The 113,392-nt window shown below is 64.9% G+C and carries 100 protein-coding genes, 1 tRNA gene, 2 rRNA genes and 1 pseudogene (2 of these 104 running past the window's edge); 49 read left to right on the forward strand and 55 right to left on the reverse strand.

Going from position 1 to position 113,392, the window contains the following annotated elements; translation table 11 throughout:
• The 5 genes from ACV959_RS02190 to ACV959_RS02210 all read left to right on the forward strand — a co-directional run.
• Positions 1-1,290, forward strand: a 23S ribosomal RNA gene (locus ACV959_RS02190) (it extends 1,653 nt beyond the left edge of the window).
• Positions 1,291-1,362: 72 nt separating this feature from the next.
• Positions 1,363-1,478: ribosomal RNA gene (gene rrf / locus ACV959_RS02195) — 5S ribosomal RNA — on the forward strand.
• Between the two features lie 93 nt (positions 1,479-1,571).
• Positions 1,572-1,648, forward strand: a tRNA-Met gene (locus tag ACV959_RS02200).
• A gap of 194 nt (positions 1,649-1,842) precedes the next feature.
• Complete coding sequence (locus ACV959_RS02205) at positions 1,843-3,843, forward strand: glycosyltransferase family 2 protein (RefSeq protein WP_475738293.1); 2,001 nt, start codon at positions 1,843-1,845, stop codon at positions 3,841-3,843.
• 112 nt (positions 3,844-3,955) lie between these two features.
• Positions 3,956-5,260: a KpsE/RkpR family capsule polysaccharide export protein gene (locus ACV959_RS02210; protein ID WP_475738294.1), complete on the forward strand. Its 1,305-nt coding sequence runs from the start codon at positions 3,956-3,958 to the stop codon at positions 5,258-5,260.
• 37 nt (positions 5,261-5,297) lie between these two features.
• On the opposite strand, the gene ACV959_RS02215 is transcribed toward ACV959_RS02210, so the two are convergent.
• Together ACV959_RS02215 and ACV959_RS02220 are read right to left on the reverse strand one after the other, a co-directional pair.
• A complete protein-coding gene (locus ACV959_RS02215) occupies positions 5,298-6,587 on the reverse strand; it encodes a KpsE/RkpR family capsule polysaccharide export protein (protein ID WP_475738295.1) in 1,290 nt (429 codons plus the stop codon).
• Positions 6,580-7,233, reverse strand: coding sequence for an ABC transporter ATP-binding protein (locus ACV959_RS02220; RefSeq protein ID WP_475738296.1), 654 nt, complete (start codon positions 7,231-7,233; stop codon positions 6,580-6,582). Before ACV959_RS02220 ends, ACV959_RS02215 begins: the two co-directional genes overlap by 8 nt.
• A 114-nt stretch (positions 7,234-7,347) precedes the next feature.
• Here ACV959_RS02220 and ACV959_RS02225 point away from each other — a divergent pair, with 114 nt between their 5' ends.
• On the forward strand, positions 7,348-9,795 hold the full coding sequence (locus ACV959_RS02225; RefSeq protein WP_475738297.1) for a rhamnosyltransferase WsaF family glycosyltransferase: 2,448 nt from the start codon (positions 7,348-7,350) through the stop codon (positions 9,793-9,795).
• On the opposite strand, the gene rfbA is transcribed toward ACV959_RS02225, so the two are convergent.
• From rfbA to cysD, 8 genes are all read right to left on the reverse strand, one after another.
• Positions 9,790-10,659 carry a glucose-1-phosphate thymidylyltransferase RfbA gene (gene rfbA / locus ACV959_RS02230; RefSeq protein WP_475738298.1) on the reverse strand — a complete coding sequence of 290 codons (870 nt, stop codon included), beginning with the start codon at positions 10,657-10,659 and terminating at the stop codon, positions 9,790-9,792. The two genes, ACV959_RS02225 and rfbA, sit on opposite strands and share 6 nt — an antisense overlap.
• A 9-nt stretch (positions 10,660-10,668) precedes the next feature.
• Entirely contained in the window at positions 10,669-11,553 is an 885-nt protein-coding gene (rfbD, locus tag ACV959_RS02235) for a dTDP-4-dehydrorhamnose reductase (protein WP_475739570.1), read from the reverse strand.
• A 2-nt stretch (positions 11,554-11,555) separates the two neighbouring features.
• Entirely contained in the window at positions 11,556-12,107 is a 552-nt protein-coding gene (rfbC, locus tag ACV959_RS02240) for a dTDP-4-dehydrorhamnose 3,5-epimerase (RefSeq protein ID WP_475738299.1), read from the reverse strand.
• Between the two features lie 24 nt (positions 12,108-12,131).
• A complete protein-coding gene (gene rfbB, locus ACV959_RS02245; RefSeq protein WP_475738300.1) occupies positions 12,132-13,202 on the reverse strand; it encodes a dTDP-glucose 4,6-dehydratase in 1,071 nt (356 codons plus the stop codon).
• A 250-nt stretch (positions 13,203-13,452) separates the two neighbouring features.
• Complete coding sequence (locus ACV959_RS02250) at positions 13,453-14,484, reverse strand: hypothetical protein (RefSeq protein WP_475738301.1); 1,032 nt, start codon at positions 14,482-14,484, stop codon at positions 13,453-13,455.
• Positions 14,485-14,542: 58 nt separating this feature from the next.
• On the reverse strand, positions 14,543-15,478 hold the full coding sequence (locus ACV959_RS02255; protein ID WP_475738302.1) for a hypothetical protein: 936 nt from the start codon (positions 15,476-15,478) through the stop codon (positions 14,543-14,545).
• 496 nt (positions 15,479-15,974) lie between these two features.
• The gene (gene cysN / locus ACV959_RS02260; protein WP_475738303.1) at positions 15,975-17,870 is read right to left on the reverse strand and encodes a sulfate adenylyltransferase subunit CysN; all 1,896 of its coding nucleotides are present in this window, start codon (positions 17,868-17,870) and stop codon (positions 15,975-15,977) included.
• A complete protein-coding gene (gene cysD / locus ACV959_RS02265; protein WP_475738304.1) occupies positions 17,870-18,772 on the reverse strand; it encodes a sulfate adenylyltransferase subunit CysD in 903 nt (300 codons plus the stop codon). The genes cysN and cysD overlap by 1 nt, the downstream gene beginning before the upstream one ends.
• Positions 18,773-19,184: 412 nt before the next feature.
• On the opposite strand from cysD, the gene ACV959_RS02270 reads away from it, so the two are divergent.
• The 3 genes from ACV959_RS02270 (at position 19,185) to ACV959_RS02280 (ending at position 25,420) form a co-directional block, all read left to right on the forward strand.
• Complete coding sequence (locus tag ACV959_RS02270; protein ID WP_475738305.1) at positions 19,185-19,613, forward strand: hypothetical protein; 429 nt, start codon at positions 19,185-19,187, stop codon at positions 19,611-19,613.
• A gap of 68 nt (positions 19,614-19,681) precedes the next feature.
• Positions 19,682-24,682 (forward strand): glycosyltransferase, encoded by a 5,001-nt coding sequence (locus ACV959_RS02275; RefSeq protein ID WP_475738306.1) that lies wholly within the window; start codon positions 19,682-19,684, stop codon positions 24,680-24,682.
• Between the two features lie 456 nt (positions 24,683-25,138).
• Positions 25,139-25,420, forward strand: coding sequence for an efflux RND transporter permease subunit (locus ACV959_RS02280; protein WP_475738307.1), 282 nt, complete (start codon positions 25,139-25,141; stop codon positions 25,418-25,420).
• Here ACV959_RS02280 and solA read toward each other — a convergent pair.
• Positions 25,393-26,547, reverse strand: coding sequence for an N-methyl-L-tryptophan oxidase (gene solA, locus ACV959_RS02285; RefSeq protein WP_475738308.1), 1,155 nt, complete (start codon positions 26,545-26,547; stop codon positions 25,393-25,395). The genes ACV959_RS02280 and solA overlap by 28 nt on opposite strands.
• Positions 26,548-26,921: 374 nt before the next feature.
• Between solA and ACV959_RS02290 the strand changes: the two genes are divergently transcribed.
• The 3 genes from ACV959_RS02290 (at position 26,922) to ACV959_RS02300 (ending at position 30,079) form a co-directional block, all read left to right on the forward strand.
• Positions 26,922-27,176, forward strand: coding sequence for a hypothetical protein (locus tag ACV959_RS02290; protein WP_475738309.1), 255 nt, complete (start codon positions 26,922-26,924; stop codon positions 27,174-27,176).
• Between the two features lie 106 nt (positions 27,177-27,282).
• Entirely contained in the window at positions 27,283-28,458 is a 1,176-nt protein-coding gene (locus ACV959_RS02295; protein ID WP_475738311.1) for an acetate/propionate family kinase, read from the forward strand.
• Positions 28,459-28,774: 316 nt separating this feature from the next.
• A complete protein-coding gene (locus ACV959_RS02300; protein WP_475738312.1) occupies positions 28,775-30,079 on the forward strand; it encodes a UDP-glucose dehydrogenase family protein in 1,305 nt (434 codons plus the stop codon).
• A gap of 92 nt (positions 30,080-30,171) precedes the next feature.
• On the opposite strand, the gene pufC is transcribed toward ACV959_RS02300, so the two are convergent.
• The 12 genes from pufC to ACV959_RS02360 form a co-directional block, all read right to left on the reverse strand.
• On the reverse strand, positions 30,172-31,194 hold the full coding sequence (pufC, locus tag ACV959_RS02305; RefSeq protein ID WP_475738313.1) for a photosynthetic reaction center cytochrome PufC: 1,023 nt from the start codon (positions 31,192-31,194) through the stop codon (positions 30,172-30,174).
• Positions 31,191-32,168, reverse strand: coding sequence for a photosynthetic reaction center subunit M (gene pufM, locus ACV959_RS02310; RefSeq protein ID WP_475738314.1), 978 nt, complete (start codon positions 32,166-32,168; stop codon positions 31,191-31,193). Before pufM ends, pufC begins: the two co-directional genes overlap by 4 nt.
• A gap of 18 nt (positions 32,169-32,186) precedes the next feature.
• Positions 32,187-33,011: a photosynthetic reaction center subunit L gene (pufL, locus tag ACV959_RS02315; RefSeq protein WP_475738315.1), complete on the reverse strand. Its 825-nt coding sequence runs from the start codon at positions 33,009-33,011 to the stop codon at positions 32,187-32,189.
• 111 nt (positions 33,012-33,122) lie between these two features.
• Positions 33,123-33,305, reverse strand: coding sequence for a light-harvesting antenna LH1, alpha subunit (gene pufA / locus ACV959_RS02320; protein WP_475738316.1), 183 nt, complete (start codon positions 33,303-33,305; stop codon positions 33,123-33,125).
• Positions 33,306-33,315: 10 nt separating this feature from the next.
• A complete protein-coding gene (pufB, locus tag ACV959_RS02325; protein WP_475738317.1) occupies positions 33,316-33,540 on the reverse strand; it encodes a light-harvesting antenna LH1, beta subunit in 225 nt (74 codons plus the stop codon).
• A gap of 90 nt (positions 33,541-33,630) precedes the next feature.
• Positions 33,631-33,876 (reverse strand): hypothetical protein, encoded by a 246-nt coding sequence (locus tag ACV959_RS02330; RefSeq protein ID WP_475738318.1) that lies wholly within the window; start codon positions 33,874-33,876, stop codon positions 33,631-33,633.
• 59 nt (positions 33,877-33,935) lie between these two features.
• Positions 33,936-35,393, reverse strand: coding sequence for a chlorophyllide a reductase subunit Z (gene bchZ / locus ACV959_RS02335; RefSeq protein ID WP_475738319.1), 1,458 nt, complete (start codon positions 35,391-35,393; stop codon positions 33,936-33,938).
• Entirely contained in the window at positions 35,387-36,925 is a 1,539-nt protein-coding gene (gene bchY, locus ACV959_RS02340; protein WP_475738320.1) for a chlorophyllide a reductase subunit Y, read from the reverse strand. Before bchY ends, bchZ begins: the two co-directional genes overlap by 7 nt.
• 8 nt (positions 36,926-36,933) lie before the next feature.
• Positions 36,934-37,950, reverse strand: a complete 1,017-nt coding sequence (locus ACV959_RS02345) for a chlorophyllide a reductase iron protein subunit X (RefSeq protein WP_475738321.1) — start codon at positions 37,948-37,950, stop codon at positions 36,934-36,936.
• Entirely contained in the window at positions 37,947-38,891 is a 945-nt protein-coding gene (gene bchC, locus ACV959_RS02350) for a chlorophyll synthesis pathway protein BchC (RefSeq protein ID WP_475738322.1), read from the reverse strand. The genes ACV959_RS02345 and bchC overlap by 4 nt, the downstream gene beginning before the upstream one ends.
• A gap of 91 nt (positions 38,892-38,982) precedes the next feature.
• Positions 38,983-40,134 (reverse strand): methyltransferase, encoded by a 1,152-nt coding sequence (locus ACV959_RS02355; protein ID WP_475738323.1) that lies wholly within the window; start codon positions 40,132-40,134, stop codon positions 38,983-38,985.
• A 10-nt stretch (positions 40,135-40,144) separates the two neighbouring features.
• A complete protein-coding gene (locus ACV959_RS02360; RefSeq protein ID WP_475738324.1) occupies positions 40,145-41,029 on the reverse strand; it encodes a polyprenyl synthetase family protein in 885 nt (294 codons plus the stop codon).
• A 108-nt stretch (positions 41,030-41,137) separates the two neighbouring features.
• Here ACV959_RS02360 and crtD point away from each other — a divergent pair, with 108 nt between their 5' ends.
• Both crtD and ACV959_RS02370 read left to right on the forward strand, forming a co-directional pair.
• Positions 41,138-42,643: a 1-hydroxycarotenoid 3,4-desaturase CrtD gene (crtD, locus tag ACV959_RS02365; protein WP_475738325.1), complete on the forward strand. Its 1,506-nt coding sequence runs from the start codon at positions 41,138-41,140 to the stop codon at positions 42,641-42,643.
• A gap of 35 nt (positions 42,644-42,678) precedes the next feature.
• A complete protein-coding gene (locus ACV959_RS02370) occupies positions 42,679-43,533 on the forward strand; it encodes a hydratase (RefSeq protein WP_475739571.1) in 855 nt (284 codons plus the stop codon).
• On the opposite strand, the gene ACV959_RS02375 is transcribed toward ACV959_RS02370, so the two are convergent.
• From ACV959_RS02375 to bchI, 6 genes are read right to left on the reverse strand one after another with little or no spacing between them, the layout of a single operon-like run.
• Complete coding sequence (locus tag ACV959_RS02375; protein WP_475738326.1) at positions 43,534-43,674, reverse strand: hypothetical protein; 141 nt, start codon at positions 43,672-43,674, stop codon at positions 43,534-43,536.
• Positions 43,675-43,678: 4 nt separating this feature from the next.
• Positions 43,679-44,731 (reverse strand): phytoene/squalene synthase family protein, encoded by a 1,053-nt coding sequence (locus tag ACV959_RS02380; RefSeq protein ID WP_475738327.1) that lies wholly within the window; start codon positions 44,729-44,731, stop codon positions 43,679-43,681.
• The gene (locus ACV959_RS02385; protein WP_475738328.1) at positions 44,712-46,238 is read right to left on the reverse strand and encodes a phytoene desaturase; all 1,527 of its coding nucleotides are present in this window, start codon (positions 46,236-46,238) and stop codon (positions 44,712-44,714) included. The genes ACV959_RS02380 and ACV959_RS02385 overlap by 20 nt, the downstream gene beginning before the upstream one ends.
• A 32-nt stretch (positions 46,239-46,270) precedes the next feature.
• Positions 46,271-47,179: an alpha/beta fold hydrolase BchO gene (gene bchO, locus ACV959_RS02390; RefSeq protein WP_475738329.1), complete on the reverse strand. Its 909-nt coding sequence runs from the start codon at positions 47,177-47,179 to the stop codon at positions 46,271-46,273.
• Positions 47,180-47,187: 8 nt separating this feature from the next.
• A complete protein-coding gene (locus tag ACV959_RS02395) occupies positions 47,188-48,981 on the reverse strand; it encodes a magnesium chelatase subunit D (RefSeq protein ID WP_475738330.1) in 1,794 nt (597 codons plus the stop codon).
• Entirely contained in the window at positions 48,978-49,958 is a 981-nt protein-coding gene (gene bchI / locus ACV959_RS02400) for a magnesium chelatase ATPase subunit I (protein WP_475739572.1), read from the reverse strand. The genes ACV959_RS02395 and bchI overlap by 4 nt, the downstream gene beginning before the upstream one ends.
• 505 nt (positions 49,959-50,463) lie before the next feature.
• Here bchI and ppsR (ACV959_RS02405) point away from each other — a divergent pair.
• Genes ppsR (ACV959_RS02405) through ACV959_RS02415 form a run of 3 tightly spaced genes read left to right on the forward strand, consistent with a single transcriptional unit; the run spans position 50,464 to position 54,616 of the window.
• Complete coding sequence (gene ppsR / locus ACV959_RS02405) at positions 50,464-51,777, forward strand: transcriptional regulator PpsR (RefSeq protein ID WP_475738331.1); 1,314 nt, start codon at positions 50,464-50,466, stop codon at positions 51,775-51,777.
• Between the two features lie 53 nt (positions 51,778-51,830).
• Positions 51,831-53,999 carry a GAF domain-containing protein gene (locus tag ACV959_RS02410; protein WP_475738332.1) on the forward strand — a complete coding sequence of 723 codons (2,169 nt, stop codon included), beginning with the start codon at positions 51,831-51,833 and terminating at the stop codon, positions 53,997-53,999.
• Positions 53,996-54,616 carry a biliverdin-producing heme oxygenase gene (locus ACV959_RS02415; protein WP_475738333.1) on the forward strand — a complete coding sequence of 207 codons (621 nt, stop codon included), beginning with the start codon at positions 53,996-53,998 and terminating at the stop codon, positions 54,614-54,616. The genes ACV959_RS02410 and ACV959_RS02415 overlap by 4 nt, the downstream gene beginning before the upstream one ends.
• Here the strand turns inward: ACV959_RS02415 and ACV959_RS02420 are convergent.
• Positions 54,613-55,488 (reverse strand): cobalamin B12-binding domain-containing protein, encoded by an 876-nt coding sequence (locus ACV959_RS02420; RefSeq protein WP_475738334.1) that lies wholly within the window; start codon positions 55,486-55,488, stop codon positions 54,613-54,615. The genes ACV959_RS02415 and ACV959_RS02420 overlap by 4 nt on opposite strands.
• A gap of 398 nt (positions 55,489-55,886) precedes the next feature.
• Between ACV959_RS02420 and ACV959_RS02425 the strand changes: the two genes are divergently transcribed.
• Positions 55,887-57,413 (forward strand): alpha/beta hydrolase, encoded by a 1,527-nt coding sequence (locus ACV959_RS02425; RefSeq protein ID WP_475738335.1) that lies wholly within the window; start codon positions 55,887-55,889, stop codon positions 57,411-57,413.
• Here ACV959_RS02425 and ACV959_RS02430 read toward each other — a convergent pair.
• Together ACV959_RS02430 and ACV959_RS02435 are read right to left on the reverse strand one after the other, a co-directional pair.
• Complete coding sequence (locus ACV959_RS02430; protein WP_475738336.1) at positions 57,388-57,693, reverse strand: hypothetical protein; 306 nt, start codon at positions 57,691-57,693, stop codon at positions 57,388-57,390. The two genes, ACV959_RS02425 and ACV959_RS02430, sit on opposite strands and share 26 nt — an antisense overlap.
• Positions 57,693-58,067 (reverse strand): TspO/MBR family protein, encoded by a 375-nt coding sequence (locus ACV959_RS02435; protein WP_475738337.1) that lies wholly within the window; start codon positions 58,065-58,067, stop codon positions 57,693-57,695. Before ACV959_RS02435 ends, ACV959_RS02430 begins: the two co-directional genes overlap by 1 nt.
• Positions 58,068-58,214: 147 nt before the next feature.
• Here ACV959_RS02435 and ACV959_RS02440 point away from each other — a divergent pair, with 147 nt between their 5' ends.
• Positions 58,215-59,387: an IS110 family RNA-guided transposase gene (locus ACV959_RS02440; protein ID WP_475738338.1), complete on the forward strand. Its 1,173-nt coding sequence runs from the start codon at positions 58,215-58,217 to the stop codon at positions 59,385-59,387.
• Positions 59,388-59,395: 8 nt separating this feature from the next.
• Here the strand turns inward: ACV959_RS02440 and hemA are convergent, their stop codons facing one another.
• From hemA to bchF, 14 genes are all read right to left on the reverse strand, one after another.
• Positions 59,396-60,691, reverse strand: coding sequence for a 5-aminolevulinate synthase (hemA, locus tag ACV959_RS02445; protein ID WP_475739573.1), 1,296 nt, complete (start codon positions 60,689-60,691; stop codon positions 59,396-59,398).
• A gap of 94 nt (positions 60,692-60,785) precedes the next feature.
• Positions 60,786-61,640: a putative photosynthetic complex assembly protein PuhE gene (gene puhE, locus ACV959_RS02450; protein WP_475738339.1), complete on the reverse strand. Its 855-nt coding sequence runs from the start codon at positions 61,638-61,640 to the stop codon at positions 60,786-60,788.
• A 12-nt stretch (positions 61,641-61,652) separates the two neighbouring features.
• Positions 61,653-62,714, reverse strand: a complete 1,062-nt coding sequence (acsF, locus tag ACV959_RS02455) for a magnesium-protoporphyrin IX monomethyl ester (oxidative) cyclase (RefSeq protein ID WP_475738340.1) — start codon at positions 62,712-62,714, stop codon at positions 61,653-61,655.
• Positions 62,711-63,004, reverse strand: a complete 294-nt coding sequence (locus tag ACV959_RS02460; RefSeq protein WP_475738341.1) for a hypothetical protein — start codon at positions 63,002-63,004, stop codon at positions 62,711-62,713. The genes acsF and ACV959_RS02460 overlap by 4 nt, the downstream gene beginning before the upstream one ends.
• Positions 63,001-63,474: a photosynthetic complex assembly protein PuhC gene (gene puhC, locus ACV959_RS02465; RefSeq protein ID WP_475738342.1), complete on the reverse strand. Its 474-nt coding sequence runs from the start codon at positions 63,472-63,474 to the stop codon at positions 63,001-63,003. Before puhC ends, ACV959_RS02460 begins: the two co-directional genes overlap by 4 nt.
• Positions 63,475-63,492: 18 nt before the next feature.
• A complete protein-coding gene (gene puhB, locus ACV959_RS02470; RefSeq protein WP_475738343.1) occupies positions 63,493-64,134 on the reverse strand; it encodes a photosynthetic complex putative assembly protein PuhB in 642 nt (213 codons plus the stop codon).
• Entirely contained in the window at positions 64,131-64,895 is a 765-nt protein-coding gene (gene puhA / locus ACV959_RS02475) for a photosynthetic reaction center subunit H (RefSeq protein WP_475738344.1), read from the reverse strand. Before puhA ends, puhB begins: the two co-directional genes overlap by 4 nt.
• Positions 64,892-66,343, reverse strand: a complete 1,452-nt coding sequence (locus tag ACV959_RS02480) for a BCD family MFS transporter (RefSeq protein WP_475738345.1) — start codon at positions 66,341-66,343, stop codon at positions 64,892-64,894. The genes puhA and ACV959_RS02480 overlap by 4 nt, the downstream gene beginning before the upstream one ends.
• Positions 66,340-67,038, reverse strand: coding sequence for a magnesium protoporphyrin IX methyltransferase (bchM, locus tag ACV959_RS02485; RefSeq protein WP_475738346.1), 699 nt, complete (start codon positions 67,036-67,038; stop codon positions 66,340-66,342). The genes ACV959_RS02480 and bchM overlap by 4 nt, the downstream gene beginning before the upstream one ends.
• On the reverse strand, positions 67,038-67,925 hold the full coding sequence (bchL, locus tag ACV959_RS02490) for a ferredoxin:protochlorophyllide reductase (ATP-dependent) iron-sulfur ATP-binding protein (protein ID WP_475738347.1): 888 nt from the start codon (positions 67,923-67,925) through the stop codon (positions 67,038-67,040). The genes bchM and bchL overlap by 1 nt, the downstream gene beginning before the upstream one ends.
• Positions 67,922-71,629 carry a magnesium chelatase subunit H gene (locus tag ACV959_RS02495; RefSeq protein WP_475738348.1) on the reverse strand — a complete coding sequence of 1,236 codons (3,708 nt, stop codon included), beginning with the start codon at positions 71,627-71,629 and terminating at the stop codon, positions 67,922-67,924. The genes bchL and ACV959_RS02495 overlap by 4 nt, the downstream gene beginning before the upstream one ends.
• Complete coding sequence (gene bchB / locus ACV959_RS02500) at positions 71,601-73,151, reverse strand: ferredoxin:protochlorophyllide reductase (ATP-dependent) subunit B (protein ID WP_475738349.1); 1,551 nt, start codon at positions 73,149-73,151, stop codon at positions 71,601-71,603. Before bchB ends, ACV959_RS02495 begins: the two co-directional genes overlap by 29 nt.
• 3 nt (positions 73,152-73,154) lie before the next feature.
• On the reverse strand, positions 73,155-74,453 hold the full coding sequence (locus ACV959_RS02505; protein ID WP_475738350.1) for a ferredoxin:protochlorophyllide reductase (ATP-dependent) subunit N: 1,299 nt from the start codon (positions 74,451-74,453) through the stop codon (positions 73,155-73,157).
• Positions 74,450-74,932 carry a 2-vinyl bacteriochlorophyllide hydratase gene (gene bchF / locus ACV959_RS02510; protein WP_475738351.1) on the reverse strand — a complete coding sequence of 161 codons (483 nt, stop codon included), beginning with the start codon at positions 74,930-74,932 and terminating at the stop codon, positions 74,450-74,452. Before bchF ends, ACV959_RS02505 begins: the two co-directional genes overlap by 4 nt.
• Positions 74,933-75,244: 312 nt before the next feature.
• Here bchF and ppsR (ACV959_RS02515) point away from each other — a divergent pair, with 312 nt between their 5' ends.
• From ppsR (ACV959_RS02515) to ACV959_RS02535, 5 genes are all read left to right on the forward strand, one after another.
• Complete coding sequence (gene ppsR, locus ACV959_RS02515; RefSeq protein WP_475738352.1) at positions 75,245-76,708, forward strand: transcriptional regulator PpsR; 1,464 nt, start codon at positions 75,245-75,247, stop codon at positions 76,706-76,708.
• Between the two features lie 62 nt (positions 76,709-76,770).
• On the forward strand, positions 76,771-77,649 hold the full coding sequence (chlG, locus tag ACV959_RS02520) for a chlorophyll synthase ChlG (RefSeq protein WP_475738353.1): 879 nt from the start codon (positions 76,771-76,773) through the stop codon (positions 77,647-77,649).
• 4 nt (positions 77,650-77,653) lie between these two features.
• On the forward strand, positions 77,654-78,982 hold the full coding sequence (locus ACV959_RS02525) for a BCD family MFS transporter (protein ID WP_475738354.1): 1,329 nt from the start codon (positions 77,654-77,656) through the stop codon (positions 78,980-78,982).
• Positions 78,983-79,001: 19 nt separating this feature from the next.
• Positions 79,002-80,183 (forward strand): geranylgeranyl diphosphate reductase, encoded by a 1,182-nt coding sequence (locus ACV959_RS02530; RefSeq protein WP_475738355.1) that lies wholly within the window; start codon positions 79,002-79,004, stop codon positions 80,181-80,183.
• Entirely contained in the window at positions 80,180-80,377 is a 198-nt protein-coding gene (locus ACV959_RS02535) for a tryptophan-rich sensory protein (RefSeq protein ID WP_475738356.1), read from the forward strand. The genes ACV959_RS02530 and ACV959_RS02535 overlap by 4 nt, the downstream gene beginning before the upstream one ends.
• Positions 80,378-80,526: 149 nt before the next feature.
• Here the strand turns inward: ACV959_RS02535 and hemN are convergent, their stop codons facing one another.
• A complete protein-coding gene (gene hemN / locus ACV959_RS02540) occupies positions 80,527-81,771 on the reverse strand; it encodes an oxygen-independent coproporphyrinogen III oxidase (RefSeq protein ID WP_475738357.1) in 1,245 nt (414 codons plus the stop codon).
• Between the two features lie 97 nt (positions 81,772-81,868).
• Here hemN and bchE point away from each other — a divergent pair, with 97 nt between their 5' ends.
• Both bchE and bchJ read left to right on the forward strand, forming a co-directional pair.
• Positions 81,869-83,530 (forward strand): magnesium-protoporphyrin IX monomethyl ester anaerobic oxidative cyclase, encoded by a 1,662-nt coding sequence (gene bchE, locus ACV959_RS02545; protein ID WP_475738358.1) that lies wholly within the window; start codon positions 81,869-81,871, stop codon positions 83,528-83,530.
• Entirely contained in the window at positions 83,511-84,140 is a 630-nt protein-coding gene (gene bchJ / locus ACV959_RS02550) for a bacteriochlorophyll 4-vinyl reductase (RefSeq protein ID WP_475738360.1), read from the forward strand. Before bchE ends, bchJ begins: the two co-directional genes overlap by 20 nt.
• Before the next feature lie 286 nt (positions 84,141-84,426).
• On the opposite strand, the gene ACV959_RS02555 is transcribed toward bchJ, so the two are convergent.
• A complete protein-coding gene (locus ACV959_RS02555; RefSeq protein ID WP_475738361.1) occupies positions 84,427-84,621 on the reverse strand; it encodes a hypothetical protein in 195 nt (64 codons plus the stop codon).
• A 371-nt stretch (positions 84,622-84,992) separates the two neighbouring features.
• On the opposite strand from ACV959_RS02555, the pseudogene ACV959_RS02560 reads away from it, so the two are divergent.
• The 3 genes and pseudogenes from ACV959_RS02560 to ACV959_RS02570 form a co-directional block, all read left to right on the forward strand.
• A pseudogene (locus tag ACV959_RS02560) lies at positions 84,993-85,364 on the forward strand (HdeD family acid-resistance protein); the annotation flags it as partial.
• Positions 85,365-85,535: 171 nt separating this feature from the next.
• Entirely contained in the window at positions 85,536-86,252 is a 717-nt protein-coding gene (aqpZ, locus tag ACV959_RS02565; protein ID WP_475739574.1) for an aquaporin Z, read from the forward strand.
• Positions 86,253-86,323: 71 nt separating this feature from the next.
• Positions 86,324-86,725, forward strand: coding sequence for an META domain-containing protein (locus ACV959_RS02570; RefSeq protein ID WP_475738362.1), 402 nt, complete (start codon positions 86,324-86,326; stop codon positions 86,723-86,725).
• A gap of 2 nt (positions 86,726-86,727) precedes the next feature.
• Here the strand turns inward: ACV959_RS02570 and ACV959_RS02575 are convergent, their stop codons facing one another.
• Positions 86,728-88,302 (reverse strand): phytoene desaturase family protein, encoded by a 1,575-nt coding sequence (locus ACV959_RS02575; protein WP_475738363.1) that lies wholly within the window; start codon positions 88,300-88,302, stop codon positions 86,728-86,730.
• A 127-nt stretch (positions 88,303-88,429) separates the two neighbouring features.
• On the opposite strand from ACV959_RS02575, the gene msrB reads away from it, so the two are divergent.
• The 16 genes from msrB (at position 88,430) to ACV959_RS02655 (ending at position 107,240) form a co-directional block, all read left to right on the forward strand.
• Positions 88,430-88,846, forward strand: a complete 417-nt coding sequence (msrB, locus tag ACV959_RS02580) for a peptide-methionine (R)-S-oxide reductase MsrB (RefSeq protein WP_475738364.1) — start codon at positions 88,430-88,432, stop codon at positions 88,844-88,846.
• Positions 88,847-89,463: 617 nt separating this feature from the next.
• A complete protein-coding gene (locus ACV959_RS02585; RefSeq protein WP_475738365.1) occupies positions 89,464-91,200 on the forward strand; it encodes a formate--tetrahydrofolate ligase in 1,737 nt (578 codons plus the stop codon).
• 85 nt (positions 91,201-91,285) lie between these two features.
• Entirely contained in the window at positions 91,286-92,479 is a 1,194-nt protein-coding gene (locus tag ACV959_RS02590) for an aminotransferase class V-fold PLP-dependent enzyme (RefSeq protein WP_475738366.1), read from the forward strand.
• A 96-nt stretch (positions 92,480-92,575) separates the two neighbouring features.
• Positions 92,576-93,517 (forward strand): D-2-hydroxyacid dehydrogenase, encoded by a 942-nt coding sequence (locus ACV959_RS02595; protein ID WP_475738367.1) that lies wholly within the window; start codon positions 92,576-92,578, stop codon positions 93,515-93,517.
• A gap of 160 nt (positions 93,518-93,677) precedes the next feature.
• Positions 93,678-94,538, forward strand: coding sequence for an NADP-dependent methylenetetrahydromethanopterin/methylenetetrahydrofolate dehydrogenase (locus ACV959_RS02600; protein ID WP_475738368.1), 861 nt, complete (start codon positions 93,678-93,680; stop codon positions 94,536-94,538).
• A 1-nt stretch (position 94,539) separates the two neighbouring features.
• The gene (gene fchA / locus ACV959_RS02605) at positions 94,540-95,169 is read left to right on the forward strand and encodes a methenyltetrahydrofolate cyclohydrolase (protein WP_475738369.1); all 630 of its coding nucleotides are present in this window, start codon (positions 94,540-94,542) and stop codon (positions 95,167-95,169) included.
• Positions 95,170-95,242: 73 nt separating this feature from the next.
• A complete protein-coding gene (locus ACV959_RS02610; RefSeq protein WP_475738370.1) occupies positions 95,243-96,415 on the forward strand; it encodes a malate--CoA ligase subunit beta in 1,173 nt (390 codons plus the stop codon).
• 18 nt (positions 96,416-96,433) lie between these two features.
• Complete coding sequence (sucD, locus tag ACV959_RS02615; RefSeq protein ID WP_475738371.1) at positions 96,434-97,321, forward strand: succinate--CoA ligase subunit alpha; 888 nt, start codon at positions 96,434-96,436, stop codon at positions 97,319-97,321.
• A gap of 139 nt (positions 97,322-97,460) precedes the next feature.
• Complete coding sequence (locus tag ACV959_RS02620) at positions 97,461-100,205, forward strand: phosphoenolpyruvate carboxylase (RefSeq protein ID WP_475738372.1); 2,745 nt, start codon at positions 97,461-97,463, stop codon at positions 100,203-100,205.
• An 83-nt stretch (positions 100,206-100,288) separates the two neighbouring features.
• On the forward strand, positions 100,289-101,266 hold the full coding sequence (locus tag ACV959_RS02625; RefSeq protein WP_475738373.1) for an HpcH/HpaI aldolase/citrate lyase family protein: 978 nt from the start codon (positions 100,289-100,291) through the stop codon (positions 101,264-101,266).
• Positions 101,267-101,434: 168 nt separating this feature from the next.
• A complete protein-coding gene (locus ACV959_RS02630) occupies positions 101,435-102,796 on the forward strand; it encodes a glycerate kinase type-2 family protein (protein WP_475738374.1) in 1,362 nt (453 codons plus the stop codon).
• Positions 102,797-102,909: 113 nt separating this feature from the next.
• Positions 102,910-103,761 carry an NADPH-dependent oxidoreductase gene (locus tag ACV959_RS02635; RefSeq protein ID WP_475738375.1) on the forward strand — a complete coding sequence of 284 codons (852 nt, stop codon included), beginning with the start codon at positions 102,910-102,912 and terminating at the stop codon, positions 103,759-103,761.
• A 63-nt stretch (positions 103,762-103,824) separates the two neighbouring features.
• A complete protein-coding gene (locus ACV959_RS02640; RefSeq protein WP_475739575.1) occupies positions 103,825-105,108 on the forward strand; it encodes an MFS transporter in 1,284 nt (427 codons plus the stop codon).
• 43 nt (positions 105,109-105,151) lie between these two features.
• Complete coding sequence (locus ACV959_RS02645) at positions 105,152-105,592, forward strand: hypothetical protein (protein WP_475738376.1); 441 nt, start codon at positions 105,152-105,154, stop codon at positions 105,590-105,592.
• A gap of 124 nt (positions 105,593-105,716) precedes the next feature.
• Positions 105,717-106,184, forward strand: coding sequence for a DUF2852 domain-containing protein (locus tag ACV959_RS02650; protein WP_475738377.1), 468 nt, complete (start codon positions 105,717-105,719; stop codon positions 106,182-106,184).
• A 162-nt stretch (positions 106,185-106,346) separates the two neighbouring features.
• Entirely contained in the window at positions 106,347-107,240 is an 894-nt protein-coding gene (locus tag ACV959_RS02655; protein WP_475738378.1) for an extensin-like domain-containing protein, read from the forward strand.
• A 15-nt stretch (positions 107,241-107,255) separates the two neighbouring features.
• On the opposite strand, the gene ACV959_RS02660 is transcribed toward ACV959_RS02655, so the two are convergent.
• From ACV959_RS02660 to ACV959_RS02670, 3 genes are all read right to left on the reverse strand, one after another.
• The gene (locus ACV959_RS02660; protein WP_475738379.1) at positions 107,256-107,804 is read right to left on the reverse strand and encodes a hypothetical protein; all 549 of its coding nucleotides are present in this window, start codon (positions 107,802-107,804) and stop codon (positions 107,256-107,258) included.
• Positions 107,805-107,868: 64 nt separating this feature from the next.
• On the reverse strand, positions 107,869-108,258 hold the full coding sequence (locus tag ACV959_RS02665; RefSeq protein ID WP_475738380.1) for a DUF6460 domain-containing protein: 390 nt from the start codon (positions 108,256-108,258) through the stop codon (positions 107,869-107,871).
• 19 nt (positions 108,259-108,277) lie between these two features.
• A complete protein-coding gene (locus ACV959_RS02670; RefSeq protein WP_475738381.1) occupies positions 108,278-108,694 on the reverse strand; it encodes a hypothetical protein in 417 nt (138 codons plus the stop codon).
• 176 nt (positions 108,695-108,870) lie between these two features.
• On the opposite strand from ACV959_RS02670, the gene ACV959_RS02675 reads away from it, so the two are divergent.
• Together ACV959_RS02675 and ACV959_RS02680 are read left to right on the forward strand one after the other, a co-directional pair.
• Positions 108,871-109,296, forward strand: coding sequence for an Hsp20 family protein (locus ACV959_RS02675; protein ID WP_475738382.1), 426 nt, complete (start codon positions 108,871-108,873; stop codon positions 109,294-109,296).
• A gap of 175 nt (positions 109,297-109,471) precedes the next feature.
• Complete coding sequence (locus tag ACV959_RS02680) at positions 109,472-111,034, forward strand: outer membrane protein (RefSeq protein WP_475738383.1); 1,563 nt, start codon at positions 109,472-109,474, stop codon at positions 111,032-111,034.
• Positions 111,035-111,040: 6 nt separating this feature from the next.
• On the opposite strand, the gene ACV959_RS02685 is transcribed toward ACV959_RS02680, so the two are convergent.
• The 3 genes from ACV959_RS02685 to ACV959_RS02695 all read right to left on the reverse strand — a co-directional run bounded on the left by ACV959_RS02685 (position 111,041) and on the right by ACV959_RS02695 (position 112,680).
• On the reverse strand, positions 111,041-111,871 hold the full coding sequence (locus ACV959_RS02685; protein WP_475738384.1) for an FTR1 family iron permease: 831 nt from the start codon (positions 111,869-111,871) through the stop codon (positions 111,041-111,043).
• Positions 111,872-111,874: 3 nt separating this feature from the next.
• Positions 111,875-112,204, reverse strand: a complete 330-nt coding sequence (locus ACV959_RS02690) for a cupredoxin domain-containing protein (protein WP_475738385.1) — start codon at positions 112,202-112,204, stop codon at positions 111,875-111,877.
• Positions 112,205-112,338: 134 nt separating this feature from the next.
• Positions 112,339-112,680 (reverse strand): hypothetical protein, encoded by a 342-nt coding sequence (locus ACV959_RS02695; RefSeq protein WP_475738386.1) that lies wholly within the window; start codon positions 112,678-112,680, stop codon positions 112,339-112,341.
• Between the two features lie 243 nt (positions 112,681-112,923).
• Here ACV959_RS02695 and secE point away from each other — a divergent pair, with 243 nt between their 5' ends.
• Together secE and nusG are read left to right on the forward strand one after the other, a co-directional pair.
• Positions 112,924-113,115, forward strand: a complete 192-nt coding sequence (gene secE / locus ACV959_RS02700) for a preprotein translocase subunit SecE (protein ID WP_475738387.1) — start codon at positions 112,924-112,926, stop codon at positions 113,113-113,115.
• A 24-nt stretch (positions 113,116-113,139) separates the two neighbouring features.
• On the forward strand, positions 113,140-113,392 hold the beginning of the coding sequence (gene nusG / locus ACV959_RS02705) for a transcription termination/antitermination protein NusG (protein WP_475738388.1). The gene runs 278 nt beyond the window's last position; 253 of the gene's 531 nt are visible here — the first part of the coding sequence; it begins with the start codon at positions 113,140-113,142; its stop codon lies off the right edge, out of view.

Here is a 113,392-nt window from a genome sequence, read left to right on the forward strand (position 1 = left end):
GCGCCAGGAAATAGCCCCTGCATCAGACCGTACCCGAAACCGACACAGGTGGACTGGTAGAGCATACCAAGGCGCTTGAGAGAATGACGTTGAAGGAACTCGGCAATTTACCTCCGTAACTTCGGGATAAGGAGGCCTTCGGTTTGGGCAACCAGATCGGAGGGGCACAGACCAGGGGGTGGCAACTGTTTAACAAAAACACAGGGCTCTGCGAAATCGCAAGATGACGTATAGGGTCTGACGCCTGCCCGGTGCCGGAAGGTTAAGAGGAGAGGTGCAAGCCTTGAATTGAAGCCCCGGTAAACGGCGGCCGTAAATATAACGGTCCTAAGGTAGCGAAATTCCTTGTCGGGTAAGTTCCGACCTGCACGAATGGCGTAATGACTTCCCCGCTGTCTCCAACGTCAGCTCAGTGAAATTGAATTCCCCGTGAAGATGCGGGGTTCCTGCGGTCAGACGGAAAGACCCCGTGCACCTTTACTGTAACTTTGCATTGGCATTCGTGTCGGCATGTGTAGGATAGGTGGTAGGCTTTGAAGCATGGGCGCCAGCTCGTGTGGAGCCACCCTTGAAATACCACCCTTATCGTCATGGATGTCTAACCGCGCGCCGTCATCCGGCGCCGGGACAATGCATGGTAGGCAGTTTGACTGGGGCGGTCGCCTCCCAAAGAGTAACGGAGGCGCGCGATGGTGGGCTCAGAGCGGTCGGAAATCGCTCGTCGAGTGCAATGGCATAAGCCTGCCTGACTGCGAGACAGACAAGTCGAGCAGAGACGAAAGTCGGTCATAGTGATCCGGTGGTCCCTCGTGGAAGGGCCATCGCTCAACGGATAAAAGGTACGCCGGGGATAACAGGCTGATAACCCCCAAGAGTCCATATCGACGGGGTTGTTTGGCACCTCGATGTCGGCTCATCACATCCTGGGGCTGGAGAAGGTCCCAAGGGTTCGGCTGTTCGCCGATTAAAGTGGTACGTGAGCTGGGTTCAGAACGTCGTGAGACAGTTCGGTCCCTATCTGCCGTGGGTGTAGGAGAATTGAGAGGATTTGTCCCTAGTACGAGAGGACCGGGATGAACATACCTCTGGTGGACCTGTTGTGGCGCCAGCCGCAGTGCAGGGTAGCTATGTATGGACGGGATAACCGCTGAATGCATCTAAGCGGGAAACCCACCTCAAAACCAGTTCTCCCTCGAGAGCCGTGGAAGACGACCACGTTGATAGGCCGGGTGTGGAAGCAGGGCGACCTGCGTAGCTTACCGGTACTAATAGCTCGATCGGCTTGATCGCTCTCATTTATCAACGCCCATCACACTACGTGACAAAATGGAAATCCCATTTGCTTCCGATGTGTTTCGCCGGCCTGGTGGCCTTCGGCGAAGCGATCAGACCCGATCCCATCCCGAACTCGGCCGTCAAACGCTTCAGCGCCAATGGTACTATGTCTCAAGACCTGGGAGAGTAGGTCGTCGCCAGGCCTGCCAAACACATCACAAAAAATGCCTCCTCACGATCCCCTCTAAAAAGCGCCGCGACACCCCATTCCACGCCGCGCTTCCTACGAACCATGCCGCGGGGTGGAGCAGCCCGGTAGCTCGTCAGGCTCATAACCTGAAGGTCGCAGGTTCAAATCCTGCCCCCGCATCCAGATTAATGGAAATGTCGGCTGAGCCGCTGCCGGCTTGTTGACCCTGCGCCCCTGTCTGCTTAAAAGCGGTTTCTGCGGACGTTTGTCTCCGCCCCTTCCAACTGTCGGTCGCGCCGATCTTTTGGTCGGCCTGTCTCTTTCATAGCAGACAGTCTCAAGCGCCTCCCGGGGACCGCGACGAAAAAGAGGCGTTCTTGGCTGATATTTCCGTTGGACGTGCCGCCGGATTCGCGCTCGAACCCGCAAAAGACATTGTCATATCGGACGGACGATATGCGTCTCTTTCCGACAATCCCTGGTTTCGCCTCCGTCTTGACGGGACGCGCAGGGATGTCAACGGGTTTCTCTTTCTGAATTACGTCGCGGGCAGGGTCGACGATCCGATTCGACCGGTTATGCGATTCTGGACAGGCCCCGAAGCCTTTTTTGACCATATCCTGCCGGCGCCGACCGACGACGTCGGAATCGCTCTCGCACACGTTCCGAAGGGCTGCGTCGAAATCTGGATCAGTCCCACTAACCGAAAAGGATCTTTCGATTTTTCCGTCCTGTCACTCGAAAGCGCCTCCGTATTCGACGTGCTGGCGCGCGCTTTGCGTGCGCCCAAGCGTCTTTTCTTCGCCTTGTCGGCCGGTCTCGTGAGGCTGCAGGCGGAAGCCGAGCTCAATTGGCGGTGGGCCTTGGGGGCCGCGCCCCTCGAAAGCTATGAAGCATGGCGCAGGGCGCGGCGCGCTTCCCGTCCTGCGGCGCAATCGTTCGTTGACGCCGATGCAACGTTGCGTATCGAAATCCTTATCGAAATTGGCGGCGCAGAAGCGGAGGCGATCGACGCCACATGCAATTCGATTCTGGCTCAATCCTACGCAAAAGCCGGCATACGGTTTCTCGGCGCCGCCTCCTCAGCGGCCGCCGAGAGCCGTCGAGCCTTCTGGCGAGACAGGTTCCCGTCTGCCGCTGACGGCGCGCATCCGGCAACGCCCGATTTGATCGCCTGCATTCGAGCGGGAGATGTTTTCCTCGAAAACGCGATCAACGCCTTCGCCGCTTCTTTTCTCCTCCGCCCGAACCGACATCTCGCCTATTCGGACGAAATCAGGCGACGTCGCGGCGCGCCTGCGCGGCGCGTCTTCAAACCCCGCTGGAGCCCTACGCTCCACACATCCTGCCCTTACATCGGACGGGCCGCTTTTTTCCGCGCAGAGCTCCTGACCGAGGATCTGCTGTGCGACAGTCGAGCCGCCGAAGATATCGTGGAACGCATCGCAGCGACATGCGGCCCAGACGAAGTCCACGCGATCGCCCGGCCATTGCTCGAACTTCCCGAAGATTCTGCTCCCACCGTTCGCCGTCTCGACGCCCGATACAAGGGGCAGCCGCCAGCCGTCGGCATCGTCATTCCCACGCGGGACCGGGCCGACCTCCTGGAGCCTTGTCTCTCAAGCCTTTTCGAGCGCAGTTCCTACGGCAATTTCCAGGTGGTCGTCGTCGACAATGACAGCGCTGAAGCTCGAACGCATCAGTTGCTCGCGCAAATGCAGGCGCGCGACCGTCGTCTTCGCGTGCTCCCTGCGCCTGGTCCCTTCAATTTTTCCGCGCTGAGCAACGCCGGGGCCGATGTCGTCGACGCTGACTATCTTTTGTTCCTCAATAACGATACGGAGCTGCTCACGCCGGATTGGATCGAGAGGCTGCTCTTTTTCGCCAGCCGTCCAGACGTTGGCGCCGTGGGCGCCAAGCTGCTCTACCCCAATCGCCGGGTCCAGCATGTGGGCGTGCTGCTTGGGATGGGCGGCGTCGCCGGCCATTTCGGCGCGGGGGCCAGCGAACAGGAACCCGGCTGGTGGGCCCGCAACCTCGTGCCCCATGAAGTTGCTGCGGTGACCGGGGCGTGTCTGATGGTCGAGCGGCGCAAGTTCGACTCCGTCGGCCGCTTCGACGCGGAGAACCTGCCGGTGGATCTCAATGACGTCGATCTTTGCCTCCGCCTTGCCGAACGGGGCTGGCGAACGATCTGCCAGTCGGAAGTTCTGTTGATCCACCGCCAGTCCGCCAGTCGCGGCGGCGGATTGCGTCTGCAACAGGTTTATGACCGCGAGAGGAGCTATTTCACGCAACGTTGGCGGGCTGTCATCCGGGACGATCCATATTTCAACCCAGGTTTGTCGCTATACGCCTATGAGGAGAGTCTGCCATAGGGCTCTGCTTGCGCCATTCTTCTCCGCTCGATAATTTCTGCCGCGGCGAGGCGCCTGAGCGCGGGCGGGTCGAGATTCTGGAGAGCCGGCGCCAACCGCCGGATGAAGGCAGATGAACACACCCACGCCCTCCCGATTCTCCAGGCTTTCGAGTCTGGTGACTGCGGCGCGCTCGGGACTCGGCGCGCAGCTTCCGCGCGGCCGCGATCTTCAATCGGTCGCTGACGATTGGAAAAACAGGCTGCCGGCGCTGCCCTGGCGTCAGGGCGGGGACGCCGTTGCGGACGCCTTCACGGCGGCCGGTTCGGGCGGCGGGCTTCTATGGCGCAGTTTCGTCGCGGTCGTCCTGCTTCCGACCTTTCTCTACTGGCTTTACGCCGCGCTCTGGCAAAGCGAGCGCTATGTCACTGAGGCGCGGCTGACGGTGCGTGAGGCGCAAAAGAAGGAACAGAGCGGCGTCGACGCGTCCTCGATGATTTCCAAGCTCACCGGCTCCGCCGGGGGACCGAGCAAGGATACGCAAAATTCCTATATGGTCCTCAATTACATAAAGAGCCGCGCCATCCTGCTCGATCTCGGCGGGCGGCCGTATCTCGAGCGCAAGTTCTCAGCCTCCGGGGTCGACTATTTCTCGCGGCTCTCCAGAAATTCGACCCTTGAGGATTTGTGGAAATACTGGCTGAGCCACGTCTACGCCAGCGTCGACAGTCTCTCGGGCATTTTAACCGTTCGCGTCGACGCCTTCCAAGCGCAGGACGCGGTCGATATCGCGAAAGACATCGTTCGCCTGAGCGAAACGCTCGTCAACAAGATCACGGTGCGCAACCGTGCGGACGCTCTCGCGCTGTCGGAGATCGAGGTCAATCTGTCGCGCGAAAAGCTCGCGGAAGCGCGCGAGAAAGTTCTCCAGTTCCGCAATCTGAACGTGATGATCGACCCGGGCGCCCAGGCGATGAGCGTGACCGAGATGATCACCAAGCTCACGATGGAGCGGATCGAACTCGTCAATTCCCTGTCGACATTTTCCTCGTCCCTGTCGAGCGAGTCGCCCGCGACGCGCTTGCGGAGAACGCGCATCGCGGCGATCGACCAGCAACTCGCCGAACTGAAGAAAAAGCTCACCGACGGTCAGGCGTCCGACACCGTATCGGCGCAGATCGCGACCTATGAGAAGCTCAAGCTGGAAGAGCAATTCGCTGAAAAGATGTACACCGTGGCGCAGGCGGCCTATCAGACTGCGCGTCAGGATCTCGAGCGCCAGCAGCTCTATCTCGTGACCATCGTGACGCCTACTCTTCCCGAGTCGGCGACCTATCCGAGGGTCATCGCCAACACCATCCTGGTTTTCGCGTCTCTCGTCGTCGCCTGGGCGGTGGTTTCCCTCGTGGTCGCCAGCATCAACGACCAGATCGATTGAAGGCGCGCGAGACGGCGAGCCCGCCGCCCCGCTTCCTTTACTTCGCCATATGATCGCGGACGAGGAAGGCCAGCGCCACGAGAATCGCCCATCCGAGCGTCGCCGGCGCGACAATGATCGACCATTCGATCCAGCGCCTCGGATAGATCGATTTTTCAGCCAGCGTCGGACGCAAGAAAGGGGAAAGATAGGCGCGGCGACTTTCCAGATCGACGCGCGCGTTTTCATAAGCGGTCGAGGCCAGCGCATATTGTTGCTGGGCGATGGCGAGATCCACCTGCCGTTCCGACAGGACGCCCGCATGCCCCGCGAGCGATCCGCTATTGTCGGCGCTCGCGATTTGCGCGGAATAATCCGCAATCTGTTTTTTCAGGCTGCTGACGCGCGCCTGCAGGAGCCGCACCTGCGGCGAGTCCGTCGCGGCGGCGCTCGCCTGCAGCGCGAGGCTTTCCTGAGCGGCGGAGAGCTCGAATCTCAACTGCGTGATGATCTTGTTGATGGCGTCGGCCGCGGTGGGCGCGTCGAGCACGCCCTCCGCGTTCCGCGCGTCTCTCATCGTCGCCGTGGCCGACTTCAGACGCTCTTCCGCGCGCGTCAACTCCGCGCGCGCCTGCGCCAGCGCGTCGCGCCGCGAGCGCGTCGACAATTCGTTGACCAGTTGCTCCGAGAATTCGACGATGTTCTGCGTGATTGCGAGAGAATCCTGCGGCGTGAAGGCGCGGACGTGGACCGAGATGATCCCCGACAACATGTCGAAACTGGCGTCGACCCTCTTTTTCCAATATTTTTCAAGCAGCTCCATCGGATCGGTCGGGTCGAAAGCGGAAAAATAATCGACGCCCGGCCGCGAATACATCGCCCGCAGATCAAGCTTTTTGTCGAGCGCCTCGACCATCGCGCGGCTGCGTATGTAGTCCGCGACGACCTGCGCGTCCTGCATCTGCTGGTCGCCGTGTCCCCCGCCGGCGCCGAGCGCGGTGAGCGACGAGCTGTCGGCGGATTTCAGCGCGAATTTGGCTTCCGTCACATATTGCTTGCTCGCGATCAGTCCCCAATAGATCGACGCTGCGAGAACCGGGATGACGACGCAGGCCACGAAGCTGGCGACGAGGCCTGCACGGAAGGCTCGGTCGCCGCGACGGGCCTTGAACCCGCCGCCGCCTGCGATGACGCTCGTGGGCGTTCGCGACTTGTTGGCGGCGCGCCGTAGCGCGCGAGAGATCGCCTTGGCGGCCTGTTCTGCGTCCTCGGGCCGCATCGCCTCGCGCGGCGCGGCGCGGGCGAGGGGGCTCGCGCCCGGCCGGTTCGTGGCTCCCGGCTCAGGCATTGAGTTTCTTGTAGAGTTCGATCGCGTCGTCGACATTGTCGAAGAGATGCATCTGCCCTCCGGCGAGGACAATGCCGCGGTCGCAATATTGCTTGATCGTCGTCATCGAATGCGAAACCATTATAATGTCCGACTTTTGTTTCCGCTTGGCGAATTCCTCCTTGCAACGCGCCGAGAAGCGGGCGTCGCCGACGGCGGTGACTTCGTCGATCAGATAGCAGTCGAAATCGATCGCGATCGATAGGCCGAAGGCGAGGCGGGCCAGCATGCCCGACGAATAGGTGCGGATCGGCACGTCCATATAGGAGCCAATCTCCGCGAAATCCTCGACGAAACTGACGACCTTGCGCACGTCCTGCCGGTAGACGCGCGCGACGAATTTCACATTCTCGCGCCCCGTCAGCAGGGGGTGCAGACCGCCGGAAAAGCCGAGCGGCCAGGAGATGCGGGCCGAGCGGCGCACGCGGCCGCCATTGGGCAGCTCGGTGCCCGACATTAGGCGCATGAGGGTCGATTTTCCCGCGCCGTTGACGCCCAGGATTCCATAGCTTCGCCCCGGTTTGAAATCCACGCTGACGTGGTTCAGGACGATCTTCCGGTGTCCGTTCGACTTGTAATATTTGAAGACGTTTTCGAGAGCGATCATGAGCTTCCCGCGGCGGACCGACCTGACGTTGCTAGGACGGATTTCTGGCTAATCGGTGACCGTCCGCGGCTTCCGGGGGCGCCATTCCCGCGCCGGCTGGGCTAGACAGAGGACATGAGACAGGAAACCGCTTTTCAGGCCGTTCGCCGTCACCTGCGCAACGGCTACGTCATTTTCACGACCCGCGGGCCAGTCGCCCTCTATGGGGCCGCCATGCGCGAGGCGGCCAAGCTGGTCGATTCCCCGGTGGGCGTCTTTCTGGCGCCCAGGGACATTTTTCGGGACGGGCCGCATTTTCTGCGCGAGCACGGGTTTCGCGCGACGATCGGCGCAGTGCTGCGGCAGACGGCCGCAACCTACGATCCGCCGCTCGGACGCCGCCGGAACCCGATCAACGATCCGCTGCGCGAGCGCGCCATCAGCTACTACCATACATACGAACTGACCAAGCCCGACGGCGTCGTCCCCTCGCGCCGGCCGGCGAACGAACTGGACTTCGCGCTCGAGACCCCTTTCGCCTTCGACCCGCAACCGCGGGCGGAGGGGCCGATCGCGGCGATCGTTCACGCCTTCTACCCCGAGATCATGCCGCTCGTGCTGGAGAAGCTCGAAAACGTCCCGACGCCGGTCGATCTTTTCGTTTCGACGAATTCGCCGGAGAAGAAACAGGCGCTCAAGGAGGTTTGCCGAAGCTGGCGCAAGGGCCGCGTCGACATTCGGATCACGCCCAACCGCGGCCGCGACATTGCAGCGAAATTTTTCGGATTCCGGGACGTCTACGCCAATTACGATCTGTTCGTTCATCTGCACACCAAGCGTTCGCCTCATGGCGGCGAGGCGCTCGCGCGCTGGCGTGACTATCTGCTCGAGCATCTTCTCGGTTCGCCCGACATCGTGCGCTCGAACCTTCTCCTGTTCGACGATCCGAAGATCGGCGTCGTCTTTCCCCAGCATCTCTTCGAGATCCGCGGGATTTTGAACTGGGGCTACGACTATGATCTCGCGCGCGGGCTCATGAAGCGCATGGGCGTCGAGATCGACAAGAATCTCGTGCTCGAATTCCCCTCGGGCTCGATGTTCTGGGGTCGAAGCGCCGCCTTCCGGCCGCTGCTCGATCTCGACATCGGTTTCGAGGATTTTCCCGAGGAGGGCGGCCATGTCGACGGCACGCTCGCCCACGCCATTGAGCGCTGCCTGCTGATGATCGCGGAGTCGAAAGGCTACGAATGGCTCAAGATCGCCCGTCGCGACCTTTATCCCATGCCGCAGACGCTGCTGACCGTGAACGCCCGGGAGGATCTCCCGGCGCACCGGCTGAAGGTCTTCCAGCCCTGTCTCGGAAATGTCGACAACGGGCTGCGCCCGCAGGACCGGGGAATACTCGAGATCAAACAGCTTCTGTCTTATCCTTCGCGGAACGAGCGTCCGCGCCTCAACCTGCTCACACCCACCGTCAATCCACATCAGATCTTCGGCGGCATCGCGACGGCGATGAAGCTCTTCTCCGAACTCGCGGACGCGCTTGGCGAAGACTACGACCGCCGCATCATCGCGACGGACGCGGACATCGAGCCGGAGGGCTACGCCGCGCTTCCCGACTACGAGGCCGCGCCCCACGCCGCCAGTCTCGATCTGGGACGGCGCATTCTCATCGACGCCTATGAGCGCGAGGGCAGCCGGCTCGATCTGCGCGCGAACGACATTTTCATTGCGACCGCCTGGTGGACTGCGGGTTTCGCTCTCGATCTGGAGCGCGACCGCGCGCGTCTTTTCGGGAGCGAGTTGCCGTTCATTTATCTGATCCAGGACGACGAGCCCTATTTCCATGGGCGCAGCTCGCGATACGCCCTGGCGGAGGCGACCTACCGTCACGGCGACCGCACGATCGCGATCATCAACTCGGAAGAACTGTTCTCGGTGATGACCGCGAAATACCGCTTCCGGGACGCCTATTGCGTCCCCTACGTCATGAACGAACGCATTTCGGCCGCCTTGCAGGAGGCGCCGCGGGAGCGTCTGCTCCTCGTCTACGGACGTCCGAACGTGAACCGCAATTGCTTCGAAATGATCTGCGACGGGCTTTTCCGGTGGCAGCAGCGCGATCCGATCCGGGCGAGCCGCTGGCGCATCGTCTTTCTCGGCGAGGAATTCCCGGACGCTCTGCTCTATCCCGTGCAGAACGCCGCCGTCGGCGGAAAGGCCAGTCTGGAGGATTATGCGCGCTATCTGAGCCGGGCGAGCGTCGGCGTTTCGCTCATGCTCTCGCCCCATCCGAGCTATCCGCCGCTCGAGATGGCGGAAGCCGGATTGCTGACGATCACGAACGGCTTCGAAGGCAAAAATCTCGCGAATCGATTCGAGAACGTCGTTTCTCTTGACCTGCTGGAGCCCGCGGCGCTCGCGGATGCGATCGAATCGGCGGTCGCGACGATGGAGCCGCGCGTCGGCTCGATCGTCCCGCGCGCGCGTCCGAAGCCGCTCGCCTCCGACGCCGCGCCGGTTTTCGAGATTCGGTCCTTCGCGGAAAAGCTGCGCGCCCTGCGCGCGCCCCCGACCCTATAGGTCGCGTTCGCTCAGAACCTGCTCTATATATTGGCCGTATCCGCTCTTCGCGAGCTTCGAGGCGGCGTCGCGGGCTTGCGCCGCGTCGATCCATCCCGCGCGAAAGGCGATTTCCTCTAGGCAGGCGACCCGCTGTCCCTGTCGCTGCTCGATGGCGCGGACATATTCGCCCGCTTCGAGGAGGGATTCGGGGGTGCCCGTGTCCAGCCAAGCGAAGCCGCGGCCGAGCCGCACGACGTTGAGTTCGCCGAGCTCCATATAGACGCGATTGAGATCGGTGATCTCCAGTTCGCCGCGCGGCGAGGGCTTCAGGCCGGCGGCGAATTGCGCAGCGCGCGTATCGTAGAAATAGAGCCCGGTCACCGCCCAGTTCGATTTCGGCTTGGCCGGTTTCTCCTCAATGGAGATCGCCCGGCCGGTCGCATCGAAGTCGACGACGCCATAGCGTTCCGGATCGCGCACATGATAGGCGAAGACCGTCGCCGAGCTCTGATGCGACTGCGTCAGCGCGTCCGGAAGGCCGTGGCCGTAAAAGATGTTGTCGCCGAGGATGAGGACGGAGTGGCGGCCCTCGACGAATTCGGCGCCGATGATATAGGCCTGCGCCAGCCCCTCCGGCTTCGGCTGCACGGCGTAGGACAGCGAAAGGCCCCATTGGGCGCCCGACCCCAGCAGCCGCTTGAAGGACGGCAGGTCCTCCGGCGTCGAAATGATGAGAATTTCACGTACGCCCGCGAGCATCAGCGTGCTCAGCGGATAATAGATCATCGGCTTGTCATAGACCGGAAGCAGCTGTTTCGAGGTCACGAGCGTCATGGGATGGAGACGCGTGCCGCTTCCTCCGGCGAGAATGATTCCCCGCATGCGAATGTCCTATTTTGACGCCTCGAGGAGGCGGATGACGCAGCTTTCGAGAGACCGCCGCCACGGCGGCAGCGTCACCCCGTAGCGCGTCGCGAGCTTCGTGTTGTCGAGACGGGAGTTCGCCGGCCGGCGCGCGGGCGTTGGATAATCCGCCGTGGCGATTCGCCTGACGCGAACCGGCTTTCGCCCGTGTTGCGCGGCGACGGCGAACGTGGCTTCCGCCACGTCCGCCCAGGTCGCGTCCCCCTGTCCGGTGAGATGGAAGACGCCGCGCAAATCCGGCGAGGCGTCGCTGCGGAGGCGGCGCGCAATGGCGAACAGCGCGTCCGCAATGTCGAGCGCGCAGGTCGGATTGCCGGACTGGTCGGCGACGACGCCGACCTCGTCGCGCGTCTCGCCGAGCCGTAGCATCGTCTTCACGAAATTGGCGCCGAAGGGGCTGTAGACCCAGGCGGTGCGCAGGATCGCGTGATCGGGATGGATTTCCGCGATTTTTTGCTCGCCCGCGAGCTTGGAGCGCCCATAGGCGCCGGTCGGGCCGGTCGGATCGTCCTCGCGATAGGCGCGATCGAGCGTTCCGTCGAAAACATAGTCCGTCGACAGATGCAGCAACGGAACGCCGAGCTCCGCCGCCGCTTCCGCGACATGGCCGGCGCCGTCGCCATTGACGCGCATGGCGACGTCCGGCTCGCTCTCCGCCTTGTCGACCGCCGTATAGGCGGCGGCGTTGACGATCGCGTCGCATCCGGCGTGGCGCAGCCCGGCGAGCACGGCGCCGCGGACGCCGAGATCGAGCTGCGGACGGCCGAGGGCGATGATCTCGACGTCCCTGGGCGCGCGCTCGATGAGCGCGCTCACGACTTGGCCGGTCAGTCCGGTGACGGCGAGACGCAGGGTCACGGGAACAACTCGGCGATGTCGCGCAGACGCGGCAGTTTCTGATCTTTCGCCGAGAGAACCGCCTTGTCGTCGGCGACCGGCCAGTCGATCCCGAGGTCGGGGTCGTTCCAGGCGACGCCGCCATCATGCTGCGGCGAATAGAAGTTCGTGACCTTGTAGACGACCTCGGTGTCGGGCTCGAGCGTCACGAAGCCGTGGGCGAAGCCGATGGGGACGAGGAGTTGCCTCCAGTTGTCCCAGGAGAGTTCGACGGCCACGTGGCGGCCGAAAGTCGGCGACGAACGTCGAAGGTCGACGGCGACGTCGACGATGCGTCCCCGCACCACGCGCACCAGCTTGTCCTGTGCGAAGGGTGGGGTCTGGAAATGAAGGCCGCGCACCGTTCCGACGTCGCGCGAGAGGGAATGATTGTCCTGCACGAAGTTGTAGCGCAGCCCAGCCTTCTCCCAGGCGGCCGCATTGTAGGTTTCCGAGAAAAAGCCGCGGTCGTCGCCGAATTTCCTCGGCGTCACGAGCTTGAGGCCCTCGATTTCCAGATCTTCGAACACTGCCGCTATCCCCTCGTTCGAGACTCAAGCCGCGGAGGTCTTCTGGCCGTCGATGACGCCGAGCCGCTCGCCGCGATATTTGCCCGACCGAATCGCCTGCCACCAATCCGGGTTTTCCAAGTACCACTGCACCGTCTTGCGCAATCCGGTCTCGAATCGCTCCGCCGGGCGCCATCCGAGTTCGCGTTCGATCTTCGTGCTGTCGATGGCGTAGCGAAGGTCGTGCCCCGGACGATCCGTCACGAAAGCGACGAGGTCGCGGTAGCCGCCCGCCCGGGGGCGAAATTCGTTCATCAGGTCGCAGATCGCGTGAACCACGTCGATGTTGCGCCATTCATTGCGCCCGCCGACATTGTAGGATTCCCCGGGAACGCCGTCGCGCGCCACGAGCATGAGCGCCGCGGCGTGATCCTCGACATAGAGCCAGTCGCGGACGTTCTCGCCCTTGCCGTAGACGGGCAGGGGCTTGCCCTCGATGGCGTTGATGATCATCAGCGGGATGAGCTTCTCGGGGAAATGATAGGGGCCGTAATTGTTGGAGCAGTTCGTCACGACGGTCGGGAGACCGTAGGTGTGTCCCCAGGCGCGCACGAGATGGTCCGAGCCGGCCTTGGAGGCCGAGTAGGGCGAATTCGGCGCATAGGGCGTATCCTCGCGAAAGAGTCCTTCCGAGCCCAGGGAGCCGAACACCTCGTCAGTCGAAATATGTTGAAAGCGAAAGCGCTTCGCGCGGTCCGCGGGAAGCGCCCGCCAATATTCGAGCGCGGCTTCCAGCAGGACGAAGGTGCCGACGAGATTGGTCTCGATGAAGGCGGCCGGGCCGTCGATCGAGCGATCGACGTGGCTTTCCGCCGCGAGATGCATCACGACGTCGGGCTGAAATTCCGAAAGCGCGCGCGCCACGGCGGCGCGATCGCAGACGTCGCCCTGCAGGAAGGAAAAGCGGGGATCGCCGGCGATCGGTTGCAGGGACGCCAGGTTGCCTGCGTAGGTGAGCTTGTCGAAAACGAGAATATGATCTTCGCTGTCGCGAATGAAGGCGCGCGAAACGGCGGACCCGATGAAACCGGCGCCGCCGGTGATCAAGACTTTCATGCCAAACCCGCCTCTCGTGGCGCGATGCCCGCGTAAGGACGCTCCTGCGGCTGCGGTCCTGGCGTTCCGGCAAATCGAAGCAAGAGAGCCCTTTTTTAATGACGCAGAGTGTCATTCCAGCGCCGCCGCGCTTTGTCAATGTCGGGCGATGGGGGGCTGTAGAGCTTTTGGTCATAGCCGGATACATAGGGATCACGCCCGTGCTCGCCGCCTGTTCAAAAGAGGCGCTCTACACTTCCATAGCCCTCGTTTATTGCGTCAGCCTACGAAACTCACCCGGGGTGAAGGGAGGAGGAACGTCCATGTTGCAGTGGTTGCTAGGCATTCGTAATGGCCATTGAACAATTTCATTAATGCTGTTGGGATGGCGTTTCATAAATGCATCTATGGCTTCGATTTGGGGCTTGTTGTGATACAGAAGCTCTCCGATAACAATTTTCATTCCAGTTTTTTCTGCAGTATTAAAGACGCCTTCCAGAGTATTATTCAAATCTGTTTCGGATGTTTCATATAAATGAATATCTATTAAAGAAGTTTTAAAATTAACAGAATTATATATTTCAATTATACGATTGACGCGATCTGTATCACCGCTAGCACAAGAAATTCTGGCGTCGGAATGCCCAAAAAATTTTGAGTATCGGGATAAAATTAGCTTATCATATCGAACTAACTTTTCATAATATTCACTTTTAAGGTAACGACTAGGGCAGCCCTCGTTCACCAAGTCATAAGAAACTTTGATGCGTTCTCCCGCAATTTCACCTATTGATGACCTCAATTTGGAGATAAAATTCCAATTTTCGTCGATTAATGATAGATCAAAACAATCACCCCATTCGGAAGTTCTGCAGTGGGGAGAATTTCGTCCTTGGGCGCCGAACACCACAGTCCAATATTTAAAGCCTGCAGCTATGACATCTTCAGTGAATAAAACGACATTTTTCGCAACAAAATTTGCGTCACTTTCGCGTGACGAGAAAACCCCCTCGTTTGGCGAGTTGCTAAACCATATTATTGTACGTAAACTGTCGAAACCAGATTTTTTAGTTATCATCAGTTGCTTCTTTACGAGGTCGCGCACACGCGGGATAAAATAATAAGGTATCGCTGCTCCACTTTTCATCGTTACGGCATGGCCTTCGGTCGAGCATGCATTTGCCTTTTCCATGTCGAGTGCGAAGTGAGTATACGTCACGCCTAACAGCGGAGCTTCGGAAGCCCTCACTCCTATCTGAAGTATAAAGATAATAGCTACCGCGAGCGCGAGAACATTAGCCATCTTAGGTTTCATCATTTTTGCCCCACCCACAAAGCCCGAACGCGTGACACAATAAAACCTACTTGGCGAGCGAGCATACCTCATTAAAAAAAATTGGGTTCTCTGCCCAGAATATCGGATCGACGAAAGCAAGCCTGCTGGATCTCTTTAAAAAAATCGTATCTAAAGATGATCTAGTAATAATATTCTTTCGCCACTCAGACTTAATATGCTCTTCAATAAATTTAAAAATAAATGACTCATAATCCACTTCAATCTCTCTCACATGTTTAAGCATTTCACAGGAAACCTTGCCCATCAGTTCCTTAGCACATTTGCTTTTACGTAAAACGTCGATTCCTTTTATATCTCTACTATTTATTATACGGATAAACTCAATTTCTGTAGTAGTAAATGACTTATTGATTCTGATGCCCGTCTTTATATCAGATATATTGAGAACATTTTTAAAAAAATGAAATGATGTGTCGTCAATTTCTTCATATCGAAAGATTTTTATTGCATCGCGTCCAAACGGCGCTGCCCATTTCTTTAGAACGTCATTGACGTTTAAGATATGACTTTGCAATGGACGCGTCATTAATTCAGAGTAAAAAAGCAAAAATGATCTCTTGTCACCGTGCTTCACAAGCTCTTGCCACCACGCCCAAACCGAGTCTGGCAGGTTCCGCAGATAAAAAATTATACTTACGTTTTCAAATTTCAGCTTGCTAGCTAGCAAGGATATTCCTTCCGATGAGAGCCTTGAAAAGTTTTCACTAGATAGTATTATAGTACCAGAACACGCATTTAATTCATCAATCATACTATCAAGATTGTTGCCGGGTCGATTGACTGCGAGACAGTCGACAAATTTATGATGTCCATACTCTGAAAAGCCAATCTCAGGATATTGAAAGCCTGCGCGTGCGAGGCTAACGCGGTTATATACCAGCGCTTGCTGAATTGCTGTCGAACCGGTCTTATGCGGGCCAATATGTATGATCAGATTCATAGAGGTTTCTCCCTTAGCTATCGCGAGCTACTGCTCTTCAATTTACTTATCAATGTATGAAAGTAAACATCAAATACAGAATCTTTCGGAGAGTGTTTGTCAATAAACAATCCTTAAGGCAATCCTTCCCAAGCATGGGTCCGCGGGTGCTCCCAATCTAAAGCACTCTCAAGGAACCTGCCTCGTGACGAAGTTATGGGCCGGCTGCCATCCCGATTTGATGGAAACTATCTGTCACCGTCGGTCGCGAATAGGATCGAGAATTCGATGAATTTATCCGGTGCTTGGACCATTGAGGTGCCCTTGAACGTCTTGAACAAGCCTTCATGCGACTGGAGTAATCGCAATCGAGTGTAAGTGGTAGCGCTATCGAGCAACTCGCTGGAATAATATTTTTTTCTTTCATTTGGCCGATGTTTCGGTGGATTGCGCTGGTTGCTAGATCCCTAACTTCAATCACGCTCGTTCCGCGTCGCAGCCATTATCATTCTTTCCCTCACCCGTGAATGATTGCTTTAGAGATTAGATAGGAAACGATTTCGTCAGCGATTTCGTTCGCGCTCTTCCCAGTGTGATTGACATGGAGCTCCGGCTGCTCGGGGCGCTCATAGGCCTGGTCGACGCCCGTGAAGTTCTTGATTTCGCCGGCGAGAGCCCTCTTGTAGAGCCCCTTGGGATCGCGCTCGATGCAGACCTCGATCGGCGTGTCGAGGAAGATCTCGATAAACTCGCCTTCCTCGACCAACGACCGGACCATGCGGCGCTCCGCCTTGAACGGCGAAATAAAGGCGCAAAGCACGATGAGGCCGGCATCCACCATGAGCTTCGAAACTTCGCCGATGCGCCGAATATTTTCCACGCGGTCGGCGTCGGTGAAGCCGAGATCCTTGTTCAGTCCATGACGAATGTTGTCGCCATCGAGCATGATGGTGTGTGCGTGGCGCTCGACGAGTTTGGTCTCGACAAGATTCGCGACGGTCGATTTGCCGGCCCCTGACAGGCCCGTGAACCACAGCACGGCCGGCTTCTGATGCTTGACGCGCGAGCGGACGGCCTTCGAGATCGACTGCTCTTGCAGATGAACATTTGTGGCGCGTCGCAGCGGAAAGGCGACGATGCCCGCCGCCGCCGTGGCGTTGGTGAACCGGTCGATGAGAATGAAGGCGCCGGTCGTTCGATTGACTTCGTAGGGATCGATCGCGACGGAGGCCGAAGCAGCCAGGTTGCAGAAGCCGATTTCATTCAGACTCAGAGTCTTCGCAGCGACCTTGGCTCCCGTGTCGACGTCGAGCTTGTGTTTGATCTCCGTAACCGCGGCAGAAATCGTTCGTCCGTTGATTTTCATGAGATAGGAACGGCCGGGCAGCAGCTTGTCGTCGGACATCCAGATCAGGTGGCCGGCGAATTGATCGACCACATCGGGCCGGTGCTGCTTGTGGCAGAGCACGTCCCCCCGCGACGCGTCGATTTCGTCCTCGAAAACCAGCGTGACCGAATCAGGCGCTTCGGCAAACGGCAGATCGCCGTCCATTGTCACGATGCGGGCGATCCTCGTCCCGCGGCCGGAGGCCGCCACGACGATCTCGTCGCCCACGCCGATGCGCCCGGATGCAATCGTCCCGGCAAAGCCGCGGAAATCGAGATGCGGACGGTTCACCCATTGAACCGGAAAGCGCATGGGCTGACCGGCGAGCCCGCTCTCGACGTCGACTTCCTCCAGATAGGCGAGGAGGCTCGGTCCCGAATGCCAGGACATGTTGGCGGAGGGCGCGATGACATTGTCGCCGAACCGCGCCGACATCGGAATCGCCGCGATCGAGGCGAAATGCAGAGTCTGCGCCGCCTCGCGAAAATCGTCGACAATCTTGTCGAAGACGGAGCGGTCGTAGCCGACGAGATCCATCTTGTTGACCGCGAGCACGACGTGGCGAACGCCGAGCAGCGATACGATCGTCGCATGGCGCCGCGTCTGCGTCAAAAGCCCCTTGCGCGCGTCGACCAGCAAGATGGCGAGATCGGCGTTGGAGGCTCCCGTCGCCATGTTGCGGGTGTATTGCTCGTGGCCGGGCGAATCGGCGACGACGAAAGAGCGCGCCGGCGTCGCGAAATAGCGATAGGCGACGTCGATCGTGATGCCCTGTTCGCGCTCGGCCTCGAGGCCGTCGACGAGCAGGGCGAAATCGATGTCTTCGCCGACCGTTCCGTGCCGCCGGGAGTCTTTTTCAAGCGCCGCGAGCTGGTCGTCGAAGATCAGCTGACGTTCATAAAGCAGCCGGCCCACCAGCGTGGATTTGCCGTCGTCCACCGAACCGCAGGTAAGAAAGCGCAGGGTCGGTTTCGCCGGCGCCGCGGCGTGCGCGTCAGCCGCTTCCGGATTGAACGCCTTTTCCATCAGAAATAGCCCTCGCGCTTTTTCTTCTCCATGGAGGCCGCCTCGTCGAAGTCGATCAGTCTGCCCTGGCGCTCCGATGTCGTGGAGAGGCGCATCTCCGAGACGATGTCCTCGAGCGTCGCGGCGTCGGACTCGATCGCGCCAGTCAACGGATAGCAGCCGAGCGTGCGGAACCTCACGCGACGCATCGCGGGAGATTCGTTTTCCGCGAGCGGAAGGCGATCGTCGTCCACCATGATGAGCGTCCCGCCCCGTTCGACGACCGGCCGTTCCTTGGCGAAATAGAGCGGCACGACGGGAATGTTTTCGGCGACGATATAATCCCAGACGTCCAGCTCGGTCCAATTGGAGAGCGGGAACACGCGCACCGATTCTCCTTCGCCGAGACGCGTATTGAAGACGCGCCACAATTCCGGCCGCTGATTCTTCGGATCCCAGGCGTGGGCGGGCGTCCTGTGGGAGAAGACGCGCTCTTTCGCCCGGCTCTTCTCCTCGTCGCGCCGCGCGCCGCCGAAAGCGGCGTCGAACTTGTATTTGTCCAGCGCCTGGCGCAGCGCCTCGGTCTTCATGACCTGCGTGTAGGCGGAAGAGCCGAGCGTGAACGGACTGACGCCGCGCGCGACGCCATCGAGATTGGTGTGGACGATCAGATCCATGCCGACGCGCGCGGCGGTTTGGTCCCGGAAGGCGATCATTTCGCGGAACTTCCAGGTCGTGTCGACGTGAAGGAGAGGAAACGGCGGCTTCGCCGGATAGAACGCCTTGAGCGCGAGATGCAGCATCACGCTCGAGTCCTTGCCGATCGAATAGAGCATCACGGGATTGCGAAACTCTGCGACGACCTCTCTCAGAACGAAGATCGCCTCGGACTCGAGGCGCCGTAGATGTGGCGGAAGGGCCATTAGATTCCATCCGAAAGTCGACCGCCTCGACGCGCTGCGCGGCCCATGCGGACCCATCATTAGCTGCATCGGAGCGATTTACCAAGCCGGCGCTCGGCGCGTGGCGGGCGCGCCCGTAAATTGTTTCCAAGCTAACCCAAAACGTTTGCGCGCCGATTGGGCGTTTTGATGACGAAACGCGCATGAAGCGCATGATTGCGCCAAAAACTTGAGATGTTTAGCAATATACCGATTTTTTTCACTTTTTTGGGGTCAAAGCTTGTCCTGCGCCGCGGCGTGAGTTAGTGAAGGCCCGCTCTTTTTCATGCGCTGTGTCGCCAGTTTTTTTCGAGCGGTCGAAGCGGGCGCGATCGCTTCCGCCGCGCCATCTCTGGCGCGGCAGCGGGGCACGAAACACGCGAGGATGTGATCGATGGCGAAGCTCCCCCTGAAAGTGCAGTTTGGGTCGGGCGGCGATTACAAATTGTGGGCAGGCGACGGTTGGCATCACGACGCCAACGACACGCAGCACACCTGGGCCGGGCATACGGCGAAACTGCGTCTTATGGTAGATAACGCCGGCAAGGATCTGCGTCTCGACGTCGACGTCATCCCTCTGGCGGCAAAAGGGATTGAGCAGGAACTTTACGTCTTCCTCAACGGCGCCTTCGTCGCGTTCTGGCCCGTGCGGGAGGGGGGCGTGCGCAGCGGAACGATCGAATCGAGCTTCTTCAATTCGCCGGATTGCCTGTTCACATTCGTTGCCCCGAAGGCGATTTGTCCGAAGGAGGCTGGCTTCGGCAACGACGGGCGCGTTCTCGGCATGGCCTTCCGGTCGATCGCCCTGACGGCGGCGAGGTAGCAAAGCCGCCGTCGATATTTTATGAATGCAAGGCGTTTTGGCCCATACTTCGAGGGGGCGGACTGGGCATGGCCAAAGACCTTGAAGGATTCGCGCCGGATTCAGGCGGGCGCGCGTCTTACGAATACCGGCACCGTTATGGCGTTTGCGCTAGCGTCGTCGCCGGCAAGACGGTGCTGAATCTCGCCTGCGGGGAGGGGGGCGGGGCCGAAATCCTCGCCCGGAGCGCAGATCAGGTCGTCGGCGTCGACGCGGATGCGGACGCTGTGGCGCGCGCTTCCCGAAAGTTCGCGGAGAATGCGCGACTCGCCTTCAAGCCGGTCGACTTTTCGCGCCTGCCGTTCGAGGATGGCAGTTTCGACGTGGTCGTCGCCTTTGAGGCCATTGGGCGAATCGCCGAGCCGGAGGCTTTACTCAAGGAAGCCGCCAGGGTGCTTCGAAAAAGCGGCGCGCTGATCGTGTCGGCGCCGGCCCGCGCCGACGGTTCGGGGGGAGCGGACGCCGGGGCGTTCGACAGGACGGCCTTCGAGGCGCTTCTCAGATCGGCCTTCTCGCATGTTCACCTGTATGGTCAGCGTTTTTTTGTTCCCTCCTTGATTGCGCCGCTCGAACTGTCGCGGTCGCAGAAGCCGGCGATTTTCAGTCTGGTCGCGAAGGACCAGCGTCCGGAGCCGGGCGCTCCGGCGCTCGGATCGGTCGATTGTTTTGTCGCGGTCTGCGGCAATGCGCCGGTGCGCAAGAAACTGGAGGCGCCCTCTCTGTTCGTCGACGAATCCGTCGATCTATGGCGGGAAAGAGAGCGACTCTTTCTTTGGGCGTCCGATCTCCACGAGGCGGATGAAAAACTTCGCGCCCGGCTTCGGGAGATCGAAGGCGCGCTCGCCCGGGCGAGGGAGGCGCAGGCGCATGCGGCGCAGGATGTGGGCGACAGGCTGGTTCGCGAACTTCGTCAGATCACCGCCTCGACGCAGAACCTTTTCCATCGCGATCTGGCGGAGCTGCGGCAGGATGTCTCGCGGCTGAGCGAGTCCGAGCAGTTGCGGTCGGAACTGCTCGAAGCGCGGCTGGAGCGCGAGCGCGCCGACGACGAAAACGCCGCGCTTCAGGACGCATTGGCCAAGGCCAAGCGAACCGGAGACGAACTGAGCAGTCAGGCGTCGTTGCTGCGTCGCGCGCTCGAGAAAGCGGAGACCGACGCGAGAAACGCCCGCGAGGCCGAAGCGGCGCTGAGGGAGGTCTATGAAGATGCGGCGCGGCTGGTCGAGGAGCGAGGCGCGCTCCTTGCCGACGCGCAGGAAAAGATCGCCGCCAGCGGGGCCGAAACCGCCCGCCTGCGCGCCGAACTCTCCGAATCGAACGAGTTTCTCGATAATGCCCGGGAGGCTCTGGCGCGCGCGCAGGCCGACGCGGCCTCCCTTCGCCAGACGCAGGACGAACTGAATGCGGAAATTGCGGCGCTCCACGAAGCGCGGGAAGGATTAGGCCAGCAGATCGCTGCGCTCGAAAAAGATCTCGAATCTCGCGCAACGGCCATCCTCGACCTGGAAAAAGAGGTGGAGGAGTCCGCAAAGCTCCGGCGGCGGTTCGAGGAGCAGGCCGAGGTCATCGCCGGACTGACGGCCGACGTCGAGGAGGCGGAGGCCGAACTCGGCCGGCGGCAGGATCTGCTCTCCAAATACATGTCGGCGACCGCGTCCCAGCGCGCGACGCTTCAGCGTCTCGACCAGCAGGTGCGCGTCATTGGCGTGAAACGGGCGGTCGAGGCGCAATTCGCTGCGGCGGTTCGAACGGTCAGGGTTTCTCTCTGGCGATTGCCCCTCATCGTTTTTCGCGGCCGATTGCGATCAACGGTCCCAATGCCGCCCCTGCGCTCTCTCGGGCGATCCGAGAGAAAGGACATCGAAAATTCGAAGCTGTTCGATCCGCAGTGGTATCTAGCTCAGAACCCCGATGTCGCCCAGCATGGGATAGACCCGCTGGTTCATTATTTGAGAAACGGCTTCGCCGAGGATCGCGATCCGCATCCTTATTTCAACGCCGCATGGTATCGCGCCCTCTATGGGGATCGGCTGGAAGGCTTGCCGCCGCTCGTGCATTATCTGCGCAACGGCAAGAGCCGCTTCATGTCGCCGCATCCGCTGTTCGACGCGGGGTTTTACCTTCAACGCAACGACGACGTCGCCCAACGCGGCGTCGATCCGCTCGATCACTTCATCGCCTCCGGGGAAGAGGAGCGGCGGAATCCGCATCCGCTCGTTTGGCTCGATCGCCTGGCCGAGCAGTCCGGCCTCGATTCGGAAGCGAAACCTTTCGCGGCGTATCTGAGCGATCCGCGTCACGCCCTCGCGAGCCCGCATCCGCTCTTCGATCCTGAGTTCTATTTCCAGGACAATCCGGACCTGCTTCGGCAGGGCGTCTGCCCGCTCATGCATTATTGCGCCATCGGCTGGCGAGAGGGGCGTGAGCCCTTCCGCGCCTTTGCCGGCGACTGGTATCTCGCGCGCAACCCCGACGTTCTCGAAGCGCAGATCAATCCGCTCGTGCATTTCGTGCGTTTTGGCGCCTATGAGCAGCGGTCGCCGCATCCGCTCTTCGACCTTCCTTTTTATCTCGAACGCAATCGGGACGCTCTGGCGGCCGAATGCGACGCGCTTTCGCATTACGTGCTGTCGGGTGCGAGCCAGCAGCTCGAGACCAATGAAAAGATCAGCGTCGCGGACATGAAGAGCATTGTTCCGGACGCCTATTGGCGAAGGTTCGACCCCGTGTCGGCCTTCACCTATTTCGGCGAGACGCGGATTTCCGTGCCGACTCAGCCTCGCGGCTCGGAGATTGACGTCAATCAGCCCGGTCTCGGGGCATGGCCGCCGGCCCCGGATTTCACCTATTGGCTGCCGCAGCAGTTGCGCGATTACATCATCGAGCGCTTTGGCGAGAACCAGCTGCCGCTTTACATTTATTTCATGGCGATGGTGGACCGCTACGGCGACTCGCCGGAGGCTTTCGCCGAATCGGACGATTTTCGCGTCATGCGGGAACGGCTGCTCACCCATTGCCGAAAACGCCGGCCGCGGCGCCATCAGGCGATCGACGTCTCGATCATCGTCCCGGTTTACAACAATCTCATTTTCACGCTGACCTGCGTGTTGAGCGTTCTCGAAAACGGCTCACGCTTTTCTTTCGAGATCATCATCGGCGACGACAAATCCAGCGACGCGACCGAAGAAGTGTTTTCGACGGCGGGCGGCCCGATCGTTCACGTGCGCCACGCGGAGAACCGCGGCTTCCTCGGAAACTGCAACGCCGCCGCCGAGGTCGCGAAGGGACGGTTCGTCGTCTTCCTCAACAACGACACCTTGACCTTCCCAGGCTGGCTCGACGAACTCATCGGCGTCTTCGAACGCGACGAGACCGTCGGATTCTCCGGCTCGAAACTGCTCAATGGCGACGGCACGCTGCAGGAAGCCGGCGGCATTTACTGGCGCGACGGCTCTGCATGGAATTTCGGCCGCAACAGCGATCCGCGGCTGCCCGAATTCAACTACTGCAAGGACGTCGATTATATCTCGGGGGCCTCGATCGCGCTGCCAACGAATGTGTGGAAGCGGCTCGAGGGGTTCGATCCGATCTACGCCCCCGCCTATTGCGAAGACGCGGACATTGCGTTCCGCGTCCGCGACATCGGCATGCGGACCGTCTACGTCCCTCATTCCGAACTCATCCACCACGAGGGCAGGAGCCACGGCCGCGACACGGGCAGCGGCATCAAGGCGTACCAGATCGCCAATCAGGAAAAGCTTCTGGCGCGTTGGCGGAGCGTTCTCGAAAAGGATCACTTCCCCAACGCGGAGAATGTGTTCCTCGCACGCGACCGTTCGCGTCACCGGCCGCATATTCTGGTCGTCGACCACTATATCCCGCAATGGGACCGGGACGCTGGCTCCCGCAACATGTATCATTACATTCGCATGTTCCTCCAGGCCGGGTTCCGCGTCACCCTGTGGCCGGACAATCTCAACGAGGACCGCGAATATTGCGCGCCGCTGCAGCGGGCGGGCGTCGAGGTCATCTATTCGGCCGCCTATGCCGGGCGCTTCGACGACTTCATCGCGGCGAACGGCAAGTATTTCGACTACGCCCTGCTCAGCCGTCCGCATATCTCGATCAAATATTACGATTCGCTCAGAGCGCATTCGCGGTGCGGGATTCTCTATTACGGTCACGACATCCATTTCAAACGGATGGAGCGTGAATATGAGATCAGCAAGAATCCAGAACTGAGAAAAGCCATCGACGAGACGCGCGCCCAGGAGATGGAAAACTGGCGCAAGGCGGATATCGTGCTCTATCCGAGCGTGGAGGAGCGCGAAGAAGTTCGCCGTTTGATGCCGACTTGCGTCGCGGAGGCGCTGCCGCTTTTCGGCTATCTTCCGTCCGAACTGTCGACGGCTTACGCCAATCTGGCGCGCTTCGAGGCGCGCAACCCGGACGAATTGCTGTTCGTCGGCGGGCCGCATCCACCCAACGTGGACGGTTTGCGCTGGTTCGTTGCTGACGTGATGCCGTTGATTCTGGCGCAGCGGCCGAGCGTGCGGCTGATTGTCGTCGGCTCGATGACGAGCCCGGAAATCGCCCGTCTGGAATCCGAGTCGGTCGTTTTGAAGGGGCGCCTCAGCGACGAAGAACTTGCAGAGCTTTACGCCACCGCCGGCGCGGCCATCGTGCCACTCAGATTCGGCGCCGGCGTGAAGGGCAAGACACTCGAGGCCCTGATGAATTCGACGCCTCTGGTGACGACGTCCACCGGCATGCAGGGGCTGTTCCCGACGGAGCCGATCAGCTACGTGGCGGACAAATCCGAAGCGCTCGCGGAAGCGGTGCTCGCCTGCCTGAGCGACCGAGAGGAAGCGAGGGCCATTGTAACGCGCGGCGTCGCCTACATCGAGGCGAATTATTCGATTGAGGCCCTCCGTCGCGCCTTTGCGCCATTCATCATCGAATTGGCCGAAGCCGGGAAAGAAGAGCAACTGCGGCGTCCAACGGAGGCGCAGCCGTCGCTTCAAGCGTGATGGAGCGCTCGAGCTGTATATCGAACTGGTCCCGCCTTGATTTTTTCTGCGTTTCGCAGGTTGAATCAAGGCGGGACCGGTTGGGCTGAGAGGCTGCCGCTCGCCTTCCGCCTAAATGTCAACCCAGCGCAAGTAGAGACCGTGATCCGCAGGGTCGAGCGTCGCAGGGATCCTTCTCAGATAGGCGACACGCGCATCGACGTCCCCCCTCGACCTCGTCGCGAAAGGCGACTCGGCGAGCGAGCGTGGTCGCCATTGCGCGAGACGCTTTGCGTGATCGCGCGCTTGCCCTCCTCGTGTCCATCGGCGTTTGAAGCTGGACACTTCTATCAAACTCGCCAAATCGCCGTGTTTCTGATTCTTTTGCCTTGAGAGGATCGGAGGCGAGACCATGCGCGGACGAGCTGGGTTTTTTATGTCGACCCGCGGCTCAAGCGGCTGCCGCTTCAGGTCTATGTGCAGGCCGACTCGCGCTACCGCCTCCAGCCCGACGATCTTTTGAGCATGTATGTCCGCAGTCAGGACGGCAATGTGGTTCCGCTCGGCACGCTCGCGCGCCTGACAGAGCCCTATGCCCCGCCTTTGGTCACGCTCTACAATCTTTTCCCTCCCGCTACGAACGTCGGTTTGCCGATGCGCGGGTTCAGTTCCGGGCAGGCGGTGGAGTCGATCGCGAAGAAGCTCCTGCCGATGCTCACGCTCTCGGCGCGTCAGCGCGAACGAAAGCTGTTGCGCTGAAAGCGCAGGGCGGACAGAAAGTCGATCGGATGCGCGGTTTTGCCGTCGATCGCAAGGTCGGCCAGAATTTCTCCGACGACCGATGCGAATTTGAAGCCGTGGCCGGAAAAGCCGGCGGCGAACGCGAGTTTCGGCGTCTCGGGATGTCGGTCGATCACGAAATCCTCGTCGGGCGTCATGGTGTAGATACAGGTCGAGACGCGCAACGCCTCATCCGATGCGAGCGGCAGGCAGTCGCGGACGAAGCCGCGGAGCGCGGCGACTCTCTCCGGGCTCACAGGGCGCGCGTCCTTGTCTTCGGGCCTGTCGAGCGTTTCGAAGCGACGATGCCCGGCGACCTTCACGCTGTGACCGTCGATCTGGGGAAATCCGTAATAGAAGTCGTCGTCGCGATCGAAGACGAAACCGGGGACGCCCCTGTCTGCCGCGTGATCCCGCGGCGCGGGAAACCAGGAGAGAAACATTTTCCGCAGCGTGAGCGGCAGGCCCAGCTCGCCGAGCAGAAGGGAACTCCATGCGCCGCCCGCGACGATCACGCGGGCGGCGGAATATCTCCCGTGCGCGGTGCGCACCTGCGCGCGGCCATTTTCGAAGCGATAATCGACGACCGCTTCGTTTTCTCTCAGGACAGCGCCGCGTTTGCGCGCTTCGCGGGCGTGGGCGAGCAGGCATTTTTCGGCATATAAAAAACCGGCGCCGGGTTCGAAAGCCGCCGCGAAGCCCTCGGGCGCGCGGTACATGGGCCAGCGCCTCAAGGCCTCGTCGCGGCCAAGCTCCTCCATCGGGATCGCGTATAGCCGCCCGCTTTCGAGCGCGCCGTCATAGACCCTGCTCTTGCCGGGGCGACCGAAGGTGACGAGACCGTTGCGCGCGAGAAGGGTTTCTCCGCAGTCCGCTTCGAGCCGCTCCCACAGTTCGAAGGCCCGCTCGAGCAGCGGCACATAGCTCGGATTCTCGAAATAGGCTTTGCGGATGAGACGCGTTTCGCCATGCGAGCTTCCGCGGTCGTGGGCGAGATGGCGCTGCTCCAGGCCCAGAACGCTATGGCCGCGCGCGGCGACATGGCGGCAGGCGGCGGCGCCCATCGCGCCGAGGCCGATGACGATGACGTCGAAAGCAGTCGTCATGATCGATCATCCTTCGCGTCGATAGGCTCGTCAATTTTGCGGCGGTTTCCTTTCGGCGCAAAGCGGAAGAGAAAAGAGCGAAGGGAAAGGAACGAGGCGCGCGCGATTAGCCACGATGTTCTTCGTTTTGGTCGAATGGTCGAACTTGCGCCAACGGCCCCGGCGAAGCCTGCGCAGGATAATTCAACCGAATGACGCGGTCCAGACCAGGCGCGCGTCGGCTTCCGTCGGATGGCGGAACGTCCTCTTGCCTGCGAGTCGGCCGGCGGCGTTAAATATCGGCTTGGCGCCTCCGTCCCGGCGTCATAGAAGCCCGGCGCCCGGCGGCGGGCCTGCGCCGGTGAAATCCGCGCGGCTCCCTTCGGAGAGAAGAAATGAATTGCAGAGCCTTCGTTTCGACCCTGCTTGCCGGGGCGGCGATCCTCCGCCCGCTCGAAGGTCGGGCGGCCGAACCGCTCAGCGAGCCTGTCGATGACGTCAGCGGGGCGTTGATGAGCGTCAGGACGGGCGGCTTCGACGACTTCGTCTCTCGCATCAACGCGGCGCTGCGCTCCTGCGCGGCGACGGTCGAAAGCCGACAAGCGGTCGCGGTCCCATTCGATCGACCTTTTGTCGTCGCGCCCTTATAAGTCGGCGACCTGGATCAAATTGCCGACGGATCTCTCGCCGGCTTCGCGCGTCGAATAAGCCGTCCATGCCGGCGGCGTTGGCGTCATCAGGTGACGGATCGATACCATGTCGAACATTGCGGTCGTCAACGCTGGTTCCTCCAGCCTCAAATTCGCGGTTTTCGAAGCGGCTGCAAAACCCGGTCTTCGTCTCCGGGGGCTCATCGACGGCATCGGCGCGACGCCGCGCGCGCGGCTGTCGGACGCGAGCGGCGCGACAGTGTCGACGGAGGAGTTTCCGGCGCCGGGTTTCGATCACGCGGCGGCGACGCGTGCGATGATGCGCCTCGCGGGGCCATGGCTCGACGGCAAGAATATTGCCGTCGTCGGCCACCGCGTGGTGCACGGGGGCGCCGAATACGCCGCGCCCGTCCTGCTGACGGCGGAGATCGTGGAGCGGCTCGCGGCATACATTCCACTCGCGCCGCTTCACCAGCCGCACAATCTCGCGGTCATCCGCGCAATGCGCGAGATGCATCCGCAGCTGTCGCAGGTCGCCTGTTTCGATACGGCTTTTCACCGCAGTCAGCCGCCTCTGGCGCAGGCTCTCGCCATTCCGCGCAAATATGCGCAGGCCGGCGTCAAACGCTACGGCTTCCACGGCATTTCCTATGAATATGTCGTCGGCCGGCTGCGCGAGATCGCGCCGGAAGCGGCCAGCGGTCGCGTCATCGTCGCGCATCTGGGCAATGGCGCCAGTCTCTGCGCGGTGAAGGACGGGCGCAGCGTCGCGAGCACGATGGGATTCACCGCCGCCGACGGGCTGATGATGGGGACGCGTTGCGGCGCCATCGATCCGGGCGTCCTTTTGCACATGATCGACCAGTATGGCTTCGGCGCGCGTGAGCTCGAGGATTTCATATATCGCAAATCAGGCCTCCTCGGGGTCTCTGGCATATCATCCGACATGCGCGCGCTGCGCGCCTCTTCCGCGCCCGAGGCGAAGGAAGCGATTGCGCTTTTCGTCTATCGAATCCAGCGCGAAATCGGATCGCTGGCCGCGGCGCTCGGCGGTCTTGACGCCCTCGTTTTCACCGCCGGCATCGGCGAGAACGACGCCGCGACCCGCGCAGAGGTTTGCGCGGGCTGCGAATGGCTGGGCGCAGCGCTGGACGTGGCCGCGAATTTGAAGGTAGCGGCAAAAATATCGGCGCCGCAATCGCGCGTCGCCATCTTCGTCGTCCCGACGAATGAAGAGCTGGAGATCGCGAAAAGCGCTTGGAGTCTTTCCGTCGCTGGATGACGCCGCCCCCGGCCCGGTGTGAGATTCGGCCCGCCGGGTCTTCTGGCGGAGCCCTGCGCGGCGCGCCGCTCCTGTCAGACATGGAAGCACAAGCTTCAGCTTGCGCCGTCTGTCGCGAATTTGACAATTAACCAACGTATTGCGGAGTAGAAACAAATATGGGGCCTGGCGCGTTCAGCAAGAAGGCGCGCCTATAAGCCGCGCGACGTCTTATGAGCGGCGATTGACAAATGCGCCATGACCGGAATGAATGCGCGCCGAGGCCCGACCTGTCGCTCTTCAATCTTTCCGCCTCCGAAAAAGGGACCTATAGGCAATGAACATTACGATGATCGGTTCGGGTTACGTCGGGCTTGTTTCGGGGGCTTGTTTTGCTGATTTTGGTCATCGAGTTATTTGCGTCGACGCCGACGCTGGCAAGATCGAGCGCCTGAAGCGCGGAGAAATCCCGATTTACGAGCCGGGCCTCGACGAACTGGTCGCCAACAACGTCAAGCAGAACCGCTTGTCCTTCACGACCGATCTCGCGCCGGCGGTGAAGGGCGCCGACGCCGTGTTCATCGCTGTGGGCACGCCCTCGCGGCGCGGCGACGGCCATGCCGATCTCTCTTATGTGTTCGCCGCTGCGAAAACCATCGCCGAAGCGCTCGACGGATTTACGGTCATCGTCAACAAGTCGACCGTGCCGGTGGGGACCGGCGACGAGGTCGAGCGCATCATCCGGGAAGTGAATCCCAAGGCAGATTTCTCGGTGGTCTCCAATCCCGAGTTCCTCCGCGAAGGCGCGGCGATCGAGGATTTCAAGCGCCCCGACCGCGTCGTGATCGGGGTCGAGGATCCGCGCGCTCGCGACGTGATGGAGGAAATCTACCGGCCGCTCTCGCTCAACGCCCCGCCGCTTGTTTTCGTTGGACGCCGTACGTCTGAACTCACCAAATACGCGGCCAACGCCTTTCTCGCGACCAAGATCACCTTCATCAACGAGATCGCCGATCTGTGCGAGAAGGTGGGCGCCGACGTGCAGGACGTCGCCCGCGGCATCGGCCTCGATAAGCGCATCGGCTCCAAGTTTCTGCATGCCGGCCCGGGCTATGGCGGCTCCTGCTTCCCCAAGGACACGCTGGCGCTGATCAAGACCGGTCAGGACGAAGGCTCCAGTCTTCGCATCGTCGAAACGGTTGTCGCGGTTAACGACGCCCGCAAGCGCGCCATGGCGCGCAAGATCATCATGGCGCTGGGCGGCTCCGTGCGCGGTAAGAAGATCGCGCTGCTGGGCCTCGCCTTCAAACCGAATACGGACGACATGCGCGACGCGCCCTCGCTCGCCATCGTCGCCTCGCTCGCGGGCGACGGCGCGCAGGTTCACGCCTATGATCCGGAGAGCATGGAGCAGGCGCGGCCGTTGATGCCGGAAGTGACCTTCCACGACGACGCCTATTCGGCGCTGGAAGGCGCGGACGCGCTCGCGATCGTGACGGAATGGGACGCCTTCCGCGCGCTCGATCTCGATCGGGTCAAGCAGTTGTTGAAGAATCCGATCATCGTCGATCTGCGCAACATTTATCGCCCCGCCGATATTCGCAAACGCGGTTTCACCTATGTCAGCATAGGTCGGAGGTAACTTTTGTAGCCTCCCGGTCTCGGCGCCGAAAGAAAACGGGCGGATCCTCGAGGAATCCGCCCGTTCCTTTTAGTTTGCGGAGGTAAGGGTTTTTATTTCGCCTTTCCGCCGAGTTCCGGGTAGTCCTTCGCCATGCTCGCGCCGTAGAGCGGTTTGCTGACGCCCTGGTGGCAGGTGGCGCAGTTCGCCTTGGGCGCGTCGCCCAGCGGCCCAAGCCGGTTCGCCGGATAGGACGCCTTGAGCGGTTCGAGATAGGCGCCGTTGAGCTCTCGCACCATTTCGAGTCCGTGCCAGGCGGTCGCCCGCTGCGGCGTGCTTTCCGACCAGCTCCAGAAAGCGCGGGAGTTGTGGCAGAAGGTGCAGTTGACGCCAAGGCTCTGGGACATGTGGATCATCAGCGCGAAGGATTTTTCGGTCGCCTGAATGGCCGCGCCCGATTCCTTCGGCAGGGCGTCCTTCGCGCTGACGCGGATCGGCTGATTGTCGAACAGATAGAGCGTCAGCGGATCATAGGTCAGGCTGGTCGTTCCGTTCGCCGGCGAGGGATGGCCGAAACCGTCGTTCGTCGCCGCGAAACCGCCGGCGCCGGCCTTGCCGGGGTCCATGCGCCAGACATGCGTGGGAACCGGCTGTCCCCGATGGCAGGTGTAGCAGGTCACGCCCGTCTCGCCCACATGCGCGGTCCAGAGCTTGTTCACGTCGCGCGTCATCTGCAGCATCCGCCGCGCGACGATCTTCGTGTAAAGGCCGTCGTCAGCAAAATTCTCCGCATTGTGGCAATAGGCGCAGCCCTGATCGGGCGACACCCATTGCGTGATGGCGGTCATGACGCGGTTGAACTGCTCCGTGCTGAGGTCGGTTAGCACTTTCACATTCTTGTATGTCTGCGTGGCGCGCTCGCCGTCGGGCGAGGCGGGTTCGACGACGTCCGGCAGCGCATTCTCAAGCCTTTTCATGCGCTCAGCGTTCGCGCTGACGAGCTGCGCCATCGCCGTGCCGCGGAATCCGTTTTGCGTCACGTGGATGGGCGGTTTCGTCCAGCCGGAAGTAAAGAGCATCGCCGTCGTCAGCAGAACGGCGGCGACGACGCCGATGAAGGAGAGTCCGAGTTTCATTGGGCGGCTCCTGCGGCTGCCGCGGGATCGACCACGGGCGGAAAATAATGGGGATATTCCGGAACGATGCCGTGAGCGACGCCCCAGAGATACCAGTTGTCGACGACCGTGCCTGTGAGAAGGATGCCGATGCCGCCGCTCAGCGGGCACAGCACCGCGAACCACCAGGCCCAGCGATGGATCGACTCCATTGTGGCGTTGAAGCCCATCGTCCAGCGCCAGAAGAGCGCCGCGCGTTCAGACGCGGTGCCGCGGTCGAGGATCTGCTCGATCTCGCGCTCGCCGCCGAACCGGCTTACCGCCAGAATGGTCGCGCCATGCATCGCGAAGAGCAGGGTCGAGCCGTAAAGGAAAACGATCGAGAGCATATGGAAGGGGTTGTAGAAGAGATTGCCGTAACGGATCGAGAAGGCTGCGGTCCAGTCGAGATGCGGGAAAATCCCGAACGGCACCGCCTCGCTCCAGCTGCCCATTAGCAACGGACGGATGAAGCCGAGCACAAGATAGAGCCAGATCGCGGCGAGGAACGCCCACGCCGTATGCGTGCCGAGCCCCAAGGCCCGCGCGCGCTTGTAGACGCGCACCCACCAGAGCAGGATCGACGTCGTCAGGAAGAAGCCGGCGATTAGCCACCAGCCGCCTTCAGCGAGCGGCGGCAGAACTTTGAGGCCGTATTCCGGCTTCGGCGGCTCCAGCGCGAGCCAGGGCAGTTGCCGCACGAATTGCACGGGATCCCAGTTCACGGAGGCCCACATGTTGAGCCCGATGATCTCGAAGGCGATGAAACCGCAGACGAGCGACAGCGTGCCGATGTAACCGAGATAGATGGGGCCGAGCTGCGCATTGCCGATCTTGCCGAACACATGGACGAAAAATCCTTCGCCCGTTCGCTGGATCTCATCCGAAAGGACGCCTGGTTCGGGCTCCTTTCCCCTCACCTGAACTTGCGTGAAGATGTTTTGATAATATGCCACGATCCGTCTCCCCGAGCGTTAGCGCCAGACCGGAAGATTGAGCCACCAGTTCCACCACTCCGGCCATCCCCGCGTCCAGAACGGGCCGCTGATGATGATGCAGACCGCGCTCCAGAAGACGGCGGCCAGCGCGAGAAACAATCCCAGGCGATGAATGCCGAGCGTGCCGATCGAATAGCCGATGATGTCGCGGAAGAAGGTGTCTTCATGCTCGGGCGTCTTCACCGGCTCGCCTTTGGGCGGGTTCGTGGCGGACAGAACGAGCGAGCCGTGCAGCGACAGGGCGAGCGTCGTCGTGAAGAAGAACGACACGGCGATCATATGCGCTGGATTGTAATGGAAATGCAGATATTGATAGCCGGTGTTGGACACCCAGTCGAGGTGACTGAGAATGCCGTATGGAAAGCCGTGTCCCCACGCGCCGAGCAACATCGGACGGAAGACGACGAGCGTGACATAGGCGAGGATCGCGAAGCTGAACGCGAAGGGCACATGGTAGCCGATGCCGAGCTTCCGGCAGATTTCGACTTCGCGAAGCGCCCATGAAACGAAAGCGCCGATCGCGCAGATCGTGATGATCTGCCAGAGTCCGCCTTCCTTGAGCGGCGCGAGGGCCAAACCGTATTTGATGTCTGGCGGCGCAATGTTGATCTGCCAGACATTCCATGTCGGCCCGATCGCCGCGCCGTAGACGATCAGCGCCGTTCCGAGCGCCGAAAAGATGATGGTCGTTACGCCGAAAAATCCGACGTAGAAGGGGCCGACCCAAAAGTCGAAGAGGTCTCCCCCCAGGAGCGTGCCGCCCCGCACGCGATATTTTCTCTCGAAACTCAGCATCGCCATCGCGGAATCTCCTCGCTGGGTCGTCTCTTCCTGAGATGAATGGCCACGGGCAGACGCGCAGGGCGCGCGCCTGTCCGCAACGGTTGTCTGATAGGTTCGTGTCGGGACAGATCAGCCGAAAGAGTTCGGCTGTGTCAGCTCGATCTGGCCGGTCCTGGTGCGCGGACCTTCCAGCCAGTTGAACCGGTCGGTGCTGAGCAGGATGAAATGAATCAGCAGCGCCAGCGTGAACAGGAAGGTGAAAAGCGCGACCAGCGTGCGTCGCGGATCGAACAGCAACCAAATCTTGTGCATGTCGTCCTCCTTAGCCGATGAAGGGCAGCGCGCTGTGAACGGCGTTGGTCACGCCGTCGAGCATGGCGTAGCCCTTCGGGCCCGGCAGCCACGGGCGCCAGTTCCACACGAGCACATGCGCGATGATCGCGATGATGGTGAAGCCCAGGAAGCTCTTGATGAAGAGGCTGTGGAACTCCAGGGCCTCCGCCTCTGTCAAACCGGACAGTGACGACCTTTCCTTGTCGTTGGCCATTGTCTTGACCTCCGTTAGCATTACCGCGCACGCCTTACGCGGCGACAATAATCGTGACGCTTTGCGTCACGACAGGCGTTCCGACCGGCTTTACCGGACGAAGGCTTGCAAGGTCTTTCGCGCCCAGACCGCGTAGGAAATCGCAATCGACGCATTGTCCCGCGCGTCGAGGAGCATCGAGCGCGAGGGTTTGGACTGGATTTCACCGCGCGTCACGACGCGCGAAGCGAGCCGCTTGGCGCCGTCGGCGGTCAGCAACAATGGATAAAGGGCCGCAAAGAGGACGAAGAACTGGATCCGGTCGAGATTCGTCGTCGTATGGACAGCCGTCTGCATGTCGCGCCCCTTTCCTGAGAGAGCCTCAATCGAATGTGATGCGAAGCGAAGCTGCGTCGTCATGCGCTGCGGCCCTCCATCGCCAATGCGCGCGCCCGATCGACGCGCTCGATGCTGACATGATCTTCGCCCGCACGGCGCGCTTCGCGTTCGGCGGCGTCGCGCAGCCTCTTCGCGGCGGAAATGCGCACAAGCACCGGCATCGCCTCGACGATCTCGTCGAGTAGCGCCTTGGCGGCTTCGTCCCATGCGAGTTCGCGGTGCGGACGCGCCGGCGTCGAGTCGACCTTGTCGAGCTCCGTTCCGAGCGGCAGGACGTTGAAGAGCGCGTCGAAGAGCGCGTTGCAGACTTCCTGCACGAGATAGGTTGCGCCCGAATATCCTATGAAGGGCGTGCCCGTGTGGCGTCGAATGATTGCGCCGGGGAAGGATGCCGGAATATAAATTGCGCGTGCGCCGCATTCGGCGGCGTACATGCGTTCGTTGTAGCTGCCAAAGAGAACGAGCGGCGTTTTCTCGGCGACGGCCCTCCGCACGCTGGCGTTGTCCGTCTTCTCGCCGGGCTTGCGCGCGATCGCGAATTTGCAGGGAAGCCCCATCTCGTCTTCGAGGAAGTGACGTATGCCGCGCGCATAGGTTTCGTTGGCGACGACGCCGAAGGACGCTGTGCCGAAGAAATCCTGCGTCACCGAGCGCCACAAATCCCACAGCGGCTTGATGGTCGTGTGTTTCTCGCGCGCGATGAAGGGGGCGGGATCAAGATCCAGCAGCTCTCCGAGCGCATGCAGGAATTTCGTCGTGCTGTGCAGTCCGATCGGGGCCTGCAAATAGGGCCGATCGAGCTCCTCGCACAGGCTGCGCCCAAATTCACGATACATGCAGATGTTGGCGTCGGCGTCGGCGAGCCGCGCGACGTCCGCGACATGGCTGCCGAGGGGGAAAACCATGTTGATCTCGGCGCCGATCCCTTCGACGAGCCGCGTGATTTCCGCCAGGTCGGAGGGCATGTTGAACATGCCGTAGCTCGGGCCGATGATGTTGACGCGCGGCTTCGCGTCCGGCGCGCGCGGCTTCTGCTTTGGAGTCTTGCCTTTTTTCGCGCCATATTCGCGCCAGAGCCATGTCAGTGCGCGGTCGGCGCACTGCCATTGATCCTCGTCGATCGTGCGCGGGAGAAAGCGCTGGAGGCCGGTTCCTTCCGGCGTCACGCCGCCGCCGATCATTTCGGCGATCGAGCCCGTGACGACGACCGCCGGAAGATTGGAATCCAGCGTCGCATGGGCGCGCTTCATCGCGCCTTCGGTGCCGTGGCGGCCGAGTTCTTCCTCCGAAAGACCTGTGACGACGATCGGAAGTTCGTGCGGCGGAAGCGCGTCGGTGTAATGCAGCACCGAGGTCACGGGCAGATTTTCGCAACCCACGGGCCCGTCGATGACGACCTGCAATCCCTTGATCGCAGTGAAGACATAGACGGCGCCCCAATAGCCGCCCGCGCGGTCGTGATCGAGGACTAGCATGCGCCCATCTCCTCGGCCGGCTTTCGCGCGCGCCGTGCGCGCTGCTTCGCTCTGAACTCCGGACGGTCGCGCGGGACATCCCGCCACACGCCCGCAGCGTCGCCTTCGCCCACGCCTTCAAAGAAGGCGTTCATGTCGTCGAAGCGCGCCTTTCCTGCGATTGCGGCGTTGATCACCTGCGCGAGCGAGCCTGCGCCGGCGACGCCCATCAAGGGGCGCGCGGAGATGAGGTTCGTGAAGTAAAGCGCAGGGGTCGCGTTCTGCTTGGCCTTCTGCACGACAGGCGTCGTGCCGATCGCGAGATCGGGCCGAAATTCTTCGAAGGCCGCGAAATCCTGTTCCAGCGAGGCGCGATATTGGACATGTACGCCCTTGGCTTCGAGCCATTCGCGGTCGGCGTCCGAAAACGCCGTGCGCGGGCAGGCGGTGCCGACGTAGCGCAGATCGGCGCCGCTTTCGACGAGAAGGCGTCCGACGAGAAGCTCCGAGCCTTCGTAACCCGAAAGCGTGATGCGGCCCCTGATGGGCGTCGCCGCCAGCGCGCCCCTGATCGCCGGGAGCAGGCGATTCTTTGCTGCGTCGATGCGGTCGCGTGGAAGATTGCAAGCGTTTCCGATTGCCTCGAACCAGGCCGCCGTTCCGTCGTGGCCCACGGGCGCGGAGCCGACGACCTTGCGGCCCGCCGCCTCGAATTCGCGCACGCAGGCGGCATAAAACGGATGGATCGCCGCGACGGCCGCGCAATCGAGCGCGCCATACAATTCGCGCCATTCGCGGGTCGGAACGACCGGGCCGGCCGAAAGCCCGAGAAGATCCAGCATGGCGGCGATCTGCATGGGATCGGCGGGGAACATTTCGCCGAGCAGCGTCACGGCAGGCTTGTCGCTTTTCGGCGCGCGCGGCGCCTGGACGGGACCGCGTTCGGCTTCCTGCCGCGCGACGCGCAGCATCGCGCCGGCGAGCACGTCCTTCGCTTCGGCATGGGTGGGCACGCCGAAGCCCGGAACGTCGACGCCGATGACGCGCACGCCGTCGATCTCCTTCGGCAGCAATTTCAGCGGCACGCCGGAGGCGGTCGGCACGCAAAGATTGATGACGACGACGGCGTCGTATTTCTCGGGATCGGCGAGATTGAAAACGGCGTCGCGAATATCCTCGAACAGCTTGCCGGTGACGAGCGTTTCGGAATTGAACGGCACATAGCCGACCGTGCGCCGCGCGCCATAGAAATGCGAGGTGAAAGTCAGGCCGTAGACGCAACAGGCCGAGCCGGAAAGGACCGTCGCCGTGCGGCGCATGCGCAAGCCCACGCGCAGCGAGCCGAAGGCCGGGCACATGCTTTGCGGCTGATCGTGAGGCCCGACGGGATAATCCCTGGCGTATCGCCCGAGCGTTTCGCTCATGCCGGCGGCCATGGCCGCCTCGCGCAGCTTGTCCTTGCCGGCGTGGCAACCGAGTCCGTCGGTTTCAGTCGCCGCGAAATCGACCTGGGGCGCGTCGGCGTTGCTGAGTTGGGGCGCGTGATCGGTCATGGCGCGGCTCACGCGTTGTCGTAGACGACTTCGAGCGACGGTTTCCCGACGGCCGCCGTTCCGCACATGTCTTCAATGGTCGCGGGCGTCAGCGTCACGTCGCGGCCGACAGCCTCGCTCTTGAATAGGCCGAGCAGCTGGTCCTGCGTCAGCGGGCGGGGCTGATTTGGCCTGGCTTCGGCGACATTGACGGCGAGCTCGGAAAAGAGCGCCCCCCAGCGTCCATCCGGTTTGCCGATGATTTCGTAATTCGCGCTCTTGCGGCGAATGTCCTCGTCGGCGGGGATGGAGGAGAGGATCGGAATGCCGGCCTCGCGCGCGAACGCCTGCGCCTCGCCCGTGCCGTCGTCCTTGTTGATGACCATGCCGCCGACGCCGACATTGCCGCCGAGTTTGCGGAAATATTCGACAGCCGAACAGACGTTGTTGGCGACATAGAGCGACTGGAGGTCGTTCGATCCGACGACGATCACCTTCTGGCACATGTCGCGGGCGATGGGCAGGCCGAAGCCGCCGCAGACGACGTCGCCGAGAAAATCGAGCAGGACGAAGTCGAATCCCCAGTCGTGGAAGCCGAGTTTTTCCAGTAGCTCGAAGCCGTGAATGATGCCGCGTCCGCCGCAGCCGCGTCCGACCTCCGGCCCGCCGAGCTCCATGGCGAAGACGCCGTCGCGCTTGAAGCAGACGTCGCCGATCGCGACCTCGTCGCCCGCAAGCTTCTTTTTCGTCGAGGTTTCGATGATGGTCGGGCAGGCGCGGCCGCCGAAGAGAAGAGAAGTCGTATCGCTCTTGGGATCGCAGCCGATGAGCAGGACTTTCTTGCCCTGCTGCGCCATCATGTAGGAGAGGTTGGCGAGCGTGAAGCTCTTGCCGATGCCGCCCTTGCCGTAGATCGCGATGATCTGCGTCGCTTTCGTCGACTGCGTCGGAACGGGATCCGGTTCGACGGCGGCCTCCGCGCGCAAAAGATGCGCGGGCGGATTGGCCATTTCTTCGCGGGTCAAGAATCCTTGCTCGAGGTTCATGCGCATCCACTCCAGTCGAGGACCATCTTGAGGCAGGAAGGGTCGTTGAAGGCGGTTCTGTAGGCCTCCGGCGCGTCGGCGGCGGAGCGTCGGTGCGTGATGAGCCCGTCGAGAGAGAGCCGTTCCGCTTCGACGAGGCGCGCAACCTCGGCCAGATCTTTCGGCGCCCATTGCGCGGCGATGCGAATGCGCGTCTCGCGCATGAAGGCGGGGACGAAATCGAAAGACAGCGGCCTGTCGTAGAAGCCCGCGAGAACGATTTCGCCGCCCGGGGCGAGACGTGCGATCAGCGCGTCGAGAATGTCCGGATCGCCGCTGACGTCGATGATCGTCCGATAATTGCGGCGCGGATCCTCGTCTGGCGTCGTGACGCGATAGACGTCGGCGCCTTGCGCCCGTTCTGGGTTCAACTCCCAGACAGTCGGCGGCGCGCCGCCATCGGCGAGCGCGAGACGCGCAAGCAGTCGACCGAGCACGCCGTGCCCGACGATGAGTTCGCCGTCGCCGGCGTCGACGCCCGCGCGGGCGTGAAAGGCCGTGGCGGCGAGCGCGAGGAGGATTCCTTTCTCGTCAAGCGCGTCGGAAACCGGAACGGCGCGCGACGCGGCCGTGACGAGATGAGAGGCGGCGCCGCCGAAGAGGCCGCGCACGGGCCCGAAACATCTGGCGCCGGGAACGAAGACGCGCTGGCCGGGACCCAGTCTTGAATTGCGGCCCGCCTCGACTATGGCTCCGACGCTCTCGTAGCCGGGAACGAGCGGATAACCCATGCCGGGGAAGGCCGGCATGCGGCCCGTATAGAGCAGGCGCTCGGTTCCCGTGCTGATTCCGCTCCAGCGGGTCTCCACGACGATGTCGTCCGCCGTCGGCGCGTCGAGAGTCAGCCTGTTGAGAGCAATCCGCTCGGGCTGTTCGAGGACGATCGCGAGGGCGTTCGGCATGGCGCTTTGTTCCGCTGCCGGCGGCGGGAAAAACCCCGCAGCCTCGAGCAAACGTCATCTTAAACTGACAACAAAAAACGTCAACACAGATTTACACCGTATGCGCAATTATCGCGCTCACGAGCAGCGGGCGTCGCGTCGGAGGATGACGAATGTCATGAAAACCCGTCTCGCGAAGCAGCCGGGCGATCTCTGTCGCGCTCCGGGGCCGGCCGCGGCCCATGGCGAGAAGATAGAAACCGAAATAGGCGGCGCCGATCGGCTCCGCGCCGGGCGTTTCGGACATGGGCTCGGCGAGAAGCAGCGTTCCGCCGCGCGGGAGCGCGTCCCTGACGCGGCTCAGGATCGCGCGCGCCGATTCGTCGTCGTGATCGTGCAGCACGCGCACGAGAGAGACGATGTCCGCGCCTGTCGGAAGGGGGTCGGAGAGAAAGCTGCCGCCGTGCGCCGCCGCGCGATCCGACAGGCCGCGCGCCTCGAAATCCGCCTGCGCGCGCGCGGCGACGCCGGGGAGGTCGAATAGAGCGAAACGAAGATGCGGGAAGCGTTCCGCGGCCGCCGCGATAAAGGCGCCCTCGCCGCCGCCGGCGTCGAGAAGGAAGCGATGCGCCCCGAGCGGATAGGCGTCGAGAATGTCCTGCGCGAGCATCGCCTGCGAGCGCGACATGAGTTCGCTGTAGGCGCGACAGGTCTCGGCGTCTGCGCCGTTCGAGGCCATTCCCGGCCGGTCTCCCGCATAGGGCCAGAACGCGGAGAGCTTTGTCGCAACCTCGTTGCGCAGCAGCGCGACCGGATCGCGGAGGTCATCGTAGAGCAGGGCGTGATGTTCAATGAAGCCGGCGATCGACGGATTGCCGAGCATCGCCGCGCCGAGATCGTCGAGCGCGTAGCGGCCGTCTGGCAGGGCGCGCAGAAGCTTCAGGGAAACGGCGGCGCGCAGCAGTCTCTCCGCCGCCTCGGGCGGAAGCGCGAGACGCGCGGAGAGGTCGTCGAGAGCGGCGGGCCCCCGCGCGAGGATGGCGAACAGATCGAGCCGCACGCAGGCGAGCAGGATTTGCGAATAAACGAAGCCGGCGCACAGGTCGAACAAGGCGCGCGTGCGCCGGCGCGCGACAAACCGCGTGAAAAGCGATCCCGCCGCCCAGCGTTGAAATTCCGGCGTGGCGATCAGCCGGCTGCGGAAGACGAGCCAGCGCTCCCTCAGGGAAACGATCGGCGCCTGGAGAGCGGTCGGCAGCGTCACGGCGGCGCGCTCAAGCGGCGGCGCGCGCGCGCCGCCCGGGGAAGAACATCGCCGTCTGCGCGGCGATCCTCTCTCGCAACTCCGCCGCGCCGGGGCAGTCGGGGATCGACTCCATGGCCGTCGACAGGAGATCCTCGAGACGGCTTTTCGCGCCGGAGACGCCGAGCTGCGCGGCGGCGTTGGGCCGCAGGCGCGTCGCGTCCTGGCCGATCGGCTTTCCGAGCTCCTCGGCGCTGCACAGCACGTCGCGCAAATCGTCCGCGACCTGATAGGCTTCGCCGATCTTTTCGCCGAGCGTGCGCCAGGGCTCGTGAGGAACCCCGGCGGCGGCGGCGCCGGAGACGGTCGCCGCGACGAAAAGCGCGCCTGTCTTTGCGCGCTGATAATCGGCGAGCGATACGGCCGGCTCGCACTCCCACGCCTGGCCCGCGACGATTCCATTGGGCGACCCGACGGATTGCGCGACCGTCGTCAGCAGCGCCGTCATGCGCCGGCAGTCGGCGGCGGCGTATCTGACGAGATTCTCGAAGGCGAGAACGATCAGCGCGTCGCCGGTCAGAACGGCGATCGGCTCGCCATATTCGAGATGGATCGTCGGCTTGCCGCGCCGCGTGTCCGCATCGTCGAAACATGGCAGGTCGTCATGGACCAGCGAGGCGCAATGCAATAGCTCGATGGAGGCCGCCGCGGCGTCGGCGGCTGCGGGATCGGCGTCGCCGCAGGCCTGCGCCACGGCGAGACACAGCTGGGGCCGGATGCGGTGGCCGCCGGGAAAGACCGCGTAATGCAAGGCGGAGCCGAGAATCGGCGGCGCGGCGAGCCCCGCCTGCCGTTGGCCCTGCGCATCGAGAATCGCCCGTTCGAGGGCCTGTTCGATTCGCGCCGTCGTGTCCATGGCCGCTCCTCGCATCTGTAATGATAGGTTGTCGTTTACGAGCGTCAAATAATATTGACACCAATCCCCGCATTGATCAATGCTCTTCGACGAATGGAGGCGACGAAGATGAAGCCGCGCCGGGTGGCGGTCATTGGCGCGGGAGTCGGCGGGCTTTCCGCCGCCCTGCTCCTCGCAGCGCGCGGGTTCGACGTCGTCGTGCTGGAGCGCGCCGCCGCGCCGGGCGGCAAGATGCGCGAAGCGGACGCGGGCGGCGCGCGGATCGACGCGGGCCCGACCGTCTTCACCATGCGTTGGGTTTTCGACGAGATGTTCGACGAGGCGGGCGCGCGCTTTTCCGACCGACTGACGCTCGCGCCGCTCGAAACGCTCGCCCGTCACGCCTGGAGCGAAGAGGAGCGGCTCGATCTCTTCGCCGATCCCGAGCGCAGCGCCGACGCCATCGGCGCTTTCGCCGGCCCGCGCGAGGCGCGGGCCTATCGCGCGTTCCGCGCGCGCGCTGCGGGAATTTACGGAACGCTGCGCGACATTTTCATCCGCGCCTCGCGCCCCACGCCGGTCGGTCTCGTCGGCCGCGCCGGCCTTCGCGGGCTCGGCGATCTCGTTCGCATCTCGCCCTTTGCGACGATGTGGCGCGCGCTCGGCGAGCATTTCGAGGATGAGCGTCTGCGCCAGCTTTTCGGACGCTATGCGACCTATTGCGGTTCGTCGCCCTTTCTCGCGCCAGCGACGCTCATGCTCGTCGCCCATGTGGAGAGCGAAGGCGTCTGGCGCGTCGGCGGCGGCATGCATCGGCTGGCTGCGGCGCTCGCGGAACTCGCGCGCGAAAAGGGCGCCGTCATTCGTTATGGCTGCGCGGCGAAACGCATTGTCGTGGCGCGGGGCCGCGCCGCCGGCGTCGAGACCGAAGAGGGCGACTATTTCCCTGCAGACGCCGTCGTGATGAACGGGGATTTCGCAGCGCTCGGAGCGGGGCTCCTCGGTCCCGAGGCCGCGTCGGCCTGTCCCGCGCCGCCCGTCGCGCAGCGGTCGCTGTCGGCGATCACCTGGGCGATGCGGGCGAAAACGGACGGCTTTCCGCTCGCGCATCACAATATCTTCTTTTCATCGGACTACGCCGCCGAATTCGAGGACATCTTCGCGCGCAAGCGGCCGCCCCGCGCGCCGACCGTTTACGTCTGCGCGCAGGACCGAGGCGACGCCAGCGAGAGCGCTGCGCCGGATGCGGCCGAGCGCCTGCTGTGTCTCGTCAACGCGCCGCCTTCCGACGATCCCGGCGGCGCCGAACCTTCGGAGCTCCGATCATGCGAAGAGGCGACATTCCGGCTGCTCGAGAGATGCGGGCTCCTGATTCGGCGCGACAGCGCGACGACCGTCGTGACGACGCCGCGGGAGTTCGGCCGCCTCTTTCCGGCGACGGGAGGGGCGCTGTACGGACCGGCGTCTCACGGCTGGCGGGCGAGTTTCGCGCGTCCGGGGTCGCGCACGCGCTTGCCGGGCCTGTATCTAGCGGGCGGATCGACGCATCCGGGACCGGGCGTGCCGATGGCGGCGCTTTCGGGACGTCTCGCGGCGGCGAGCGTGACGGCGGACCTTCTTTCGACGCGCCGGTAGCGCCCGGCGGCTACGCCTGGTGGTATGTCGACGCGCTGAGCGACGACGGGCGCTGCGGGCTGACGGTCATCGCTTTCATCGGCAGCGTCTTCTCGCCCTATTACGCCTGGGCCGGCCGGCGCGATCCCGAAAATCATTGCGCCGTCAACGTCGCGCTCTACGGGCCGAACGGCCATCGCTGGGCGATGACCGAGCGCGGGCGCGGCGCGCTGACGCGGGACGCAATGCAGCTGGCGATCGGGCCGAGCGCCTTGCGCTGGGACGGCGCCGGGCTGACGATCGAGATCGACGAAATCTCGGCGCCCATTCCGCGCCGTCTGCGCGGCGTCGTGCGCGTCGAACCCACGGCGATCAACGCGCGCGCCTTCACGCTCGAAACGCAGGGCCGCCATCTCTGGCGTCCCATCGCGCCTCATGCGCGCGTCTCGCTCGATTTCGCATCGCCGGCGCTCAGCTGGCGCGGCGCCGGATATTTCGACATGAACGCCGGCGCCGAGGCGCTCGAAGACGGCTTTTCCTATTGGACATGGTCGCGGGCGAGCCGGAAGGACGGCGCCTCGACCATTCTCTACGACGCCGAGCGGCGCCGCGAGACGCCGCTTTCGCTCGCCTTGCGATTCGACCGCCATGGCGCATGTGAGGAATTCGAGGCGCCGCCTGTCGCGCAGCTTCCGCGCACGCTCTGGCGCGTCGCGCGGCGCACGCGCGGCGACGACGGTCGCGCGGAGGCGCTGCGCGGCTTCGAGGACACGCCTTTCTATTCGCGTTCGCTGATCGCCTCGACCTTGCAGGGCGAGCGGGTGGAGTCGGTGCACGAAAGCCTGTCTCTCGACCGCTTCGCCAATCCGGTCGTGCGCCTCATGCTGCCCTTCCGCATGCCGCGATGGTGATCAGTCGCCCTCGCGCTTGGCGCGTTCCTGTTCGAATTTCTTCTTTGCCTTCTCGGTCGCCCAAATCTGCCAGAGGCAGAAGCCGACGATGAGGCTGAAGGAGAAGACGAGTTCGACGACGCCGAAATAATCTTCGAGCATGGCGTCACTCGCCGAAACGTTCGGCGCGCTCGAGCCGCTCGAACATGTCGAGCACGCGCAGAACCTGCGCGCCGATGGCGCTGTATGTCGCGGCCGGACTTCGCGCCGGCGCGGGCGCGCGGGAGACCGCGTCGATGAGAAAGGCGGCCTGTTCGAGCGCAGGGGCCGCCGATCGCCGCGGCAAAAAGGGGGCGCCCGCGAGGGCGCGGGCGAGGAGCTGCGCCTTGCGCGGACCTGAAACGCGCGCGCGGTGGTTCACGCAATCGAGCGCGAATTTCCTGTCGAGGGCGCGGCCGATGTCGGCGTAGATCATCGCCGCGGCGAGGATCGCGGGACGGCAGGCGGGCGGCAGAGCCGCAATGCCGCTGCGCGCGCGCGCGTAAAGCGCGTCGGCCTCGCGCAGCAGCCGCGCCACGACCTGTTTCAGGGGCTCGTCCGGCGCGGGCTCGGCGAGAAATCTCCCAGGCTCGACGCCCGCCTCGCGCAGCCATCGCAGGGGCAGATAAATGCGGCCTGCGCGCGCATCCTCGCCGACGTCGCGCGCGATATTGGTGAGCTGCATGGCGATCCCGAGATCGCAGGCGCGCGCCAGCGCCTGCGGCGCGCGCACGCCCATCATCAGCGCCATCATGACGCCCACCGTTCCCGCGACGCGCGCCGCATAGGCGTAGAGATCCTCGATCGTTTCATATCGACGCCCTTCCGCGTCCCAGCCGAGTCCGTCGAGCAGCGCCTCCGGCACGGCGCGCGGGATGGCGAAGTCGCGAACCACATCCGCCATGGCGCGGTCGGCGGGAATCGGCAAGGGCCGCCCCTCATAGGCTCGCGCAAGCCTGTCGCGCAGCCGCGCGAGGGCGGGGAGCGAGCCGCCGTCGAGATCGACGGCGTCGTCGGAGAGACGGCAGAAGGCGTAAAGGCCGTAGGCGGGCCGCCGCGTCTTCGCGGGCAGGATCAGCGAGGCGGCGTGAAAGCTGCGCGACCCCTGACGTATCGCTTCGCGGCAGGCGGCGTGGTCGCTGTCGGTTGCAAAGCGCGTCTCAGGCGAAGACCGAGGCATGCGGAACCACCTTGTCGAGAATGCGCGCGGAGGAGAGAACGCCGGGAAGTCCCGCGCCCGGATGCGTGCCGGCGCCGACGATGAAGAGGTTGCGCACGTCTTCGCTGGCGTTGTGCGGCCGAAACCAGGCGCTTTGGGTCAGCACCGGCTCGAAGCTGAAGGCCGCTCCGCGAAAGGCGAGGAGCCGGCTTTCGAAATCCTGCGGCGTCGTCACGCGCGACGTCGCGATCTGCGACGACAGGCCGGGAAGAATCGACTGTTCCAGCGCCTCCGCGATCGCGGCGCGATAGGGCTCGGCGAGGCTCGCCCAGTCCTGCCCGCCTTCGAGATTGGGCACGGGAGATAGGACATAGAAGGCATCGCATCCCTCGGGCGCAAGCGACGGGTCGGTCGCCGTCGGACGATGCAGATACAGGCTGAAGTCGGCCGCGAGCCGCTTGCGCTGAAAAATATCCGCGATCAGCTCGCGATAGCGCGGACCCAGAAGAATGGTGTGATGCGCGACGTCCTCGTAGCGCCGCCGCACGCCGAAATACCAGAGGAAGAGGCCCATGGAATAATCGGCGCGTTCGATCTTGCGGTCGCTCCAGCGCCTGCGCGCGGCGGCGGGCAGAAGATGACGGTAGGTCCAGGCCGCATCCGCGTTGGAGACCACGACGTCGGCGCGGAGCGTCTCGCCGCTCGCGAGACGCGCGCCCCTGGCGGCGCCGTCTTCGACGATGATCGAGTCGACCTCGCTGTCGCAGCGGACCTCGCCGCCCTGTCCTTCGACGAGATCGACCAGGCACGCGACGAGCCGTCCCGTTCCGCCCATCGCGAAATGAACGCCGAAGCGCTGCTCGAGATGCGAGATGAGGCAATAGATCGCGGTCGCGCGAAACGGGCTGCCGCCGATAAGCAGCGGGTGGAAACTGAAGATGGTGCGCAGCCTCTCGTCGCGAAAGAACTGCGAGACGAGTCCGTAGACGCTGCGATAGCCCTGTAGGCGAATGAGGTCGCCCGCGATGCGCGCCATATCGAGCGGCGACGAAAAGGGAACGTCGCCCAGCCGTTCGAAGCCGATGCGGTAAATTTCCGTGCTCATGCGCATGAAGCGCTCATAGCCCTCGACGCCGTACTCGTCGAAACGCGCGATCTGCGCGCGCATCTTCGTCTGGTCAGCGCTGTAGTCGAAGCTCGTCCCATCGTGAAAGCGGATGCGATAGAACGGATCCATCGGCGCGAGTTCGACATCGTCGGACATTTTTCGTCCGCACAGCGCCCAAAGCTCCTCGAAGAGGAAAGGCGCGGTTACGATCGTAGGGCCGGCGTCGAACGTAAAGCCGTCCTGACGGTGGACATAGGCGCGCCCGCCAGGGGCGTCCAGCTTTTCGAGCACGGTGACCCGATAGCCGCGCGCCCCGAGCCGGACCGCCGCCGCGAGGCCGCCGAAACCAGAGCCGATCACAATCGCGCGGGGCTGCGCGGGCGACATCGACAAGGCCGATCGAGGGGCAAGTGTCAACATAGAATGACACTAGCAGTGTCAGCTATGATTGATCAAGGGAAAAGGCGCGGGGACGCCCGCATTTCGTCGGCGAGCCGCTCAACGATCTCGCAGACGCGGCCCGGCGCCTCTTCATGCGCGAGATGGCCGAGGCCCTCGATCTCCGCGAACGCCGCATCCGGCAAGCTCGCGGCGAGCCGCCGCGCAATCTGCGGCGCGACCGTCTTGTCGTTTGTCGCCGCGACGAGCGCGAGCGGCGTCGCGAGGCGCGGGAGATCGCGCTGAAGGGCGCGCAGATCCCAGTTCGCCATCATCCCCAGCGCCCCGCCGACATGGGCGGGATTCGCCAGAAGCCGCGCATAGAGATCGACGCCGCGCGCGTCGATCCGCGAACCTGTGCCGTCGAGCAGCCGGGCCGTGGCGGCGCGATCCGCCGACCGAGCGAAAAAATGCGGCGCGAGCGGGTTTAGGAAGAGGAGCTTCGCCATCGGCGGCAGAATATGGCCAGCGAGGCCCGTGAAAGGCGCCAGCGCGCCGTTGAGGCTGACGACGCGGCGCGGCGCGATGCGCCCGTCGAGGCGAAGGCGCGCGAGGATGGCGGCGCCGGCCGAATGTCCGACGGCAAGCTCGGGAGAGAAGCCCAGGGCGTCGAGCAGCGCGGCGAGCGCATGGGCCATGCCGGGCAGCGACAGGGTGGGGGGGCCTGCGCCGGCGGTGAAGCCGTGGCCTGGCAGGTCAGGCGCCAGCACGCGCCAGCGGCGCGCCAGGATCGGCGTGACGTCGCGCCAGGAATGGGTCGCGGCGCCGGTTCCGTGCAACAGGAGAAGCGGCGGGCCGTCGCCCATGATTTGCACATGCCAGCGCAGCCCGCCCGCCTCGATCATGCGGCTCGCGGCGCGGTTCGGCCAGTCGGCGCCGTCGCGTTCGAGCGTGAGGCGGCCGGTTTCGGCGAGCGGAAACATGGACGCCGCTAGGACGCCGGCGCGACGGCGCGAACGACGGCGGACAGACCGGCCGCGTTCACATGGGGCAGCTTGACGTAGCGCGCGTTCATCGCCTGCGCGAGCTTCAGCGTCGGCGGCTCGGCTCGCTCGCCGATCGCCGGCGCAGTGTCGATGGCGAGAGCGGCGACGCCGGCGGCGCGGGCCAACCGGCCGACCGCGAGCGCGTCTTCCAGCGCGGGGCCGCGGCCGGTCTGGCCGTCGCGGCGCACATTGGCGCGCCCGTCGGTCATCACGACGAGGAGCGGCGACTGGCCCTTGCGGGCGAGCGATTGCGCCAGCCCGAGCGCCGATTCGAGGCCTGCCGCGAGCGGCGTTCCGCCGCCGCCGGGCAAGCCCGCGAGCGCGCGTTTGGCGCGGGTCAGGGAGCGCGTCGGCGGCAAGGCGAGCTCGGCGCCCGCGCCGCGGAAGGCGACGAGCGCGACATTGTCGCGGCGCACATAGCAGTCGGCGAGCAGCAGTTCGATCGCGCCCTTCGCTTCCGCGAGCCTCTGCAAGGCGGCGGAGCCGGAGGCGTCGACGACGAAGATGGCGGTAGACTCGCGGCGCTCGCGATAGCGCCGGATTCGGAAATCCTCGGGCCGAACCAGCACGCGGCGGGGATCGTTCTCCCCCGCGGTCTTGCGGCGGAAACCCTGCCAGGGCGCTGCGGCGCGCAGCGTTTCGACAAGGCCGAGGCGTCCCTCGCGCAATTGCCCGCCGCGCGCGCCGAGCGGACGCCCGCGCTTGGCGGACGCCGCGCTGCTCCCGGACTTGCCGACGTGCGCCGATTTCGCGCGCGAGACGGTTCCCGCCTCGATCCGCGCGAGGAGATCTTTCGGGATCGCGGCCGCCGTCGCAGCGAGCACGATCTCTTCAAGAGACGGCGCCGGCGCGTCGTCGCGATCGTCGCGTCCTGCGCTCTCGGGGGGCGGCTCGTTCCCGGCGCCGTCCGGGGGCGTTTCCCCCGCCTCGGGCGGCGCGGGCGGCTCTTCTGCGGCGGGAAGCGCCGCGGCGCGCGGCGCGAGGACGTAACGCGCGGCCGCCGCCACGTCGTCGCCGTCGATCGCGTCGGCGCCGCGAAGCGCGCAAAGGGCGCGGGCGACTCGAAGCGCCAGAAGCGGCGCGCGCAGGGAGACGACGCCAAGTCGCGCGGCGACGGCCGCGAGGGTTTCGATCGCCTGCGATCCCGCGCGAACATGCGGCAGGCGCGCGCGGGCCTCCAAGACGTCGCGCCGCTTATGGACGGGCTGTTCGATCTCGCGATGGCCGACGCCCGCGAGATCGACATGGAAGGCGAGGCGGTCGAGCAGCGCTTCCGGCGGCCGCTCGTCGTCGCAACAGCCCTCGTCGAGCGCGACGACGCCGAAGCGCGCGGCGCGGCGCAGCGCAATCCCGTCGCGCTCCACGCAAATCTCGCCGAGGTCCATCGCGATGCCGACGCGCGCGGCGGCGGCGGGGTCGAGACGTTCCGCCATGGCGAGTTGCAGCACGCCGCCATGGGCCTGCGCCATCAGCCCCGTCTCGGCGACGGTCCGGCCGGCGCGCAGCGTTTCCGCGAGATCGAGACCGCCAAGCAGGCGGTCGTCGCCGACCCCCGCTGGGGCGCGGCGGATCGGCGCGCCGGGGGGAAGCAGATCGCGCAGCAGCGCCAGCCAGGCGTCGCGCGCGGGGCCGGGGCCGGCGCGCAGCGCCACGCCGGACTGTAGTGGATCAATCGCGAAGAGAGCCGCCGCGCGCGCGGCCCGCGCCCAGGCCGATTCCGTCCCGGCCGCCGCGCTCATGCGCCGAAAACCTCCCCGATCGCGCGTTCGACGCGCACGGCGGAGCCGGCGTCGTCGAGCGGGTTGCGGCGCAGCCGATGGCTCAGCGCGAAGGGCGCGACGCGACGGATATGGTCGTCGCGAACCGCGCTGTCGCCCTCGAAGCTCGCCAGCGCGCGGGCGGCGCGGATGAGCGTCAGCTCGCCGCGCAGGCCGTCCGTGCCGAGCGCGAGGCACAGGCGCGCCGCGGTCTCCACCGCCGCGTCGGGCAGTTCCACGCGCGCGAGGCCGTCGCGCGCCGAGACGATCTTGCGGCGCAGTTTTTGGTCCTCGGGGAGCCATGCCTCGACGAAACCGCCCGGATCGCGCTCGAAGGCGTCGCGGCGGCGGATCACCTCGACGCGCGTTGCGATATCCGTCGGCGTCTTTACGTCGACGGCGAGGCCGAAGCGGTCCAGCAATTGCGGGCGCAATTCCCCTTCCTCGGGATTGCCGCTGCCGATGAGGACGAAGCGCGCGGGATGGCGCACGCTGAGCCCCTCCCGCTCGACAACATTCTCTCCGGATGCGGCGACGTCGAGCAGAAGATCGACGAGATGGTCCTCGAGCAGATTGACTTCGTCGATGTAGAGAAAACCGCGGTTCGCCCTAGCCAGAAGGCCCGGCTCGAACGCCTTTTCGCCGCGCGAGAGCGCAACTTCGAGATTGAGCGCGCCGACGACGCGATCCTCCGTCGCGCCGAGCGGCAAATCGACGACGGGAACCGGGCGCAACGCCGTTTTCGGCGTGGAGGTCAGCGGCCCCTCTCGGCAGGCGTCGCAGACGCCCTTGGCGGCGGCGGGATCGCAATTGTAGGGGCAGCCGACGACGACCCGCATCCGCGGCAGGAGCGCCCCAAGGGCGCGCACGGCGGTCGACTTGCCCGTGCCGCGGTCGCCGAACGCCAGAACGCCGCCGACGGAGGCGTCCACTGCGCAAATGAGCACGGCGAGCTTCATGTCGTCCTGGCCGACGATGGCCGAGAACGGAAAGACCGGCGGCCGTTCGGGCTCCGCGAGCGCCGCAGGCAGGGGAGAGGCGGCGGAGGCCCGGCGCTGGTGCGATGCGGATTCCTGTGCCGGCTTGCTGAGCTGGAGCGACGCCATCAGCGCTTCCCTCGCGTGTGACTGTAAATCTCATTTTACAGCTGAAATGCGCCATGCGCAAGAAAACCGTCAATCTAAATTGTCAAAAAAATACGCCGCCGCCGCCGCCCGGCTCCGCCCGACAGGCGCGGCCGCCCGCTCTCCGCCCCGCTCTGTAAAAGCATTCGAAAAGCATTCAGCCTCGCTCCGAAGATTCTGATCCCGAAGCTGCGCTGTAATTTTGTGGTTCCATTGGTTGTCAAATCTCCTTGTCAATTTCGTTTTTCAGGCGCACATTTCTCGGCTTGTGCGCGCGCTGCTTAAGTCCTATCTCCTGTCGAGGCCTGAAAACGCGCGAGAGAGGGGCGTCTGGAGCAAAATGAGCGAACAGCCCCTGGCTCGGCCGGACATCACGCTGACGCTGGATCGCGACGGCGTCATCCGGTCGGCCGTGCCGTCGGAGGCTCTTTCCGGCGAGCGCGTGGACGCCTGGCGCGGACGTCCTTGGGCGGAGACGCTCGATCCGGCGCTCAGCCGCGAGGTTTTGCAAATTGCGCAGGACGGGTGGAGCGGCGGCGCCTCCTGTTTTCAGATCAAGCAGCGATTCCCGAGCGGCCGCGAACTGCTCATGGAATATACGACCGTAAGTCTCGGCGAAGGCGCCGGCTTCGTCGCGGTCGGGCGCAATCTGCAAGCAATCGCCGATCTGCAGTCGCGCCTCATGGCCGCGCAGCAGGCGCAGGAACGGGACTACTGGAAGATCCGCGAAATCGAGACCCGCTACCGCATGCTGCTCGACGCGTCGAGCGACGCGGTGGCGCTCGTGCGTGTGAACGACCTGCGCGTCGTCGAAGCCAATCAGGCGGCGAGCAAGCATCTGAGGCTTTTCCCGAACGCCCAATTCTGTCCTGCGATGGGCGACCGCGACCGGCGGGCCCTGAACGCGATGCTCGATCGCGTGCGCGAACAGGGCCGCGCGCCGGGCATCGCGCTCCACCTCTTGGGCTCGCGGGCCCAATGGAGCCTTCGCGCTTCGCTCGTCAACGACAAGGGCGGGGCGTTTTTCCTGTTCCATATGGCGCCGATGATCGGCGGCCAGCTCCGCGCGCAAACGGACGATCCTTTCTCCATCCAGGATCTGCTGATGCGCCTTCCCGACGGTTTCTTGATCGTCGATCGGGAAGGCGTCGTCCGGCTTGCGAACCACACTTTTCTGGACCTCGCGCAAATCGGCGCCGAGAACGCCATCATCGGCCAGAAGGCGCAGCGCTGGCTGTCGCGGCCCGGCGCCGACATGTCGGTGATTCTCAACCTGGTGCGCACGCATGGCTTCGTTCGCCGCCTGTCGACGACGCTCGAGGGCGAACTCGGCTCGAGCGCCGACGTCGAAGTTTCGGCCGTCGGCAATCAGGAGGACCAGCCCGACTTCATCGGCCTGCTCGCCCGCGACGTGACCATGCGCTGGAGCGCGGCGGAGACGAAGGGCGCCGAACGCGCGGTCGAGGAAATCGCCGCAGCCTGGCCGGACAATTTGTCACTGGAGCAGATCGTGCGCGCGACGACCGAAGCTATCGAGCGAAAGACCATCGCGAGCGCGCTGGCGCGCTTCCACGGCAATCGCACCGCTGCGGCGAAACATCTCGGTCTGAGCCGGCAGAGCCTTCACGCCAAATTGAACAAATACGATCTATAACAGGCATAAAAGGAAAATCGTCGACAGGGACGGTTGCGGCAGGGGAGATCGTCGTGGCGGAGCAAATTTCGTCTCCCGCCTTCGGGACGGCGGATCTGTCCAATTGCGAGCGGGAGCAGATCCATCTCGCCGGCTCCATCCAGCCCCACGGGGCGCTTCTTCTGGTCCGTGAAACGGACGGCGTCATCGTTCAGATCAGCGAAAACGCGCCGGCTTTCCTCGGCGTTTCCGGTGCGCTGATCGGACGGCGTCTCGCCGATCTCGGCGGCGATCTCTGGCCGCGCGTCGAGCCGCATCTCGCCGACGACGCGGACGCCATTCCCGTCATGGTGCGGTGCCGAATCGGAGCGTGCGACGAACCGTTCAACGCGCTCCTGCACCATCCGCGCGGCGGCGGTCTCGTCGTCGAGATCGAGCGCGCCGGGCCGCTCGTCGATCTTTCCCGCGACCTCAAAGGCGCGATCGAGACGATCGTCTCCGCGTCGACGTTGCAGACGCTGTGCGACGAGAGCGCCCGCATCTTCCGCGAATTGACGGGCTACGACCGCGTGATGGTCTATCGCTTCGACGAGGCGGGCCACGGCGAAGTCTTTTCCGAAACGAAGCGGCCGGAGCTCGAGGCCTTTCTCGGCAATCGCTATCCCGCTTCCGACATTCCGCAGATCGCCCGCAGACTCTACGAGCGCAACCGCGTGCGTCTCCTCGCCGACATCGCCTTCACTCCCGCGCCGCTCACGCCGAAACTCTCTCCCCTCACCGGCGAGGATCTCGACATGTCGCTGTGCTTCCTGCGCAGCTCGTCGCCGATCCATGTTCAATATCTCAAGAACATGGGCGTCGCCGCGACGCTCGTCGTGTCCTTGATGGTCGGCGGACGGCTCTGGGGCCTCGTATCGTGCCATCATTATGCGCCGCGTCTTCTGCATTTCGAAATGCGCGCGGCCTGCGAGCTTCTCGCAGAGGCGATCGGCACGCGCATCGCGGCGCTCGAAAGTTTCGTGCAGGGGCAGGGCGAACTCTCCGTGCGCCGGCTGGAGCAGCGGATGGTCGAGTCGATCGCGCGCGAGGGAGACTGGCGCGGCGCGCTCTTCGACAGCGCCCGCTCGCTTCTTTTGCCGGTCAACGCCACTGGCGCGGCGTTGCTGCATGAGGGCCAGATCCTGACGATCGGCGACGCGCCGGGCACCGCGCAAATTCGCGCGATCGGCCAATGGATCGCGCGAAAGCCGCGCGAAACCGTTTTCCACACCGCGTCTCTGGGACTTGATGAGCCCACATTCGCGCCGCTCGCGGGCGTCGCGAGCGGCGTTCTCGCTGCGCGCGTATCCGGCGAGGCCGACGAGATGTTGATCTGGTTTCGCAACGAGCGCGTGCGAACGGTCACCTGGGGCGGCAATCCCTTCAAGCCGCCGTCGCCGGGCGACGATCCGTCCGAGCTGTCTCCCCGGCGCTCGTTCGCGCAATGGCATCAGGTGGTCGAAGGCACGTCGGACCCCTGGACAGCCGCAGATCTCGCGGCCGCGCGCATGATCGGCGCTATCGTCTCCGACGTCATTTTCCAGTTCCGAACCGTGCGCATTCTGATCGCGCAGGATCAGCTCGAACAAATGTCGAGGCAGGTCAGGCGTTCCGGGCAGCAAGTCGTCATCGCCAATGCCGAGGGCCGCGTCATCGAGACCAATGCGGCGTTCGACGCGCTTCTCGCCAACGGCGGCGCTGGCTTGAAACATCTCGACGAATTGGCCTGTTTCTTTCTTGACCATGACGACGTCGCGAAAAAGCTGCGCGGCTTACAGGAGAACCGGCAGGCCTGGCGCGGCGAGGCGCAGTTCAGAAGCGCGGCCGGCGACGTGAAGCCGCTTCTGGTGCGCGCGGAGCCCGTCGTCTCGCCGCCGTCGCGCATCCTCGGCTATGTCCTCGTCTTCGCCGATCTGACCGAGAAAAAGGAGGCCGAAGCGGCGCGGCGCCGGTTCCAGGACAGCATTCTCCAGAGTCACCGGAAGCTGATGGGGCGCATCAATTCACGGGCCGATCTGAGCTACGAAAACATCATGTCGAGCATTATTGAGAACGCGCAACTCGCCGCGCTGGAGATCGCCGACGGGCCGGATACGGCCCGCATGCCGGAAATGCTGGAAAGCGTGAAAACATCCGTGTGGCGCGCCGCGGAAGTGCTGGAGCAGATTTCGTCCGACGCGAACGATGCGGCGCCGAAGAAATGAATACCGCGAAGAGGCTGCGCGATCGGTTGCGAGAAGCGACGCAGGCGGCGCATGAACGGCTGCATCGCCACGCGGGATTCGCCGCCGCAGCGCGAGGCGACATCACGCGCGACGATTACCGTCTCCTGCTCGCGCGCCTGTACGGTTTTCATCATCCTTTCGAATGCGCGACGGCCGCGCGCGCCGCCGATTTCAGCCTCGACCTCGCGGAAAGGCGGCGCGCGCCGCTGCTGGTCCAGGATCTCGCTTCATTGGGCGTTGACGCGATCACAGTCGAACGCTTGCCGTTGTGCGGCGAGGAGTTCGGCTGGACAGACGCCGCCGCGTTGCTCGGCGCGCTTTATGTGACGGAAGGCTCCACGCTCGGCGGCGTCTTGATTGCGCGCGCGCTGGCGCGCGTCGCGACGGACGCGCGCCGATTTTATCTCGGCCATGGCGAACGGAATGGGGAGATGTGGCGCAATTTCGTCGCGCGGCTCGAAGCGATCGAAGACGACGCTGGACAGGCGGCTGCGATCGCCTCCGCGCAAAGGACGTTCCTGGCTTTCGAAAACTGGATGAACGGCTGGAAAAGCCTGCGTCGAGACGACGGTGCGGGCGCGACGCCGTGCGTTTAAGATATCGCTTCCTGCACAGCCTGTCTCATCAGCAGGCGTTTGGCGAGCGCCACCGCCGTCGGAGCGTCCGCCGCGGAGGCGTCGGCGCCGACCTGAATCGCGAGCTCCGGATGCGCATTGAACAGGGGTCCGCCGACCATCACGCCGACAACCGCATTCGCGGAAGCGCGGCGCACCGTGCGGATCATGCTGGCGAGGGATTCGAGACCCGACTCGGCGCTCAGGGTGACGCCGACCACGCCGATCCACTCACGCGAAACCAGCCGGGCGGACTGGCTGGAAGAAACATTCTTTTCCACAGTGACGTCCCAGCCGCCGTTGTCCATGAAGCGGGCGACCATGTCGATGCCGAAAACATGGCTTTCGCCGCGCGGCGCGATCAGCAGCGCGCGGTGGCGAATGTCGATCAGGCGCACATCCCGCGCCCCGCCGAAAATCGTGAGTATTTCCTGCAGCCTCGCGACGCCGAGCGTGACGTCTACGAAATCGCAGCGGTCTTCTTCCCACAACTGGCCGAGATAGCGCGCGGTCGGCGCCAGAAGATGCACGAAGAGCGCGTCGATCGAATGGCCGCGTGCGCGCATCTCGCCGAAGTAAGAGGTGGCCGCCGAGGCGTCGGCGCCCATGGCGAGGCCGCAGAACTCACAAATCTCCGCATCGCCCACAGCGGGAATCGGATCGACCTGCCCGGGCTCGTGATGAATGAGCATCAGACGCGGAACGATTTCGGAGGTTATGACCTCGGACAAACTCTGGCGCCGTGCGGCGCGATTTGACTTGGCGGATAAAAATTTCCCAATTCCCGGATGACCGTGCTGATCGCAGCCGCCGCCCATCGCGCTTTGGCTGGACAGTTCGCTCTTGTAGACCATGGTGGCCTCCCCGAGGTCTCGCACGCTCCCCGACGGATCTTAAAGGCGTTGGAGACGCGGCGCGAAATGAAGCTTTTGAAAATTCCTCGACCAATGGCCCGCCGCGACCGTTGCCCCTGGAATTAACGCGCGCCTCGTTGCGCCGGAAAACCGCCTTCGTCCTTCCGGAGAGTTTGGAGCAATTCAAAATTTTTTGATGTCGCCGTTTTTCGGCTTGGAGCAGCGATTATTCCGCTCATCCTCATTGAAACTCACAATCAGAGAATAGTAAAGAGCGATTGACGCTTTGGCGAAATGTAAAGGTTCATTGTCAGTGGGGAGACGGTATTCGCAGGCGCCCTCGATCGACGCGCGCCGCGAACGCCGTTTGAACGATCGTCAGCCGCAATGGAGATCAGATGAACGGGCGTATGGTTTTCATTGCGTTTTTCGCAATCTGCGCGATCGGCGCGAGCCTTTTGGCGCTATCGCGCGCGGAGGACGGCGTTTTGATCCGCTCCGCTCGCATCGGCGCTACGCCGGCCACGGTTTTTGGGCCGGACAGCGGCGGCGCGAGTCCCGTGGTCGTCGTCGCGCATGGCTTCGCCGGTTCGCAGCAGCTCATGCAACCGATCGCCCTTGCGCTCGCCCGCAGCGGTTATGTCGTCGTGACTTTCGACTTCGCGGGTCACGGCCGCAACGCCGCGCCGCTGCCCGGCGGCGTCGCCGATCTGGAGAAAAGCACGCGCGCGCTCGTCGCCGAGATCGGCGAAGCGGCGCGTTTCGCCCGCGCGCTGCCGGAGGCCGGGAAGGGTTTTGCGCTCGTCGGCCATTCGATGGCGTCCGATCTCGTCATTCGCTACGCGATGGAGAATCCGGGCGTCGACGCGGTGGCGGCGCTTTCCGTGTTCGGGCAAGGCGTGACGTCGGACAATCCCCGGAATCTGCTCGTGATCGACGGCGCATGGGAGTCGCCGCGACTGATCGACGCGGGGCGGCGGATCGTCTCCTCGGCGGCGGGCGGAGAAGCGCAGGAGCGCGTCACCTATGGAGATTTCGAAAAGGGAACCGCGCGGCGTTTCGCGCTTGCGCGCGGCGCGGAACATATCGGCGTGCTCTATGCGAGAGATACGCTCGTCGAAACCCGCGATTGGCTGAACGGCGTTTTTCACCGCAGCGGCGGCGACGAACGCATTTACGCGCGCGGGAGGTGGCTGGCGCTGCTCTTCTCCGGGCTCGTCGCCCTGGCCTGGCCCGCGTCGAAGCTCCTGCCGGTCCCTTCCGCGCGGCCGCTCGGGCTGGGGCTGCCCTGGCCGCAATTATGGAAAATCTCTCTCGCCCCGGCGCTGCTCACGCCCCTGCTGTTGTGGAAAGCGCCAACGGATTTTCTGCCTATTCTGCTCGGCGATTATCTCGTGGTTCATTTCGCCGTCTATGGATTGCTGATCCTCGCCGGGCTCTGGCGGCAACCCGGAACATCGTTTCCGTTGCGGGAACTGCTGCGCGGTCTCGGACGAGTCGCATTTCCTGCCGCCTGCGTTACGGCGTTTTTCCTTTTCGCCATGGGGTGGCCGATCGACGCTTTCGTGACGTCCTTCGCGCCGGTCGGCGCGAGATGGGCGATCATCCCGATCATGTTTGCGAGCGTCGCGGCCTATCTTGTGGCGGAAGAATGGATGCTGCGCGGCGCGGCGCCGGCGCGGGGAGGTTACGCCTTCAGCAAGTTCTGCTTCGTCCTCTCTCTGGCGATCGCGATCGCGCTCAATCCGAGACGCCTGTTCTTCCTCGCCATCATCGCCATCGTCATCATTCTGCTGTTCGTGATCTTCGGCCTCGTCAATCGCTGGGTCTATGCGCGCACGAACGACCCGCGCGTCGGCGCGCTCGGCGCCGCGTTCGCGCTCGCCTATGCGATCGCCGTCACCTTTCCGGTCGTCGGGCCGTAGCTTCGCGCTCGGATGCGGCGTCCCAGCGCAAGGCGAGATCGAGGATATGCGCGAAGAGGGCGGCGGCGAGGCTTGTCGCCATCCACATCCATGACGCGCCGGCGAGCGCGCCGCGCGACGCCAGCAGCAGAAAGGCGCCTGCGAGCAGATTGGCGATGAAGGAGGCCGGCGCCGGCCCGCGGCCTGTCGCGGCGCGAAGGCCGAGAACGGCGCAGGCCTCGAGCGCCACAAGCACGAGAATGACGTCGACGACGCGGCCGTCTGAAAAAAGCGATTCCATCACGGCGCCTTCGCAAATAAAGGATGTGTGACGAAGGGCTTGTTGATCTGAACGATGGTCCAGTTCAGACAGCCCGCGAAGGTCACCCAGGCGAGATATGGCGCCATCAGCGCGCCCGCGAGGGTGGAGACCGATCCGATGTGTAGAAGCAGAGCGAGGATCGAGACCCAGAAGGGCAGGAGCTCGACGGAGGCCCAGTCGGACCGCCGCAGTTTGAAGAAGATCGGGCTCCAGGCGATGTTGAGAAGACCGTCGATCGCGAACAGGATGAGCGGCCAGTTGCGCGCGGCCTCATTCGGCGCCTTACCCTGTTGCTGTGTGTTTCGGGATTGGCCAATCTCGTAGCGCGCAGGTGGTGCGGCTATGGCTATCATTCCGGCTGTCCTCGATGGCTCCGGCTGCTGGGCCGGCCGCGCCGCCACGCCCGTTCGACCGCTGATTACGCGATGCCCTCGATGGCTATGTAAGGCGATGCCAGCGAGGCGGGCCGCGCGTGAGACGCCAGCTCTAGCGGAGGGGGCATGCGACACTTTGCGGGAATCGATATCGCCAAGGAGATTCATTTGCTCTGTATGATCGACGAGAACGCAAAGGTTCTCATAGACCGAGCGCTGGTCAACGCCCAGGAAGACATCGACGCCGCCGTTGCGGAGCTGCGCAGTTTCAAGATCGGCCTCGATGTTTTGGGCTCGGTCGCAGCCTTCCTCGAAGCGGCTTTGATCACCGAAGGCTTCAAGGTCGTCCATATGCCCGGCATCGCGGTCAATCGCGCGCGCGCGGGTTTCGCCAGCGGCGAGACCAAGTCCGATCCCAGGGACGCCCGCGTGATCGCGGAGCAGACCCGCACGCGCCAGGCCCTGCGGATCGTCGCCTTTGACGACGAAGACACGATCGCCATTCGCGTGCTGGTCGGACGCCGCCGCGACCTCACCCAGGATCAGACCAGACGCATATCCCGGCTGCGCCGTCTTATCGGCGCCATCCATCCGGGGCTTGAGAAAGCGTTGGACTTCAACGATCTCGGCCCGTTGCAGCGTCTCACCGGCTTCGTCACGCCGACGAAGATCCGCGGCGCCGGCGCCGATGGGTTGCTCACCCATCTCGAGGCGCGTTCGGGCCTGCGCAAGCGCGCCGCTCTGGCCGAAATCGCTCCCAAATGCGCCTTCGCCCAGCACACTGTCGTCCCTGGCGAGAAGGCGATGGCCGAGATGGCGCGCGAGCTGGCCGGCGGGGCCATCGCCGTCAAGGAGCGTCTGGCCCGGCTTGATCGTCAATTGGAGGAACCGCTCGACCGCCACCCTGATGCGGCCCTCATCCGAAGCCTGCCCGGAATGGGGGGCATCCTCACGGCCGAGTTCATCGCCGCGGCGGGCAACACCGCGCAATTCAAGTCCGCCGACGCCATGGCGGCCGCTGCGGGTCTCGCCCCCGTCCTCCGTCAGTGCGGAAAGAGCCGCGCACGGCGCCGCACCTTTGGCGGCGACGAAGACCTCACGCGCGTCTTCTATCAAGGCGCCTTCTGCGCCTGCTCGACCAAAGACCCAATCTCCAAGGCCTTCGACGACCGTAAACGCCGCGAGGGAAAACATCACACGCAAGCCCTCGTCGCGCTCGCCCGCAGACGCGTCGCCGTTCTCTCGACCATGCTCAAAAACAGGTCCAAGTTCAATCCGCAACGCGCTATCGCGGCTTGACTTCCGCATTACTCAGCAGCCTGCTTCATCTCGGGATAGGCGCAATGCGCCGGCGCCGTCGATTGCGGGCGCCGCAGCGGAATGACCTTCGACTCCGTGAAGGGCAACTCCAGATAGCTCCACACATCGACGACCGCCTCGACGAGGGCGGCGACATGCTCTTCGGCGTGACGCGGCGTCGGGGTGATGCGCAGCCGCTCCGTTCCCAGCGCCACCGTCGGATAATTGATCGGCTGGATATAGATGCCGTGTCGGCGCAACAGCAGATCGCTCGCCGCCTTGCAGCGCCTGGCGTCGCCGACCATCAATGGCACGATGTGCGAATTGTTCTCGAGGATCGGGAGGCCCGCCGCGCGCAGCGCGTGCTTCACCAACGCGGCCATGTGTTGATGACGCTCTCTCTCCGTCTGCGATTCCTTGAGGTGACGCACCGCCGCGCAGGCGCTCGCGGCGACCATCGGCGGCAGGGTCGTCGTGAAAATGAACGACGGCGCATAGCTGCGCACGGCGTCGACGATGGCGGCGCTCGCCGCAATGTAGCCGCCCAGCACGCCGAAGCCCTTGGCGAGCGTGCCTTCGATCACGTCGATCCGTCCATTGACGCCATCGCGTTCGCTAATGCCGCCGCCCCGCGCGCCATACATGCCCACGGCGTGGACCTCGTCGACATAAGTCAGCGCATTGTATTTTTCCGCGAGCGCCACGATCTGCGCGACCGGCGCAATATCGCCGTCCATCGAATAGAGGCTTTCAAACACAATGAGCTTGGCGCGATCTGGGCCGGCGGCCCTCAATAGTTCTTCGAGATGCGCGACGTCGTTGTGGCGCCAGACCTGCTTTTCGCAGCCGGAACGGCGGATTCCTTCGATCATCGAATTGTGATTGAGCGCATCCGACAGAATCAGACAATCGGGCAGGAGCGACGCGATCGTCGAAATGCTGGCGAGATTCGAGATCCATCCGGAGGTGAAAGCGAGCGCCGCCTGCTTTCCGTGAAGTTCGGCGAGTTCGGCTTCGAGCGTCACGATGGGATGATGCGTCCCTGAAATGTTTCGAGTGCCTCCAGCGCCCGCGCCGTGCCGCTCCGCGGCGTGAATGGCCGCGTCCAGCACTTTCCTGTGTCCGCCCATCCCGAGATAGTCGTTCGAGCACCAGATGGTGACTTCGCGGGGGGCGCCGTCGTCGGGGCGCCACAGCGCGTTGGGAAATTGGGTAGCGTCGCGTTCGAGATTGGCGAAGATTCGATAGCGGTTCTCGGATTTCAACCGCGCGATCGCGTCCTCGAAGCAGTTCTCGTAATTCATGCCCACGGCGCTCATGGCGAACTCTCCCAATGCGATCTCTATTTTTCCGACGGACGAATCCGCCACTCAACGCGCCCTTTCGACGCGGCGACGCTTAAACTCTGCTTGCAAGCCCCTGCCCGCGCAGGGCGCAGGCGCATTCTTTGTCTTGCGCGACGCCATCGACGGAGCCGTCGTCGGCGCAAGCCTCATTCTCGCCATTCGCCATGCTCCATCGCCACAGCGCGTTGGCGCTGATCGGCGCGACGAGAAACCAGTGCTCCGCGACCGCGAGCGTCATCAAAGTCGCAAGAATCGTAAAGCCGACGGCTTCGAAGGTCGCCGCCTCCGCCGACAGCGCCCGCTGCGCGAGATAAGCCGTGAACAAGGTTGAGACGGTTACCGACAGCGGGAAGAACAGGTTCATCGGCCGGCGCGTCATAAACGTCGTCAAATAGCGCATGTGTTCCGGCAGCAATTCGTCACTCAGATTCGGAACGCCAAAAAAGAGATTGAGCTTTGCGCTGCTATGCATCCACCATAGCGCGAGGAAGGTCCAGACGCCGACCTGATTAGGCTGCCCCGCCGTCAGAGCGACGGCCGCGATGGCGAACCCGACGATTGTGAGTTCGTGATAGAGGCTCGTGCGCACAGCTTCGACGAAGCGCCGCCAGCCCCTCAACTCGGGTTCGCAGGCTGTCTTGCGAGGTCCGGTGATGTGGCCTGTGTAGTAGCTGACGATCTGCCACCCCCACAGCCCCAGTCCACAGGCGAAGGCTTCATAGGCCGCCGCCTCGGACGTGTCGCCGCTCGACGCGACGAGACCGCGCGCCGAGAAGGCCAGGACCACCGTCGCCGCGATCATGCTCAACGGAAAGGTCCGGCGATTCAAATTGTCGAGATAGAGGAGCACGCCGGTGCTGGCCCACCAGAGAAAGATCGTCGCGAAGATCGGCAACAGGCAGGCCATCGGCGTCTCTCCTCACCAAACGGGGGCCAGGCGGATTTCCGCGGGAAGCGCATTGGGCTTGCTCGGCAGGAAATACAGCCGTGCAAACGTCAGCGCCGCCTCGACGGAGCAGCGCGCCTTGGTCAGCCAACCCATGACGCCGCCTCTGGCCTCCGCATCGGCGCTCGCTTGCGCGATCACGAATAGGCGATCCAGGCCCTCCCAGAATTTTGGATTGTCGAGATCGAGCGTGATCGGAAAAACCTGACGCGTAATCTCCGAACAGAGATTGAGAACCTTCCGGTCATATTCCGTCGGTTCGACGCCGATCGCCTCATGGAAGGCGGGACGGAAGTGATCGCGCACATACATGGTCGCAAAGACGGCGAGCAGGAAGAACTTGATCCAATAGACATTAATCCCCGACAGGAGTTTCGGATTCGCGCGCATGAGGAGCGCGAAGGCTTCGCCGTGACGGAATTCGTCGTTGCACCACTTTTCGAACCACTTGAAGATCGGGTGGAAGCGGCGCTCCGGGCGCCGTTCGAGTTCCCGAAAGATGGTGATGTAACGCGCGTAGCCGATCTTCTCCGAAAGATAGGTCGCGTAGAAAATGAACTTCGGCTTGAAGAAAGTGTACTTCTTGACGCGCGTCAGAAATCCGAGATCGACGCCGATGCCGAAATCCTTCAGCGTGTCGTTGATGAAGCCCGCATGGCGCGCCTCGTCGCGGCTCATATAGGCGAAGAGATCCCTCATATCCTTGTTCTTCGCGCGCTTCTTCATTTCAGCGTAGAGCACGCAGCCGGAGAATTCGGCGGTGATCGAGCTGATGAGAAAGTCCCGGAATTCCTTGTCGAGTTCGGGCGTAAGCGTGAACTCCTGGTCGAATTCCGGCGTGCGCTGGAAATGCTTCTGATTTGGGTCGGACCGCATCTCGTCCATCAGGGCGTCCCATTGCGCCCGTACGGCGGAAACGTCGGTCTTGTCCAGTTCGTCGAAATCCGTCGTGTAGAAACGCGGGCTGAGCATAGTGTTTTCGAGAGCGGCGTTGGTCGCTTCGATCGACGCGCCGTGGCGAATAGGGGCGTTCATAGCTTTCTCCTTGGCGAGAAGCTGACGTCATAAAGTTCGAGAATCTCGAAATTGGCGAGAAAGCGCGTCCACAATCGTTCGAGCAGACCAGCCCGCACGATCGTCGCAACGCGCGCGATGGTCATGTGGTCCCCGAAGGTCACATGGCTCGGCGCCCCGTGAACCAGAACACGGTCGCCCGGCTGGATTGCGATCCCGCTCTCAATTTCCACATGCGCATGGAGACTGTCGGCGGAATGTTCGATCTCGATCGTGCAGGGCGCCGTGAAAGTTTGCCGGAAAAAATTCATGGCGTGGCCCTCTCCGCGGCGAAGAACTGCGCGAAGGCCTGCGCCTGCGCGGGTCCGAAGGCGTCGAGACTCACGCGCCGGCCCGTCGCGGCGTCATCGAGCGAGATGGTGCCGTCGCTCCAGCGCGTCAGCGTAAAGGGGGTCGCGGCGTCGAACCCCGAGCGACGCCGCTCACGCGCGAGTCCGCGAAGCGTCGACCGGATGAAGCCATTTGTTCCCGGTTCGACGGAAAAGATGACGCGGCCATCCGCGGCGTCGCGCACCGCGACGGCGCCGTCGGGCTGATCTTCGAAGCGCAGCGAGAGCGTCTGCACCGCGCTTTGCGCGGGCATGTGAAGCGTGCCGACGCCGCTCATGCGCGCGAAGCCAGACGCCGCGAGCGCAAAGAGCACAAGGACGGCGGCCCCCACGAGAACGCCCTTCGGAACGCCGCCCCCATGTTGGCCTGTTTGAATCGAGGACTGACTCATCTCGCTTTTCCTCCCCGACTAGGCGGCTGCGGCCGCTCGTTCCGAAACCAGCGCGAGCGCGTTTTCCTCGTCCGCGACGACAGACCCTTCATTCGCCGAGGCGATCAGGGCGCGGCTCAGGATTTCGGCGACCGCTTTCGCATTGGGCACGCACCGCATCGCCGGCTCCGGCTCGGCGAAACGGAAGGGACGCGCATGCGGCCAAAGATGCAGATAGGCGATCCGCTGCCCCGCGCCCAAGGCGAGGGGAATGTCCCCGGAGCCGTCGGCGTGTAACGCGAGATGCGCCGCGGCGATCTGCGTAAAGGGCAGATTGAAGAACACCTGGAGCGCAATGCCGATTTTCAGCACCACGCGCCGGGAGGTGACGACATAGAGCGTCGTGCGTGCGGAAGCCCAGGCGAGAAGCCCGAGCAGGAAGGCCGCTGCGGCGCCGAGCGCGAGCGTTCTGGCGGCCGCCAGCGCGCCGTCCGCCGTTCCGGACTCCGACGTGACGGAGATGAAATGCCAGGCGGCTGCGACAGCAAAGTATGCGACCACGATGTCGACGCGGAAGGCGCGGCGCGCGAGGCTTTTCCACTCCGGCTGGCCGACCCAGAGAACGCGCTCGCCTGCCGGAATGTCCTGCGGCAGGAGCTTTTCGAGATCGATCGCTCTCATAGCAGCGGCTCCGCGCGGGCGGGCGTCGCGTAAAGCGTGCCGGCGCCGAAAAAGGCCATGATCCTCTCTTCTTCGAGCAGCGTGACGCTGTCGGCGTTGCGCGTCGCGGGCGCACGGGCGATCTGCTCGCCGAGGACGGCTTCGACTTCGACCTTCGTGCGATCGAGATCAAGTCGCGCAAATCCGACGGGCAACAGCACGCTCTTGCCGCCGACGTCCACTTCGTAGAAGCGGACCATGCTCTCGGCGCGGTCGATCCACAGATCCTTCACAACTCCGCCCTTTTCGCCGTCGGCGCCGACGACCGGGAGTCCGATGGGGTCGCCGTCCTCGACCGGCACGAAGAAGTTCGTGGCGACGCGCAGGGGCACGATGAGGTCGCGTCCGTCGTGGGTCTTCTCAGGAACGTCGGCGCGCATGGCGTAAGATCCCGGCCCGACCCCGGCGAGCAACGGATCGCCCGTGGGCTCCAGCGGCGCGCCGGGCCAGGGCGCGACCTTTTCCGCGTTGAGAGGCCGCGAGTCATGCTCAAAATTCGGCGCGAGCGCCGACGCGCCGTGAGCGCGCAGGAACGTCTTCGGTTCGGGAATGAGCAGGAAGCCCCGATCGCCGACCTGGCCCGTCGCGTCGGATTCGAGCGGATAGCCCTCGCGGCGGTCCTCGCGGCGCAGATAGAAGATCAATCCCGCGAAGAAGATGAAGAAGGCATAGAGAACGACCTGCGCGACATCGATGTTGCTGGTGATGGCTCCGCGTATCATTGCATGACTCCGGAATTGAGGTCGGGCGTGGAAACGAGATCGAAGGGCGCCGCTTCCTCCCGGGATCGCGCGGCGGCGAAGCGCACGAGCGGGCCGATCGCGACGAGCGTCACGAACAGAAGCAGGATTTCGAGGGTGTAGACAATCGAATAGCCGACGACGGGATCGCGCAACGTTTGGCCAAGCGCGCCCTGTTCGGCGAGCGCGGCGCCGACGTCGTGGATCACGCCGCTCGCCGCAATGGCGAGGCCAGCCGCAGTCGCCTGCGCCGCGCCCCAGGCGCCGAGCGCGAGGCCGCGATCCTCCGGCCGCGCGGTCTCCATGGAGGCTGTGAGCGTGCCGTGCGCGAACAGGCCGCCGCCGAAGCCGATGAGCGTGACGCCAACGGCGAACAGCGCGGCTGAATCCGTCGGCGCGGCGAAGGTCACGGCCGCAAAGGCCAGTATGCCGACCACGGCCCCGAGCGCCGCGACGCGGTGCGCGTCGGCTCCGCGCGACAGCCGGCGGGCGGCGAGCCAGAGCCCGGCGCCGCCGCCGATGGCCAGCATGGCGGTGAGCGCGGTGGTGGCGCCAACCGGTAAATGCAGCACCTTGCCGCCATATGGCTCGAGCAGAATGTCCTGCATGCTGAAACCGGCGGTTCCGAGCCCCGTGGCGATCAGTCGACGGCGCATGCGGCCCGTCGCCGCGAACTTTTTCCAGGCGTCTTGGAATTCAACTTGCGGCGCGTCGAGGTGAGCGTTCGGATTGCGCGGCTCCTGCTTCCACAACGCGATTCCGTTCAGCACGATCGTGACGACGGCCGCGCCCTGAACGACCTGAATGAGCCGCAGCTCGCTGAAATTGGCGAGCAACGCTCCGAATGCGACCGCGCTCGTCGCCATGCCCACGAGCAGCATGGCGCAGAGCAGGGCCACGACGCGCGGCCGCGCATGGGCCGGGGCGAGGTCGGTCGCCAGCGCAAGCCCGATCGTCTGCACGGTGTGAAGTCCGGCGCCGACGAGAAGAAAGGCGAGCGCCGCCGCCGCCTGGCCGACGATGATCGGCCCCGTCGTGTCGCCCGACAGGATGAGCAGCGCGAAGGGCATGATCGCGAGGCCGCCGAATTGCGACATCGTGCCGAGCCAGATGAACGGCACGCGCCGCCAGCCGAGAACCGAGCGATGGGTATCCGACCGATAGCCGATGAGCGCGCGAAACGGCGCGGCGAGGAGCGGCAGAGCGAGCATGACCGCGACGATCCAGGATGGAACGCCGAGCTCGACGATCATCACGCGATTGAGCGTTCCGATGAGAAGCACCGCCGCCATGCCCACCGTCACCTGGAACAGCGACAGCCGAATGAGGCGCGACATCGGGAGTTCCGCCGTCCCCGCATCGGCGAAGGGCAGGATCGACGGCCCAATGCGCATCAGGCCCTTGACGAGCGCGGCGCTGGCGCGGTTCATGGCTTTGCCTCAAGCGCCTGCGAAACGTAAAAGCCGATGTCCACGCGATGTTCGCGGGCGATGCGCCAACCGCGCAACTCTTCATGCGCGCCCATGTGGCTTTCGAGCGCGCGGCGGGAAATCGGTGCGATCGCCGGCGCGCGATTGCCGCGCGGAAAGAATCGGCCGACCGCATGCATCGCCATCAGCGCCGGCGTGCGCGGCGCGATCGTGAAGACGATGGAGCCCTCGGTGCGCCGTATAAGCGCGGCGAGCGTGCGGGCGATGTCGGCGCCGTCATAATGGATGAGGCTGTCCATGGCGACGACGTGATCGAAACGGCCGAGCGCCGGATCGAGCATGTCGCCGACCATGAAGGTCACGCGGCCCGCGCCCGTGTCGCGCGGGGCGCGCTCCTGCGCCAGCCCGATCAGCGTCGGCGAAATATCGACGGCGACGACGTCCGCGCCGCGCCGCGCCGCTTCAACGGCCAGCGCTCCTGCCCCGCAACCGGCGTCGAGCAGGCGCGCGCCGCGGAGATCCATAGGCAGCCATGACAGAAGCGTCTCGCGCATGGCGTTGCGCCCGGCGCGCACCGTCGCCCGCACGCGGCTCACCGGCGCATCGGAGGTCAGGCGTTTCCACGCCTCGACCGCCGTGCGGTCGAAATAGGTTTCCAGCTCGCCGCGGCGGGCGATCCATGTCGGCGTCGTCATCAGTCGAACCCCAAGAATTCGAAGAGATCGCGGTCCTTCATCGGCGTCGCGCAGAGCGGTTCGCTCTCGTAGCCGCTCCACAGCGCCTCCGCGAGGTTGAGATATTCGTTCTGCACGGCCTCGAGTTCGGGGGAAGGCTCCATCTCGAAGAGCGTCGATTTCTTGAGCCTGCTGCGGCGCACGACGTCGAGGTCCGGAAAATGCGCGACGCGCTTCAACCCCACGGAGGCGTTGTAGCGGTCAACTTCGTCCGTCTTGGCGCTGCGGTTGGCGATGACGCCGCCGAGCCTCACATTGTAATTCTTCGCCTTCGCGTGGATCGCCGCGACGATGCGGTTCATCGCGAAAATCGAATCGAAGTCGTTCGCCGTGACGATGAGGGCGCGGCCCGCGTGCTGAAGCGGCGAGGCGAAACCGCCGCAGACGACGTCGCCGAGCACGTCGAAAATGACGACGTCCGCGTCTTCGAGAAGATGATGCTCCTTGAGGAGCTTGACCGTCTGCCCGACGACATAGCCGCCGCAGCCCGTGCCCGCCGGCGGACCGCCCGCCTCGACGCACATCACGCCATTGTAGCCTTCGACGACGAAGTCCTCGACGCGAAGCTCCTCGGAATGGAACTTCACGGCCTCCAGCGCGTCGATCACCGTCGGCGCAAGGCGCTTGGTCAGCGTGAACGTCGAATCGTGCTTGGGATCGCAGCCGATCTGAAGCACGCGCTTGCCGAGCTTGGAGAAGGCCACCGACAGATTGGAGGACGTCGTGCTCTTGCCGATGCCGCCCTTGCCGTAGATCGCAAAGACTTTCGCCGTCCCGATCTCGAGATTGGGATCGAGTTCAACCTGAAAGGAGTCGGCCGGCGCTGGTTTGCGGATCGGTATGTTCATGCCGCAATCTCCGTAGAAACGCCTTCCAGACGGTCTTCCAACTCTTCGCCGGCGTTTTGCAGGGCTTCGAGCAATGCGTCGTCGGGCCGCCAATATCCGCGCTGATGCGCCTCGATCACGCGATTGGCCATCTTCGCGGAAGCGACCGGATTGAGTTCCGCGAGACGCCGGCGCATCTCGGGATCGACGACGAACGTGCGGGTGATCTGCTCATAGACCCAGGGATCGACCTGGCCTGTCGTCGCCGACCAGCCGACCGTGTTCGTCACATGCGCCTCGATCTGGCGCACGCCCTCGTACCCGAATTCGAGCATTCCCTCGTACCATTTGGGATTGAGGACGCGTGTGCGAGTTTCGAGCGCGACCTGTTCGCCGAGCGACCGCACTTTCCCTTCGCCGCGCGTCTGGTCGCTGATGTAGATGGGCGCGACGCGGCCGCCTCTCGCGCGCGTGACCAATCGCCCCATGCCGCCAAGACTGTCGAAATAATGGTCGATGCTCGTCACGCCGAGCTCGACGCTGTCGAGATTTTGATAGGCGAAGTCGACCTTCTCCATCACCCCCTGAAGCATCGCCGCCTGCTGCGAGGGCCGGCCCTTGCGGTCATAGGCGAAGCATTTGCGGTTCGCGTAGGCGTCGCAAATCTCGTTCTCGTCCGTCCAGACGGCCGCGTCGATCAGCATGCCGACATTGGCGCCATAGGCTCCCTCCGCATTGCTGAAGACGCGCAGGGCCGCCGTTTCGAAATCGCAGCCCTGCGCCGCCATATGAGCCAGGGCGTGTTTGCGGACGAAATTCAACTCGTCGGGCTCCTCGGCGACGGCGGCGAGATAGCAGGCCTCGGCGAGAAGCTTCGTCTGCAACGGCAGGAGATCGCGGAAAATGCCCGAGAGCGTCACCACGACGTCGATGCGCGGACGGCCCAGAGCCTCGAGAGGCGTGAGCGTCGCGCCGCAAAGCCGGCCGTAGGCGTCGAAGCGCGGCGCGGCGCCGAGCAGCGCGAGGGCCTGGGCGATGGGTCCGCCTTCGCTTTTGAGATTGTCCGTGCCCCAAAGAACGATCGCGATCGACTCCGGGAAAGGATGGCCGTCGGCCGCGTAACGCGCGAGCACGCGCTCCGCCTGCCGCGCGCCATCGGCCATCGCGAAGGCGCTGGGAATGCGATAGGGATCGAAGCCGTGGATGTTGCGGCCCGTGGGCAGAATCTCAGGCGAACGCATGAGGTCGCCGCCCGAAACCGGCGGGATGAAGCGTCCGTCGAGCGCGCGCAGCAGCGCGGGAATTTCATGATCCTGCGAGAGAAGACCGTTAATGCGGGAAAGTTCGGCGAAGGCTTGCCGCGCCTCCTGACCCGCGCCTGCGGCGGCGATGGCGGCGTCGACCGGCGCGCCGTCGACGAGCGCTTCCACGCCCGCGCGCGCATTGGTCAATCCATGCTGCGCTTCCGCGAGCGCCGTCAACGTCTCGATTCGCTCCTGCGGGCCCGGGGCCGCGCCCACCACATGCAACCCGTGCGGGATGAGCGTGTATTCGAGTTCGATCACCTTGCTGCAAAGATCTACGATGCGCGCGCCGGCTTCCGCTTGCCACGCCGGTTCGGCCTCCGCGAGATCGACCGCGGCGGCCTGCGACTGGATGAGCGACGCGAGTTGCGCACGTTCCTCGGCCGCTTCCGGGTCCGACGCGCGATATCGCTCGAGCGACGCCTTCAGATCGTTGAGGCCGCGATATAGCCCTGCCTGAGCGAGACTGGGCGTCAGATAGCTGACGAGCGTCGCGGCCGAACGGCGCTTGGCGATCGCCCCTTCCGACGGATTGTTGGCGGCGTAGAGATAGATGTTCGGCAGAGCCCCGATGAGCCGCTCCGGCCAGCAGGCGGCGGAGAGCCCCACCTGCTTGCCCGGCATGAACTCCAGCGCGCCATGCGCGCCGAAATGCAGGACGGCGTCCGCGCCGAAATCCTCGCGCAGAAAACGGTAGAAGGCCGAAAAGGCGTGGGTGGGCGCAAAGCCGCGCTCGAAAAGGAGCCGCATGGGATCGCCCTCGTAGCCGAAGGCGGGTTGCAGCCCGACGAAGATGTTTCCGAACCGCTCGCCGAGCACGAGAAGCGACCCGCCGTCGGTCTGATGCCGGCCCGGCGCGGGGCCCCATTGCGCCTCGATCTCCGCGAGATGACGCTCGCGGCGCACGTGATCCTCGACGCCGATGCGCGCATGGACATTGGCTTCGGTTCCAAAGCGCGCGGCGTTGCCGCCGAGCAGACGGTCCCGAAGCGCATCGGCGTCCGGGGGAACGTCGAGCTCGTATCCATCCGCTTTCAACGCCATGAGCGTATTGAAGAGCGACGCGTAGACGCCAAGGAAGGCCGCAGTCCCGGCGCTTCCGCCGTTCGGCGGAAAATTGAACAGGACGATGGCGACCTTGCGCTCGCGCTTCGGCGTCTTGCGCAGGGCGACGAGCTTCTCCACGCGCTGCGCCAGACGGTCGACGCGTTCGGGGTGGGCTTCGAGGTCGCGGATGCGTTCCGCGGACGACTGACTCGACCGGCCGCCGTAAACCATGGGCGCCGTCGCGCCGTCGAGTTCCGGAATCGCGACCATCATCGTGGCTTCGACCGGCGACAGCCCGCGTTCAGAATTCTCCCACTGCTCGATCGTCTGGAATTCGAGCGCCTGCGCGGCCACGTAGGGAACGTCGAGCGCCGAGAGCATCTGCGCGGCGGCCGTGGAATCATTGTAGGCCGGGCCGCCCACGAGCGAGAAGCCGGTAAGCGAAACTAGCGCATCGATCGCGGGCGCGCCGTTCCGCAAGAAATATTTCTCGGCGGCCGGGCGCGCGTCGAGGCCGCTCGCGAAAGCCGGAACGACCGCGAGCCCGCGCGCTTCGAGCGCCTCGACGACGGCGTCGTAATGGGCGGTGTTGTCGGCGAGGATGTAGGAGCGCATGAGCAGCAGGCCGACCACGCCCCGCGTCGCGCCCGCCGGCTGCGGAAGATCGCCGATGGATTGAGTCACGCGGCCGGAGAGCCGCGGATGATAAAGTCCGACCTCGGGATATTCGATTGGCGCCGGCGCCTTTAGCTTGCGCAATTCGGCATTCGCGCCGCTCGCGTAACGGCTGGCGAGGAAACGCACCAGATTGGCGACATTGTCGTCGGAGCCGCCGAGCCAATATTGGAGCGTCAGGAAATAGGCCCTGACGTCCTGGGCGGGGCCAGGAATGAACCGCAGGATGCGCGGGATGCGGCGCAGCATTGCGAGCTGACGCGCGCCGCCCGTGTCGGTCGTCTTGCTCGAGCCGCGCAGCTTTTTCAGAAAGTCGAAGGCGCCGCGTTTCGAGCCGTCCATGTTGAAACGTCCGATGCGGGTCAGCTTGACGATCTCAGGGGCCGACATGCAGCACACGACCGCGTCGCAGGAATCGCGACGTGCGCGAATGGCGGGAAGAATCGCCTGCGCATGTTCCTCGACGAACATCATCGTCACCACGATGATGTCGGCCCTGGAAATATCGTCGGCGCAGCGCTCGACGGCCTTGGGATCGTTCCAGTCGGCCGCGGCGTGGAAATCGAGCGCGAGTCCTGGAATGTCCCGCCGCAAGGCCGCGCGCGCGCGGTCGACGGCGCCCGAGAGGTGATTGTCGAGCGTGACAATCACGACGCGCAAGCCGGATTGCTCACCGAGCGAAGTGGGCCTTAGCGTCATAGAGCGTCTCCAGTGTGATGTGCGCCACTCCGCGTTCCTTCGCGTATCTCTCGGTGTTGCGTCGCGCCTTTCCGCGCACGAAGAAGGGGATTTTCCTCAATTCCTTTTCCGCCTCGTCAGCCCAGCCGACGCCGATCGGCGTAGTGGCGAAGGCGTCAGACTGCGCGGCGGCGGGCTGCGCCGGCGCAGAGGCTCCACTGGTCGCGGTCGCGCCGAGATGCGAGGGCGCGTCGTGAAATTCGGCGTCGTCGCGGAACATCGCGAGCAGATGCTCCTCGAGACCCATCATCAGCGGATGGACCCAGGAGTCGAAGATCACATTCGCGCCCTCGAACCCCATCTGCGGCGAGTAGCGCGCCGGAAAATCCTGCACGTGAACCGGCGCGGAAATGACGGCGCAGGGAACGCCGAGGCGCTTGGCGATGTGCCGTTCCATTTGCGTGCCCAGAACCAGTTCGGGCTGCAGCTCGACGACCTTCGCCTCGACGTCCAGATAATCGTCCGTGACGAGCGCTTCGACGCCGTAGAGCTTCGCGGCCTCGCGAACCTCCCGGGCGAATTCGCGCGAATAGGTGCCGAGCCCGACGACCTCAAAGCCAAGTTCGTCGCGCGCGATGCGCGCGGCGGAGATGGCGTGCGTTGCGTCGCCAAAGATGAACGCGCGTTTGCCGGTCAGATAGGTCGAGTCGACCGAGCGCGAATACCAGGGCAAACGCAAATCCTGCGCGTCGAGGACGGCCGACCCGTCGACTCCGGCGAGGCGCGCGACTTCCTCGATAAATTGGCGCGTCGCGCCGACGCCGATGGGAACTGTCCGCGTAAACGGCTGGCCGCGGTTCCTTTCCAGCCATTGCGCCGCGGACAGCGCAATTTCGGGATAGAGCACGACGTTGAAATCTGCGTCCCCGAGCCGCGCCAGATCGGCGGGCGTGGCGTGAAGCGGCGCGATCACTTTGATCTCGACGCCGAGGCTTTCGATCAGCCTGCGAATTTCGACGAGATCGTCGCGATGACGGAAGCCGAGCGCCGTCGGTCCGAGAATGTTGCAGCGCGGCCGCGCGCCCGGCAGGGGTTGTGCGCGCGGCCCGGCGAGCGTGCGCACCAAACGGTAGAAGGTCTCCGACGCGCCCCAATTCTCCTTCTTCTGATAGGCGGGCAGTTCCAGCGGAATCACCGGGATCGGCAGCGCGAGCGCTTTCGCGAGGCCGCCGGGATCGTCCTGGATGAGCTCCGCCGTGCAGGAGGCGCCGACGATCATCGCTTGCGGCGCGAAGCGGTCATAGGCCTCGCGCGCCGCGCCCTTGAAAAGCTCCGCCGTGTCTCCGCCCAGATCGCGAGCCTGAAAGGTCGTATAGGTCACCGGCGGGCGGGCGTCCCGGCGCTCGATCATGGTGAAAAGCAGATCGGCGTATGTGTCCCCTTGCGGCGCGTGCAAGACATAATGCAGGCCGCGCATCGCCGTCGCGACGCGCATCGCGCCGATGTGGGGAGGCCCCTCATATGTCCAGAGCGTGAGTTGCATGCGCTACACCTTCAGCCTGGCGCGACGGTTCAGGGGCCGGACGAAAAGCTCGGCGAGATCGCCGGCCTGCTCGTAGCCCTGGACCGGCGAGAACAGGAGTTCGATGGACCATTTCGTCGCAAGCCCTTCCGCCTCGAGCGGATTGGCGAGGCCGAGGCCGCAGACGACGAGATCGGGCCGCGCCGCGCGACAGCGATCGAGCTGCTTCTCGACATGCTGGCCTTCGACGATGCGCGCCTCGGGCGGCAGCAGCGCCAGCTCTTGGGCGAGATGCTGGCGGTGAAGATAGGGAACGCCGATTTCCACCACCCGCATGTCGAGTTCCCGCGCGAGGAAGCGGGCGAGCGAGGGCTCCATCTGGGAATCGGGAAAGAAGAAGACGCGCTTGCCGGCGAGCTTCTCGCGATAGCGGGACAGCGCTGCCCGCGCCCGCGCGCGGCCCGGAGAAACGACCGCCTCGAACTTTTCCGCGGGGACGCCGAAAGCCTGCGCCGCGGCGCGAAGCCATTCCGTCACGCCCTCCACGCCGATCGGGAAGGGCGCCGGAATATGCGTCGCGCCGCGCGCGTCGAGGGCGCGGGCGGCGTCGCCGAGGAACGGTTGCGCGAGCAGATAGGACGTATTGCGGCCCGCCGGGGGGAGATCGGCGGCGTTGCGCATCGGGAGAAACCTCACCGGCGCGACGCCCAACATGTCGAATAAACGCGCGAACTGATCCTCGACGACATCCGCGAGCGCGCCAACGACGAGGAGGGACTGCGGCGCGCCTGCCGCCTCTTGCGGCAAATGGGGAACAAGCGCAGCGAGGCAGGCGTCCTCGCCCTGGGTGAAGGTCGTCTCGATTCCGCTGCCCGAATAGGCGAGCACCCGCACGCGCGGCGCATGGACGCTCGACTGGCGCGCCGCCGCGCGCGCAAGATCGATCTTGATCACTTCGGACGGGCAGGAGCCGACCAGAAAAAGGAGCTTGATGTCGGGCCGGCGCTCGAGAAGCCGCGCGACGACGCGATCCAACTCGTCGTCGATATCGGCCATGCCGGCGAGGTCGCGCTCGTCCATGATCGCCGTCGCGAAGCGGGGCTCGGCGAAGATCATGACGCCCGCCGCCGACTGGAGCAGATGCGCGCAGGTGCGCGATCCGACGACGAGAAAGAATGCGTCCTGGATTTTGCGATGCAGCCAGACGATCCCGGTCAGCCCGCAGAAGACCTCGCGCTGGCCGCGCTCCTGCGTGACGGAGGGGGCGGCGCAGCCGACCGCCGAAGCCGCGACGGGTTGTGAGAAAGGCGCGAGCGCGTTCATGGCGCGCCCTCGAGGCGCGCAGCGCGCAGCTTCAGCAGAAATTGCGTCGCGTTGACGACGTAAGTGGCGTAGGCCGCGAGCGCGAGAAACATCAGCCCGCGGGCGTCGAGCCAGTCGAAGCCGAGCGCCACAAGATAGGCCGTGTGCAGCGCGAGCACGAGCATGCTGAACACGTCCTCCCAATAGAAGGCGGGGGCGAAGAGATAGCGTCCGAAGACGACCTTCTCCCAGATCGAGCCGGTGATCATGATGGCGTAGAGGACGAGCGTCTTGACGACGATCGAAACCGTCGCCGCCGCCTGCCCTTCGCCCGTGGCGAGGTACCGCAGAACGAGCCCGACGCTGACGAGGAACACGAGGAACTGGAAGGGCGCCAGGACGCCCTGCACGAGGGTCCAGGCCGTGGCGTCGCGGCGGCGGCGCTCCTCCGCTGTGTAAAGCGGCCTTACCTGCATGACGACTGGCCGATTTACGCTCATCGCCGTCTCCTCGCCGCGCTCGCGGACGCCCGCCCTGCAAGGCAGGGCCATTCACTCGGCGCCGCGCGCCGGGGATCGCGGCGGCCGCACCCGATCCGTGAGACGAGTGTAAGATGAGCTTTTCACGACTGTCAATCTTGGTTGACGTAATTTTCTGCTTACATCATGATAGCCCAATAGCGACGAAAGCGCGCGGGGCGGAGCCGTCCGGGCTCCCGAGAATACGATCTTTCTTTGGATAACGTCGTTGTGTAAGGGCATACTCACTCAAGTCGTGTCAGAAAATTCGGCCGGCAACTGAAGAGAGGTCATGTGACCGAAGGCCAGAGCCCCAATGCGGCCCCTGCGCGCTTGACGGCGCCCGCCGAGAGTCTCGGGCCCGTCGATCCGGAATCGGCGGCGGCTGCGATCGTCTCCTCGGGCGACGTAACGCTGGTGCTTGACCGCGCCGGCGTGATCCTCGACGCCGCTTTCGGCGAGCAGGAGCTCGCGAAGGACATTTATCGGGACTGGATCGGGCGGCGCTGGGCGGACACGGTCACGGTGGAGAGCCGGCCGAAGATCGAGGATCTGCTTCGGGAGGCGAAGCCGCGCGCCGCGACGCGCTGGCGTCAGGTGAACTATCCCGCCGCGAACGGCCCAGACGCGCCGGTGCGCTTCAGCGCGGTGCGGTTCGGCGCGGACAATCGCATTCTCGCGGTGGGCCGCGATCTGCGCGCCATGGCGGCGCTGCAGCAGCGGCTCGCCGAAGCGCAACAGGCGATGGAGCGCGAATACGCGCGCATTCGCGGCGCGGAGCGGCGCTATCGCGTGCTCTTCCAGCTCACGCCCGAGGCCGTGATCATCGTCGACGCGGCGAATCTGCGCGTGACCGAGGCGAATCCGGCCGCGAGCGCGCTCGTCGGAAAAGACCTCAAGAAACTCGTCGGACAGGTTTTCGCGGATCTGTTCGACCCCGCGAGCGCGCAGGCGACGCAATCCTTCGTCGCGGCGCTGCGCGTCGCGCCGCGCGTCGACAACGTCCACGTGCAACTGGCGGGAAGCAGGGAATCGCTGCTGCTGTCGGGCTCGCTGTTCCGTCAGGAAAGCGCGTCCTATCTCCTCGTGCTGCTCTCCCGCCTCGACGGGGCCGCCGGCGGGGTCGCGAGCGAAAAGGCCAATCTCCTGCGCGTCGTCGAAAACATGCCGGACGCCTTTGTCGTGACCGACGGCGAGCGTCGCGTTCTGACCGCCAATTCCGCCTTTCTCGATCTCGTGCAATGCGCGAACGAAGAGCAGGTGCGCGGCGAGCCGATCGAGAAATGGATCGGCCGGCCGGGCGTCGACGTCGACGTGCTGTTCGCCAATCTGCGCGCCCATGGCTCCGTGCGGCATTTCTCGACGATCCTGCGCAGTCAGTATGGCTCGACGGAAGACATAGAGATCACTGCGGTCGCGGCGCCCGGCGGCGCTCAACAATGCCTCGGATTCTCCATTCGCAGCGCCGGCTGGCGCGCCGGGCGCGAGAAGCTCGGCGGGCGCGAACTGCCGCATACGGTGGAGCAGTTCACCGAACTCGTCGGCCGCGTGCCGTTGAAAAATCTGGTTCGAGAGACCACAGATCTGATCGAACGCCTGTGCATCGAAGCCGCGCTCGAACTCACCCACGACAATCGCGCCTCAGCCGCCGACATGCTCGGCCTGAGCCGGCAGGGCCTCTACGCGAAGCTGCGCCGCTATGGCCTGGGCGACCTCGACGGCGACGGCGCCGACCCGGAAGCGCAGGATCTTCCCTGACGCGACAGCGCAAGGTGTAAATCTGTCTTGACGCCGATTTGTGTCAGGCATAGGGTCCACCCATGCGAGCCCCGACGCCTTCGGCCTTTCTCGAACTCCTCAAGCCAATCACTTGGTTTGCGCCGATGTGGGCCTTCGCCTGCGGCGTCGTCTCGTCGGGGCTTCCGGCCGAGAACCGCTGGGGCGTGATCGTCATGGGCGTGGCGTTGGCGGGACCGCTCGTCTGCGCCACGAGTCAGGCGGTCAACGACTGGTACGACCGCGACGTCGACGCCATCAACGAACCGAACCGTCCTATCCCCTCGGGCCGCATTCCTGGCCGCTGGGGCTTCTACATCGCTTGCGCCTGGACGGCCCTCTCGCTCGCCGTCGCGGCGGCGCTGGGACTTTGGGTGCTCGGCGCGGCGATCGTCGGCCTTGCGTTCGCCTGGGCCTACAGCGCCCCGCCGGCGCGGCTGAAACTCAATGGCTGGTGGGGCAATTCCGCCGTCGCGATCAGCTACGAGGGCCTGCCCTGGTTCACCGGCGCCGCCGTCATGGCGTCGAGCCTGCCGGACTGGCGCGTCGTTTTGCTCGCCCTGCTCTACAGCTTCGGCGCGCATGGGATCATGACCCTGAACGACTTCAAGTCGGTCGAGGGCGATCAGCGCATGGGCGTGATGTCGCTTCCGGTCCAGCTCGGCGTCGAAAAGGCCGCGCGCCTCGCCTGCTATGTGATGGCGGTCCCGCAAATCGCCGTCGCCGCGCTGCTTCTCGCATGGTCGGCGCCGCTGCACGCAGCCGCGGTCGCCGCGCTGCTCGCGGGGCAACTGATCCTGATGCGCCGTCTCCTCGCGGACCCCCGCGGACAGGCGCCCTTCTACAACGCGACCGGCACGACGCTCTATGTGCTCGGCATGCTGGTCGCCGCCTTCGCGCTTCGTTCGAGCATAATGGGGTGACGGCATGACCGAAGCGACGCTCAGCTGGATCGGCATCGTGCGGCTCGGGCTCGTGCAGTCGTCGCTCGGCGCCGTCGTCGTATTGATGACATCGACGATCAATCGCGTCATGGCGGTCGAACTCGCCTTGCCCGCCCTTGTTCCCGGCCTGCTCGTCGCCGCGCATTACGCCGTGCAGATTCTGCGGCCCGCGTGGGGATATGGCGCGGATATGGGCGGACGCCGCACGCCCTGGATCGTCGCAGGCATGGCGGCGCTCGCGCTCGGCGGCGCCGGCGCAGCGGTCGCGACGGCGCTGATCGCGACGCGCCCGGCCGCAGGCCTTATCCTCGCCGCGCTCTGCTTCCTCATGGTCGGAATGGGAGCCGGCGCCGCGGGCACCTCCGTTCTCGCCATGCTTGCGACGCGCGTCGCGCCCGCCCGCCGCGCCGCGGCGGCGACGACCGTCTGGGTGATGATGATCTTCGGCTTTGCGGTCTCGGCGCCGCTCGCCGGACATTTCCTCGAACCCTACTCTCCCGCGCGGCTCGTCGCAGTGACGGCCACGGCCTGCGCCATCGCTTTCCTTGTCGCGACGCTCGCCGTCGCCGGCGTCGAATCCGGCGCCGCGCCGGCGGACGCGCCCGCCGCGGCGAAGCCGCCGTTCCGGCGCGCCTTCGCCGAGGTTTGGGCGGAGGCCGCCGCGCGCCGCTTCACCATTTTCATCTTCGTCTCCATGCTGGCCTACAGCGCGCAGGAGCTTCTCGTCGAACCCTTTGCGGGCGTCGTCTTCGACTTGCCGCCGGGCGTCACGACCAAGCTCGCGGGCCTTCAGCACGGCGGCGTGCTCGCGGGCATGCTTCTCGTCGCCTTCATGGGATCCTGGATCGGCGGCCCGCTATTCGGTTCGCTCCGGCTCTGGACGATCGGCGGCTGCGTCGCCTCGGCGGCGGCGCTCGGCGCCCTCGCGGCGAGCGGCTTTTCGGGGCAGGCGCTCGCGCTGCGCGCCAGCGTCTTCGCGCTTGGCTTCTCAAACGGCGTATTCGCCGTCGCCGCGATCGGTTCGATGATGGGTCTCGCATGCGCGGGCGCCGGATCGCGCGCAGGCACGCGCATGGGCTTATGGGGCGCCGCTCAGGCCATCGCCTTCGGCATGGGCGGCGTCGTTTCGACGCTCCTCGTCGATGTCGCGAAGCTCGTCGTCGGCGCGCCGCTTCCGGCCTACGCCATGGTCTTCGCGGCCGAGGCGGCGCTCTTCCTCTATTCGGCGGCGCTCGCGCGCCGCGTCATCAATCCGGCCGCGCCGCGTCACGGCGCCGTCGCCGCCGGGCAATCGATCGTCCCAGCGGAGTGACGGAAGAGGGAGCGCGCCGATGCTGACCGAAGACGTATTCGATGTCGTTGTCGTCGGCGGGGGCCCCGCCGGCGCCACCGCGGCGAACGATCTCGCGCGCAGGGGCCGCAAGGTCGCGCTTCTCGACAAGGCCGGCCGCATAAAGCCCTGCGGCGGCGCCATTCCGCCTCGGCTCATTCGCGATTTCGGCATTCCCGATCATCTGCTCAAGGCGCGCGTTTCCTCGGCGCGAATGATCTCGCCGAAAGGCGTCGTCGTCGACATGCCGATCAAGGGCGGCTTCGTCGGTATGGTCGATCGCGAGGAATTCGACGAATGGCTGCGGGCGCGCGCCGCGCAATCGGGCGCGACCCGCGTCACCGGCGCTTATCAAAAGATCACGCGCGAAGCAGACGGCGTCGCCGTCGTGCGTTACGCGACGAAAGATCGCGAGGAAGGCGTTTTGCGCGCCCGGCTTGTGATCGGCGCCGACGGCGCGAATTCCGCCGTCGCCCGGCAGGAGGTTGCGGGGGCCGACAAAACGCGCTTCGTCTTCGCTTATCACGAGATCATCGCGACTCCGAGCGACGACGGCGCCGATCCGAACCGCTGCGAAATCCATTACGACGGCGCCCTGTCGCCAGATTTCTACGCCTGGATATTTCCGCACGGCGACACGATGAGCGTGGGCGTTGGCAGCGCCAACAAGGGCTTTTCGCTGCGCGCCGCCGTCGCGAATTTGCGGACGCGCGCGCGCCTCGGCGAAGAGGCGGCGGTGCGCAAGGAAGGCGCGCCCATTCCGTTGAAGCCGCTGCGGCGCTGGGACAATGGCCGCGACGTGCTGCTCGCAGGCGACGCCGCCGGAGTCGTCGCCCCGGCTTCCGGCGAGGGCATCTATTACGCCATGTTCGGCGGACGCCTCGCCGCCGACGCGGCTCAGGAGTTTCTGCGCACAGCCGACGCGCGCGCGCTGGCGACGGCCCGCAAGCGCTTCATGGAGGCGCATGGCCGCGTATTCTGGATCCTCGGGATTCTGCAATATTTCTGGTACGGCAGCGACAAGCGCCGCGAGGCTTTCGTGAGCATCTGCCGCGATCCCGACGTTCAGCGCCTCACCTGGGAAGCCTACATGAACAAGGAGCTGGTGCGCGCCGATCCGCTCGCCCATATCCGCATCTTCTTCAAGGATCTCGCGCATCTCCTGCGGTTGGCCTCGCCATGATCGACCTCGGTTCGGACCTCTCTCTCGTCATCGCCGCCGCCGGCGCCGTTATGATCGTCGCGGTGATCGGCGGGCTGACGACGGGCGTTGGCCCTTGGTGCGAGAGTCTCGCATTTCCCGCCTGGCGTCCGCCGAACTGGCTTTTCGGACCAGCCTGGACCCTGACTTCCTGCTTGTCGCCACAAGCGGCGTGATGGCGTGGGAGGCCGCGGAGTGAGATGATCCGGCGCGGGGCGTCCGGGCTTCGCGTCGAACGACCGCCGCTCCCGGACGTTCCCATCTTCACGCGACTCGATGCCGGCGCCTTCTCGTAAGGCGCCGGATTTATTTGCGCGAGGAAAGATCAGACCGCGACCGAATGGCGTTTTTGGGCTGCGGAAAGATATGCGTCGAATCGCGCCGCAATGGCGCGCACGAAGGGCCGTCCACGATCCGTGACGCGGAAGCCGTCGTCGGTCGGCTCGAGGAAGCCATCCTGATCAGCGGCGATCGCTTCCCGGGCGCCGTCCGTCAGCGCATGGGCGAATTCCTCCTCGGCGTTCCGGACGCTGATTGAGGAAAACGCAAGCTCGCACATCAGCCGCTCGATGACGAAGGCGCGGACGCGATCTTCGGCCGTCAGCTCGCGTCCGCGCACGACGGTAAACCCATGTCCGCGTATCTTGCGCTCATATTGCGCAATGGCGCTTTCATCCTGGACATAACCCTGCGGCAGACGTCCGATCGCCGAAGCGCCGAGGCCGGGCGGCGCGTCGGCCGGATCGACCGTGTAGCCCTGGAAATTTCGCTGCACCCCGCCCCCGCGCGCCGCAGCGGCGAGCGCATCCTCGGCGCGCGCAAAATGATCCACGCCGATCCGTTCGAAGCCCGCGGCGACGAGGGTCGCGGCGGCCCTTTCCGCCTGGGCATGCCGCGTGACGGCGTCCGCCGCCCCGGCCTCGTCGATGCGCGTCTGATGCCGCTTCATCCACGGGACATGCGCATAGCCGAAGAGCGCAATTCGGTCGGGCGAAAGGCGAAGAACTTCATCGAGCGTGTGCGCGAGTTGCGCGTCGCCCTGGCCGGGAAGGCCATACATGGCGTCGATGTTGAGGGAGCGGACGCCATGGGCGCGAAAGGCGTCGACGACGCGCCGCGTCTCCTCGACGCTCTGCGCGCGATTGATCCTTTGCTGAACGATGCGATCGAAGTCCTGAACGCCGATGCTGACGCGCGTGAGCCCACTTTCGCAAAGCGCGGCGATGCGCGATTCGTCCATGCCGCGCGGATCGACCTCCACGGCGAATTCAGCGTCCGGCGCGACCGTGAACGCGGCGCGCAAGGCGCCGGCGAAGCGTCCGATGTCCGCAGGTTCGAGGATCGTCGGCGAGCCGCCGCCCCCATGAATATGGGTCACGCGCGCGCCAGCGGGCGTCGCTCCGGCGACATTGCGGATTTCCTGGACGAGGGCCTCAAGGTAATCTGCGATCGGCGCATATTTGCGCGTGATTTTCGTATGGCAGCCGCAGAACCAGCAGAGCGTGTCGCAGAACGGAATGAGGAAATAAAGAGAGAGCGTCGCGTTCGCGGGGGCGGCGGGATGTCGCATCCGGGTTTTGGAGGCGCGGCAAGCTTGCTTTACGTCATTGTAGGTTTACACTTCCGCCTGTCAAACCGGCTCAGGGCGTTGGAAGGCGGTGATCGGCATGCGCATTCTCTTCATTCACCCCAATTACCACTCGGGCGGCGCCGAGATTGCCGGCAACTGGCCGCCGGCCTGGGTCGCCTATCTCTCCGGCGCGCTGAAAGCCCAGGGCTTCGCCGATATCCGCTTCATCGATGCGATGACTTTCAATATCGGCGAAGAAGAGCTTCGCCGGCAGATCGCCGATTATGCGCCGGACGTCGTCGGCGCCACCTCGATCACGCCGTCGATCTACAAGGCCGAGCGCGCCCTGCAGATCGCCAAGGAAGCCCGGCCGCAGGCGGTGACGGTTCTCGGCGGCGTCCACGCCACCTTCATGTATCGGCAGGTGATGGCCGAAGCGCCCTGGATCGACGCCATCGTGCGCGGCGAGGGGGAGGAGATCATCGTCGATCTGGTCAAGGCGATCGACGGCGGCGGCTGGCCGGCGCACCGCTCGGAGATCAAGGGCGTCGCCTATGTCGAGGACGGAAAGGTCGTCGCGACGCCCGCGGCTCCGACAGTGAAGAACATCGACGCGATCGTCGCCGACTGGGGCATATTGAACTGGGACAAGTACAATTACATCCCGCTCGGCGTGAAGGTCGCGATTCCCAATATGGCGCGCGGCTGTCCCTTCACCTGCAGTTTCTGCAGCCAGTGGAAATTCTGGCGCGACTATCGCATTCGCGATCCGAAGAAGGTCGTCGATGAAATCGAGACTCTCATGCGCGATCACGGCGTGGGCTTTTTCATTCTGGCCGATGAAGAGCCCACGATCAACAAGAAGAAGTTCGTGGCTTTCTGCCAGGAGCTGATCGACCGCAAGCTGAATATTCTTTGGGGCATCAACACGCGCGTCACGGACATTCTGCGCGACGAGGAGCTTCTGCCTTTCTATCGCAAGGCCGGATTGATTCACGTGTCGCTCGGCACGGAAGCTGCGGCGCAGCTCAAGCTCGATCTCTTCAACAAGGAGACGACCGTCGCGCAAAACAAAAGGGCGGTGGAGCTCTTGCGCAAGGCCGGGATCGTGGTCGAGGCGCAATTCATCGTGGGACTCGAGAACGAGACCGCCGAGACGCTCGAGGAAACCTATCGGATGGCGCAGGACTGGAAGCCCGACCTCGCCAACTGGTCGATGTATACGCCCTGGCCCTTCTCCGATCTCTTCAAGGAGCTGGGCGACAAGGTCGAAATCTTCGATTACGAAAAATACAATTTCGTCACGCCGATCATCAAGCCGCAGGCGATGGACCGCGGCGAACTGCTCGATCGCGTAATGAACAATTACCGCCGCTTTTACATGAAGAAGGCGTTGTTCTCCTACCCCTGGGCCGGCAGCGGCGAGCGGCGGCGTTATCTTCTGGGATGCCTCAAGGCGTTTCTGAAAGCCGGCTTCGAGCGCAAATTCTATGACCTCGGCAAGGTCGACTATTGGGGGCCGCAGTCCCGCTCCAAGGTGAAATTCAACTTCGACGCGACGCGCAAGCGCGCCGCCGACGAGGATGTGGAATGGCAGGTGACGCATAATCGCCCGGCCAGCACCATGTCGCAGGCCGCGCAGGCGATGGCCTGCGGCGGCGGCAAGGAGCAGATGACGGAGGAGGACGTCGACGCGGCGCCCGAGATCGCCATTCTCCAGAAAAGCGAGCCGCGCGTCCATGAGCATCACGCGCAGTGACGCGTCTTCGCTGGAAGGCCCCGTCGCCGAAACGGGCGTGATCGGCCCCAACGCCGTCACGCGCGTCGCGGAAGCCTTGACGCAAGCGTTCGGCGCCGGCGTGTGCCGGGAGATTTTTCTGGCGGCGGGCGTCGAGCGTCATCTTTCCGACCCGCCGCGCGAAATGGTCGATGAGAGCGACGTCGCGCTGCTTCATCGGGCGATGGTCGAACGGCTGGGGCCGACCGAAGCCGGCAATGCGTCGCGCCTCGCGGGCCGCCTGACCGGCGATTATCTGCTGGCGCATCGCATTCCCGCCCTTGCGCAGATCCTGCTCGGCGTTCTGCCGCGGCCGCTCGCGGCGCGAATCCTCGTCGCGGCCATCGCGCGGCACGCCTGGACATTCGCGGGGAGCGGCGCCTTCTCTTTTTCCTTTTCGCCGAAACTGCAGTTGCGCATCGCGCGTTCGCCGATCTGCCGGCGCCTGCGCACGGAAGGGCCGGCCTGTCATTACTTCGCCGCTGCCTTCGAGCGCGTCTTCGGGGCGATGCTGGGGCCCTGCGTGCGTGTGATCGAAGTCGACTGCGAGGCCTGCGGCGCGCCCGCCTGCCGGTTCGACGTAAGCTGGTGACAGGATAGCGCGGGATTTCTCGCGCGGGTTGTCCCCGCTGGCGGAACGCGGCGCAGTCGCGCCGCCCCCGCTTCGACGTCGCGCGCTTCTATGACGCCTCCCGGCCCGTGACGCTGGAAGCCGGCCTCCACCATCTCGACGGCCAGCAGCGGGACGAGGTCTATGCGACCGCGTCCCTGCTCGGCATTCAGGAGGCGGGCGGGAGAAGCGTCTGGGAGTCGGGCGCAATGTGGCGGATCGAGCCCGTCATCGGCCTGCGGATGCGGCGCAGTCTCGCGCCGGGCAGTCAGTTCGAGATGCGCGGCGACATCGGCGTTTCGGCGCCGGCAGCAAGTTCAGCTGGCAGTTCTTCGGCGGCTGCCGTCACGATTTCGAGGTCGTCGGCGCGAAGCTCGCCGGCCTCGCCGGATATCGCGGGCTTGGCGTCGACTTCTCGAAATGGGTGGAGGGCCGCGAGAACGGAATCAACGCGGTGTTGCACGGACCCATCACGGGGGGTCGGCGTGAAGTTCTGACCGGGCGTCGCAGGGGCGCCCGGCGCTGGCGAGCGGTGAAGACGATCGCGGCCTCGAAGACAATGACGGCGTTGCGGCGGACGCGGGCAGTGGAGTTTAGCCTGCCGGCGGCGCATAGCTTGCTCGTCTTTGCGTCCTCATCTCGCGCGTCCGTCGAAATAGTGTGTTCTACGCAACTTGATAGTGCAATCTTTGTCGCCCGCTGCTATCAAGTTTTGTCGGACTTCAATCGTTGGCCCCGATCGTTTCTGGGAGGTGCGGTATGGTTTTCACGTCACCGGATAGGTTGCAGGAGCGGCTTCGAGAGGCCGCGCCCCTTCGCGAAAAATGGGGCTGGATGGTCGCCTATGGCGCGTTGATCGCGCTCGCCGGATTCGTCGCCCTTGGCAGCGTCGTCGGCGCCACCATTGCGACGGTCTATGTCGTCGGCGTGGCGATGATCGTGAGCGGCCTCGTCGAGATCGCCTATGCGTTCGCGGTTCGCTGCTGGAAACAATTCTTCCTGTTTTTGGCGATCGGCCTTCTCTACGTCATCGGCGGCTTCGCGGCCGTCCAAAACCCGCTGCTCGCGGCGAAGTTTCTGACTTTGTTGCTCGGCGCCGGGCTTGTGGCCTCGGGCCTGGTTCGGACATTTCTCGCCTTTCAGCTGCCCAAACGGGCGCCCTGGGTGTTTGTCGCCCTCTCGGGCGTCGTCACTCTGTTGCTCGGCGGCATGATCCTCGCGCAGTGGCCGGTCTCGAGCCTCTGGGTGCTCGGCGCCTTTCTCGGCGTCGATCTGATCTTCGCGGGCGCGAGCTGGATGGGATTCGGATTGTCGCTCAAGCGCGCGGAAGCCGCCGAGGGCGTGGGCTTTATCGGGAATGAATCTGGAGGTTTGACTATGCAGGATGGTTTTGCGAAGGGTCTTGGCCGCAAGCTGCTCGCGGAGTTTCTGGGCACCTTCTGGCTCGTGCTCGGCGGCTGCGGCAGCGCCGTGATTTCGGCGGGATTCCCGCAGCTCGGCATCGGATTTCTCGGGGTCGCGCTCGCTTTCGGCCTCACCGTACTCACGGGCGCCTATGCTTTCGGTCCCATCTCCGGCGGCCATTTCAATCCGGCGGTGTCGCTCGGCCTCGCCGTCGCGGGACGCTTCTCCTGGAAGGAGCTTGGCCCCTATTGGGCGGCGCAGGTCGTCGGCGCGACTTTCGCGGCCTTCATCCTGCTTCTCGTCGCACAGGGGAACATCGACTTCTCGCTCGCCGGCGGCTTCGCGGCCAATGGCTACGAGGATCACTCGCCCGCCGGCTACACACTGCAGTCGGGTTTCATCATCGAAACCGTGCTCACGGCGGTCTTCCTCATCGTGATCCTCGGCGCGACCGAGGGCCGCGCGCCGGTCGGCTTCGCGCCGATCGCCATCGGCCTGACGCTGACGCTAATCCATCTCGTGTCGATTCCGGTGACCAACACCTCGGTCAATCCGGCGCGCTCCACCAGCCAGGCGCTCTTCGTCGGCGGCTGGGCGCTCCAGCAGCTGTGGCTCTTCTGGGTCGCGCCGCTGCTCGGCGGCGTCATCGGCGGGCTGTTGCATCGCCTCACCCTCGCCGACGACGCATAGCCGCGCGCGACGCGCGTTGCGGTCTTCGGGTCCGGCCGTTATGACCGGACCCGTTTTTTTGGAGGAACGTCATGCGTGGTTTCAGGCTCGCCGCACTACTGGTCGCGTCGCTCTTCGCCGCGACGGCTTTCGCCGCGCCGTCTTCTCTCACGGGACGCTGGCGCATTGTGTCCGTCGCGGGCGCCGACGCGCTGGATGTCGGTAGAACGCGCGCCGAATTCGCGGCCAACGGCCGCTTCGCCTCGACGGTCGGCTGCAACCGCATCGCCGGCAAACCGACCATGTCCGGCGCGCGGATGACCTTCGGGCCGATGATGGCGACGCGCATGGCCTGCCCGGGGCCGCTGGCAGAGGTCGAGCGGGCCTATCTGGCGGCGCTGCGCGGCGTGCGCGGCTATGCGCTCGACGGCGAGACGCTGACCTTTGTGGGCGAGGGCGGCGAAGCGCTCGTCACGCTCGAGCGCGCGCCGTAGCCTCACGCTTTTCCATTCGTCGAGAGGCGGCGCTCCGCGAGACGCGCCGCCTCCGCGCCCGACAGCATAGCGCCGTTGAAGCCGTGCTCGCCGCCGAAGGCCGAGGCGAGATAGAGGCCGCCGACCGGCGTCTCCGGCGTGCGCGGAAAGCCCATGAAGATCGGCTCTTCCGGGGGCAGGGGGGCGAAACCGTAGACTGCCCCCCCGGGCGTGTTGAGATAGCTCGACATCGAGAAGGCGTTGAGCAGCATGCGCGAGGTCACGAGGCTCGAGAAACCCGGATACTTCAGCTCCAGCTCCGCCTGAATCGCATCGAGCCAGGCCTCGCGGCGCGCGAGCGCGTCCTCCTTCGTCGCGCCCTTCCAGTTCTCCAGCCGGTCGAGTCCGAGCACGCTGAGCAGGATCGGCGGCTCGTCCCAGACGCCCGAGTCGACCGCCGTGAAGTTGGAGACGGCGTGCAGCGGAAGTTCTCCTCTCGGCATGTCGGACATCGCCGTCGCGCCGTCGCTGTATTGATCGAATCGCTGCATCTTCGACGGCAGCGAGATCGACAGGAAATCCGTCAGACCCACGGTTACGGGTTTCGCTTTCAGGCCGAAATTTGCGGAAAAGAGCGACGTTGAGAGCGGCCGCGCGCCGAAGGCTGCGTCCATTTTCGCCCGCGCCGGCGGATCCATCATCGCGCTCGCGATCGAGGGCGCGCAATTCGCCAAAACCACGCGGGCCTCGATGCGCTCCTCATTGTCGCTCGTGCGTCGCGCGACGTGACGCACGGCGACGGCGTTCCCGGCTGCGTCCGTCTCGATGTGCGTGACGAGACGCCCCATGCGCACGGCGCCGCCGGCCTTGGCGATGCATTTCGCGAGCTTCAGACTCAACTGCCGCGAGCCGCCCTTGATATAGGCGCCGCCCGACGCGATGTAGCCGCCCTGCATCAGCGCGAAATAAATCCACCAGAGCTTGCGCGGGTCGTCGCCGTAATAGGCGAGATTGGCGCCGAGCGCGCATTTCAATCCCTCGGCCCCGGCGAAGTCGCGGGTGAAGATCTCGTCGAGCGATTTCATCCAGCCGTCGGCGGCCGGCTGAACCTCCCACAGCCCGCGCGTGAATTTCGCCATCGACCCTTCTTCGCGCGCCTGCTTCATCGTCCACATGGCGTCGTGGATTTGCTCGACCTCGCCAAGGAAGCGCTTGATCGCCGCGCTCTTGTCGGGAAAGCGCGTCGCGAGCGCGTCATGGGCCGCCTCGAAGCCGACGGGCAGGGCGAAGGCTTCGCCGAGCGGCCCGCCCTCGACCTTGTAGAGCGGACCCGTGGGCACCCATTCGATTTCGTCGAGAATGCCGAGCCGGCTGAGGATGTGATGCTTCACGTCGCGCGGATTGCGGGCGTCCGACGTTTGATGGAGCGAGGCCTCGACCCACAGGTCGCCCACCTTGTAGACCGACGCCGCGCCGCCGATGCTGAAATTGCGCTCGAGCAGGCAGACGCTGTAACCTGCATGAGCGAGCAGGGCGCCCGCGGTGAGGCCGCCCAAGCCGGAGCCGATCACCACGGCGTCGTATGTCTTGTCGGTCATCAGGAAATCGTCGCCTTTCGTTTGCAGGAGCCCGCCTCCGGCAGGCCGCGCTCTGGTCAAAGCCCGAGTCGTCGCCAACATATCATGAGGCGGCGCAAGGTCGCGGATCCCCTTCGAGGAAGCGTCAATGAGCGATGAAATTTTCCCGGTCACGCGCACCGACGAGGAATGGCGCGCGCGGCTGACGCGCGAACAATACGAGGTGATGCGCCGCCACGGCACCGAGCGGCCCGGAAGCTGCGCGCTCAATCACGAGAAGCGCCGCGGCGTCTTCCAATGCGCAGGCTGCGACCAGCCGCTCTTTCGCTCCGGCGACAAGTTCGACAGCGGCACGGGATGGCCGAGCTTCTTCGATCCCTTGCCCGGCGCGCTGGGGTCGACCGTCGATCGCAGCTACGGCATGGTGCGCACGGAGGTGCATTGCAGCCGCTGCGGCTCGCATCTCGGCCATGTCTTCCCAGACGGCCCGCCACCGACCGGGCTGCGATATTGCATCAACGGCGTCGCGCTGAATTTCATTCCCGAAAGCGCGCCGGCGCGATAAGGCTTCGCAATCGGCCGATAGGGATGGCGATGCGACAGGCCAGTGCGACAAAAAAATTTTTCCCTGCCTGTTACCTGCGCAATCGGCCCTACCCATACCCCCATCCAGGATAGGTTCGGGCGGGGCCGTCCCGGCCCGAAAAATGCGCAGCGTTCATTCGTGCTCCTACCGTATCGGCAAGCAAATAAATCTCATGGACGTGGAATTCATTGACGATCCGCTGCTTTACAGCAATTTCGACGGACAGTTCTATCAGGTAGGTATCGGATAGGAATGCGGCCTCGCTTGTCGAATGTGCGGCGGGAGGCAGGTCCGTCGTCGCGCGAACGGGAGGGGCGCGAATGCTGCGTTGCGGCATCTTCTGGACGCGCCCATCGGCGCGCTTGACGCGCAATTTTTATTGCCGTCATACGAAACGGCAAAATCGCGTCGTCCGAATGGGCTCATTGCGCGCGGAGGCGGGTTCGCGCCCGGGCCGGGCCATCGAAGGCCGGGGCGGCTTTGATAAGGTCGTTCAAACGGCGGCGACAAGCCGGCGCGCGGAGTCGTCGTTCGCGCCGACGGCCGGATAATTTTCCAGGGCTCGCGCCAGCGGGTTCGAGAGGGAGTGGAGCTATATGTCGTCTACTACGTCAGCCGCCGCGCCGGGCGCGAGCGGGAAAGACAATCAGCACCTTTCGCCCAAGTCCGACATCGAGATTTCCCAGGCCGCCAAGATGCGGCCGATCGTCGATGTGGCGCGCGACAAGCTCGGCATTCCCGCCGAGCACGTCCAGCCCTACGGCCATTACAAGGGCAAGATCTCCCTCGACTACCTCGCCTCGCTGGAGAGCAAGCCGACCGGCAAGCTGATCCTCGTCACGGCGATCACGCCCACCCCGGCGGGCGAAGGCAAGACGACCACGACAGTCGGCCTCACCGACGGCCTCAACTACATCGGCAAGAAGGCGCTCTGCTGCCTGCGCGAGCCGTCGCTCGGCCCCTGCTTCGGCGTGAAGGGCGGCGCGGCCGGCGGCGGCTACGCCCAGGTTGTGCCGATGGAGGACATCAATCTCCATTTCACCGGCGATTTCCACGCCATCGGCGCCGCGAACAATCTGCTCGCGGCGCTCATCGACAACCACATCTATTGGGGCAACCAGCCGGCGATCGATTCGCGCCGCGTTTCCTGGCGCCGCGTCGTCGACATGAACGACCGCGCCCTGCGCTCGATCGTCTCCTCGCTCGGCGGCGTGTCGAACGGCTTCGCCCGCGAGGACGGCTTCGACATCACGGTCGCCTCGGAAGTGATGGCGATTTTCTGCCTCGCCTCGAACTTCGCCGATCTTCAGCAGCGTCTCGGCAACATCATCGTCGGCCAGACGCGTGACAAGAAGAACGTTCGCGCCAGCGAGATTCACGCCGCGGGCTCCATGGCCGCGCTGCTCAAGGACGCCATCGCGCCGAACCTCGTGCAGACGCTCGAGAACAACCCGGCCATCATCCATGGCGGCCCCTTCGCCAACATCGCGCATGGCTGTAATTCGGTCATCGCCACCAAGGCTGGACTCAAGCTCGCCGACTATGTGGTGACGGAAGCCGGCTTCGGCGCCGATCTCGGCGCGGAGAAATTCTTCGACATCAAGTGCCGCAAGGCGGGCCTCAAGCCCGACATCACCGTCATCGTCGCGACCATCCGCGCGCTCAAGATGCATGGCGGCGTGGCGAAGGAAGACCTGAAGGCCGAAAACGTTGCGGCGGTCGAGAAGGGCTTTGCGAATCTGAAGCGCCATATCGAGAACGTCCGCAAGTTCGGCGTGCCGGTGCTCGTCACGGTCAACAAATTCTCCTCCGACACCCCGGCCGAGATGGCGGCGCTCGACAGGCTCTGCAAGATCGAGGCGGTCGAATGCGTCGTTGCGGACAACTGGGGTTCCGGCGGCGCCGGCGCGGCGGATCTCGCGACGGCCGTCGTCAAGACGATCGAGACGCAGCCCTCGAACTTCAAGCCGCTTTATCCCGACGACATGCCGCTCGCCGAGAAGGTGCGCACCATCGCCAAGGAGCTCTACGGCGCCGCCGACATCTCCTATGATTCCAGCGTCAAGGCGCGTTTCGCGGAGCTGGAGAAAGAGGGCTTCGGCAACTTCCCGGTCTGCATCGCGAAGACGCAATACAGCTTCTCGACGGATCAGAACGCCAAGGGCGCGCCTTCGGGCCACATCATCCCTATCCGCGAGCTGCGTCTCTCGGCGGGCGCCGAGTTCGTCGTCGTGGTCTGCGGCGACATCATGACGATGCCGGGCCTGCCGAAGGTTCCGGCCGCGAACAACATCGCCGTGGATTCGAACGGCCGCATCGCCGGCCTGTTCTGACGTCCGACGCGAGAGAAATCGGCGGCGCCCCGCGGGGCGCCGCGGGTCGAGCCATCCAACGATAAACGCCCAAAGGAGCCACCTGATGTTGAATTCCCGCGTCCCTGGCAAGAATTTCCTTTTCGTGCCGGGCCCGACCAATCTTCCCGACCGCATCGTGCGCGCCATGGCGGTCGCCTCCGAAGACCATCGTTCGCCGACCTTCCCCGATCTGGTGAAGCCGCTTTTCCCCGGCCTCAAGAAGGTTTTCGGCACGGAGAAGGGCCACGCCTTCATTTTCCCGGCGTCCGGCACCGGCGGCTGGGAAGCGGCCATCACCAACACGCTGTCGCCCGGCGACAAGGTTCTCGCCCAGCGCTTCGGCCAGTTCTCGCATCTGTGGATCGACCTCTGCCGCCGCCATGGCCTCGACGTCATCGTGCAGGAGCGTCCGTGGGGCACCGGCAATGATCCGGAGCTGATCGAAGAGACGCTGAAGGCCGACAAGAACCACGAGATCAAGGCCGTCCTCGCCACCCACAACGAGACCGCGACGGGCGTGACCTCGGACATCGCCGCCGTCCGCAAGGCGATGGACAACGCCAAGCATCCGGCGCTGCTCTTCGTCGACGGCGTGTCTTCGGTCGCCTCGCTCGAGTTCAAGATGGACGAATGGGGCGTCGACGTCGTCGTCTCCGGCTCGCAGAAGGGCTTCATGCTCCCGGCCGGCCTGCTGCTGATGGCGGCGAGCCCGAAGGCCATCGAGTGCGGCAAGACCAACAAGAACCGCCGCGCCTACTTCGAGTTCCAGGACATGATCGCGCAGAACGCGAACGGCTATTTCCCCTATACGCCGTCCGTCCCGCTGCTCTACGGCCTAAAGGAGTCGCTCTCGATCCTGTTCGAAGAGGGTCTCGATCAGGTCTACAAGCGCCACCATCACCTCGCCGAGGGCGTGCGCGCCGCGGTCGCGGCCTGGGGCCTGAAGACCTGCGCCAAGGAGCCGAAGTGGAACTCGGACACGGTCACCGCGATCGTCGTTCCGGAGGGCTTCGACGCCGCCAAGGTCATCGAGACCGCCTACAAGCGCTATAATCTCGCGCTCGGCGCCGGCCTGTCGGAAGTCGCGGGCAAGGTGTTCCGCATCGGCCACCTCGGCGACCTCAACGAGCTGATGCTGCTCGGCGCCATTGCGGGCGCTGAAATGGCGATGCTCGACAACGGCATCAAGGTGACCCCCGGCTCGGGCGTCGCGGCGGCTCAGGCGGTCTATCGCGCCAATCCGCTCCTCAAGATGTAATTCGACACGCCCTCTCCCCGCGGCCGTCGCGGGGAGAGGGTCTCTCCCGACAGGGGAGAGCGCGCGCAAGAACACGAGAAAATCCGGGGGAATTTCATGTCGCACAAAATCGTCTTTCTCGATCGCGAAACGCTCGACGCCAATGTGCGCAAACCGAACTTCCCGCACGAATATACGGAATATCCGCAGACCTCGCCCGACCAGATCGTCGAGCGCGCGCGGGACTGCGACATCATCATCACCAACAAGGTGCCGCTACGCGAGGCGACGCTGAAGCAGCTTCCCAAGCTGAAGCTCATCGCGGTCGCCGCCACCGGCACGGACGTGATCGACAAGGCCTACACCACGGCCAACGGCGTCACGGTCTCGAACATCCGCAATTACGCCTACAACACGCTGCCGGAGCACGTCTTCGCGCTGCTCTTCGCGCTGCGCCGCAACCTCGTGAACTATGTCGACAGCGTGCGCCGCGGCCGTTGGGGGTACGCCAATCAGTTCTGCTATTTCGACTATCCGATCTACGACATCGCCGGCTCGACGCTCGGCATCATCGGCTATGGCGCGCTCGGCAAGCAGGTCGAATCCCGCGCCAAGGCGCTGGGCATGAAGGTGCTCGTCAACGACGTCATGGACATTCCCGGCAAGGTCGACGTCGCAACCATCCTGCGCGAGTCCGACGTCATCACGCTGAACATCCCGCTGACGCCCGAAACCAAGGGCATGATCGGCGCGAAGGAGCTCGCGTCGATGAAGAAGACGGCGAGCATCATCAACACCGCGCGCGGCGGCATTATCGACGAACAGGCGCTCGCCGACGCGCTGCGCAATGGCGTGATCGCCGGCGCGGCGCTCGACGTGCTCACCGTCGAGCCGCCGAAGAACGGCAACGTCCTGCTCGATCCGACGATCCCGAACCTGATCATCACGCCCCACGTCGCCTGGGCCTCCAAGGAGGCGATGCAGGTGCTCGCGGATCAGCTGATCGACAATATCGACGCTTTCGTCGCAGGCGCGCCGCGCAACGTGGTGACCGCGTAAGCGACGCGGGAACGGTCCCGGCCAGCGTCCCGCGCTCATGTCCGCGCGGGGCGGGCCGTCGGGAGGTCGCGTGACGCGACCCGAATTTTTCGAACGTCCCGGCGCGGAACGCCGGGACAAGGCCGGCCATGACGGGCGGCGTGGTCCGCTGGAGACACTGATGACCAAGAAGCTCCTTTTCCTTTTCGACACCGATCCGGTCGCGAGCGTCTTCGACACGGTCGTCGGCTATGACGGCGGCGCCGATCACGTCATCGGCTACGGCGGCGTGACGACGGAAAACGTCGGCGCGCTGGTCGACGGCTGCATCTACACTCGCGGACCCAAAGAGAAGCAGTACACGGCGATCTTCGTCGGCGGCGGCTCCATGGTCGCGGGCGAAGCCGTGTTCAAGGCGGTGAAGAAGCGCTTCTTCTCCAATTTCCGCGTCTCGGTGATGCTCGACTCGAACGGCTCGAATACGACCGCCGCCGCTGGCGTCGCGCTTCTCGCCAAGGCTGGCGATCTGAAGGGCAAGAAAGCGGTCGTCCTCGCCGGCACGGGTCCGGTCGGCATGCGCGCCGCGGCCATGCTGAACATCGAGGGCGCCGAGGTCGCCATCACCTCGCGTGAACTCGCCCGCGCCGAAGCGTCGGCCAAGGCTATTCAGGAGCGCTTCGGCTTCACGCCGAAGGCTGTCGAGGCCAAGGACAACGCCGCCCGCGCCGAGGCGTGCAAGGGCGCGCAGGTCATCTTCGGGGCCGGCGCCATCGGCGTCGAGCTGCTCGCCGAAGCCGACTGGAAGGACAATCCGACGGTCGAGCTCATCGCCGACTGCAACGCCCAGCCGCCGCTCGGCATCGCCGGGGTTGAAGCGACCGACAAGGCCAAGGAGCGCCACGGCAAGATCGTCATCGGCGCGCTGGGTCTCGGCGGCCTCAAGCTGAAGCTGCATCGCGAATGCGTCGGCAAGCTCTTCGAGAGCGCCGACAAGGTGTTCGACTGCGAAAACATTTACGCCCTTGCGAAAGAGCTGGCCTGATATGAGCGCGAAGACTGAAACGATCGGCAAATTTCTCGACGAGCTCGCGAGCGGCGCGCCGACTCCGGGCGGCGGCGGCGCGGCTGCGCTGTCGGGCGCCATGGGCGCCGCGCTCGTGTCGATGGTCTGCAATCTGACGGTCGGCAAAAAGAACTACGAGGCCGTCTCCGAGGATCTGAAAAAGACCCTCGCCCGCGCCGAAGCGCTGCGCGAAGAGTTGACCAAGGGCATCGACGAGGACGTCGTCGCCTTCAACACGCTCATGGGGGCCTATGGCCTGCCCAAGGCGACCGACGAAGAGAAGGCCGCGCGCGCCGCCGCCATCCAGGAAGCGCTGAGGGCCGCGACGCTGGCGCCGCTCGCGACCTGCAAGGTCTGCTACGAGGTCATCGCGCTGTCGAAGGAAGCCGCCGACAAGGGCAATCTCGGCGTCATCAGCGACGCCGGCGTCGCCGTGCTCGCCGCCAACGCCGGCCTGCGCTCCTGCGCGCTCAACGTCTTCATCAACGCCAAGTCGATCAAGGACCGCGACTTCGCCGAGAAGCAGCTCGCCGAAGTCAATGCGCTGCTCGCCAAGGCGGCGGCCGAGACGGAAGCCGTCTACGAAGTGGTGCGCGGAAAGATCGGCTAAACGCCGAAACTGGCGGCTGACGCGTCCCGCGCCGGCCGCCCAATAAACGCGAAGAACCGCGAGGGAGAAACCGATGGACGTCCACGAGTACCAAGCCAAGGAAATTCTGGCGGCTCACGGCGTAGCGATCCCGCCCGGCGCCGTGGCCTTCAGCCCGGATCAGGCGGTTTACGCCGCGACGGAACTCGGCGGCTCCCATTGGGTCGTAAAGGCGCAGATCCATGCCGGCGCGCGCGGCAAGGCCGGCGGCGTCAAGCTCTGCCGCACCTATCACGAAGTGCAGCAGGCGGCGCGCGATCTTCTCGGCAAGCGTCTCGTCACGTCGCAGACGGGCCCGGAAGGCAAGCCCGTTCAGCGCGTCTATATCGAAGTCGCCGATCCTTTCGAGCGCGAGATTTATCTCGGCTTCGTTCTCGACCGCAAGCTGGAGCGCGTGCGCGTCATCGCCTCCAAGCATGGCGGCATGGACATCGAGGAGATCGCGAAGAACACGCCGGACGAACTGCTCCAGGTGATTGTCGAGCCGGCGGTCGGCCTCCAGCAGTTCCAGGCGCGCGAACTCGCCTTCCAGCTCGGCCTCAATCTCAAGCAGGTCTCGCGCGCCGTGCAGACCATCATGGGCGCCTATCGCGCCTTCCGCGACAATGACGCGACCATGCTGGAGATCAACCCGCTCGTCATCACCAAAGACGACAAGGTGCTCGCGCTCGACGCGAAAATGTCTTTCGACGACAATGCGCTCTTCCGCCGCCGCAACATCGTCGACATGAACGATCCCTCCCAGAGCGATCCGCGTGAGGCGCAGGCGCATGAGCACAGCCTGAACTACATCGGCCTCGACGGCGAGATCGGCTGCATCGTCAACGGCGCCGGCCTCGCCATGGCGACGATGGACATGATCAAGCACGCCGGCGGCAATCCGGCGAATTTTCTCGACGTCGGCGGCGGCGCCTCGCCGGAGCGCGTGGCCAACGCCTTCCGTCTGGTGCTCTCCGACCGCCGCGTGAAAGTAGTGCTCGTCAATATCTTCGCCGGCATCAATCGCTGCGACTGGGTTGCGCAGGGCGTCGTCGACGCGGTCCGTCAGGAGCGCATCGAGGGCGTGCCGCTCGTCGTGCGCCTCGCCGGCACTAATGTCGAAGCGGGCAAGAAGATCATCGCCGAAAGCGGCATTCCGATCATTCAGGCCGATACGCTGGCCGACGCCGCGCAGAAGGCCGTCGTCGCCTGGCAGAGCGTGAAGTAAGGGCCGGGGAAAGACATCATGAGCATTCTCATCGACGAAAAGACCCCGATCCTCATTCAGGGCATCACCGGCGACAAGGGCAGCTTCCACGCCAAGGAAATGATCGACTACGGCACCAATGTCGTGGCCGGCGTCACCCCCGGCAAGGGCGGGCGGACTCATCATGGCGTGCCGGTCTTCAACACGGTGAAGGAAGCGGTGAAGGCGACGGGCGCGCAGGCCTCCATCACCTTCGTCGCGCCGGCCTTCGCCGCGGACGCGATCATGGAGGCGGCCGACGCCGGCATTCGCCTCATCTGCTCGATCACCGACGGCATTCCCGCGCAGGACATGATGAAGGTGAAGCGCTATTTCCTGCGTTTCCCCAAGGATCGCCGTCCCATGATGGTCGGCCCGAACTGCGCCGGCATCATCTCGCCCGGCAAGGCGATGCTCGGCATCATGCCCGGCCACATCTACAGCCAGGGCAAGGTCGGCCTCATCTCGCGCTCGGGCACGCTCGGCTACGAAGCCGCCTCGCAGCTCAAGGAAGTCGGCCTCGGCATTTCGACCTCGGTCGGCATTGGCGGCGACCCGATCAACGGCTCCTCCTTCCTCGATCACCTCGTCCTCTTCGACAAGGACCCCGAGACCGAGGCCGTGCTGATCATCGGCGAGATCGGCGGGCCGCAGGAGGCCGAGGCGGCTGCCTGGATCAAGGAGAACTTCTCCAAGCCCGTGATCGGCTTCGTCGCCGGCATGACGGCCCCGAAAGGCCGGCGCATGGGCCATGCGGGCGCGATCATCTCCGCGACCGGCGACAGCGCCGCCGAGAAGACGGAGATCATGAAATCCTACGGTCTGACCGTTGCGCCCAATCCGGCGGAGTTCGGCGCGACCGTCGCAAAAGCGCTCAAGCGCGCTTGACGCCGCCCCTGCGCCTGCCGTCATCGGCGCGCGCGGACCTCGCAGCAAGGCTCGCGCCGCGATTGCTCCCAAAAGAGCAAACGCGGCGCGAGTTACTCAAACCGCCGGCAAGGCGATCTCGCATCCGCAGGGAGTCCTCATGACCGAGACCCAGAACAATCGAGCCGCGATCAGCCTGCCCTCGGCTTTCGCGACGCGTTCTGTGACCGAGGCCTCGGCCTTCCTGCGCGAACAGCTGCTCGCGGTCATCCGCCGCCATATGCCCGAGATCGAAGCCGTCGTGCGCGACAACAAGGCGGGCGCCGGCCTCGCGCCGCGTCAGATGGCGCGCGCGCTGCAGGCGCAGGGCATTCTGTTCCAGCTCGTCTCCATCGCCGAGCAGGCCTACGCCATGCGCCGCCGCCGCCGCATCGAGCGCGAAAAGGGCCATGACAAGCTGCTCGGCACGTTCGATTACGTTTTATCGAGCGCCGCCAATGCGGGCGTGCCGGCCTCAGAAGTCCATGCGCAATTGCATACGCTGCGCATCCGCCCGGTCATCACGGCGCATCCGACCGAAGCCAAGCGCGTCTCGATCCTCGAGAAATATCGCCGCATCTATCTGTTGATGCGCGAACTCGAGTCCACGCGCTGGACCGACCGCGAGCGCGAGGCGCTGGTGAAGTCGATCTACGACCAGATCGAACTTCTCTGGCTCACGGGCGAACTGCATCTCGAAAAGCCGACGGTCGAACACGAAGTCGCCTGGGGCCAGCACTTCTTCCAGGAGAGCATTTTCGATCTCGCGCCGGAGCTTCTGTCCTCGTTCGAACGCGCGCTGAAGCGCCATTATCCCAGCGAGAAATTCGAGGTCACGCCCTTCTTCCAGTTCGGCTCCTGGATCGGCGGCGACCGCGACGGCAATCCCTTCGTCACCAATGAAGTGACGCGGCGCACCATGCGCCAGAACGCGACCGCGAGCCTGAACTATTATCGCAATCGCGTCGTCGATCTCGTCCGCACGCTGTCGATCAGCGAGCGCGCCGCCGTAGTTCCGCCGGCCTTCAAGGAGGAGCTGGCGCGCCGGCTCGCCGAGCTGCATGACGGCGCAGCCATCGCTCAACGCAATTTCAACGAGCCCTATCGACAGTATCTCACAACCGTTCTGCGCAAGATCGACAATACGCTCGCCGCCACGAACGACGCGCCGACGTCGGGCCCGCGCTACACCAGCGCCGACAAGCTCATCGGCGATCTGCTGCTTCTCGAAGCGGCGCTGTCGGAAGCCAGGAGCGAGGCGCTCGCGACGGATCTCGTGCGCCCGCTGCGCCGCGCCGTCGAGATTTTCCGTTTCAGCACGGTGCGCCTCGACATTCGTCAAAACACGACGCGCACGACCTCGGCGCTCCACGAATTGTGGCGCGTCAAGACGGGGGCCGAGAACCCGCCGGACGTGAAATCCCCCGACTGGCGCGCATGGCTGCTGAAGGAGCTGGACGCGCCGCGCGGCGCGCCGGTTCCGCGCGAGACGCTGACGCCGGAGACGCGCGACGTCGTCGAAATGTTCGAGGTCGTCGCGGACATGCGCGCGCGCCTCGATCGCGAGGCCTTTGGGAGCTTCATCCTGTCGATGACGTCGTCCGCTAATGACGTGCTCGGCGTCTATCTTCTCGCCAAGGAGGCGGGGCTTTTCGCCGACGCCGCCGGCGTCGATCACGTCACGCTGCCGATCGTCCCGCTCTTCGAGACGATCGGCGATCTGCAGGACGCGCCGGACATCATGCGCGACCTGCTGGCCATTCCGGTCGTCCGCCGCAGCACCCATGCGCAGGGCGACCTGCAGGAAGTGATGATCGGCTATTCCGACTCCAACAAGGACGGCGGCTTCCTGTCGTCGAACTGGGAGCTTTACAAGGCGCAGGCTCGCCTCACCGAAGTCGGCCAGGAAATGGACGTCGCCATCGCCTTCTTCCACGGCCGCGGCGGCTCCGTGTCGCGCGGCGGCGCGCCGACGGGCCACGCCATCGCCGCGCAGCCCGCGGGCTCGATCCGGGGCCGCTTCCGCGTCACCGAGCAGGGCGAGGTCGTCTCCTTCAAATACGCCAACCGCGGCACGGCCGCCTATCAGATGGAGCTGCTTGCCTCCTCCGTTTTCGCGCATGCGCTGAAGTCGGAACGCGAGGCCGCGCTCGTGCCGCGCAAGGACTTCGACGAGGCGCTCGAGGAAATCTCCGCCGCCTCCTTCGCAGCCTATGAGAAGCTCGTCGGCGATCCCGACCTCGTAACCTATTTCCAGTCTGCAAGTCCGCTTGAGGAAATCTCGCTGCTCAACATCGGCTCGCGCCCGGCGCGCCGCTTCGGCGCCAAGAGCCTTGCGGATCTGCGCGCCATTCCATGGGTGTTCGCCTGGGCGCAGAACCGCCATTCAATCACCGGCTGGTACGGCGTCGGCTCGGGCCTGAAGGCGTTTCTCGACGCGCGCGGCGACCGCGGCCTCGAACTGCTGCGCTGGATGTTCGAGGATTCGCGGCTCTTCCGCCTCATCATGGACGAGGTCGAGAAGACGCTGGCGCTCGTCGATCTGTCCATCGCGAAATCCTACGCCAGCCTCGTCGCCGACGAGGCGGTGCGCGAGAAAATCTTCAAGATGATCGAGGACGAATGCGCGCTGACGCGAGAAATGGTCCTGCGCGTCACGGGCGACCGCGATCCCACCGAGCGTTTCAAGGAATACGCCGCGCGGCTCACACATCGTCTCCCGGTCATCAATGAAGTCAATCGCGAACAGGTCGAGCTTTTGCGCCGTTTCCGCTCGGCGCAGGACGAACAGGAGAAGGAGGCGGTGAAAGTGCCTCTGCTCATCTCCATCAGTTGCATCGCCGCGGGCCTCGGGGCCACCGGCTAAGTGCATCCTGGCGCGCTTCCGGAAATCCGTTTCATCTCGGCGGGGCGCGCGTTCATACCAGAGAAGAAGGAAGGGGAATTGCTATGAGCTTTACCTTGATCGAGCAGGCCACGCCGCGCCTGCATCGCTCCGAACTCGCCGTGCCGGGCTCCGCGCCGGGCATGTTCGAGAAGGCCGCGCAGTCGAAGGCCGACGTCGTCTTCCTCGACCTTGAAGACGCCGTCGCGCCGGACGACAAGGAGCAGGCGCGCAAGAACATCATCCAGGGCCTCAACGATATCGATTGGGGCAAGAAGACCATGACGCTGCGCATCAATGGTCTCGACACGCATTACTGCTACCGCGACGTCGTCGACGTTCTCGAAGCCTGCCCGCGTCTCGACGTCGTGCTGATTCCGAAGGTCGGCGTGCCGCAGGACGTCTACGCCATCGACATGCTCATCACCCAGATCGAGCAGTACAAGAAGCGGCGCGAGAAGCGCATCGGCATCGAAGTGCTGATCGAGACCGCGCTCGGCATGGCGAATGTCGAAGCGATCGCCCAGTCGTCTAAGCGCCTCGAGGCCATGTCCTTCGGCGTCGCCGACTACGCCGCCTCGACCCGCGCCCGCACCACCGTCATCGGCGGCGTGAACCCGGATTACGGCGTTCTCACCGACAAGAAGGAAGACGGCTCGCGCGACTATTACTGGATGGACCAGTGGCACGCCGCCCAGACCCGCATGATGGTCGCCTGCCGCGCCTATGGCCTGCGTCCGATCGACGGACCGTTCGGCGACTTCAACGATCCGGAAGGCTACAAGGCCGCCGCCAAGCGCGCCGCGGTTCTCGGCTATGAGGGCAAGTGGGCGATTCACCCCTCGCAGATCGAACTCGCCAATGAGGTCTTCACCCCGTCGGAAGCCGAAGTGACGAAAGCCCGCCGCATCCTCGCGGCGATGGAGGAGGCCGCCAAGGCCGGCAAGGGCGCCGTGTCGCTCGACGGCCGTCTCATCGACATCGCCTCGATCCGCATGGCCGAGGCGCTGATTGAGAAGGCCAACGCCATCTCCGGCTCGTAAGTCATATGGTTCACCCTCCCCTTGAGGGGGAGGGTGAACCGCGATAGCGGTTCGGGGTGGCGTGACCGCCCCAAACCCGGCGTTTCACCCCCTCCCGGCCGCCTTTGGCGGCCGACCTCCCCCCGCGAGGGGGAGATGGATCGCCCCTCGCAACCGGATGACATTTTCATGCCCGCCGATCCCCGCCAGCTTCTCCGCGACATGTTCGACGCCGCCGTCGGCGCCGCGCATCCTTCCGTCTGCCTGCCGCCCTATCTCGAGAAGATCGCGCCGCCCAAGGGCCGCACGATCGTCATCGGCGCGGGAAAGGCGGCCGCCTCCATGGCCGCGGCGGTCGAACGGCACTGGACCGGCGGGCCGCTCGAAGGCCTGGTGGTCACCCGCTACGATCATGGAGCGGAAACTCAGCAGATCGAGGTGATCGAGGCGTCGCATCCAGTGCCGGACGCCGCCGGCAAGGCCGCGGCTGGGCGCATTTTCGAGAAGGTCCAGGGCCTCACGGAGGACGATCTCGTTCTCGCGCTCATTTCCGGCGGCGGCTCGGCGCTGATGGCGTTGCCGGCCGAGGGCGTCACGCTCGAAGAAAAGCAGGCTGTCAACAAGGCGCTGCTAAAGAGCGGCGCGAATATTTCCGAGATGAATTGCGTCCGCAAGCATCTATCCGCCATCAAGGGCGGCAAGCTCGCCGCAGCGGCGGCGCCCGCGCGCGTCGTCGCGCTGATGATTTCTGACGTGCCGAACGACGATCTTTCCGTCATCGCCTCCGGCCCCACGGTTCCCGATCCGACGACGCGCCACGACGCGCTCGCGGTCATCAAGAAATATGGCATCAACGCCCCTGAGGCGGTGATCCGCCATCTCTCCAGCGACGCCTGCGAGACGCCCAAGCCCGGCGACAGGATTTTCGAGCGCGTGGAGAATATTCTCATCGCCACGCCGCAGGGCTCGCTCGACGCGGCCGCCGAGGTCGCGCGCAAGGCGGGCTATACTCCGCTCATTCTCGGCGACCTCGAGGGCGAGTCGCGCGACGTCGCGCTGGTTCATGCGGGAATCGCACGCCAGATCGCGCGCCACGGCCAGCCGGCGCCGCCGCCGGTCGCCATCATTTCCGGCGGCGAGACCACGGTGACGGTGCGCGGAAACGGCAAGGGCGGCCGCGACGCGGAGTTTCTGCTCGGCCTCACGCTGGCGCTCGAAGGCTTCGGCGGCATTTCGGCCATCGCCTGCGACACGGACGGCATCGACGGCGTCGAAACCAACGCCGGCGCCATCATGACCGCCGACAGTTTCGCCCGCGCCCAGGCGAAGGGCGTCGACCTCAAGGCGCTTTTCGCCAATAATGACGCCTTCACGGCCTTCGAGGCGCTCGGCGACCTCGTGGTGACCGGCCCGACGCGCACCAATGTCAACGACTTCCGCGCCATTCTGGTGCCGGGGCGCGTCGAGGGCGGGACGCATGTTCCCGCCCGCGCGGCGGAGGCTCCGAAAGCCGGCGCCGGCTGGCTGCGCTGGCTCGGCCTCGCGAATTAGACGAAGGATTGCTGCGGCGCCGCAAGCTTCTTGGAGCCCAGCGCCCCGCTTGCTAGAGTGACGCGGACAGGCGCCGGGCCGCGACGCCCGGCGCGAACCGTTTTGGAAGCCGAATGAACAAACCCGTCAGCCCCGACACCGTCGACCCGCGCGGCGCCGCCGCCATGTTCGAGCGCTATCGCCGCGACGACGCGCCCAGGCCGGCAATCTGGAACGACACGCTCGATCTGCTGCTCGCGCATCGCTCGCATCGCAATTATCTCGACCAGCCCCTGCCGCCCGGCGCGCTGGAGACGATCGTCGCCGCCGCGCAATCGGCCTCCACCTCGTCGAATCTTCAGGTCTGGAGCGTCGTCGCGGTCGAGGACGAGAGTCGCAAGAACCGCCTCGCCGATCTCGCCGGGGGACAAAAGCACATTCGCGACTGCAAGCTGCTCCTCGTCTGGCTCTGCGATCTCGCGCGCCTCGAAAATCTCGCCAAGGAGAAGGGCCGCGACGCCAACGCGCTTCCCTATCTCGAAATCTTCTTGACTGGCGTGGTCGACGCGGCCCTCGCCGCTCAGAACGCCGTCGTGGCGCTCGAGGCGCTTGGCCTCGGATGCTGCTACATCGGCGCCATGCGCAACAAGCCCGAGGAAGTGGCGAAAGAGCTGAACCTGCCGCCCAATGTCTTCGCCGTTTTCGGCATGACCATCGGCGTGCCCGACCCGGCCGCCAACGCCGGGGTGAAGCCGCGCCTCGGCCAGGGCGCCGTACTGCATCGCGAGCAATATCATTGGGACGACGCGCAGCGCGACGCGATCGAGACGCTCGACGTAAAGTTCAAGGACTTCCAGAAGGAGCAGGGCCTTCCCGAGCAGGGCTGGATCCGCCAGGCGCTCTCCCGCGTGCGCGGGCCGGACGCCATGAGCGGGCGCGACCGTCTGGGCGAGGCTCTGAGGGCGCTCGGCTTCGAGTTGCGCTGAGCTCATTGCGCAGCTAGCGATGGCGGCCTCTCGTCCGTTTGCGCGAAAGGCGCGCCCGTGACCATGACGCCCGGCAAACCGGCTTTCCGGACCGACGGCGACGCCATCGTCGACAAAGTCGCGTGGCGGCTCATTCCGCTGCTGGTTGCGGGCTTTTTCGTCGCCTATCTCGATCGCGTGAACGTCGGCTTCGCGGCGCTCGCCATGAACGCCGAACTCGGCTTCTCGCCCGAGTTCTACGGCTGGGCGGCGGGCGTCTTCTTCATCGGCTACTGCCTCTTCGAGGCGCCGAGCAATTATGTGATGCATCGCGTCGGCGCGCGTCTGTGGATCGCGCGCATCATGGTGAGCTGGGGGCTCGCCGCCGCCGCCGCCGCTTTCGTCTGGAGCGCGCAAAGCTTCGTCGTCCTGCGCTTCCTGCTCGGCGCGGCGGAGGCGGGGTTCGCGCCGGGAGTCATTCTCTACCTCACCTACTGGATCCCCGCCGCCCGGCGCGCGCGCATTCTCGCCGGTTTCCTCATCGCCGTGCCGCTCGGCAGCGCCATCGGCTCGCCGATCTCGGGCGTCATCCTCTCCACCATGGACGGCGTCGCGGGCGTCTCCGGCTGGCGCTGGCTGTTTTTTCTGGAGGCCCTGCCGTCGATTGCGCTCGGCGTCGTCTGCTTCTTTCATCTCCCGGACCGGCCCGCCGACGCGCGCTGGCTCGCGCCCGCGGAGCGCGACTGGCTCAATTCGGCCCTCGCCTGCGACGCGTCCCAGGCGGACGGCGATCATTGGCGCGCGGTCGCCGATCCGCGCGTCCTCACCCTCGGGGTCGCCTATTTCGGCGTCGTTCTGGCGCTCTATGGCCTGAGTTTCTGGCTGCCGCAGATCATCAAGGGCTTCGGCGCAAGCACGCTCGCGACCGGCTTCCTCGCCGCCGCGCCGTACGCCTGCGGCGCGCTCGCCATGTGGCTGTGGAGCCGCAGTTCCGACCGCGCGGGCGAGACCGTCTGGCATACGGCCGCCGCCGCCGTCCTCGGCAGCCTCGGTCTTGCAGCGGCGGCTTACGCGCCCTCGCATTTTTGCGCGATGATCGCCCTGACGCTCGCCGCCGTCGGCTCGGTCGCGGCCCTGCCGACCTTCTGGAGCTTCTGCACGCTCGCGCTCGGCCCCGCGGACGCGGTGGTGGGCGTCGCGGCGATCAATTCCATCGGCAATGTTTCGGGGCTCGCCGGACCCTGGCTCGTGGGAATCATCAAAGGCGCGACGGGCGAGTTCTCCGACGCGCTGCTCGCTCTCGCGGCGGGGCCGTTGCTGACGGCGGTCCTGATTCTGCGCGTGGGGCGGGGACGCTCCCGGCCCTGAGGGCGCCGTTCCCTCCTGAGCGCCGCGCCTTACATTTCCTTGCATGAGCGAGTCCAAAACCTATCGTCTCGTCCCCGGTTCGATGGGGCCGCGGCGCGATTTCCGCATCACCGTGGGCCTGCGCGAAGGGTGGGACGCCGAGGGCCGGGTCTATGACGTCTCGGAGGCCGTGCGCACCGCTCGGAGCTGGATGCGGCGGCGCGTGGCGCAAGGAAAGCCCGCGCTCTCGGGCATGTTTTCACGCGCGGAAGTAACCTACGCCTGGCCGCGGGAAAACGGCGCGGTCGGCTCCGACCGTGAACCCGTCGCGATCTTTGCGGGCGAGGCTGTGCACGCCTATCTCGGCCATCTTGCCGACGGCGACGTCGAGGCCATGCTCGACGAACTCGCAGCCGAACTCGGGCGGGCGCTGGGACAGGAGCGCATTTATGTCGCCTTTTGCGGCCGCACCTGGATTTTGAGCTGCGAGGAGGAGGGGGCTTGAAAGGGGCGGAGGCGCCGCCGACATCGTCGATGCCGACGCTAAACTTGCGAAAACCAATGTTAATGTGTATAACATTTACATCGGCGGCCGGGCGACCGGGGCCGGGCGTCAACTGGAGCCAAACATGAGCTGCGATCGTTATTCCCGAATGTCCTCGTCCTCTGCCTGGGGGCGTCAGGGAGGATGCGCGCATTGGAGGCCGTTCGAAGTCGCGGCCGTCGTCATCGGCTTTTTCATCTTCTGGCCGATCGGCCTTGCGCTTCTGCTGATGAAGCTCTGGGGCCGGAGCTTTGGCCATGAGGGGGATCTCTTCTCCTTCGCGGCGGAACAGGGCGCCAGGGTGCGCAGCGCCTTTGCCGATGCGTCGCGCGAGAGCGCCGCCGGCTGGGCCGGCCCGTCTTTCATGCGTTCGACCGGCAATGTCGCTTTCGACGAGTGGCGCGAAGGCGAACTCGTGCGGCTCGAGGAGGAGCGCCGCAAGCTCGCCGAGGCCGAGCGCGAATTCGCCGAACACATCGCCGAACTGCGCCGCGCCCGCGATCGCGAGGAGTTCGACAGTTTTATGCGCGCCCGCAAGGGTAACGCGCAATAACCGCGCAATAACCCCGCCAACTTGGCAATGAGGCGAGGAAGTGGCCGGCTTGGCGCCGGCCACATCTCTTTATGCGGCCGCCGGGCGACAGGCGCGGAATATTTCGACGTTAACTAAATTTTTCGACCGCCGGTTAATCGGCTCTTCGCCATTCTGCGCGGCATGTTCGTCCGCGTCTCTCTTCTCCTCCTGTTGCTCGCTGCGACGCTTGTGGGCTGTTCCGTCCCCTTCAAGCCGCAGCGCCCGGCCTGGCGCACGCACGCCGAGAACGCCTGCATCGCGCAGCGGCGCGTGCAGCCGTCAGAATGGATCGCGCTGGCCAACGAGGTCGACGGCCCCGGCATTTGCGGGCTGACCAAACCCTTCAAGGTGACGGCGCTGCAGGGCGGGACGGTCGCCTTCAACGCCACGGCGACGTTGGGCTGCCCGATGGTCGCGGAACTCGACCAATGGCTCGCAGACACGGTGCAGCCCGCCGCGCAGGCGCGTTTCGGAAGCCGCGTCGCGCAGATCAATTCCATGGGCTCCTACGCCTGCCGCGGCATGAACAATCAGCGCGGCGCGCAGCTTTCGGAACATTCCTTCGGCAATGCGCTGGATATCGGCGGCTTCGTGCTGGCGGACGGGCGGCAGATCTCGATCGTGAGAGACTGGTGGCGCGGCGACGACCAGACGCGGGCGTTTCTGATGGACGTGCACCGCGGCTCCTGCGGGCATTTCTCCACCGTGCTGTCGCCGGGCTCCAACGCCTTTCACTACAACCATATTCACGTCGATCTCGCGATGCGCGGCCGCTCCGGCCGCACGGTCTGCAAGCCCGCGCCGCAGGAGACGCCGCCGTCGGAGTCGCCGCTCGTCGCCATGCAGAACGTCAAGCCCGCTCCCGGCGAAGAGACGGACAACGATACGACCGGCAAGCCGCCGCTTTCGGCCTATGACGGCGGCGGAGAGGGGCTCGGGCCCGTCAACGCGCCCGAAGAGCCGCTCCCGCCGCGCCGCGAGGACATGAGCGCAGGCGAGGCCGACCTGACGTCGAGCATTGCGAAGCGGAAATAGGAGAGGCGACGGGCGTCAGAGATCGAAGCGGACGAAGCCGATCAAGGGCGTCGCGGCGGCTTCGGCGCGATCGAGATCGAGCGCGTCCTCGACGACGCCGCAAATCTCGCCGAGGAGATCGCGCTCGTCGTCGGGCTCGCCGAGGGCGACCTCGAATTTGGGCCGGGTGTCCTCCACCCGGACTTTCATGACGTCGCCCGTCTCAAGCGCGCTCAGGAGAACCGCGAAACGTTCCGTCGGCGTCGCGCCCGCTCGCGGCTCCAGGGCAAGGCAAAGGGCGAAGTAGAAGCGCCCGTCGTCGGCCGTCTCCACCTGCGCCGCGGCCGCCTCGCCGCCGATGAAGGGGAGCAGGCCGAATCCTTCGGTCCTTCTCACGACCAGCGCCGGCGAGACATAGGCGCGCGCGCCGCCCCCCGCCGGATCCTCGAAGCTCGCGGGGCAACCGAGATGGGCGGTCAGCCGCTCCGCGAGCAGTCCCGGCAGACGCTGATAATCGAGGCGCAGACGGTCTGCCTCGACCCGGTAGCGACAATACTGGTCGCGTAAATCGTCGTAACGGGACATGGCCGGAATCTCTTTCGATCTCTTTCGCGGCCGGCGCGCGGGGCCGGCGGTCGGAAAAGGCGGTCTACCGCCGGGCGCCCACGTTCATCAGCCGGAGCACGAACCAGGCGGGCACGACGAACACGGCGCCGGCGAGCACATAGCTCGCGAGTTCCTTCAACGCGCCGAAGCCCAGCGCGTAGATGCGGTCGAAAAAAGCCTGCACGCCGCGCAGAATGTCCATTGGCCTCAGTTCGAGCCACATCAGCAGCGCGCCGACGACGAGCGAGATGAAGAACAGACGGACCGCGACATTGAGCGGCGAGCCGCCGAGAAAATTTTCGAGCGCGTTTTTTGACGCCATGGGTTCGGGTTCCGTTTCGGCAGAGCCGGGAAGGGAAATATACGGGCGCTCTGGGCGCTCGGGCTTCTTGTCGAGATGCGGCCAGTTGGCGAAAGGGCCCTGGTCTGTCATACGCGCGCGTCTCCTGCGCTCATTGCGCGCCTCCCGACGGCGCTTCCTCCTTGAAGAGCCGCATTATGCGTCGCAGGAAACGCTCGGTAAAGGAGAGGGCGCGCTCGAAATCCTGCTCGCTGGGGAGCGCCGACGGCCCCTGCGGCGCGCCGCCCGCGGCTTTGAGGCGGGCGTTTTCCGCGCGCAGGCGCTCGATCTCGGCCTCTAACGCCGCGCGTTCGTCGGCGCCGAGCCGACAGACCGCGACGCCGTCCTTCACCGAGCAGAAGGAGAGCGCGCCGGTGTCCCTGTGCATGCGCAGGAATCCGCCGTCGGTGGGCTGAAGCGTGAAACGGTCGCCCTCGGGCGCGACGATCGACGGCGTTGCCTCCGCCAGCGCGGATAGCGGCGCGAGCGTGAGCGAAACCAGCGCCAGTCGCAATGGAAAAAAGAGCATCACGGCCGCCCGGGCGCGAGGAGAGACCGACGGCAGATGGGGATTGCCGCGGCCGGCGTCAATGATCCCGCCGGATCGAAGCGCCCCTTGATCGGGACGGCGCCCTCGGCCATAAATTGCGCGCCGGGACGCCCTGCGGGTCCCGCCGATATCGAGGCGCCAGAAGGGCTTCTGACATGTCGCGTCCGCCGCTCAATTCGCCGTTTCTTCTCGGGTTCGACGAAATAGAACGGGCGCTCGACCGCGTCACGAGAAGCGGCGCCGACGGCTATCCGCCCTACAACATCGAGCGCATTCCGCGCAGCGAGTCGGAGCCGGAGCGTTTGCGCATCACCCTCGCCGTCGCGGGATTCACGCGCGACCAGCTCGATGTGTCGCTCGAGGAAAACCAGCTTGTCATCCGCGGCCGCCAGGTCGAGGAGCGGGAGCGGCATTTCCTGCACCGCGGCATCGCCTCGCGCCAGTTCCAGCGCGCCTTCCTGCTCGCCGACGGAATGCAGGTGCTTGGCGCCGATCTCGTCAACGGCCTCCTGTCGGTCGATCTGGTGCGGCCCGAGCCGGAAAGGGTCGTCAAGAAAATCAACATCACGGCGCGCGACTGAGCCGCGCGCGGGCCTGCGGGCAAGCGCGTCGTTCTTGCAACAGCGCGGGATTTTCTGCGTGGAAAGCGCAACTTCCGGCGTGGCCTCATTGACGCTGGGGGCCTTGCCCTTAAAGAATTTCAGATGCGCCGCCGAACGCCGATTCGTCGGCCGCAGAACAGGAGATGTCGCCCTCATGAAGCTTGTCGCGACGGCTGTCGTCGCCGCGCTGCCCCTCGCCGCCGCGCCCGCCGTCGCGGCGCCGGCCGCCTTTACCTGGACCGGCTTCTACATCGGCGTGAACGGCGGCTTCGGCGGCGACGCCTGGGGCGCGCGGGATGCGCGGATTCCGGCGCTTTCTCTCGCGTTCCCGTGGCTCGCGGAGAGCCGGGACGTCTCGCGCGCCGCCGGATTCCTGTTCGGCGGACAGGCCGGCTACAACTACCGTTTCGAGAACCGCGTCGTGCTCGGCGTCGAGTCCGACATGCAGTGGAGCGATGTGCGGCGCGCGATCCAAGCCGTCGCGGCGCCGGCGCCCGTTCCCAGCTTCGTCTCCGCCGACGCGACGCGCGCGGCGCTGGACTGGTTTGGCACGACGCGCCTGCGCGTCGGCTACGCCATCGGACGTTTTCTCCCTTATGTCACGGCGGGCGTCGCCTATGGCGGCTTCGGCTCCGGCTGGGGCGGCGTCTCGGCGACGCCCCTCCTGGGCGTCGACCGCGTCGCCGCCAGCGCGACCAGCGCCACGCAGGTCGGCTGGACGGCGGGCGTCGGCGCCGAATACGCGCTCACCGGCAATCTCTCCCTAAAGACCGAATATCTCTATGCGGCCTTCGGCGGCTTCGGCGGGACGCTCGCCGTCGCGCATCCCTCCTTGATCGCGCCCGCCTTCTGGGAGGGCGGCTATTTCGCGAATGACGGCGTCGGCTTCCATTTCGTGCGCGCGGGCCTGAACTACCGCTTCATCGGCGGCGGCGAGGGGTTCGAGCCGCCGTCCTTCACCGTGCCGGGCGTCGACCCGCGCGACTGGACCGGGTTCTACGTCGGCGTCAACGGCGGTTATGGCGGCGGATCGGCGGACGCCCGCGACGTACGGGCGCAGGTCGGCGGTTTCGCGCCCCCCTCCGCCCTGGAGTCATTCGTATCGACGCGCGCGGGCGGTTTCGTCGCGGGCGCTCAGGCCGGCTACAATCATCAGTTGCCGAGCGGCTTCGTCGTCGGCGTCGAGACGGACGCGCAATGGAGCGGACTGCGCTGGAACGGCGCCCGATCGACGGTCGCGGCCACGCCCTTCTCCGCATCGGCCGCGCCCGGCGCCGGCGTCCACGGCTCGGTCGCCTGGTTCGGAACGACGCGGGCGCGCGTCGGCTACGCCTTCGACCGCGTTTTTCCTTATGTGACCGGCGGCGTCGCCTATGGGGAGGTCTCGGCCAGCGCGCAGAGCGGGAGCGTCACGGGCGCGACGGCGCTGGGCGCGGGTTTTGTCGACGCCTATGCCGCCGCCGCTTCCGCCGTGCAGGCGGGCTGGACCGTCGGCGGCGGACTCGAATACGCCGTCACGGACCAGCTCTCGTTGAAGACGGAATATGGCTATCTTTCGTTTGGCGGCGCGAGCGGCGGCGGCGGCGGCTCTCAGCTTGCGTCGACGCCCGGAGGCGCCATAGCCCTGCCGACCGTCGGCTCCCTCGCGACGCAGCCGCTCGGCCTGCATATGGTGCGCGCCGGCCTCAACTGGCGGCTCGGCGCGCCGCCGTTCTGACGGCCTTTACTCGGCCGGCGTCCGCATCGGCCGCTGAGCGTTCATCGCCGTCAGTCTGGTCGCCGCGGCGATGGCGGCGATCGTCGCCGCATAGACCACGACCTGCATGATCGACGGCTGGTCGGCGTAGCCGATCAGCGTATGCAGCACGCGGCCCGGGATGCTCTTGTCAGAGAGGAGCCAGGAAGTGTCCCACATCGTGTCCCCGAGCGCCGTGATCGTTCCCGCCTGTTGGAGGAAGGCGACCGCCTGCGCGGCAAGGCCGGCGGCGAGCAGGGTGATCAGCGCCGTCGTCACGGCGAAGAGTTTTTTCGGCGGGATCGACACCAGGCCGAAGAAGGTCGCGAGGCTTGTGAACGCGCCGAGCGCGAGCCCTGCGACGCCGCCCGCCAAAACGCCCCCCGCCGCCTCGCCGGAGGCGAGAACGCCATAGAGGAAAAGCGCGACCTCCGAACCCTCTCGCAGCACGGCGAGACCCACGACCGTCGCGAGGGCGAGAAGCGTCCGGTCGCCCCGCGCCACCGCCTTGCCGACGGCGGACAGTTCCTGCGCGAGCTCCTTGCCGTGTTTCGCCATCCAGATGTTGTGCCAGGCGAGCATGGCGACCGCGAGCATCAGCACGCCCGCGTTGAACAGCTCCTGACCGCTGCCCGCGAAGGCCCGGGACAATTGCTCCGCGAAGGCCGCGACCAAGATCGCGCCCGCGACTCCCGCCGCGACGCCGCCTGCGATGTAGCCGCGCGATCCCGCGACGTCGCGCGTGACCGCCGCGACGATGCCGATAATGAGGCCCGCTTCGATGGCCTCGCGAAAGACGATGATCAGCGCGCCGAGCATGGCTTATTCCACCACCACCTCGCCCTTGGCGCTGTCCTCGTGGAACTCGCCGACGAATTTGTAGCGCCCCGGCTTCAGGGGCCGCAGCTGGAACGACGCCTCGCCGCCGGCGGGCACGACCTTTTCGATGCGAAGGGGTTTGGATTCGAATTCTTCCGGCGTCGCATCCAGATTTTTCACGACGAGCGTCGCCGCCTTGTCGGCGGCGATCTTCAGTTCCAAGGGATCGAACTTGTGGTCCTTGATCGTGAGCGTATAGGTCTCGGCCGAAGCCGCGCCCGCGAGCGCCGTCGCGAAGCCCAATCCCAAAACCGCCGCCGCCCGTTTCATCATGCGCTCATTTCCCTCTGTGTCGCTTCGATTAGCAACGTAGGGACCAGCGGCAAAAGCGTCAAAGGGCCTAGTCTGGATTGTTTCCAGAGTGACTTCCGACGCTTTTGCGACGGCGGCGTGTCGCTTTTCCGACCTCAGCCGCCGGGATAGCCGTGGCGCGCCTTGGAGGCGCGGACGAGAGAGATCGCCTTGGCGTCCTGGCCCGCGGCGCAGGCGTCGGCGGCCTGCGAAATCTCGCCCTGAATCTGGTCGTAAACGCCCTTGTTCACATGCCCCATGGAAAGGTCGTTCTCGATCACCGCCTTGTAGCGGCTGACGGCGGCCGAGCAGCCGGCGCCCTCAGGGAGCGTGAGGCTCGACGGCGCCGGGCGCAGCGGACCGACCGGGTCGACCACGGGCTGCGGCTGGCGGTTGGCGTTGCAGGCCGAGAGCGCCGCGGCGGCGGCGAGGGCGGCGAGGGAAGCGGAAAGGCGCATGTCGTCCTCCGAAACGGCTGGGGCTGTGGGCGTCAGTCTTTACGGTGGAGCCGGCGGCGGGGCAATCGGGAGATGGCGCGCCGCCCGCGTCGACCGGGCGGCGGCTCTTCCTTGTATATTTTGTCCTTGGCGACCGGGGCGCGAGCCGTTATAACGCAATTCGCGTGGCGCGCGGCCGGAAGGCCCCGCGCCGCGACTGTTTTACGGCGCGCCGCGCGCGCCACCTGAAAGCCGGGCAAGCGAATGGTCAATCCGTTTCAATTCCTGCAGGAAGTCCGCGCCGAGGCGAACAAGGTCACCTGGCCCACCCGCCGCGAGACCATGATCACGACCGGCCTCGTGATCCTCATGGTGCTTTTCGCCAGCCTGTTCTTCGTCGTGGTCGATTCGGCCCTGCGCTTCCTCGTCGGCCTGATGCTGCGCGCCGGTCAGTAAATTCCACGCATCGGAGCACCGCCCATGGCCATGCGCTGGTATATCGTCCACGCCTATTCGAACTTCGAGAAGAAGGTCGCCGAGGCGATCCGCGAGGGCGCCGCGCAGCGGGGCCTGACCGAGGCTTTCGAGGAAATCCTCGTGCCGACCGAGCAGGTGGTCGAAGTGCGCCGCGGGCGCAAGGTCTCCACCGAGCGCAAGTTCTTTCCCGGCTATGTGCTGGTGAAGTGCAACCTCACGGACCCGGTTTTCTCGCTCATCAAGAATACGCCCAAGG

The sequence above is a fragment of the Methylocystis sp. Se48 genome (genome assembly GCF_056269425.1).

What these genes read in the sequence shown, in the direction of transcription:
- hemA (WP_475739573.1), bottom strand. Translation starts at nt 60,691, where the DNA reads ATGAATTACGAGAACTGCTTCGAGGACGCGATCGCGCGGTTGAAATCC.
- bchY (WP_475738320.1), bottom strand. Translation starts at nt 36,925, where the DNA reads ATGACCGATCACGCGCCCCAACTCAGCAACGCCGACGCGCCCCAGGTC.
- bchF (WP_475738351.1), bottom strand. Translation starts at nt 74,932, where the DNA reads ATGAGCGTAAATCGGCCAGTCGTCATGCAGGTAAGGCCGCTTTACACA.
- ACV959_RS02640 (WP_475739575.1), top strand. Translation starts at nt 103,825, where the DNA reads ATGACGCCCGGCAAACCGGCTTTCCGGACCGACGGCGACGCCATCGTC.
- ACV959_RS02575 (WP_475738363.1), bottom strand. Translation starts at nt 88,302, where the DNA reads ATGACCGACAAGACATACGACGCCGTGGTGATCGGCTCCGGCTTGGGC.
- ppsR (WP_475738331.1), top strand. Translation starts at nt 50,464, where the DNA reads ATGAGCGAACAGCCCCTGGCTCGGCCGGACATCACGCTGACGCTGGAT.
- ACV959_RS02210 (WP_475738294.1), top strand. Translation starts at nt 3,956, where the DNA reads ATGAACACACCCACGCCCTCCCGATTCTCCAGGCTTTCGAGTCTGGTG.
- bchO (WP_475738329.1), bottom strand. Translation starts at nt 47,179, where the DNA reads ATGTTTCCGCTCGCCGAAACCGGCCGCCTCACGCTCGAACGCGACGGC.
- crtD (WP_475738325.1), top strand. Translation starts at nt 41,138, where the DNA reads ATGAAGCCGCGCCGGGTGGCGGTCATTGGCGCGGGAGTCGGCGGGCTT.
- ACV959_RS02275 (WP_475738306.1), top strand. Translation starts at nt 19,682, where the DNA reads ATGGCCAAAGACCTTGAAGGATTCGCGCCGGATTCAGGCGGGCGCGCG.
- bchM (WP_475738346.1), bottom strand. Translation starts at nt 67,038, where the DNA reads ATGACGACGCCGACATGGATCGCCCGCCGCGGCGAGCTGGAAACCTAT.
- ACV959_RS02360 (WP_475738324.1), bottom strand. Translation starts at nt 41,029, where the DNA reads ATGGACACGACGGCGCGAATCGAACAGGCCCTCGAACGGGCGATTCTC.
- puhB (WP_475738343.1), bottom strand. Translation starts at nt 64,134, where the DNA reads ATGAGAGCGATCGATCTCGAAAAGCTCCTGCCGCAGGACATTCCGGCA.
- hemN (WP_475738357.1), bottom strand. Translation starts at nt 81,771, where the DNA reads ATGCGACATCCCGCCGCCCCCGCGAACGCGACGCTCTCTCTTTATTTC.
- acsF (WP_475738340.1), bottom strand. Translation starts at nt 62,714, where the DNA reads ATGAACGCCCCTATTCGCCACGGCGCGTCGATCGAAGCGACCAACGCC.
- ACV959_RS02680 (WP_475738383.1), top strand. Translation starts at nt 109,472, where the DNA reads ATGAAGCTTGTCGCGACGGCTGTCGTCGCCGCGCTGCCCCTCGCCGCC.
- ACV959_RS02435 (WP_475738337.1), bottom strand. Translation starts at nt 58,067, where the DNA reads ATGATAGCCATAGCCGCACCACCTGCGCGCTACGAGATTGGCCAATCC.
- pufC (WP_475738313.1), bottom strand. Translation starts at nt 31,194, where the DNA reads ATGAAACTCGGACTCTCCTTCATCGGCGTCGTCGCCGCCGTTCTGCTG.
- cysD (WP_475738304.1), bottom strand. Translation starts at nt 18,772, where the DNA reads ATGGCCCTTCCGCCACATCTACGGCGCCTCGAGTCCGAGGCGATCTTC.
- ACV959_RS02600 (WP_475738368.1), top strand. Translation starts at nt 93,678, where the DNA reads ATGACCAAGAAGCTCCTTTTCCTTTTCGACACCGATCCGGTCGCGAGC.
- ACV959_RS02530 (WP_475738355.1), top strand. Translation starts at nt 79,002, where the DNA reads ATGCTGACCGAAGACGTATTCGATGTCGTTGTCGTCGGCGGGGGCCCC.
- ACV959_RS02270 (WP_475738305.1), top strand. Translation starts at nt 19,185, where the DNA reads ATGGCGAAGCTCCCCCTGAAAGTGCAGTTTGGGTCGGGCGGCGATTAC.
- ACV959_RS02380 (WP_475738327.1), bottom strand. Translation starts at nt 44,731, where the DNA reads ATGCCTCGGTCTTCGCCTGAGACGCGCTTTGCAACCGACAGCGACCAC.
- ACV959_RS02225 (WP_475738297.1), top strand. Translation starts at nt 7,348, where the DNA reads ATGAGACAGGAAACCGCTTTTCAGGCCGTTCGCCGTCACCTGCGCAAC.
- ACV959_RS02685 (WP_475738384.1), bottom strand. Translation starts at nt 111,871, where the DNA reads ATGCTCGGCGCGCTGATCATCGTCTTTCGCGAGGCCATCGAAGCGGGC.
- bchL (WP_475738347.1), bottom strand. Translation starts at nt 67,925, where the DNA reads ATGAACATACCGATCCGCAAACCAGCGCCGGCCGACTCCTTTCAGGTT.
- ACV959_RS02330 (WP_475738318.1), bottom strand. Translation starts at nt 33,876, where the DNA reads ATGCAGACGGCTGTCCATACGACGACGAATCTCGACCGGATCCAGTTC.
- ACV959_RS02215 (WP_475738295.1), bottom strand. Translation starts at nt 6,587, where the DNA reads ATGCCTGAGCCGGGAGCCACGAACCGGCCGGGCGCGAGCCCCCTCGCC.
- ACV959_RS02665 (WP_475738380.1), bottom strand. Translation starts at nt 108,258, where the DNA reads ATGACAGACCAGGGCCCTTTCGCCAACTGGCCGCATCTCGACAAGAAG.
- ACV959_RS02670 (WP_475738381.1), bottom strand. Translation starts at nt 108,694, where the DNA reads ATGCTCTTTTTTCCATTGCGACTGGCGCTGGTTTCGCTCACGCTCGCG.
- ACV959_RS02440 (WP_475738338.1), top strand. Translation starts at nt 58,215, where the DNA reads ATGCGACACTTTGCGGGAATCGATATCGCCAAGGAGATTCATTTGCTC.
- ACV959_RS02525 (WP_475738354.1), top strand. Translation starts at nt 77,654, where the DNA reads ATGACCGAAGCGACGCTCAGCTGGATCGGCATCGTGCGGCTCGGGCTC.
- ACV959_RS02460 (WP_475738341.1), bottom strand. Translation starts at nt 63,004, where the DNA reads ATGAATTTTTTCCGGCAAACTTTCACGGCGCCCTGCACGATCGAGATC.
- ACV959_RS02660 (WP_475738379.1), bottom strand. Translation starts at nt 107,804, where the DNA reads ATGTCCCGTTACGACGATTTACGCGACCAGTATTGTCGCTACCGGGTC.
- ACV959_RS02635 (WP_475738375.1), top strand. Translation starts at nt 102,910, where the DNA reads ATGAACAAACCCGTCAGCCCCGACACCGTCGACCCGCGCGGCGCCGCC.
- ACV959_RS02655 (WP_475738378.1), top strand. Translation starts at nt 106,347, where the DNA reads ATGTTCGTCCGCGTCTCTCTTCTCCTCCTGTTGCTCGCTGCGACGCTT.
- ACV959_RS02220 (WP_475738296.1), bottom strand. Translation starts at nt 7,233, where the DNA reads ATGATCGCTCTCGAAAACGTCTTCAAATATTACAAGTCGAACGGACAC.
- ACV959_RS02595 (WP_475738367.1), top strand. Translation starts at nt 92,576, where the DNA reads ATGTCGCACAAAATCGTCTTTCTCGATCGCGAAACGCTCGACGCCAAT.
- ACV959_RS02690 (WP_475738385.1), bottom strand. Translation starts at nt 112,204, where the DNA reads ATGATGAAACGGGCGGCGGCGGTTTTGGGATTGGGCTTCGCGACGGCG.
- puhE (WP_475738339.1), bottom strand. Translation starts at nt 61,640, where the DNA reads ATGGCCTGCCTGTTGCCGATCTTCGCGACGATCTTTCTCTGGTGGGCC.
- ACV959_RS02300 (WP_475738312.1), top strand. Translation starts at nt 28,775, where the DNA reads ATGAACATTACGATGATCGGTTCGGGTTACGTCGGGCTTGTTTCGGGG.
- ACV959_RS02585 (WP_475738365.1), top strand. Translation starts at nt 89,464, where the DNA reads ATGTCGTCTACTACGTCAGCCGCCGCGCCGGGCGCGAGCGGGAAAGAC.
- ACV959_RS02590 (WP_475738366.1), top strand. Translation starts at nt 91,286, where the DNA reads ATGTTGAATTCCCGCGTCCCTGGCAAGAATTTCCTTTTCGTGCCGGGC.
- pufA (WP_475738316.1), bottom strand. Translation starts at nt 33,305, where the DNA reads ATGCACAAGATTTGGTTGCTGTTCGATCCGCGACGCACGCTGGTCGCG.
- bchI (WP_475739572.1), bottom strand. Translation starts at nt 49,958, where the DNA reads ATGAAGCTCGCCGTGCTCATTTGCGCAGTGGACGCCTCCGTCGGCGGC.
- ACV959_RS02645 (WP_475738376.1), top strand. Translation starts at nt 105,152, where the DNA reads ATGAGCGAGTCCAAAACCTATCGTCTCGTCCCCGGTTCGATGGGGCCG.
- secE (WP_475738387.1), top strand. Translation starts at nt 112,924, where the DNA reads ATGGTCAATCCGTTTCAATTCCTGCAGGAAGTCCGCGCCGAGGCGAAC.
- puhA (WP_475738344.1), bottom strand. Translation starts at nt 64,895, where the DNA reads ATGATACGCGGAGCCATCACCAGCAACATCGATGTCGCGCAGGTCGTT.
- bchJ (WP_475738360.1), top strand. Translation starts at nt 83,511, where the DNA reads ATGAGCATCACGCGCAGTGACGCGTCTTCGCTGGAAGGCCCCGTCGCC.
- bchC (WP_475738322.1), bottom strand. Translation starts at nt 38,891, where the DNA reads ATGCCGAACGCCCTCGCGATCGTCCTCGAACAGCCCGAGCGGATTGCT.
- bchE (WP_475738358.1), top strand. Translation starts at nt 81,869, where the DNA reads ATGCGCATTCTCTTCATTCACCCCAATTACCACTCGGGCGGCGCCGAG.
- ACV959_RS02675 (WP_475738382.1), top strand. Translation starts at nt 108,871, where the DNA reads ATGTCGCGTCCGCCGCTCAATTCGCCGTTTCTTCTCGGGTTCGACGAA.
- sucD (WP_475738371.1), top strand. Translation starts at nt 96,434, where the DNA reads ATGAGCATTCTCATCGACGAAAAGACCCCGATCCTCATTCAGGGCATC.
- chlG (WP_475738353.1), top strand. Translation starts at nt 76,771, where the DNA reads ATGCGAGCCCCGACGCCTTCGGCCTTTCTCGAACTCCTCAAGCCAATC.
- rfbB (WP_475738300.1), bottom strand. Translation starts at nt 13,202, where the DNA reads ATGAAAGTCTTGATCACCGGCGGCGCCGGTTTCATCGGGTCCGCCGTT.
- bchB (WP_475738349.1), bottom strand. Translation starts at nt 73,151, where the DNA reads ATGCAACTCACGCTCTGGACATATGAGGGGCCTCCCCACATCGGCGCG.
- ACV959_RS02250 (WP_475738301.1), bottom strand. Translation starts at nt 14,484, where the DNA reads ATGGCTAATGTTCTCGCGCTCGCGGTAGCTATTATCTTTATACTTCAG.
- puhC (WP_475738342.1), bottom strand. Translation starts at nt 63,474, where the DNA reads ATGAGTCAGTCCTCGATTCAAACAGGCCAACATGGGGGCGGCGTTCCG.
- ACV959_RS02505 (WP_475738350.1), bottom strand. Translation starts at nt 74,453, where the DNA reads ATGAACGCGCTCGCGCCTTTCTCACAACCCGTCGCGGCTTCGGCGGTC.
- bchZ (WP_475738319.1), bottom strand. Translation starts at nt 35,393, where the DNA reads ATGCTAGTCCTCGATCACGACCGCGCGGGCGGCTATTGGGGCGCCGTC.
- cysN (WP_475738303.1), bottom strand. Translation starts at nt 17,870, where the DNA reads ATGGAAAAGGCGTTCAATCCGGAAGCGGCTGACGCGCACGCCGCGGCG.
- ACV959_RS02630 (WP_475738374.1), top strand. Translation starts at nt 101,435, where the DNA reads ATGCCCGCCGATCCCCGCCAGCTTCTCCGCGACATGTTCGACGCCGCC.
- solA (WP_475738308.1), bottom strand. Translation starts at nt 26,547, where the DNA reads ATGACGACTGCTTTCGACGTCATCGTCATCGGCCTCGGCGCGATGGGC.
- ACV959_RS02625 (WP_475738373.1), top strand. Translation starts at nt 100,289, where the DNA reads ATGAGCTTTACCTTGATCGAGCAGGCCACGCCGCGCCTGCATCGCTCC.
- ACV959_RS02430 (WP_475738336.1), bottom strand. Translation starts at nt 57,693, where the DNA reads ATGGAATCGCTTTTTTCAGACGGCCGCGTCGTCGACGTCATTCTCGTG.
- ACV959_RS02650 (WP_475738377.1), top strand. Translation starts at nt 105,717, where the DNA reads ATGAGCTGCGATCGTTATTCCCGAATGTCCTCGTCCTCTGCCTGGGGG.
- rfbA (WP_475738298.1), bottom strand. Translation starts at nt 10,659, where the DNA reads ATGCGGGGAATCATTCTCGCCGGAGGAAGCGGCACGCGTCTCCATCCC.
- ACV959_RS02425 (WP_475738335.1), top strand. Translation starts at nt 55,887, where the DNA reads ATGAACGGGCGTATGGTTTTCATTGCGTTTTTCGCAATCTGCGCGATC.
- aqpZ (WP_475739574.1), top strand. Translation starts at nt 85,536, where the DNA reads ATGCAGGATGGTTTTGCGAAGGGTCTTGGCCGCAAGCTGCTCGCGGAG.
- ACV959_RS02290 (WP_475738309.1), top strand. Translation starts at nt 26,922, where the DNA reads ATGAATTGCAGAGCCTTCGTTTCGACCCTGCTTGCCGGGGCGGCGATC.
- pufB (WP_475738317.1), bottom strand. Translation starts at nt 33,540, where the DNA reads ATGGCCAACGACAAGGAAAGGTCGTCACTGTCCGGTTTGACAGAGGCG.
- fchA (WP_475738369.1), top strand. Translation starts at nt 94,540, where the DNA reads ATGAGCGCGAAGACTGAAACGATCGGCAAATTTCTCGACGAGCTCGCG.
- ACV959_RS02420 (WP_475738334.1), bottom strand. Translation starts at nt 55,488, where the DNA reads ATGGTCTACAAGAGCGAACTGTCCAGCCAAAGCGCGATGGGCGGCGGC.
- ACV959_RS02535 (WP_475738356.1), top strand. Translation starts at nt 80,180, where the DNA reads ATGATCGACCTCGGTTCGGACCTCTCTCTCGTCATCGCCGCCGCCGGC.
- ACV959_RS02255 (WP_475738302.1), bottom strand. Translation starts at nt 15,478, where the DNA reads ATGAATCTGATCATACATATTGGCCCGCATAAGACCGGTTCGACAGCA.
- ACV959_RS02495 (WP_475738348.1), bottom strand. Translation starts at nt 71,629, where the DNA reads ATGACGCTAAGGCCCACTTCGCTCGGTGAGCAATCCGGCTTGCGCGTC.
- ACV959_RS02295 (WP_475738311.1), top strand. Translation starts at nt 27,283, where the DNA reads ATGTCGAACATTGCGGTCGTCAACGCTGGTTCCTCCAGCCTCAAATTC.
- ACV959_RS02375 (WP_475738326.1), bottom strand. Translation starts at nt 43,674, where the DNA reads ATGCTCGAAGATTATTTCGGCGTCGTCGAACTCGTCTTCTCCTTCAGC.
- ACV959_RS02570 (WP_475738362.1), top strand. Translation starts at nt 86,324, where the DNA reads ATGCGTGGTTTCAGGCTCGCCGCACTACTGGTCGCGTCGCTCTTCGCC.
- ACV959_RS02480 (WP_475738345.1), bottom strand. Translation starts at nt 66,343, where the DNA reads ATGAACCGCGCCAGCGCCGCGCTCGTCAAGGGCCTGATGCGCATTGGG.
- ACV959_RS02415 (WP_475738333.1), top strand. Translation starts at nt 53,996, where the DNA reads ATGAATACCGCGAAGAGGCTGCGCGATCGGTTGCGAGAAGCGACGCAG.
- msrB (WP_475738364.1), top strand. Translation starts at nt 88,430, where the DNA reads ATGAGCGATGAAATTTTCCCGGTCACGCGCACCGACGAGGAATGGCGC.
- ACV959_RS02385 (WP_475738328.1), bottom strand. Translation starts at nt 46,238, where the DNA reads ATGTTGACACTTGCCCCTCGATCGGCCTTGTCGATGTCGCCCGCGCAG.
- ACV959_RS02395 (WP_475738330.1), bottom strand. Translation starts at nt 48,981, where the DNA reads ATGAGCGCGGCGGCCGGGACGGAATCGGCCTGGGCGCGGGCCGCGCGC.
- ACV959_RS02620 (WP_475738372.1), top strand. Translation starts at nt 97,461, where the DNA reads ATGACCGAGACCCAGAACAATCGAGCCGCGATCAGCCTGCCCTCGGCT.
- pufL (WP_475738315.1), bottom strand. Translation starts at nt 33,011, where the DNA reads ATGGCGATGCTGAGTTTCGAGAGAAAATATCGCGTGCGGGGCGGCACG.
- ACV959_RS02695 (WP_475738386.1), bottom strand. Translation starts at nt 112,680, where the DNA reads ATGCGCCTTTCCGCTTCCCTCGCCGCCCTCGCCGCCGCCGCGGCGCTC.
- ACV959_RS02610 (WP_475738370.1), top strand. Translation starts at nt 95,243, where the DNA reads ATGGACGTCCACGAGTACCAAGCCAAGGAAATTCTGGCGGCTCACGGC.
- ACV959_RS02345 (WP_475738321.1), bottom strand. Translation starts at nt 37,950, where the DNA reads ATGAACCTCGAGCAAGGATTCTTGACCCGCGAAGAAATGGCCAATCCG.